Genomic DNA, 114707 nt, shown 5'->3' with positions numbered 1-114707 from the left:
GCCGTCGCCCCGGCCTCGTCGGAACGCCCGGGCGTCGCCCGGCTCAGCTGGACCACGCCCCAGGCGGCCAGTCCCGCACCGGTCAGCGCGAGCAGCACGCCGCCCGCGCCGCCCCGCAGCCGCTCACCGAGCAGGGACAGCCCGATCACCGCGGCGGCCACCGGATTGGCCAGCGTCACCACCGCCAGCGGGGCGCCGAGACCACCCCGGTACGCCGTCTGCGACAGCAGAAGTCCGCCCGCCGCGAAGGCCGCCACCAGCACCGCCACGCCGATCACCTGGGCGCTGAGCAACGAGCCCGAGTGGTCCGTGACGGCGACCGTGACGGTCTGGGTGAGCGCCGAGGCGACCCCGGAGGCGACGCCGGACGCCGTCGCGTGCCGCAGCCCCGGCCGGGTACCGGGCCGGGACAGCACACCGATCAGCGCCGCCGTCGCGCCGGAGACGGCCAGCGCCTCGGGCACGCTCAGCACGTCGTCGGGCGCGGGGCCGGACGCGGTGAGCAGCAGCGCGCCGAGCCCGAGCAGCGTCAGCCCGATGCCCCGCCACTCGACCGCGCTGACCCGCCGGCCCGCCAGCCGCGCCCCCAGGGGCACCGCCGCGACCAGGGTGAGCGCGCCGAGCGGCTGGACCACGGTGAGGGGTCCGTACTTGAGGGCCACGACGTGCAGCAGCGCGGCCGAGGCGTTGAGCGCGACCGACCACCACCAGGCCCCGCGGGCCAGCATCCGCAGCGCGCCCGTGCCGGCGCTGCGGGAGGCCAGCCGTTCCTGGGCGACGGCCGCGGCGGCGTAGGCGCAGGCGGAGACCAGCGACAGCAGGACGGCGATCAGGGCGGCGCTCATCGCCCCGCCCCCACCAGGTCACGCTGCTCCGCCGTCCGGCGCCGGACCTCGGGCCGGCGGTGTGTCACGGTGCACCGCGGCCGGTGCGGCAGGCGGACCACCGCGAGGGCGAGGCCGAGCATGGCCGCCGCCACGATCACGTCGAGCCAGTAGTGGTTCGCGGTGCCCACGATCACCAGCAGCGTGAGCAGCGGATGCAGCAGCCAGAGCCACCGAAGGCGCGACCGCGTCGCGACGATCAGCCCGACCGCCACCATCAGGGCCCAGCCGAAGTGCAGCGAGGGCATCGCCGCGAACTGGTTCGACAACTGATCGGTGCTCGGCGGGCCGTACACCGAGGGGCCGTAGACCCGGGCCGTGTCGATCAGACCGGTGGCGGCCAGCATGCGCGGCGGGGCGAGCGGAAAGAGGAGGTGCACTGCCAGCGCGGCGCCGGTCACCGCGGCCAGCACCCGGCGGGCCCGGACGTAGTGCCCCGGCCGCCGCAGATAGAGCCAGATCAGGAAGGCCGCGGTGGCCGGGAAGTGGACGGTCGCGTAGTAGGTGTTCGCCGCGTGTATCAGGGTGTCGCCGTGCAGGAGCAGGGACTGCACCGTGCCCTCGTCGGGCAGTCGCAGCGTGCGCTCCCAGGCCCACACGTGGTGGGCGTTGCGGAAGGCCTCGGCGGTGTGGCCCGTCGCGAGCTGCCGGCCGAACTTGTACGCGAGGAAGAGCCCTGCCACGAGCAGCAGCTCACGGACGAGCGGTGGGCGTGCGACCGGGCGCGCGGGCTCGTCCGGCCGCGCTTGTGCAGGCTCGCTGCGGGCATTCATCCCCCGGCCCCTTCACTGACGGTGGTGCGTGTGGTTCACAGGTATGTGGCTCACACGTGCGTGGCTCACAGGTACGGGGCGTGTGACGGTTCTCATCGATACGACCCCGTTCCGATACGCCAGTGTACCGATACGCTGGTGTACCGGTACACTGACGTATCGATAGACATACGACACACTGGAGTACGGGCCGCTCGAGAGCCCTACCGCCACCCGGAACCGTGAGGAGCACCGCCGATGACGTCGCAGGCCGCGGACCGACCGGAACCGGCCGGACCCTCGCGCCGCTCCAAGATCACGCCCGAGCGTGAGCAGGAGTTCTTCGACGCCGTGCTCGAACAGATCCGGACCTGCGGCTACGACGCCGTCACCATGGACGGCATCGCCGCCAGCACCCGGTGCAGCAAGTCCACGCTGTACCGGCAGTGGAAGACCAAGCCCCAGTTCGTGGCCGCCGCACTGCGCTCCAACCGCCGGGTGCGCTTCACCGACATCGACACCGGGTCGCTCGCCGAGGACCTGCGCCAGGCGGCGCGGGCCGCGGGCGAGGGGGCGGGCAAGGACACGGGACTGCTCCAGGCGCTCGGCCACGCGGTCATGGAGGACCCGGAACTCAAGGGCGCGCTGCGCGAGGCGCTCGTCGAGCCGGAGATCGCCGCGCTGAGGGACATCCTCGCGCGCGGCGTCGCACGGGGCGAGGTCCCCGCCGGCCACCCGGCGCTGGAGTACGTGCCGGCCCAGCTGTTCGGCATGCTGCGGATGCGGCCCGTCGTCGAGGGCGAGCAGGCCGACGCGGAGTACCTCGTCGGGTTCGTGGAGGCCGTCGTGCTGCCGGCGCTCGGCCTCCCCTGAGACTCAGGTCGCCGTCCATGGGATGACTGGACGGTGGCCTGCCCGCGCCGCACCGTGGGGACGGGGGCGGCGCGCACCCCCGGCCGGGTGGGACGCCTTCTGAGCGGAAGGGCGCCCCACCCGGCCGACTGCTGTCCGGGGCCGGTCAGACGTCCTGACCGCTGCCGCCCCCGCCGCTGGAGTCCACCTCGATGCCCTTGGTGATCTCGTCGATCACCGCCTGCTTCTCCCCGACGTCGACGCCGAAGCGGACGACGGCGATGCGCTCGGGGTCGGCGGGGGAGGGGAAGGCGAGCGACTCGACGTAGCCGTCGGCGCCCTTGCTGGTGACCGCCTTCCAGCGGACCAGGTAGCCCTTCTGCCCGGCGACCGTGACCGCCTTGGACGCCAGCTCCTCGTGCGAGGTGATCGCGCCGTAGGACTCGCCGCCGTAGGACTCCTCGGCGTTGGCCTCGATGTCGGCCTTGGCGACCTCCTCCGCGGTACCGCCCTTGGTGCCCAGCACCACCGCGGGAGCCGAGTAGGCGCCGCCCTTGGTGCAGGTCTTGGAGGTGTCGCCGGGGCACTCGTAGCTGTCGTCCGACGTCACCGTCGCGCCGACCTGCAACTGCTGCCCGGACCAGCCGTCCGGAATGGGCAGGCTGATCCCGCTGACGGGGTCCGTCACCGACCCGCTGCCGATCGTGGGCGGTTCGGACCCGTCCGGGGAGTCGGGCGAGGGCGACTCCCCGCCCTCCCCGCCCTCGCCGCCGCCCGAGTCGCCGAAGGGGTCCTCTCGGCCGCCGGGGCCGCGCCGGTCCTGCTGCGAGGGCCCCGCGCTGTCGCCGCCCGAGCCGCCGTCGGCCAGCACGTACACGCCGACCCCGATGCCCGCCAGCACGGCCACGGCGGCCGCGACGGCTATGCCGGTACGCAGCCGGCGCCGCCGCGCGGACGGCGCCTGCACGGGAAGTCCCGGATAGCCCGGGTGCACGGGGTACGGGCCGGGCGCGGTGTCGTGCGCCGGCGGCTGCGCAGGAGGCGCCCACGCGGCGGCCGGACCCGTGGAACGGACCTGGTCCGTCCACGCCTTGCCGTCCCACCAGCGCTCGGTGGCGGGACCGTCATTCTTCTGTCCGGGGTCCGGGTACCACCCGGGAGGAGTCTCCTGCGTCATGTGCCCACCGTAAGAGGCGTCGGTGAAAGCGGGATGAGAGGCCCGGGTCCGGCATGCCGGGACCGCCCGCCGCCCCGCCGCCGCTCACGACGGGTTGACGGTCGCCGAACGGCGCCTTGGCTGATGACGGGGCCGGCGCGTCGTCCGCGCTTTACCGCATGTCACCCATCACGGCAACTGCTGCCCCGACACCCCGTCACTTGCGCGATCGGGCGGTTAGGCTCAAGGTCTGTACGTCATTCGGGCGACTCGGGGAGGTAGCGGGATGACGGAGGTAGGGCGAACGGCCGCCGCCTCGGCCGCCCTTTGGGAGCGCGACGAGGAAGTCGCCACCATCAAGGGGGCGGTCGACAACCTGTGCGCGGACCGCTCGTCCTCCGGGGCCCTGCTGGAGGCGCGGGGCGAGGCCGGACTGGGCAAGACCGCGCTGCTCGCCGAGACCCGCCGCCTCGCCGAGGCCCGGGGCTGCACCGTCTGGTCCGCGCGCGGCGGCGAGACACTCAGGTCCGTCCCCTTCAACGTCGTACGCCAACTGCTCCAGCCCGCACTCGTGTCCATGCTCCCGGAGGAGGCGCGCGAGTACCTCGGCGACTGGTACGAGATCGCGGGCCCCGCCCTCGGCATAGCGGACCCGGGCGAGCGGCAGGCCGACCCGCAGGGCGTGTGCGACGGCCTGGTCGCCGCCGTACGCCGGCTGGCCCGCCGGGAGTGGCCGCTGGTCCTGCTGATCGACGACGCCCACTGGGCCGACCAGGAGACCCTGCGCTGGCTCGCCGCGCTCGCCGAACGGCTCGACGAGACCTCGGTGCTGATCGTGATCGCCCGCCGCCCCGGTGACGTCAGCGGCGACAGCGCCCGCCACCTGGACGCGGCCTCCGCCGCGGGCCGGCCCCTCGCCCCGCTGAACGCCCTCACCCCCGAAGCGACGGCCGGCCTCACCCGCGCCACGCTGGGCGGCCACGCCGACGCCGCGTTCTGCCGCGAGGTGTGGGCCGTCACCGGCGGCAACCCGTACGAGACCGTCGAACTCCTCGCCAAGGTCCAGGACAGCGAACTGGAACCGGTCGAGTCGCAGGCCGCCGAACTGCGCGACCTGAACCGCTCGGCCCGGGGCGGCGGCCTCGTCGCCCGCCTGGAGCAACTCGGCGTCGACTCCACCCGGTTCGCCTGGGCGGCCGCCATCCTCGGCGGCGGCATCACCGTCGACATGGTGGCCCGGCTCGCCACCCTCGACCGCGGCGACGCCGCCCGCTGCGCCGAGTTGCTGTGCAGCGCCCGCATCCTCTCCGCGCCCGACCCCGCCGCCGGGCAGACCGCCGCGGGCGACCTGGAGTTCGTCCACCCGCTGATCGCCACCGCCGTCTACAACTCCATCCCCGACGCGCTGCGCACGGCGATGCACGGCATAGCGGCCCAGCTGGTCACCGACTCCGGACTCGGCGCCGCGGCCGCCTCCCGCCATCTGCTCCAGGTGTATCCCGACGACGACCAGGAAGTCGTCGAGCAGCTGCGCGAAGCAGCCCGCGAGCACCTCGCCGTCGGCGCCCCCGACGCGGCCCGCCGCTGCCTCGAACGCGCCCTCGAGGAACCGCCGTTGCCCGACACCCACGCGCGGGTGCTCTACGAACTGGGCTGTGCCACGCTCCTCACCGCGCCCGCCACGACCATCGGCCACCTGCGCACCGCCCTCGCCATGCCCGGCCTGGACGGCGAGCAGCGCGTCAACGCCGTCTTCCGGCTCTCCGAGGCCCTGCTCCACAACGACCAGCTGGAGGAGGCCGTCCGCACCGTCCGGGCGGAGGCCGCCCGCAACCCGGACCCGTCCGTGCGGCTTCGGCTGCAGGCCGTCCAGTACATGTGGGAGGGCATCCACCCCGGCGAGACCTCCTCGCCCGGCCGGTCCGAGCGGCTCGCCGAACTCGCCGGCACCTGCACCGGCCGCGACAACGCGGAACGTGCCCTGCTCATCCTGCGCGGCTTCGACGCCATGACGCGGGGCGAGAACGCCGAAGAGGTCGTCGAGCTGTGCGACCGGGCGCTCGTCAACGGCCGCCTCGCCTCCGGGCTCGGCTGGACCGACACCGAGTGGGGCCTCGAACTGCCGATGATGCTGGCCAACTCCTATGCCTACACCGACCGGCTCGACCGCGCCGAGGCACTCTTCACCGAGGCCCTGAGCACCTACGAGACCGCCGGCTGGAGCGGCGGCCACCTCGCCCTCGCGCACGCCTACGTCGGTCTCGGCCACCGCAGGCGGGGCCGGCTGAGGGAGGCCGAGAAGTCCCTGCGCGAATCGCTGCGCATCGCTGAACGGGTCGGCCGCGGCCTGCCGCTGTACTGGTCCGCCACCTGCAACCTGATCGACACGCTGCTCGCCCGCGGCCACGTCGAGGAGGCCAGGTCCGTCGCCGACCGCTACGGCTTCGACCCGCCGTACCCGTCCACGATCGTGCTGCCCGACCCCCGCCCAGTGCGGGCCAGGCTGCTGCTCGCGACCGGCCGCACCAAGGAGTGCGTCAACGAACTGGAGACGGCCGAGAAGGCGGCGGCCGCCCGCGGCAGGCACAATCCGGTGGTGCATCCATGGGCGACCGAGCTGGCGCGGGCCCTTGCCACGGAGGATCCGGGCCGCGCCGCCCGGCTCGTCACCGACGCCCGCCGCCAGGCCGAGCGCTTCGGCACGGACACCGCCATAGGGGAGGCACTGCGGTGCGCCGCCGCGCTGGAGACCGGGCAGCGCGCGGTCCGGCTCGCCGCGCAGGCCGTCGCCTATCTGGAGGCCTCACCCTGCCAGTACGAGCACGCCGCCGCCCGCGTGGAGTACGGCATCGCGGCCCGCTCGGAGGCCGAGCTGAACCGGGGCCTGGCGCTGGCGGACTCGTGCGGTGCGGACGGACTGGTGGCGCGGGCCCGGGAGGCACTGGCCGCGGGACAGGTGGGCTGAGGCCGGCCGAGCTCAGCGGGTGGTGCCGTCCTCCTCGGCGCTGCGGTCCTCCTCGGCCAGCACCCGCTGGGCCGCCGCGAACGCCGAGTTCGCCGCCGGCACCCCGCAGTACACCGCCGTCTGCAGCAGCACCGCGCCGATCTCGTCCGGTGTCAGCCCGTTGCGCCGCGCCGCCCGCACGTGCATGGCCAGCTCCTCGTAGTGGCCGTGCGCGACCAGCGCCGTCAGTGTGATCATGCTGCGTTCGCGGCGCGAGAGGGTCTCGTCCGTCCAGATCTCACCCCAGGCATAGCGCGAGATGAAGTCCTGGAAGCGGGCGGTGAACGGGCTCTGCCGCCCCTGCGCCCGGTCCACGTGGGCGTCCCCGAGCACCTCGCGCCGCACCGCCATGCCCCGCCTCGCACCGCCGTCGAAGTGCGCCCGCAGCGCCGTCAGCACCGCCTCGGGCCGCTCCGCCGGCGCCAGGTGCGAGGCCCCCGGCAGCTCGGTCAGCGTCGCGCCCGGCACCGCGTCGGCGATCTCCCGCAGATGCGCGGGCGGCGTCGCCGGGTCCTGACGGCCCGCGATCAGCAGCGTCGGCGCGGAGATCTCGCCGAGCCGGTCCCGCAGGTCGAACGCGGCCAGCGCGTCACAGCAGGCCGCGTACGCCCCCGGGTCGGCGTCCCGATGGTCCTGGACCAGCCTCGGCACGGTGAACCCCGGCGTGAACCACCGGCCGTCCGCCCCGTCCGCGAGCTTCGCCAGCCCTTCCGCGCGCACCGTCGCCGCCCGCTCCTCCCACGCCTTCGCACCGTTGAAGTGCGCCGACGAACAGAGGACGGCCAGCGACGACACCCGCTCGGGATGGTGCACGGCCAGGTGCAGACCCACCGCGCCGCCCAGCGACACCCCGGCGTAGGCGAACCGTTCCACCCCGAGCGAGTCGGCGAGCGCGAGCACCAGGCCGGCGAGGTCGCCGACGGTGGCGCCCGGCCCGATCAGCTCCGCCGCCGAACCTCCGTGCCCCGGCAGGTCCCAGCGGATCACCCTGTGCCCGATGGACAGCTCGGGCGCCACCTTGTCCCACAGCGCGTACGAGGTGCCCAGCGAGGGCCCGAGCAGCAGCGGGGGAGCGGAGGCGGGGCCTTCGGTCAGGTGGTCGAGCATGGTCAACGTCGCTCCAGAGCGCGGTCGGTCAGGGCTCCGGCGGAGCCGGTGTAACGGGCGGGGTCGGTCAGCGCGTCGAGGTCGGTGCCGGACAACTCCGGTACCTGGGCGAGCAGTTCGCCCAGGGCACGGTCCTCGGCGTACGTCCGCCGGGCGAGTTCGGTCAGCAGCTCCTTGGCGCGGGCCCGCCCGAGCAGCGGTGCCAGTTCGGCGGAGAGCCGCTCGGACACGATCAGTCCGTGCGTGAGGCCGAGGTGCGCGCGCATCGCGTCCGGACGCACTCGCAGTCCCTCGGTCAGTTCGGCGGCGTCACGGGCGGCACCGCCGGCCAGCCGCAGCAGGTCCCGCAGCGGCTCCCACTCGGCGTGCCAGGCCCCGGCCGGCCGCTCGTCCTCCGCCACCAGCGAGCCGTACAGCGTGGCCGCGAGCTGCGGCGCGCGCCGGGCGGCCGACGCGATGAGGGTGGCCCGCACGGGGTTGGCCTTGTGCGGCATCGCCGACGAGCCGCCACCGCTGCCCTCGGCGACCTCGCCGATCTCGGTGCGGGACAGCGTCAGCACGTCCGCGGCGGTCTTCCCGAGCGCCCCGGCCGCGAAGGCGAGGCATCCGGCCAGGTCGGCGACCGGGGTGCGCAGCGTGTGCCAGGGCAGCGCGGGTGCCCGCAGACCGAGTTCACGGGCGTACGCCGCCGGCAGCTCGACGGGGTCGGTCGCGCCGTACGCCCCGAAGGCGGCCAAGGTGCCTGCCGCGCCGCCGAGTTGGGCGGGCAGCGCATCGCGTACGGCGGTGATCCGGTCCCGCGCGTCGAGGACCAGCGTGCGCCAGCCGGCCGCCTTCAGCCCGAAGGTGGTCGGCACGGCGTGCTGGGTGAGCGTCCGGCCCGGCATCGCCGTGTCCCGGTGCTCGGCGGCCAGCCGGGCCAGCGCCCTTTCGGTGCGGGCGAGGTCGGGGAGCAGCAGGTCCAGGGTGCGGGCGGCGACCAGCATCGTCGCCGTGTCCAGGATGTCCTGGCTGGTCGCACCCCGGTGGACGTACGGCCCGTACGCCTCGCCGACCGCCTTCGTCAGGTCGGCCACCAGCGGGATGACCGGGTTCCCGCCACCGCGGGCGCGCTCGGCCAGGGAGCGCACGTCGAAACGGGCCGGGTCGGCCGCCCCGGTCACCGCGGCCGCCGCGTCGGCGGGGGCGAGCCCCAGCCCGGCCTGGGCCCGGGTCAGGGCCGCCTCCGCGTCGAGCAGCGCCCGCAGCCAGGCGCGGTCGTCGGTCGCGTCGGCGGCCGGTGAGCCCGCCCACCCGGGGGCGAGCAGGCCCGTGTCGGCAGCTGATGTCACTGGAACTCCAGGAAGACCGTCTCGCCTTCGCCCTGAAGGCGGATGTCGAAACGGTACGTCCCGGCGCCCTCGTCCGCGGCGATCAGCGTGTCGCGGCGCTCCGCGTCCACCCGGGACAGCAGCGGGTCGGCGGCGAGCACCGCCTCGTCGCCCGGCAGGTAGATCCGGGTGAACAGGTGCACGAGCAGGCCGCGCGCGAACACGCACACGCTGACATGCGGCGCACTGGCCCCGCGGGCCCCGGGTCGCAGCGTCCGCGCGTACCAGTGGCCGTTCGCGTCGGTCTGGATGCGGCCGAAGCCGGTGAACTCCACACCGTTGCGTCCGAGGAAGCCGCCGGACGCCGGGTCGCGCCGCATCGAGCCGTCGGCCGTCGGCAGCTTGCCGTCCGGGTCCGGCCCCCACACTTCCAGGAGCGCGTCCGGCAACGGATTGCCCTCGCCGTCGTACACGTACCCGTGCACGGTGATCGTGTCCGGATGCCCCACGGGCGCGATGTCCTCGCCGCCGCGGAAGGGCAGCGCGTAGCCGTAGAACGGGCCGACCGTGTGCGAAGGCGTGGGCAGCACGGTCTCCGGCCCGCTGGTGTCGATCTTCGTCATGGCGGTCAGCGTCCTTCTTCGATCCAGGTGGCGTTCGGGCCGTCGAGCACGATGTCCCAGTGGTAGCCGAGCGAGAACTCGGGCACGGACAGGCTGTGGTCGTACGTCGCGATCAGCCGCTGCCGAGCGGCGTCGTCCGTCACGGACTGCAGGATCGGGTCGTACGGGAACAGCGGGTCGTTCGGGAAGTACATCTGCGTCACGAGCCGCTGGGTGAACGCCGAGCCGAACACCGAGAAGTGGATGTGGGCCGGGCGCCAGGCGTTGACGTGGTTGCGCCACGGGTACGGGCCCGGCTGGACGGTGGTGAAGCGGTAGAAGCCGTCGTCGTCGGAGAGGGTGCGGCCGACGCCGGTGAAGTTCGGGTCCAGCGGCGCGTCGTGCTGCTCGCGCTGGTGGGCGTAGCGGCCGGCCGAGTTCGCCTGCCAGATCTCGACGAGCTGGCCGCGTACGGGCTTGCCGTTCCGGTCGAGGAGGCGGCCGGAGACGGTGATGCGCTCGCCGACCGGCTCCCCGGTGTGCTGCCGGGTCAGGTCGTTGTCGACGACCGTGATGTCCCGCTCGCCGAAGGCGGGGGAGGACAGCTCCACCAGCTCGGGATCCTTGGTGACGTCGATGGCGACCGGCGGCTGCTTGGGGTGGCGCAGCACCGAGGAGCGGTACGGGGCGTAGTCGCGGCGCGGGTGGTGCTCGACGGGCCCGCCGTCGGCGACCCGCTTCTCGTACGCGGCGTGCTCGGCCGCGATCTCCGCGTCGATGTCGTGCTGAGTGAGAGTCATGGGCAGTCCCGTGGGTGACTAGCGGTCGAGGACCAGGGCGAGGCCCTGGCCGACGCCGATGCAGAGGGTGGCGATGCCGGTGCCGCCGCCCTTGCGGGCGAGCTGGTGGGCGACGGTGCCGGCGAGGCGGGCACCGGAGGCGCCCAGGGGGTGGCCCAGCGCGATGGCTCCGCCCTGGGGGTTGAGGATCGCGGGGTCGAACTCGGGCCACTCGGCGACGCAGCCCAGCACCTGGGCGGCGAACGCCTCGTTGAGTTCGAGGACGTCCAGGTCGGCGAAGGTGCGGCCGGCCTTGGCGAGGGCGCGGTTGACGGCCTCGACCGGCGCGAGGCCGAAGTAGTGCGGGTCGGTCGCGGAGACGCCGGTGGCCGAGATCCGGGCGAGGGGTTCGCGGCCGGTCGCCTTCAGGCCCTCCTCGTCCACGAGCAGGAGGGCCGCGGCGCCGTCGTTGAGCGGCGAGGCGTTGCCCGCGGTGACGGTGCCTCCCCCAGCCTCCGGCCGGGGGGACCCCCATCTCGCTTCGCTCGTCTTACGGAAGGACGGCTTCAGCTTCGCCATCGCCTCCAGGGAGGCCGTCGGGCGTACGCACTCGTCGGCGGCGAAGTCGACCGGGTCCCCCTTGCGCTGCGGCACCGGGACGGGCGCGAGTTCGCCGTCGAACAGGCCGTCGGCCTGGGCGCGGGCGGCCTTGTGGTGGGAGGCGAGGGCGTACTCGTCCTGCCGCTCGCGGCTGATCTTGTGCTTGTCGGCGATGAGTTCGGCCGACTCGCCGAGGGGGATCGTCCACTGCGGGTCCATCCTCGGGTTGACCATGCGCCAGCCCAGGGTGGTCGAGTACAGCTCGGTGTGCCCGGCCGGGAAGGGCCGGTCCGACTTGGGCAGCACGTACGGCGCCCGGGTCATCGACTCCACACCGCCCGCGAGGGCGATCGAGGCGTCGCCGACGGCGATGGCGCGGGCGGCCTGGATCACCGCTTCGAGGCCGGAGGCGCACAGCCTGTTCACCGTCACGCCGGGGACGGTGGTGGGCAGGCCGGCCAGGAGGGCGGCCATGCGGGCGACGTTGCGGTTCTCCTCGCCGGCGCCGTTGGCGTTGCCGAAGTAGACGTCCTCGACCCGGGCCGGATCCAGGCCGGGCGTGCGGGCGAGGAGTTCCCGGATCGCGTGGGCGGCCAGGTCGTCGGGGCGTACGCCCGCCAGGGAGCCGTTGTACTTGCCGAACGGGGTGCGGACCGCGTCGACGACGTAGACGTCCTTCACTTGAGTCCCTCCGCGATGACGAGCTCGGCATCGGTCTTGGCGGTGATCTCGTCGACGCTCACCCCGAGCGCGGCCTCGACCAGGACCAGGCCGTCGTCGGTCACGTCGAGGACGCCGAGGTCGGTGACGACCCGGTCCACGCACGCTTTGCCCGTGAGCGGCAGCGCGCACTCCTGGAGGATCTTGGGTGAGCCGTCCTTGGCGGTGTGGGTCATCACCACGATGACGGTGCGGGCACCGTGCACGAGGTCCATCGCCCCGCCGATCCCGGTGATCATCTTGCCCGGGATGGCCCAGTTGGCCAGGTCGCCGGTGGCGGAGACCTGCATGGCCCCCAGCACGGCGACGTCGATGTGCCCGCCCCGGATCATGCCGAAGGACAGCGCCGAGTCGAAGAAGGAGGCGCCCGGCAGGACCGTCACGGTCTCCTTGCCGGCGTTGATCAGGTCGGGGTCCACCTCGGCCTCGGTCGGATACCGGCCGGTGCCCAGGATCCCGTTCTCGGACTCCAGCGTCACCTCCACGCCCTGCGGGAGGTAGTTCGGGATCAGCGTCGGCAGGCCGATGCCGAGGTTGACGTACTGCCCGTCCCGCAGTTCCCGGGCCGCCCGAGCGGCCATCTGCTCACGTGTCCAGGCCATCAGGAACTCACCGTCCGCCGCTCGATCCTCTTGTCCGCCGCCTGCTCCGCCGTCAGCGCGACGACCCGCTGCACGAAGATCCCCGGCAGGTGCACCGCGTCCGGATCGATCTCGCCGGGCTCGACCAGCTCCTCCACCTCGGCGACGGTCACCTGTCCGGCCATCGCCGCCAGCGGGTTGAAGTTCCGGGACGACTTGGCGAACACCAGGTTTCCGTGCCGGTCGCCCTTGGCCGCCCGGACGAGTGCGAAGTCGGTACGGATGCCGCGCTCCAGCACGTACCGCGCTCCGTCGAACTCGCGGACCTCCTTCGGCGGCGAGGTCAGTGCGACGCCGCCGGAACCGTCGTAACGCCACGGCAGCCCGCCGTCGGCGACCTGTGTGCCCACCCCGGCCGGAGTGTAGAAGGCGGGGATCCCGGCGCCGCCGGCCCGCAGCCGCTCGGCCAGCGTGCCCTGCGGGATCATCTCCACCTCCAGCTCGCCGCCCAGGTACTGCCGGGCGAATTCCTTGTTCGCCCCGATGTAGGACCCGGTCACCCGGGCGATCCGCCCCGCGGCCAGCAGAACCGCCAGCCCGGAGTCCATCGCCCCGCAGTTGTTGGAGACCACCGACAGCTCGCCGGTCCCGCGCTCGTACAGCGCCTGGATCAGCACGTTCGGCACACCGCTCAGCCCGAAACCGCCCACCGCCAGCGATGCGCCGTCCGGCACGTCGGCCACCGCCTCACCGGCCGTGGCCACCACCTTGTCCATCCGAGAAGCCCCATCTCTTCCAGGCGCCCCGGATCGCGGACCGAATCGGCGAATTAGTCAGGGCACTGAGTATTACAGCGAGGTTCGCCACACGCTGCCACCGGACGGCCGGGGCGTCAAGACCTCGCAAAGTGGGAGGTGAATCGCCTGATGTGGCAGCGGACAGTCACCGTCCGCCCGATGTATCGTCAGTGCACCGACGAAAATGACCACAGGAGTGCAGATGGCCGCGGTCGACCTGACCACCCACCCCGGGCACCTGGCCCGGCGGCTGCAGCAGGCGCACTACCTGCTGTGGAACACGATGGTCTCGGAGGAGACCACCTCGCCGCAGTTCGCGGTCCTCAACGCGCTGGTCGCCGAGCCGGGTCTGGACCAGCGCACGGTGGGGGAGCGGGTGGGGCTGGACCGGTCCACCATCGCCGAGGTGATCAGCCGGCTCGGCCGTCGCGGGCTGCTGGACAAGGTCCGCGACCCGCAGGACGGCCGTCGTTTCCTGCTGCGCGCGACCGACGAGGGCCTGCGCGTCCACCGCAAGCTGACCGTGCGTACGGCCCGGATGAACCAGGTCTTCCTCGCCCCGCTCTCCGCCGACGAGCAGGCCGTCTTCTTCGACCTGATCCGCCGGGTCGCGGACGCCGCCGAAGGGCTCCGCAACCCGGCCGAGCCCGCGGCGGCCCCGAGCTGATCAGGGCGCCTTCGTCGGGTCGACGAACACCACCCACACCTGGCCCTCGGCGAAGTTCAGCGCCGTGCCGTCCGCCGTGGTGAACGACGTGCCGTCCGCCGCCGAGCCGCGCTTCCAGGCCGCGTCGTACGAGCGCCCGTCGCGCAGCACCTCCGCCCGCCCCGAGCCCACCGACTCGACGTACGGCGAGTTGCTGCCGCGGAAGTCGCGGAAGTCCGACTGGCGCACGTTCACGTGCTGCACGACGACCGTCGCCGGCGCCAGACGTCCGCCGTCGGCCGTCCGGGCGGGGGTGCCGTCCAGGGAGACCAGCCAGCGGTCACCGCTCTCGGACCAGGTGAAGCCGAACGACGCCGACGGATAGCGCACGGTGCGCGAGGACACCGACCGGCCGCCCTCGGGAGCCTCGCCGTAGTGGAAGCCCGTGGCCAGGGCGTCGGCGCCCGCGGCTTTCGGCAGCAGCCGGCCGGGGCGCACGTAGAGGTTGTGCGGGGCGGGCCGGTCGTCGTCGCGGACATAGGCGTCGGACCCCTCGCCCGGTGGCTCCGCGTGCAGGGGCGCCTTGTCGATGAGCGGCAACAGCTTGCTCTGCGCGCCGGAGAAGGCCAGCGTCGGCCGGTCGAACTGGCGCAGCAGCTCCAGGTCGGACTCACGGGCACTGCGCACCGGACCCACCTTCTCGGGCAACTCGGTCGCGTAGATCGCCATCAGGCGGCTCAGCCCGCCCTCCACCGGTTCCGCGTAGACGACGTCCGCGGCGCCCAGGCCCGTCTGCGGCCGGGCCGCCCGCACGTTGTCGACCTTCACGGCGAGCACCGAGCCGGAGCCGGCCGCACTGTGCGACCGCTCCGGCTGAGGTGCCCGCCGGTCCTCCTTCGCACCGGGTCCCGCGGTGCAGCCCGCGGCCAGCGAGACCGCCACCGCCGCGGTCAGCAGTGCGCCGCCGCGCCGCCTGTGCGTCCCTCGTCGCATTCCGACCACCTGTCCGCCCATCCCGTGTCACTGATTGTGCGCTTCTTGAAGCATTTATTGCCATACCTGATCGAATCTGGTACGGCGCACGGAAAGCGGCCCAGAATCCGCTGTTCGGCCGAAACCGGGCGGCGGTTCGGTGGCGGAAGCCCCGGGTACCCGGCCGCCACGCAAGACCGACGGGCACGGGCGACGGAGGGAGCGCGAGGCGATGAAGGCAGTGACGTGGCAGGGCAAGCGGGACGTGCGGGTGGAGGAGGTGCCCGACCCGAAAATCCAGGAACCGACGGACGCGGTCATCCGTGTCACGTCCTCCGGGCTGTGCGGCTCCGACCTGCACCTGTACGAGGTGCTCACGCCGTTCATGACACCGGGCGACATCCTCGGCCACGAGCCCATGGGCATCGTGGAGGAGGTCGGCTCCGAGGTGACCGGTCTGCGGCCCGGCGACCGGGTCGTGGTGCCGTTCCAGATCGCGTGCGGGCACTGCTTCATGTGCGGCACCGGACTGCCGACCCAGTGCGAGACCACCCAGGTCACCGGCGAGGGCATGGGCGCCCCGCTGTTCGGCTACACCCGCCTGTACGGCGCGGTCCCCGGCGGACAGGCCGAGTACCTGCGCGTGCCGCAGGCCCAGTACGGCCCGATCAAGGTGCCGGAGGGGCCGGCCGACGACCGCTTCGTCTACCTCTCCGACGTCCTGCCCACCGCCTGGCAGGCGGTCACCTACGCCGCCGTCCCCCAGGGCGGCAGCGTCGCCGTGCTCGGCCTCGGCCCGATCGGCGACATGGCCTGCCGGGTCGCCCAGGCCAAGGGCGCCGGACGGGTGTTCGGCGTGGACCTCGTACCGGAGCGGCTGCGACGGGCCCACGAGCGGGGCGTGGAGACGTACGACCTGCGCTCCTTCGACAGCGAGAAGGAACTCGTCGCCGCCATCCAGGACGAGACCGACGGCCGGGGCCCGGACGCCGTGATCGACGCGGTGGGTACCGAGGCACACGGCGGCGCCGCCGCCAAGCTGGTGCAGCAGGCCGCCGCGGTGATGCCCCGGGCCATCGGCGGCAAGCTGGCGGAGCGCTTCAGCGTCGACCGGCTCGCAGCCCTCTACACCGCCATCGACCTGGTGCGGCGCGGCGGCACGATCTCGCTGTCCGGCGTCTACGGCGGCATGGCCGACCCGATGCCGATGCTCACGATGTTCGACAAGCAGATCCAGCTGCGGATGGGGCAGGCGAACGTGCGCCGCTGGAGCGACGAGATCATTCCCTACCTGACGGACGAGGACCCGCTCGGCGTCGACGACTTCGCCACCCACCGGGTGCCGCTGACGGACGCGCCGCACGCGTACGAGATGTTCCAGAAGAAGCAGGAGGGCGCGGTCAAGGTCCTGATGCAGCCGTAAGACCTCGGGGTGCCCTCGGGGCGCCTTCAGGGCCCGCCGAGGATCTCCGCCAGGTCGTAGCGGACCGGCTCCTCCAGCTGGGCGTACGTGCAGCTCTCGGGCGTCCGGTCCGGGCGCCAGCGGCGGAAGCGGGCCGTGTGCCGGAAACGCGCCCCGTTCTCCATGTGGTCGTACGCCACCTCGACGACCCGCTCCGGCCTGAGCGGCACCCAGGACAGGTCCTTCTTGCCCGACCAGCGGCTGGGGGCGCCGGGCAGCCGGGCCGATTCGTGCGCCGACTCCTCGGCCCAGGCGGCCCACGGATGGCCCCGGGCGTCGTCCATGCGCAACGGCTCCAGCTCCTCCACCAGTTCGGCGCGCCGCTTCATGGTGAAGGCCGCGCTCACCCCCACGTGCTGGAGGACGCCCCGGTCGTCGTAGAGGCCGAGGAGCAGCGAGCCGACCACGGGACCGCTCTTGTGGAGGCGGTAGCCGGCGACGACCACGTCCGCCGTGCGCTCGTGCTTGATCTTGTACATGGCCCGCTCGTCCTGGCGGTAGCGCAGGTCGAGCGGCTTGGCGACGACACCGTCCAGTCCCGCCCCCTCGTACTGCTCGAACCACTGCCGGGCCACCTCGATGTCGTCGGTGGCCGGTGCCACGTGCACGGGTGGCGTCACCTCGGACAGCGTCCGGACCAGCAGTGCCCGCCGGTCGACCAGTGGCACGTCGAGCAGGGACTCGTCGTCCAGCGCCAGCAGGTCGAAGGCCACGAGCGAGGCCGGCGTCTTCTCGGCCAGCATCCGCACCCGGGAGTCCGCCGGATGGATCCGCTCGGTGAGCGCGTCGAAGTCGAGGTGCCCCTCCCGTGCGATCACGATCTCCCCGTCCACCACGCAACGCTCGGGCAGCCGTTCCCGCACCGCCTCTACCAGCTCCGGGAAGTACCTGGTCAGCGGCTTGCCGGTACGGCTGCCGAGCTCGACCTCGGCGCCGTCGCGGAACACGATCGACCGGAACCCGTCCCACTTCGCCTCGTAGTGCATGCCCGGCGGGATCTTCGCCACGGACTTGGCGAGCATCGGCTTCACGGGCGGCATCACGGGCAGATCCATGGTCCGACTGTATGAGCGGCCCGGATTCCTCGCCTGTTAAGGTGGACGGGTGATCAGGTTCTACTACTTCTACATCTGATACCGCCCCGGGAGACCGGGCGCCGATGCCGCCGCGTGCAAGCGGCGTGATTCCGGCTGCCCGCTCCGTATCGGCCACCTGTTCACGTCTTCCGATATGGCGGATCACCCATGCACCGGCGTACTTCTGACGCCCCCACCTGTCCCACGACCCCTTCCACCTCCACGTCCGGGCCCGGCTCGGGTTCGTTCCAGGTCGTCCTGGACGACGTCGTCCGCGCCCCCGGAGGCCGGCCGCTGCTGGACGGCGTGCACCAGTCGGTGTCCCTCGGCGAGCGCATCGGCGTCATCGGCGAGAACGGCACCGGCAAGTCGACCCTGCTGCGCCTGCTGGCCGGCCTCGACCGGCCGGACGCGGGCCGGATCCGCGTCCACTGCCCGGGCGGCGCCGGATACCTGCCGCAGACCCCCGACCTCCCCCCGGACGACACCGTCCAGGACGCCGTCGACCACGCCCTCGCCGACCTGCGCGCCCTGGAACGGGAACTGCGCCGGGCCGAGCGGGCGCTGGCGGAGGCCGGCCCCGACGAACTCGACGGGCTGCTCGCCACGTACGGGGAGCTGCTGGATGAGTTCGAAGCCCGGGACGGCTACGCGGCCGACGCCCGGGTCGAAGCGGCCATGCACGGGCTGGGCCTGCAACGCATCGCGCCCGACCGTCGGCTGGGCACCCTGTCGGGCGGTGAGCAGGCCCGCCTGGGCCTGGCCTGCCTGCTGGCGGCCGCACCGCAACTGCTGCTGCTCGACGAGCCGACCAACCACCTCGACGTCCCGGCCGTGGAGTGGCTGGAGGAACATCTGCGCGCCCACCGGGGCAGCGTGCTGGCTGTCTCCCACGACCGTCTCTTCCTGGAACGCGTCGCCACCGCCCTGTGGGAGGTGGACGGCGAGCGCCGCACCGTCCACCGGCACGGCGGCGGCTACGCGGGGTACCTCCGGGCCAAGGCGGGCGCCCGGCGTCGCTGGGAACAGGAGTACGCCGACTGGCAGCGGGAGTTGGCGGAGCAGCGCGCCCTGGCCCGCCGCGCCGCCGACACCATGGCCGCCGGACCCCGGCGCGCGTCCAACGCAGACCGCGACAACCAGCGCCACCAGCGCAGCGTGGAGAAGCAGATCTCCGCGCGCGTCCGGCAGGCGAAGGAGCGGGTACGGCGCCTGGAGGAGAACCCGGTGCCGCGGCCCCCGGAGCCCCTGCGCTTCGGTGCCCGGGTCGCCGGTGGCGAGGCCGGCCACAAGGGGCCGGTCGCCGATCTCCACCGTGTCGTCGTCGGCGACCGGCTCGACCTGCCCGGCTTCACCGTCGAACCCGGCGAGCGCATCCTGATCACCGGGGCGAACGGCGCCGGCAAGAGCACGCTGCTGCGCGTCCTCGCCGGTGATCTGCACCCCGACCGGGGCACGTGCGCGCGGCCGGACCGCATCGGCTGGCTGCCCCAGGAGACCGCGATCACCGACCCGCGGCGGACCCTGCTGGCCGCCTTCGCCGCCGGACGGCCCGGCGTCCCCGAGGACCACCGAGGCGCTCTGCTGGGCTTCGGCCTGTTCCGCCCGTCCGACCTGACGACGGCGGTCGGTGACCTGTCGACCGGGCAACTGCGCCGACTGGCACTGGCCCGTCTGCTGCTCGCTCCGGTGGACCTGCTGCTGCTGGACGAGCCGACGAACCACCTCTCGCCCGCACTCGTGGAGGACTTCGAGGAAGCCCTGCACCACTACCGGGGCGCCCTGGTCATGGTCTCCCACGACCGCATGGTCGCCCGCCGCTTCACCGGCCGACTGGTCCGGATGAGCAACGGGAGCCTGACCGGGTAGGGGCGGCGGCGCGGCACGGCGGCAACAAACCGGCCGAGTGCCGGTGCCGCGCCGGACACGGTGCCGCCCGGGAACGTGGGTTCGACAGCGCGGACCCGGGCGGGCCGTCGCTGATGTGCGAGGTACCCGCGGTGCGCCTACCGTGGCTCGCATGGCGGAAGCGGTGGAACTGGAAGCGGGCGGACGGACCGTGCGGCTGTCCAGCCCGGGCAAGGTCTTCTTCCCGGAGCACGGCTACACCAAGCTCGACGTGGCCCGGTACTACCAGGCGGTCGCCCCCGGCATCCTGCGCGCCCTGCGCGACCGGCCGACCACCCTCCAGCGCTACCCGGACGGCGTCACCGGCGAGTGGTTCTACCAGAAGCGCGCGCCCAAGGGCATGCCCGACTGGATCCCCACCGCCCACATCACCTTCCCCAGCGGACGCAGCGCCGACGAGATGTGCCCCACCGAGGAGGCCGCGGTGCTGTGGGCCGCCCAGTACGGCACCCTCACCTTCCACCCCTGGCCGGTGCGGAGCGACGACGTCGACCACCCCGACGAACTCCGCATCGACCTCGACCCGCAGCCCGGCACCGACTACGACGACGCCGCCCGCGCCGCTCACGAACTGCGTGCGGTACTGGAGGAGTTCGGCGGGCTGACGGGCTGGCCCAAGACCTCCGGTGGACGCGGCATCCACGTCTTCGTGCCGATCGAGCCGCGCTGGACCTTCACCCAGGTGCGGCGCGCCGCCATCGCCGTCGGACGCGAGATGGAACGGCGGATGCCCGAGCAGGTGACCATCAAGTGGTGGAAGGAGGAGCGCGGCGAGCGCATCTTCATCGACTACAACCAGACCGCCCGCGACCGCACCATCGCCTCCGCCTACTCCGTACGCCCCCGCCCGCACGCCCCCGTCTCCGCACCCTTGCGCTGGGACGAGGTGGGCGTCGCGCACCCGCAGGACTTCGACATCACGACCATGCCCGCGCGCTTCGCCGAACTCGGCGACGTGCACGCGGGCATGGACGATCACTCCTACTCCCTCGACGCCCTGCTGGAACTGGCGACGAAGGACGAGCACGACCACGGGCTCGCTGATCTGCCGTACCCGCCCGAGTATCCGAAGATGCCGGGGGAACCCAGCCGGGTACAGCCGAGCCGCGCGAAGAAGCCGCGCCCTCAGGAGAGCTGAGCTACAGCTCCTTGATCCGGACGTCCCGGTACGAGACCACGTCCGTCGTGCCGTGCACCTGGAGTCCGAGGTAGCCGGAGGCGAACCGCCGCCCGTCCGTGCCCGGGTCGTCCGAGCGCGGCGGGGTGAAGTCCTGGCCGCCGATGTTGTCGAACTCGTTGATCAGCACGCCGTTGCGGTAGATGGAGTAGTGCTGGTCGACCACGCGGATCTCGTAGTCGTTCCAGGTGCCCTTCTCCGTCACACCGGCCCCGGCGAGACCCACCCGGTCGAAGCCGTAGATCGACCCCGACTTGTACATGTCGCCGGTCGGACCGTCGAACACCTGCACCTCGTGCCCGTACTTGATGGCGACCCACTCCGGCCGGGACTCCTCCGGGTGGTCGTGGACCTGCGGGAAGCGCACGAAGACGCCGCCGTTGGTGTTGGCGGTGCCCGCGGCGTCGTCACGCCACTGGAGCTTCAGCGAGAAGTCCCCGTACTTGCGCTCGGGGAACCACAGCATGCCCATGCCCGGCGTGCTGGTGCTGGAGGTGATCGAGCCGTCGTCGTTCAGCCCGAACGAACCGCCGCCCACCTGCTCCCACTTCGCGAAGGACTCCTGGGTCCCGTCGAGGATCGCGCGGTAGCCCTCGGTCTGGCCGGGCGTGCCGATCTTCGACTGACGGGCGGCCTTGTTGATCGCCCGGTACTCCCGGCGGTCGACGACGCCCTCGTCCAGGAGCGCGTCCATGACCTCCCGCACGTGCTTCAGGAACAGCTGCTGGGACGTCCACTCCTTCTCGTCCTCGATCATCTCGTTGATCCGGCACCGGTTGTTCGTGACCCGGTTCGGCACACCCGTGTCGACCGTGCCGACGATCACCGTGAGGCGTTCGTCGTACTCGGGGCAGGGCGGCGGCGGCACCTGACCCGACACCACCGTGAAGCTCACGGTCAGCGGCTCGGAGGTGTTGCCCGCCTTGTCACTCGCCCGGTAGGCCACGGTGTGCCGGCCCACACGGTCGACGACCACCGGCTCGGTGTACGCCAGGTACGGCCCGGCGTCGAGCGAGTACTCCACGCCGGCCACGCCGGAGCCGCCCTCGTCGGTGGCGCTGACGGTCACCTTGGCGCTGCCGACGTACGCGCCGTCGGAGTCCTTGGTGCCCTCCACGGTCGCGCCGGTCACCGGCGGGGCGGTGTCCTGCGGGGGAGCGGCGACGACGGTGAAGGCGACGCTCTTCTCCGCCGCGGCGTTGCCCGCCTTGTCGGTGGCGCGGTAGCGCACGGTGTGCTCGCCGACCTCGTGCACCATCACGGGCGCGGTGTACGCCTGCCAGGCGCCGTCACCGACCGCGTACTCGATGGTGTTGACGCCGGAACCGGTGTCGGAGGCGGTGACGGTCACCGTCGCCATGTCGATGTACGCGCCGTCCGGATTCTTCTCACCGCTGACCGTCGCCGAGGTCTCCGGCGCGGTCGTGTCGTCGCTGTCGGGGGCGACCACGGTGAACGTGACGCTCTTCTCGGCGGCGGCGTTGCCCGCCTTGTCGAACGCCCGGTAGCGCACCGTGTGGTCGCCGACCTGGTCGACGACGACCGGTGTGGTGTACGGCTGCCAGGCACCGTCGGCACCGATCGCGTACTCGATCCGGTCGATGCCGGAGCCGCCCTCGTCGGTGGCGCCGAGCGTCACGCTCGCGGAGCCGACGTAGGCGCCGTCCGCGTTCTGCGTGCCGCCGACGTCCGCCGAGGTCGCGGGCGCGGTGGTGTCCTCGCCACCGCCGCCCTCGGTCACCACGAGCACGCCCTTCATCTCCCCGTGGCCGGGGATCGTGCAGTGGTACATGTAGCGGCCGGGGGTGAGGGTGACCTCGGCGGTGTGCTTGCCGCCCTGGTCGTCGCCCGGGTTGGCCAGGATGTTCAGCTGGACGTCCTGGTTGTACTCGGGGTCGCTGGTCATGAACGTCAGCGTGTGCGGCATGCCGGTGGTGTTGCCGGTGGCCTCGCTGTTCTCGAAGACGATCGTGGCCGGACCGGCCACCGCCGTCTCGGGCGCGGACGTGTACTTGGTGATGTCGTTGCCGGCGGTCCAGGTGAGAACCTGGTCGGCGGCGGCCTCAGCCCCGGCCGAAGTCCCCTTGGGCTGCCCGGACGCGGACGTCGCCTGCAGACCGAGCATCATCAGCAGGCCGGCCAACAAGGCGGCCCACATTCTTCGTTGGCGTATCACTCAGACCCCCTCGCCAGCTGTCCGGCGGCCGGCGTCGGCCCACCGCCCTCGTAGGTGACCCGCCACAGGGCCGACTTGGAGTCCGAGGTGAAGAAGCCGCGGCCGTAGTCGAGGACGTACAGCGCGCCGTCCGGGCCGAACTTCCAGCCCATCAGGTTCTTGATGCCGTCGTTGCCGACCGGCACGATCTTCTTCAGCGACTCCGAGTGCACCGGCAGACCGCCGTCGCCCAGCGTCTTCGGGTCCATCAGCACCGCGTTGCGCGGCTGGTCCGAGTCGTAGAAGTCACCGACGAACCACTTGCCGTCCCAGTACGCGGGCCACTTGGTCTCACTGGTGCTGTCGGCGTCGTAGCGGTAGACCGGGCCGTTCATCGCGGCCTGGCCGCCGCCCTTGAGCCAGGGCAGCTTGTAGGTGGCCTCCTCCTGCTTGTACGACGGGATCCCGTTCTCGTCGCGCGGGAAGTCGGGTCCGCCGCCCTGCGGCGAGTACCAGATGTTGTTGCCGGTCACCGGCGGCAGGTTCACCAGGCCGTCGTTGTTCGGCGACTCGTTCTTCGGGGCGTCGCAGTCGTACCAGCCCAGCGGCTTCGACGGGTCCGGCAGGTTCCGGTCCCGGTACGGCTGCTTGTTGCCCATGCAGTACGGCCATCCCCGGTTGCCCGCCTCGGTGATCGCGGCGAACGTGTCGTACTTCGCCGGACCCCACGTCGGCGACGGAGAGCCGGCGTCCGGACCGACCCAGCCCGCGTAGAGCGTGTCGGTCTTCTTGTCGACGGAGATGCGTGCCGGGTTGCGTACACCCATCACGTAGATCTCGCCGCGCGTCTTGCCGCCGCCCTCGGCGGTCTCCTCGCCGGTGAAGAGATTGCCCTCGGGGAGCGTGTACGTCCCGTCCGGCTCCGGGTGGATGCGCAGGATCTTGCCGTTGAGGTTGTTGGTGTTGCCGGCGGTGCGGCGCGCGTCGGCGAAGGACACGCCCTTGAAGTTGGGCTCCGGGTTGTTGCCCGAGTAACCGCCGCTGAATCCACTGGAGTTGTTGTCACCCGTCGCGATGTACAGGTTGCCCTTGGAGTCCCAGGCCATCCCGCCGCCCGCGTGGCAGCAGCTGTGGATCTGCACCGGCCACTTGAGCAGCACCTTCTCGCTGCCCGGGTCCAGCTTGTTGGTCGCCTGGTCGAGCGTGAAGCGGGAGACCCGCCGCTCGGCCATGTGCGTCTCGCGGTTGATCTCGGAGTGCGGCGTGTAGTGCAGGTACACCCAGCCGTTCGCCGCGAAGTCCGGGTCCAGCTCGATGCCGAGCAGACCCTCCTCGACCTTGATCAGCTCGTCGCCGCCGCCCTTGTTGCCGAAGACGGTCAGTTCACCGGCGAGCGTGACCTTGTCGGTCTTCGGGTCCCAGACGTGGATCTCGCCCTTGCCCTTGCCGATGTCCGGGTCGTTCCAGTCGGTGACCACGGGCTGGGAGGAGTCCGCGCCGCCCCGGCCGATGTAGAACACGCGGCCGTCGGGGGCGGTGACCAGGCCGTGCGGCTCGCCGATCTGGTCGTTCTGGCCGGGCTGGTTGGGCTCGGTGAGCCGCTCGGCCTTGTAGTTGCCGTCGATGGTCGCCTTGCAGTCGGCCTGCGCCAGGCGTGTCGTCCACATGAGGGCGCCGCGCAGATGGGCGCGGAAGTCGGTCTCGTCGTACGACGACACCGTGCCGCCCATGCCGGTGTAGAAGGACCGGCCGCCGTCGTAGTCCCGGCACCAGCTGACCGGGTGGTCCCAGCCGTTGGCGCTCGCACCGGGCTGGTACGTCGACTCGCGCACCCGGGCCACGGTGTGCACGTCCCCGGACGGGTTCTCCACCCAGTTCATCCACTGGTCGGGCCGCTTCCACTGCACCGGCAGGTCCTTGGCGGCCGGATGGCGCCGGTCGCCGACCTCGACGGTGGCCCGCTGGACCTTGGTCGGGCTGGAGGCGGCCGGGCGGGCACCGACCAGACCGGTGAACCAGTCCGAGTACGGCTCCGCGCGGGCGGCGTCGTGGATGCCGACGAACCCGCCGCCGGCCTCCATGTACGCCTCCAGACCCGCCTCCTGAGCCGGATCGAGGACGTCACCGCCGCCGGTGAGGAACACGACCGCGTTGAAGCGGCCGAGCCTCTTCTCATTGGTGAACACCGAGGCGTTGTCCGTGGCCTCGACCTGGAAGCGCTCCTTGGCCGGACCGGTCAGCCCGATCCGCTCGATGGCCGCGATCCCGGCGTTCACGACCGGGGACTCGTCCCCGGCCGCGGCGGAACCGTAGAAGATCAGCACACGTACGTTGGCGCCGCCGGGCGGCGACTTGATCGACATCGTTGTCAGGGACGGATCCGGCGCCGGTCGCGCACTGGCGGTGGGGCCCGCCAACAGTCCCGCGGCGACGAACCCGGCGGTCGCGAACGCCGCCCAGCCTCTGCTTCTCGCGCTCAACCCTCTTAAGGGCATGGGCACCTCCTCGGTCACGGCAGCAGCGCCAAGGAAGTTAGACCTCTTTGCATGGTTCGCCAATAGGTATGACCGGGATCCAACGAACTTTGTCCTGAGTGTGGATAAACGCGGCCGCAGCCGGTACCGTCCCACAGGTTCATCACAGCCAATCACGGCTACGTCTCCGCAAATTCCGTATCAGCGTGGGGAGTTCGGCATGGACAGGCGAGGCTTCAACCGACGGGTACTGCTGGGCGGCGCGGCCGTCGCGACATCGTTGTCCATCGCGCCGGAGACCGCGGGCGCGGCCGGCGCGGCAGGTGCGGCCCAGGGTGTCACCGCGAAGACGGCACCGGCCGGGGGCGAGGTGAGACACATCAAGATGTACGCCGAGAAGCTGCCCGACGGTCAGATGGGCTACGGCTTCGAGAAGGGCAAGGCGTCCATCCCCGGCCCGCTGATCGAGCTGAACGAGGGCGACACGCTGCACATCGAGTTCACCAACACGATGGACGTACGGGCCAGTCTGCACGTCCACGGCCTGGACTACGAGATCTCCAGCGACGGCACGGCGATGAACAAGAGCGACGTCGAGCCCGGCGGCACCCGCACCTACACCTGGCGCACCCACAAGCCCGGCCGCCGCGGCGACGGCACCTGGCGGGCGGGCAGTGCGGGCTACTGGCACTACCACGACCACGTCGTCGGCACGGAACACGGCACCGGCGGCATCCGCAAGGGCCTGTACGGGCCGGTGATCGTGCGCCGCAAGGGCGACGTGCTGCCGGACGCCACGCACACGATCGTCTTCAACGACATGCTCATCAACAACCGGAAGCCCCACACCGGGCCGAACTTCGAGGCCACCGTGGGCGACCGCGTCGAGATCGTCATGATCACGCACGGTGAGTACTACCACACCTTCCACATGCACGGTCACCGCTGGGCGGACAACCGCACCGGCATGCTCACCGGGCCCGACGACCCGAGCCAGGTCATCGACAACAAGATCACCGGTCCGGCGGACTCCTTCGGCTTCCAGATCATCGCGGGGGAGGGGGTGGGCGCCGGGGCATGGATGTACCACTGCCATGTGCAGAGCCACTCCGACATGGGGATGGTGGGCCTGTTCCTGGTGAAGAAGGCGGACGGCACGATCCCCGGCTACGACCCGCACGAGCACGCGCACGGGCAGGGGGCCGCGACCGGGGAGGAGGCCGCGACGGGGGAGGAGGCCCCCGCACACCAGCACTGAGGGGACGGCGCCCCCCCCGCAAGCGGATTCAAGGCGCCGAGAGCGCTCTCACCCGCGCTCTCCTGCTCTCTCCTGCCGACGGCCTGCCGCTATCCTGAGCCGCAGTCGCCGAGGAGGAGTGCCCGTGACCGAGACCGCGCCGCGTCCCACGCTGGAGGCCGTGGCCGAGCGCGCCGGGGTCTCGCGGGCCACCGTGTCCCGGGTGGTGAACGGGGCGCACGGGGTGCGGGACGCGCTGGCCGAGCGGGTCCGGCGCGCGGTGGAGGAACTCGGCTACGTGCCCAACCAGGCCGCCCGCAGCCTGGTGACGCGCCGCCACGACGCGGTCGCCGTCGTCGCCGCCGAACCGGAGACCCGGATCTTCGCCGACCCCTACTTCGCCCAGCAACTCCGCGGCATCAGCAAGGAACTGACGGCCCACGACAACCAGCTCGTGCTGCTGCTCACGGAGGGCCGCGAGGACCATGCCCGCGTCGGCCGCTACCTGGCCGGCGGCCACGTCGACGGGGCGCTCGTCTTCTCCCTGCACCTCGACGACCCGCTGCCCGGCCTCGTCCGCAGCGCCGGCGTGCCGACCGTGTTCGGCGGGCGCCCCGGCTGGGACGACGGCCGGGACGACGTGGTCTACGTCGACAGTGACAACCGCGGCGGCGCCCGCGACGCCGTCCGCCACCTGGCGGGGCTCGGGCGCACCCGCATCGCGCACATCACCGGCCCGCTCGACCAGACGTCCGCGGCCGACCGGCTCGCCGGCTTCCGCGACGTCCGGGCCGACGCCGACCCCGGGCTGATCGCGCGCGGGGACTTCACCCCGGGCGGCGGCGAGCGGGCGATGCGTGAACTGCTCGACCGGTGCCCGGACCTGGACGCCGTGTTCGCGGCCAACGACCTCACCGCGGCGGGCGCCCTGCGGGTGCTGCGCGAGCGCGGGCGTCGGGTGCCGGAGGACGTTGCCGTGGTCGGCTTCGACGACATGCTGCCCGTCGCCGAGCAGACCGACCCGCCGCTGACCACGGTCCGCCAGGACATCGAGGAGATGGGCCGGCTGATGGCCCGCCTGCTGCTGCGCGGCCTGGACCGCGGCGTCGCGGCGGGGAACTCCGCGGCGGACGCGGCGACCGAGCCGGACAAGCCGTCCGGCGTCGTCCTGCCGACGACCCTGGTCCACCGCGCGACCACGTGAGACGGAGCGGGGACCACGGCCGGGCGGGGGGCGCCCCGGGCAGGCCTGGCGGCTCCTGACATGGACGCAGGCACTCCGCCTCCGACCACGCCCGTCTGCGCGCCGGGCCCCTCGCGTCGCCCGGCGCGGCAGCGGCCGCCACCACTGCCTGCTCCACCTCGCGGCGTGCCGCCTCGGACGCCGCTCACCTCCGCCGGCCGGACGCCGTCCAAGGCCCGCGACCCGACCCTCCGCGCAGCCCTACCCCTCCCGCGGCATCGGCCTGAGTACCGCGAACCGGGCGCCGTACGGGTCGGCCAGACGGGCGAGGCGTCCGGCGCCCTCGATGTCCGTCGCGGGCATCCGCACCGTGCCGCCGAGCTCCAGGGTCCGGGCGACCGCGGCGTCCGTGTCGTCGACCGCCAGGTACGGCAGCCAGTGGCCGTCCGTCTCCAGAGGGTCGTCGGCGAGCGGAACGACGCCGCCGAACATGCTCTCCTCGCCCTCGCCCGCCGGATTGACGCAGGTGTAGGTGGAGCCGGGGAAGGAGACGGCCGAGGTCTCCAGCCCCAGCACCGCCCGGTAGTACGCGGCGGCGGCCGCGATGTCCGCCGTGTACAGCTCGACCCAGCACAGCGCACCGGTCTCGCCGGCCACGGTCAGGCCGCCCAGCCGCCCCGGCTGCCAGACGCCGAACGGCACCCCGGCCCGGTCGGCGAGGATCGCCATGGTGCCCTGGTCCAGCACGTCCATGGGCCGCATGAGCACACCGCCCCGGGCCTGCTCGGAGGCCTGGGCGGCGGCCTCCGCGTCCGGGGTCTGGAAGTAGACCGTCCAGGACGGCGGGCCCTGCTCCGGCGTCGTCTGCATACCGCCGGCCACGATCCGGCCGTCCAGCTCGAAGAAGCCGTAGCCGCCGGCCTCGGGCCCCGCCGACCGGAAGCGCCAGCCGAAGAGGCCACCGTAGAAGGAGGTGGCGCCGTCGATGTCGGGCGCGCCGACGTCGATCCAGTTCGGAGCGCCGGTGACGAAACGGGTGGTGAGCATCATCGCCCTCCTCGGAAGGGTCCCGTTGCCTGCACTGCCGAGTCTTCCACCCACCACTGACAAGCGCTCCCGCGCGCCGCCGTGCGTCCCCGCACGGAGCGGAGGACCATCGGGTCGGCCACGGGCCCGCCGGCGCGGCGTTGATCCCGCGTTGATCGAACGTTTTTCGCCGTCCGGCACGCTGCTGTCCATGCACACCGAGATGATCACGACGCCCGACCTCGCCTGGCAGGAGGAGGCGTTGTGCGCACAGACCGGGGCGGACTTCTTCTTCCCCGAGCCCGGCAGTTCCGTACGGGACGCCAAGCGGATCTGCGCTTTGTGCCCGATCCGCTCGGCCTGCCTGGAGTACGCGCTGAGCAACGACGAGCGCTTCGGCGTCTGGGGCGGGCTGTCGGAGAAGGAACGGCTGGCACTGCGGCGCACCGCGCACTGATCCCGGCCCCGCGAACAGCCCCGCCCCGCACCGCCACCCGACCGGGCGGCGGCGGACGGGCAGCGGGTCAGCCCGCCGCCCGCGCCGCCATCCGCGCCTTGCGCGCCGCCAGCTTCTCGTCGAACTTGGACGCCTCGGCGTCCAGCCCGCCCATGTACAGCCCCAGCTCCTCCTGGGCCGCCTGACCCTCGGGGCCGAGGCCGTCGATCTCCATGATCTTCAGGAAGCGCAGCACGGGCTGGATCACGTCGTCGTGGTGGATGCGCAGGTTGTAGACCTCGCCGATCGCCATCTGCGCGGCGGCCCGCTCGAAGCCGGGCATGCCGTGACCGGGCATCCGGAAGTTCACGACCACGTCCCGCACCGCCTGCATCGTCAGGTCGGGCGCCAGCTCGAAGGCCGCCTTGAGCAGGTTGCGGTAGAAGACCATGTGCAGGTTCTCGTCGGTCGCGATGCGGGCCAGCATGCGGTCGCAGACCGGGTCGCCGGACTGGTGGCCCGTGTTGCGGTGCGAGATGCGGGTGGCCAGCTCCTGGAAGGCGACGTAGGCCACCGAGTGCAGCATCGAGTGCCGGTTGTCCGACTCGAAGCCCTCGCTCATGTGGGCCATGCGGAACTGCTCCAGCTTGTCCGGGTCGACCGCGCGCGAGGCGAGCAGGTAGTCGCGCATCACGATGCCGTGCCGGCCCTCCTCCGCGGTCCAGCGGTGCACCCAGGTGCCCCAGGCGCCGTCCCGGCCGAAGAGGCTCGCGATCTCGTGGTGGTAGCTGGGGAGGTTGTCCTCCGTCAGGAGGTTCACCACCAGGGCGATCCGGCCGATCTCGGTGACCTTGGACTGGCCCTTCTCCCAGGCCTCGCCGTCCTCGAAGAACCCGGGGAAGTTGCGGCCGTCGCTCCAGGGCACGTACTCGTGCGGCATCCAGTCCTTGGTGACCTTCAGGTGCCGGTTGAGTTCGGTCTCGACCACTTCCTCCAGCGCGTACAGCAGCCGGGCGTCGGTCCATTCGGCGGAACTGCCGAGGTGCGGGGAGACGATCGTCACGGAGAACTCCAGGGGACGTACGACAGAGCGGAAAGCGACCGGCGAGCGGTGCCGGGTAACCTACGGGATCGTAGGCTACGAAACCGTAGGTTACGAGACCGTAGGTTAAACGCACTGTAAAGGCCCCTGATCAGCTGCGGTCCACCGGGGTGGCGAAGGCTCCGAGACCCGCAGGTCCGGAGCCGGACGGGTGACGCTCGCGCCGGCTCAGCCGTACAATTCCCGCAACCGGACCGAGAGGCACGTCACACAGCCCTCGAGTTTCTCGAACTCGCCGATGTCGACGAGCACCGGCTCGTGGCCGAGGTCGGCGAGCAGTTCCGCCGTCTTCGGCGCGCTCGCCGCCATCAGCAGCTTGCCGCCGCCGAGCAGCACCACGTGCGCGCCGGACTCCTCCGGTACCGGAAGGAACCGGGGGAACAGCGACGGCACGTCCGTCATCGGGATGTGCCCGATCACCGTCCCGTCGGGAAGCGCGGTGACCGCCGACTTGAGGTGCAGCACCTTGCTCACGGGTACGGCGACGACCCGGGCGCCCAGCGGCTCGAAGGCGGCCCGGAGCTGCTGGACGCCGGCCGCGTCGGTGCGCCCGCCGCGCCCGACGTAGATCGTGTCGCCGACCTTCAGGACGTCGCCGCCGTCCAGGGTGCCCGGCTCCCATACCCAGTTGACCGAGCAGCCCAGACGGGCCACGGCCTCCTCGACCCCGGCCGTCTCCGCACGCCGCGACTCGGCGCCCGGCCGGGTGATCAGGGCGACGTTGCGGTACATGACGACCGTGTCCTCGACGAAGACGGAGTCGGGGCAGTCGTCGGCCGGGTCCACCTCCAGCGTCTCCCAGCCGTGCGCGCGCAGGGCCTCGGTATACGCGTCCCACTGCTCGACCGCGAGACCGTGGTCGACCTTCTCCCGCTCGACATGGGTCACCAGTCCTTCCGCCAGTCGCGGGCTGGGGCGGCGGACGAGGGCCTTCTTGCTGGGCACGAGGGGTCTCCGTATCGGCGCTGGCGGTCCGGCACCCGTGGCGCGGCGCCGACTCGCCATCATGCAGCGGGGACGCGTGCGGACGGAACCCCTGTCAGCCCCTCGTGGCCCTCCTGAGATGCTCCGCCGTGCTGGAGCCGCGGGCCGTGAGCAGCTCGCGCGGGGTGCCTTCGAAGATCACCCGGCCGCCGTCCCGGCCCCCGTCCGGACCGAGGTCGATCACCCAGTCGGCGTGCGCCACCACGTCCAGGTTGTGCTCGACGACCACGACCGAGTTGCCGGTGCCGACCAGCCGGTCCAGCAGGGCGAGCAGTCCCTCGACGTCCGACATGTGCAGTCCGGTGGTCGGCTCGTCCAGGACGTACACCGCGCCGGTGCGGTGCAGCCGGGTGGCGAGCTTGATGCGCTGCCGCTCGCCGCCGGACAGCGTGGACAGCGGCTGCCCGAGCGTGAGGTAGGTCAGCCCGACGTCGCGCAGGGCGCGCAGCCGCCGCCGTACGCCCGTGTCGGCGAAGAAGTCCAGTGCCTGGTCGGCGGTCATCGCCAGCACGTCGGCGATGGAGCTGCCGTCGACCGTCAGCCGCAGCACCTCGTCGCGGAAGCGCCGGCCGTCGCAGTCGCCGCAGGTCGTCGTCACGGGGTCCATGAACGCGAGGTCGGTGCTGATGATGCCCCGCCCCTCGCAGGTGCCGCACGCTCCCGCCGAGTTGAAGCTGAAGAACCCGGCCTCCGCGCCCGTCTCCCGGGCGAAGATCTTCCGTACCGTGTCCATGATCCCGAGGTACGTCGCCGGGGTCGACCGCGCCGAGACGCCGATCGAGGACTGGTCGACGACCACCGCGTCCGGGTGGGCGGCGATCAGCTCCGCGACCAGCGTGCTCTTGCCCGACCCGGCGACCCCGGTGACCGCGGTCAGCACCCCGGTCGGGAAGGCCACTGTCACGTCCCGCAGGTTGTGGCGGCCGGCGCCCTTCACCCACAGCTCCCCGGTCGCCGTCCGCGGGTCCTCCTTCACCGCCGTACGGCGTCCGAGGAACCGTCCGGTGAGCGTGTCCGCCCCGGCCAGTTCGTCCGGCGTCCCCTCGAACACCACCCGGCCGCCGCCCGCGCCGGCTCCCGGCCCCATGTCGACGACGTGGTCCGCCAGCGCGATGACGTCCGGGTCGTGCTCGACGACCAGCACGGTGTTGCCCTTGTCGCGCAGCCGCAGCAGCAGGTCGCCGAGGCGTCCGACGTCGCGCGGGTGCAGCCCGACGCTGGGCTCGTCGAAGATGTACGTCATCCCGGTCAGGCTGGAGCCGAGGTGCCGCACGGTCTTCAGCCGCTGTCCCTCGCCGCCGGACAGGCTGGAGGTCTCCCGGTCGAGGCTGAGATAGCCGAGGCCGATCGCCTCGACGCGCTCCAGCGCGGTGACCGCGGCACCGGCGATCGGCCGGGCCACCGGGTCGTCGATCCGCCTCAGTACGGCGATCAGGTCGGTGACCTGCATGGCCGAGCAGTCGGCGATGGAGTGCCCGTCGATCCGGGCCGCGAGCGCCGCCGCGTTCAGCCGGGCGCCGCCGCACTCGGGGCAGTCGCCCTCGACCAGGAACCGCCGTACCAGCTCCCGGGTCTTCTCGCTCATCGCCGACAGGTCCCGCTTGAGGTACAGCCGCTCGAAGCGGTCGGCGAGACCCTCGTACTCGGTGGTCCAGGTGCCGCCCGCGCCGCTGACGGTGACCTTGCTGCCGGGCCGCCCGCGCATCAGGAACGCGCGCTCGGCGTCCGTGAAGTCGCCGACCGGCTTGTCCGGGTCCAGCTCGTCCGTGTTGGTGTACGCCTGCCCCTGCCAGGTCCCCGCCGCGAACGGCGGGAAGCGGACCGCCCCGCCGGCCAGCGACCTGGCGGGGTCGAGGATGCGGTCCCAGCCGGGCTGCACCTTGCGGCCCAGGCCGTCGCAGCCGGGGCACATGCCCGACGGGTCGTTGAACGAGTACGCCGTCGCCGCCCCGGCGCTGGGCGTGCCGTGCCGGGAGAACAGCACCCGCAGCACCGAGTGGATGTCGGTCATCGTGCCGACCGTGGACCGCGAGTGGCCGCCGACCGGCCGTTGGTCGACGACGATCGCGGGGGAGAGGTCCTCCAGGGCGTCCGCGTGCGGCCGCTCGTACTTGGGCAGCCGGTTGCGCACGAACCAGGTGAACGTCTCGTTCAGCTGGCGCTGCGACTCGACCGCGATCGTGTCGAACACGACCGACGACTTCCCCGACCCCGAAACGCCGGTGAACACGGTCAGCCGGCCCTTCGGGATGCGGAGCGTGACGTCCTGGAGGTTGTTCTCCCTGGCTCCGTTGATGCTGATGAACTCGCTCATGCCGGGAACGCTAGGCGGGATACCCGACAGCTTCTGGCGTGATTTCCCTCAGTTCTCCCTCCTCCATCAGCAGCCAGCGGGTGATGCCGATCGACTCCAGGAACGGCAGGTCGTGACTGGCCACGACCAGCGCCCCCTCGTACGATTCCAGGGCGCCGGTGAGCTGCCGCACGCTCGCGATGTCCAGGTTGTTCGTCGGCTCGTCCAGCATCAGCAGCTGCGGTGCGGGATCGGCCAGCATCAGCGCGGCCAGCGCCGCCCGGAAGCGTTCGCCGCCGGACAGGGTCGCCGCCTGCTGGTCGGCCCGGGCGCCCCGGAACAGGAAGCGCGCCAGCCGCGCCCGGATCCGGTTGTTGGTGGCGCCCGGCGCGAACCGGGCCACGTTCTCGGCGACGCTCAGCTCGCCGTCGAGGACGTCCAGGCGCTGTGGCAGGAACCGCAGTGGGACGTGCGCCGTCGCCTCGCCCGCCACCGGCTCCAGCTCCCCGGCGATCGTGCGCAGCAGCGTGGTCTTGCCCGCGCCGTTGCGCCCGATCAGCGCGATCCGCTCGGGGCCGTGCAGATCGAAACCGCCCTCCACGCGTGCCCCGTAGGCCAGTTCCAGATCCCGCAGCGTCAGCACCGAGCGCCCCGGCGGTACGGCCGTGTACGGCAGGTCGACGCGGATCTCGTCGTCGTCCCGCACGGCCTCCACCGCGTCGTCGAGCCGCTCCCTGGCCTCGGCGAGCTTCTCCTCGTGCATGATGCGGTGCTTGCCCGCGGACTCCTGCGCCGCGCGCTTGCGAGCCCCCATGACGATCTTCGGCTCACGCTTCTGCTCGTACATCTTCTGGCCGTACCGCTTGCGACGGGCCAGCTTGACCTGGGCGTCGGCCAGTTCGCGCTTCTGCTTGCGCAGATCGGACTCGGCGACGCGCACCATCCGCTCGGCCGCCTCCTGCTCCACGGCCAGGACCTCCTCGTACGCCGAGAAGTTCCCGCCGTACCAGGTGATCTCGCCGGAGCGCAGGTCGGCGATCTGGTCGACGAGGTCCAGCAGCTCGCGGTCGTGGCTGACCACGACCATGACCCCCGGCCAGGAGGTGATGGCCGCGTACAGCCGCCTTCGCGCGTACAGGTCGAGGTTGTTGGTGGGCTCGTCCAGGAGCAGGACGTCGGGCCGGCGCAGCAGCAGCGCGGCCAGCCGCAGCAGCACCGACTCGCCGCCCGAGACCTCGCCGACGGTGCGGTCGAGCCCGACGTGACCGAGGCCGAGTTCGCCGAGCGTGGCGAGGGCGCGCTCCTCGACGTCCCAGTCGTCGCCGACGGTCTCGAAGTGCTCCTCGGCCACGTCACCCGCCTCGATGGCGTGCAGCGCGGCCCGCCGCGCTGCGATGCCGAGCGCCTCGTCGACCCGCAGCGCGGTGTCGAGCGTGACGTTCTGCGGCAGGTAACCGACCTCGCCGGCCACGCGGACCGTGCCGTCGGCCGGGGCGAGCTGCCCGGCGATCAGTTTCAACAGGGTGGACTTGCCCGACCCGTTGACACCGACGAGCCCGGTCCTGCCGGGGCCGAAGGCGGTGTCGAGTCCCTCGAAGACGGGCGTGCCGTCGGGCCAGGCGAACGAGAGGGACGTACAAGTGATGGAAGTAGACATACAGGGTCTCCGCGGTTGCTTGAGGCGGTCAGGGGCAAACGCGTATCGAGACACCGGGAGGCGGCGAGCGCCGTCGGACGAGGGAAGGAGGAGCCCCGGGGAGTGCTCGGGCATGAAAAAGGCCCTGCTCCGCAAAGGGACGGCTCGAACGCCGAGGTCGCACGCGGCGTACACACAAGAATGGTGTGACGCGGTGTCTCAGGACCTCAGACGAGCAACGTCCTTCTCCAATCGGCGGCAACAGAAGCGCTGTACACCGTACGAGAGACCGGCTGGGCTGTCAACGCCTTACCGTGCATCCGGTCCCACGGCCCCAAGGAGGCCCCGTGCCCAACGGCTCGCTCTCACTGCCGGCCCGGCTCTGTCTGCTGGCCTGGGACCCGGCGCGCCCCGGAGTCACCGACACCGCCCGGCACCACCACCTGGTGCGCGCCGGCGCGCTCACCGAACTGGCCCAGCGCGGCCTGCTCGTCGACGACGAGGGCATCGCCACCCCCGTCGACCTGGACTCCCGCACCGGGGACGCCGTCCTCGACGGGCTGCTGGACCTCGTCCGCGAGTCGATGCCGCACCGGTGGCGCACGTGGGTGAGGCTGCACGCGCGGCTCACCTTCGACGCCGTCCGGGAGCAGCTGGTGGCCGAGGGGTACCTGCGCGCCGAGAAGAAGCGCGTCCTCGGCGTGTTCCCGTCCGTGGAGTACGTCCTGGCGCGGAGCGCCGCGGCGCAGGCGCTCCGGGAGGAGACGCGGTACCTCCTGGAGGGTCCGGTGCCGGCCGGGGAGGTCTCCGAGCGGAACGCGGCCATGGCCGCGCTGGCGGCCGCCGCGGAACCGCGCGCCCTCGGGCCGGCCGGGACCGACGCGCGCCGGGAGGGCCGGATCGCGGAGCTGACCGAGCGCGGCGGGGCCGCGGCCCCCGGGCTGCGGAGGATCGTGGGCGAGGTGTGGGGAGCGGTCAGCGCGGAAACGGCGCGGGCCGTGGCGTCGACCGGCGGCTGAGACGGGCCGGCCGGACCCGGCGCACCGTCGGTCGCCGAACCGGCCGCGCACGCCCTGGTCCACCGCGCCGCGCGGGAGCGTCAGGGCGTCGTCAGCAGGTCCCCCGCATCAGCTCCGCCAGGTCGTGGTCCAGGTCGAGCTGGAGATGCTCCAGGCCGACGGGCACCAGCTCGCCGGTGGCCTGAAGGAACCGGCGCAGCTCGCCCGAGCGGATGTGGATCACGGCGGTGCCCTCGGGCGCGTGGAACTCCAGGACGGTCCGGTCGTAGCCGTACGGGCGCACCCGTACGTCGCCGTGACCGTCCGGCTCCCGCATCCCGGTGATGAGCAGCTCGCGGGAGAAGGTCCAGCAGACCTCCACGCCCTCGAGGGTGGCTGGAGCCGGGAAGGTCATCCGGACGGCGAACGGATCGCTGCGGTCGTAATGCAGCGTTGCGGGAATGCTGGGCATACGCGGCGCGGCAGCGACGAGACGCGCCTCGACGGGCTGCTCGATGACGGTGGACAACGCCTTGCTCCCTCGTGACGGCTGGACGGGCTTCCGGTTGGTGCGGGCCGGGCACTGGAAGAGACGACGGAATCAGCCAATCCGTGCACACGATGACCGAGTGACCTCTGTCACCGCGTTCATGCGCGGGAGTGACGCGCCTCTCCTCGCATGCCTCGTAAGGCACTTGTGGCACGCGTGCCCGCACGCGCGCGCCGCACACGGTCCTCTGGACGGCGCCCGGACGGTGGGCTAGGGGGTGTCGTTTGGATCAGGTCGGCTCCAGGCAACGGTGCCTTGTGACTGACCCGAGCGGGGTCTGGTGCGTGCAGCTGCAAGGCGGAGGAGGGCGACAGGGCGGAGCCCTGGCAACCGACGACAACGCCGCAGATGCGCGTGCCAGGGCCCGCGACCCCGGCAAGATCCAAACGACACCCCCTGGCTTCGCCCGCCATGAGGCGCTTGGGGAGCATGCGACGCACGGAACGGTCCGTCCGAACCGGTGGCAGGCGCACGGGACGGGCGGTGATCGCCGGGGCGGTGTGCGCGGCGGCACTGGCCGCGCTGACGGCGGCCGCCCCCGCGCAGGCGCACCAGCGACCGCACTGGGAGACGAAGGAGACCGGGGCGTCCGACGTCCGGTTCCGGGGACTCGCGGCGGTCAGCCGGCACACCGCCTGGGTGGCCGGCACCCGGGGCACCGTCCTGCGCACCACCGACGGCGGCGACACCTGGCGGAACGTCTCGCCGCCGGGCGCCGGCGAGTCGCAGTTCCGGGACATCGAGGCGTTCGACGCCCGCCGGGCCGTGGTCCTGGCCATCGGCGAGGGCGAGGCGTCCAGGGTCTACCGCACCGACGACGGCGGGGCGACCTGGACCGAATCCTTCCGCAACACCGACCCGCGGGCCTTCTACGACTGCCTCACGTTCTTCGACCGCCGCCACGGCCTCGCCATGAGCGACCCGGTGGACGGGAAGTTCCGCATCCTGTCGACCAGCGACGGCGGGCGCTCCTGGAAGGTGCTGCCGAGCAAGGGCATGCCGGCCGCGCAGGAGGGCGAGGCCGGGTTCGCGGCCAGTGGCCAGTGCCTGGTCGCGTCCGGACCGAAGGACGTGTGGCTGGCCACCGGCGGCGCGGCACGCGCGCGCGTGCTGCACTCCGCCGACCGCGGGCTCACCTGGACGGCCTCCGACACCCCGATCCCGGCCGGAGACCCGGCCCGGGGCGTCTTCGCCCTCGCGTTCCGGGACCGCGTCCACGGCCTCGCCGTCGGCGGCGACTTCCGCCCCGACCAGCCCTCCCCGCGGGCGGCGGCGCGGACCACCGACGGCGGCACCACCTGGCGGTCCGCCGACCGGTCGCCCTCCTCCTACCGGTCCGGCGTCGCCTGGCTCCCGTACAGCCGCACCGCCGCCCTCGCGGTCGGCCCCACCGGCACGGACCTCACCACGGACGGCGGCCGCACCTGGCGGACCGTCGACACCGGGTCGTACGACACCGTGGACTGCACGCCGGATCCGGGCTGCTGGGCCGCCGGCGAGCAGGGACGGGTCGCCCGGTTGGAGCGCTGACGGCGCGCGGGGCCGGGTGTTCGTCCGTAACGTGGGTATCCGTTCGCTGAACGTGAGAGGAAGTGAGCGGACATGCCACGCGGTTCGAGCTCCAAACGGGAGCGGCAGTACGAGCACATCAAGGACAGCGCCAAGGACCGTGGCGAGAGCACCGGCCGCGCCAAGGAGATCGCGGCCAGGACGGTGAACAAGGAGCGCGCCCAGTCCGGCGAGTCCAAGACCGCCAGCCGTACGTCCACGCAGGACAAGTCGCCGAGCAAGCGGGGCGGCCAGCGGTCCGGGAACCGGCAGGGCCCCCAGGGACCCACCTACGACCAGCTGTACCAGGAGGCCAAGCGCCGCGACATCAGCGGCCGTTCGAACATGAACAAGGGCGAACTGCAACGCGCGCTGGGCAAGTGAGCCGGACAGGACCTACTCGAGGGTCTCCCGGTACCGCTCCAGCGCCGGCGCCGTCTTCGTGGCGACGAACTCGGTGACGCGGTACGCGCACACGCCGGCCCTGACGAAGGGGTCGCCCGCGGTGATCTCCTCGATCCGCGCACGGTCCCCCGCGACGGCGATGATCACCCCGCCGTCGCGGGGCTCCTTGCGCCCGGACGCCAGGAACACCCCCTGCCGGTACAGCTCGTCCAGCCACGCCACGTGCTCCTCCAGCACCGCGTCGACCGCGTCGAGCGGGGCGGTGTAGGAGAGTTCCAGTACGAACATGATCGTGAGCCTACTCCGGCGCTCCCGTAGGCTTGCCGCCACCATGACGACCGTGACCGTGCAGATTCCCGCCGACTGGCCCGCGACCGAGGAGCGGGCCCGCGCCGTCCAGGACGAACTGCGGGTCCGCGTGGTGCTCGACGAGCCGGGCCCGCCGCCCGGCACGGGCCGGGTGACCGGCGTGGACGTCGCCTACGACGACGAACGGGACGTCGTCGCGGCGGCGGCCGTCGTACTGGACGCAGCGACCCTCGCCGTCGTCGCCGAGGCCACCGCCGTCGGCCGGATCTCCTTCCCCTACGTGCCCGGCCTGCTCGCCTTCCGCGAGATCCCGACCGTCCTCGCCGCCCTGGACGCGCTGCCCCGCCCGCCCGGCCTGGTCGTCTGCGACGGCTACGGCCTGGCCCACCCGCGCCGCTTCGGCCTCGCCAGTCACCTCGGCGTGCTCACCGGACTGCCCACGATCGGCGTGGCCAAGAACCCGTTCACCTTCACGTACGACGACCCGGACGCGCCCCGCGGCAGTACGTCCCCGCTGCTCGCCGGCGCCGAGGAGGTCGGACGTGCCGTCCGTACCCGCGACGGTGTCAAGCCGGTCTTCGTCTCCGTCGGCCATCGTGTGAGCCTCGACAACGCCTGCGCGCACACGCTGGCCCTGGCCCCCGACTACCGTCTGCCGGAGACCACCCGCAGGGCGGACGCGCTGTGCCGCGAGGCCCTGCGGGCGGCCACCACCTACCCGGCCTGACCCTCGACGCTCCAGCGGCCCACCTCCTGGTACGCCGAGTCGTAGACCACCGAACCGTCGCCGGGCCGCAGCGCGTAGTGCTTCAGGTTGCCGCCCCAGTACCGCAGGATCCGCTGCAACTCGCCCGCGGGGTCCTCGGCGAGCGCGCCCTCGTCCATGGTGACTTCGAGAAGGAACTTCATGCCTTCAAGGGTTTCATTCAACTCCTTGTTGGCACTTTGTCGGTCGGGAGTACCGGTGATGGTGGGCCGATAGTGGGCCAGCGATGGGCCGCTGTTGGACGGGCGGCGGGAAAAGTCTCAAATCCGTGTTGAGACCACGTGCTCGTGGCGCGGGCCGGTGCTCAGCGGCCACCTGAGTATCCGTACGGATGTGCCCCGCCGCCGGCCGCGACAGGCTGGGCCGCATGACGACGCACCGCGCACCCAAGCAGTCCGCCCACCACCCCGGCCGGCCCGTCGAGCGGGCAGTGGTCGCGGGACTGGTGCTCGCCGTGGGAGCGGGGCTGGCCTGGATCGGCGGGATGATCTACACGATCGTCGGGTGGTCCGGGTAGGGCCTGTCCGGCGGATGGGTGTGTCGGCCCCCGCGTCAGCGGCATGATCCGCCGGCCTAATCCGCCGGACAGGCCCCGGGACGGGTCGGTCAGCGGGCCGCGGCCACCCGGAAGCGGATGCCCGCCGTCCGCAGCCGCTCGATCAGCGCGTCCCCCATCGCCACGGCCGTCGTGACCTGACCGGCCACCGGCGGCAGGTCGTCGAGGGCGAGGGACAACGCCGCCTCGGCGAACATCTTCGCCGTCTCGTCGTACCCGGGGTCGCCGCCCGAGACCTCGGTGAACACCTTCCGGCCGCCGCCTTCGCCCACGAAGCGGACCGAGAACCAGCTCCTCGCCCGCTTCTCGGGGCTCGGCCCGTCACCCGGCTTGAGCCGGCCGGACAACCAGCGCCGCGCGGGCGGTACCTGAGCCGCCGCCACGAGCGCGCCCACGGCCGCCACCCCGCCCACCGCGACGGGCAGACGCCGCACGGCCGCGTAGTGGCGGTAGCGGAAGTCGGGGCCGTAGCGGTCCAGCGCCTTCGCGGAGCGGCGCACGATCTGCGCGTCGATGGTCGGCAGCGGCAGCGCCCAGGCCCCCACCTCCCCGGCGAACCGCGGCGCGCCCGTCGGCGTCGCCGCCCGGCGGCCCACCAGCCGGGGCTCGTGCCGCCGGCGTTCCCGCGCGGCGGCCTGCAACTGCCTGCCGCGCGCGAACTGGCCCAGCGCGGAGGCGAACGTACCGCCCGAGAAGGTGGCGTCGGCGGTCACGAAGCCGTCCACGGCCAGCGGCACGCCCTCCGGCAGCTGCCGCACGGTGAAGTACACACCGAGATCGTGCGGCACGGAGTCGAAACCACAGGCGTGCACCAGCCGGGCGCCGGTCTCCCGCGCGCGGGCGTCATGACGGACGTACGTCAGGTCCACGAACTCGGGCTCACCGGTGAGGTCGAGATAGTCCGCCCCGGTCTCCGCGCAGGCGGCGACCAGCGCTTCGCCGTACTGGACGTACGGTCCCACCGTCGTGGCCACCACGCGCGCCCGCTCGGCGAGTTCGCGCAGCGAGGCCGGATCGGAGACGTCCGCGCGCAGTACGCCGACGTCCGCCGCGCCCGGCAGCCTCTCCCGCAGCCTTCGCAGCTTCTCCTCGCTGCGGCCGGCGATCGCCCAGCGCAGCCCGTCGGGCGCGTGCGCGGCGAGGTACTCCGCGGTGAGTTCGCCGACGAACCCCGTCGCTCCGAAGAGCACGATGTCGTACGGCCGGTCGGCCGTTTTCAGCCTGGTCATGACATCCCTTCGTCACCCGGCGGCAACCCCTGGGCCCGCAGCACGCGCCGTTGCCGGTGGCCGAGGCTAGCGTGAGGACCGCGGGTCCGGAGGAGAGCCTGCCCCATAATTGGCTAAGCGCTTGCTCGCTCCGGTCTTGTGCCCAGTGGAACACGTTTCTAGCATCACTGGTGTTACATCAGTGGTGTCACAGACCTGGGGGCTCGATGTCGGAGGCGAAGACGGCGAGGCGCACGCCGGGCGAGGGTCCGCTCACGGGTGTGCGCGTGGTCGAGCTGGCCGGTATCGGGCCCGGGCCCTTCGCCGCCATGCTCCTGGCCGACCTGGGCGCCGACGTCGTCCGCGTCGACCGCCCCGGCGGCCCCGGCCTCGCGATCGACCCCGCGCACGACGTCACCAACCGCAACAAGCGCTCGGTGGTCGTCGACCTGAAAGCACCGGACGGCCCGGCCCAGGTCCTCGACCTCGCCGAACGCGCCGACGTGCTGATCGAGGGCTACCGCCCCGGCGTCGCCGAACGGCTCGGCGTCGGCCCCGCAGACTGCCACGCCCGCAACCCGCGCCTCGTCTACGGCCGCATGACCGGCTGGGGCCAGGACGGCCCGCTCGCCCAGCGCGCCGGTCACGACATCGGGTACATCGCGCTCACCGGCACCCTCGGCATGATCGGAGCCCCCGACGAGCCGCCGGCCGTCCCCGCCAACCTCGTCGGCGACTACGCGGGCGGCTCCCTCTACCTGGTCGTCGGCCTCCTCGCCGCCCTGCACCACGCGCGCGCGACCGGTACCGGCCAGGTCGTCGACGCCGCCATCGTCGACGGCGCCGCCCACCTCTCCTCGATGATCCACGGCATGCTCGCCGCCGGCGGCTGGCAGGACCGGCGGGGTGCCAACCTCCTCGACGGCGGCTGCCCGTTCTACGGCACCTACGAGACCGCCGACGGCCGGTACATGGCGGTCGGCGCCCTGGAACAGCGGTTCTACGCCGAGTTCATGGAGCTGCTCGGCATCCCCGAGCAGGCACCGGCCCGCGACGACATGGCCCGCTGGGACGAACTGCGCGCGGCCATCGCCGCCCGCTTCAGGTCCCGTACCCGGGACGAGTGGACGTCCGTCTTCGCGGACTCCGACGCCTGCGTGGCCCCCGTCCTGTCGCTCCGCGAGGCCCCGCATCACCCGCACCTCGCCGCCCGCTCCACCTTCACCGACCACGGCGGCGTCACCCAGCCGGCCCCGGCGCCCCGTTTCTCCGCGACCCCCACCGCCGTGCGCACCGGACCCGCCCGGCCGGGCGCCGACACCGAGGCGGTGGCCCGCGACTGGGACCTGCCGGGGAACCCACGGACGAACAGCTGAACAGCCCCGCGAAAAACCCTCAGTGAAAGGCCTGCCAGTGACCACCGAAGCGTACGTGTACGACGCGATCCGCACCCCGCGCGGACGCGGCAAGGCGAACGGCGCCCTGCACGGTACGAAGCCCGTCGACCTGGTCGTCGGCCTGATCCACGAGATCCGCGCCCGCTTCCCGGACCTCGACCCGGCCGCCGTCGACGACATCGTGCTCGGCGTCGTCGGCCCCGTCGGCGACCAGGGCTCCGACATCGCCCGCATCGCCGCCATCGCGGCCGGACTGCCGGACACCGTGGCCGGCGTCCAGGAGAACCGCTTCTGCGCCTCGGGTCTGGAGGCCGTCAACCTGGCCGCCGCCAAGGTGCGCTCCGGCTGGGAGGACCTGGTCCTCGCCGGCGGTGTCGAGTCGATGTCCCGGGTGCCCATGGCCTCGGACGGCGGCGCCTGGTTCAACGACCCGATGACCAACCTCGCCACCAACTTCGTGCCCCAGGGCATCGGCGCCGACCTGATCGCCACCATCGAGGGCTTCACCCGCCGCGACGTCGACGAGTACGCGGCCCTCTCCCAGGAGCGCGCGGCCAACGCCTGGAAGGAGAACCGCTTCGAGCGGTCCGTCGTGCCGGTCAGGGACCGCGCCGGCCTCACCGTCCTCGACCACGACGAGCACCTGCGCCCGGGCACCACCGCCGACTCCCTCGCGGGTCTCAAGCCGTCCTTCGCCGACATCGGCGAACTCGGCGGTTTCGACGCCGTGGCGCTGCAGAAGTACCACTGGGTCGAGCAGATCGACCACGTCCACCACGCGGGCAACTCCTCCGGCATCGTGGACGGCGCCTCCCTGGTCGCCATCGGCTCCAAGAAGGTGGGCGAGCGCTACGGGCTCACCCCGCGCGCGCGGATCGTCTCCGCCGCCGTCTCAGGTTCCGAGCCCACCATCATGCTCACCGGCCCCGCCCCCGCCACCCGCAAGGCGCTCGCCAAGGCCGGGCTGACCATCGACGACATCGACCTCGTCGAGATCAACGAGGCGTTCGCCGCGGTCGTCCTGCGCTTCGTCAAGGACATGGGCCTGTCCCTGGACAAGGTCAACGTGAACGGCGGCGCCATCGCGCTCGGCCACCCCCTCGGCGCCACCGGCGCGATGATCCTCGGCACGCTCGTCGACGAACTGGAGCGCCAGGACAAGCGCTACGGCCTCGCCACCCTGTGCGTGGGCGGCGGCATGGGCATCGCCACGATCGTCGAGCGCATCTGACCCCCTCCCGACGGATCACGACGGACCACCAGGAGCACACCCTCATGACCACCGAGTCCACCACCATCCGCTGGGAACAGGACGACACCGGCGTCGTCACCCTCGTCCTCGACGACCCCGCCCAGTCCGCGAACACCATGAACCAGGCGTTCCGCGAGTCCCTCGCGGTGATCACCGACCGCTTGGAGGCCGAGAAGGACGACATCCGGGGCGTCATCGTCACCTCCGCCAAGAAGACCTTCTTCGCCGGCGGCGACCTGCGCGACCTGATCCGCGTCACCCCCGAGACCGCCCAGGACCTCTTCGACGGCGGCATGGCCATCAAGCGGAACCTGCGCCGCATCGAGACCCTCGGCAAGCCGGTCGTCGCCGCCATGAACGGCGCGGCCCTCGGCGGCGGCTACGAGATCGCCCTCGCCTGCCACCACCGCGTCGCCCTCGACGCTCCGGGCTCCAAGATCGGCTGCCCCGAGGTCACCCTCGGCCTGCTCCCCGGAGGCGGCGGCGTCGTCCGCACCGTCCGGATGCTCGGCATCACCGACGCGCTGCTGAAGGTGCTCCTCCAGGGCACCCAGTACAACCCGCGCCGCGCCCAGGAGAACGGCCTGGTCGACGAGGTCGCCGAGAGCCGCGAGGACATGCTCGCCAAGGCCCGCGCCTTCATCGACGCCAACCCGGAGTCGGCCCAGCCCTGGGACCGGCCCGGCTACCGCATCCCCGGCGGTACGCCGTCGCACCCGAAGTTCGCGGCCAACCTGCCCGCCTTCCCCGCCAACCTGCGCAAGCAGACGAACGGCGCCCCCTACCCGGCCCCGCGCAACATCATGGCCGCCGCCGTCGAGGGCTCCCAGGTCGACTTCGAGACCGCGCAGGTCATCGAGGCCCGCTACTTCGTCGAGCTGGCCGCCGGGCAGACCTCGAAGAACATGATCCAGGCGTTCTTCTTCGACCTCCAGGCGGTCAACTCCGGCGCCAACCGACCCAAGGGCATCGAGCCGCGCAAGGTGACCAAGGTCGCCGTCCTCGGCGCCGGCATGATGGGCGCCGGCATCGCCTACTCGTGCGCCCGCGCGGGCATCGACGTCGTCCTCAAGGACGTCGCCCTGGAGTCGGCCGTCAAGGGCAAGGCCTACTCCGAGAAGCTGTGCGCCAAGGCCGTCGCCAAGGGCCGTACGACCCAGGAGAAGGCCGACGCGCTGCTGGCCCGCATCACGCCGACCGCCGAGGCGGCCGACCTCGCGGGCTGCGACGCGGTCATCGAGGCCGTCTTCGAGGACACCTCCCTGAAGCACAAGGTGTTCCAGGAGATCCAGGACGTCGTCGCCCCCGACGCGCTGCTCTGCTCCAACACCTCCACCCTGCCCATCACCGCGCTGGCCGAGGGCGTCGAGCGCCAGGCGGACTTCATCGGGCTGCACTTCTTCTCGCCCGTCGACAAGATGCCGCTGGTCGAGATCATCAAGGGCGAGCGGACGGGCGACGAGGCGCTGGCGCGCGCCTTCGACCTGGTCCGGCAGATCAACAAGACGCCGATCGTGGTCAACGACTCGCGCGGCTTCTTCACCTCCCGGGTCATCGGCCACTTCATCAACGAGGGCGTGGCCATGGTCGGCGAGGGCATCGAGCCCGCCTCCGTCGAGCAGGCGGCGGCCCAGGCGGGCTACCCGGCCAAGGTGCTCTCCCTGATGGACGAGCTGACCCTCACGCTGCCCCGGAAGATCCGCAAGGAGACCAGGCGGGCCGTGGAGGAGGCGGGCGGCACCTGGACCGCGCACCCCGCCGAGGCCGTCATCGACCGCATGGTCGACGAGTTCGAACGCCCCGGGCGCAGCGGCGGCGCCGGGTTCTACGAGTACGGGGACGACGGCAGGCGGGCAGGACTCTGGCCGGGCCTGCGGGAGCACTTCACGAAGCCCGGGTACGAGATCCCCTTCGCGGACATGCAGGAGCGCATGCTCTTCTCGGAGGCGCTCGACACGGTCAAGCTCCTGGAGGAGGGCGTGCTGACCTCCGTCGCCGACGCCAACATCGGCTCGATCCTCGGTATCGGCTTCCCCGGCTGGACCGGCGGCGTCCTGCAGTACATCAACGGCTACGAGGGAGGCCTGCCCGGCTTCGTGGCACGCGCGCGGGAGCTCGCCGACCGCTACGGCGAGCGCTTCACGCCGCCCGCGCTGCTGGTGGAGAAGGCGGACCAGGGGGAGGTCTTCACGGACGGCCGCTGAGCAAGCGGCTCAGTCCTCGCCGCCCACGCCGTCCACGCAGTCCCCGCCGAGCCACTCCCGCAGCTCGTCCCGCAGCGACCGCTGGAACGTGGTCAGCAGCGCCTGCACCACGAGCGGGTGCATGTGGGCGGACAGGGACCGCACGTCCCGCGCGTCGCGTTCGGCGACCGCGTCGCGCAGCAGCCGCGACAGGTCGCGCGCGGCGGCGCGGGAGTGCTCGAGCAGGGCCGTACGGGCGGCGAGGACCGTCTCGGGGGAGAAGGGCACGTCGAGCAGTTCGACGCCGAGCCGGAGCAGCCCGGCGTCGACCCGGTAGGCGTCACCGTCCGGGGCCGCGCCGTCCCGCGCGACGATGTCCATCGCGGTGAGCCGGTCCACCTCGTCGTCCGTCAGCGGTCGGCCCGCCCGCCGGCCCAGCTCCGCACGCGTGACGCTCTCCACCGTCTCCGGCGCCCAGGAGGCCACCACCGCGCGGTGCAGCGCGAGGTCGTGCGGGCTCAGGTCCGGCGGCAGCTGCTTCAGATACCGCTCGATCGCGGCCAGCGTCATGCCCTGGTGCTGCAACTCCTCGATCAGCGCCAGCCGGGCCAGGTGCTCGCCGCCGTAGTGCCCCACCCGGCGCGGGCCGATCGCCGGCGGTGGCAGCAGCCCCCTGGTGCCGTAGAAGCGGACCGTGCGGACCGTGACGCCGGCCCGCGCGGCCAGCTCGTCGATCGTGAAAGCCGGCTCCTCGGTGTCGGTCGTCGTCATGTGCAGCAGTATCGCTGTCTCACCAATGCTGTGACACCTCTCCCGCACCATGCGCACCCTGTGGAGACGGCTGACGGATCTTGTGACAAGTCACGCTGTGTGACATGAGACACCGCATGCACACGCAGGGTCGTGGGAAGGTGCTGCCTTGGTCTGTGCCGCGAAGGGTGGTGCGGGCCTTGTCGCTGTACGGACGACCTGGGCGTACCCCGCCCGGGCGCACCAGAGATTGGTACCACCCGTGAGCAAGGACGCCGTCGCCACGGCACAGGCCGCCGCCCACCCCCAGGCGGCCGAACGACCCGCGGACGCGGGTGACGCCGGCTACAGCAAGGACCTCAAGGCCCGCCACGTCAACATGATCGCCATCGGCGGCGCCATCGGCACCGGCCTCTTCCTGGGCGCCGGCGGTCGCCTGCGCGACGCGGGCCCGGCGCTCGCGATCGCCTACCTCGTCGCCGGCGTCTTCGCCTTCTTCGTCGTCAAGGCCCTCGGTGAGCTGGTGCTCTACCGGCCCTCCTCCGGGTCCTTCGTGTCGTACGCGCGTGAGTTCCTCGGCGAGAAGGGCGCCTACGTCGCCGGCTGGATGTACTTCCTGAACTGGTCGACGACCGGCATCGCCGACATCACCGCGATCGCGCTGTACACGCACTACTGGAGCATGTTCACGAGCATCCCCCAATGGGTGCTCGCCCTGATCGCCCTCGCGGTGGTCCTGGCCGTGAACCTGATCTCGGTGAAGATCTTCGGCGAGATGGAGTTCTGGTTCGCGATCGTCAAGGTCGCCACCCTCGTGGCCTTCATGCTGATCGGCATCTTCCTGCTGGCCACCCAGCACGAGGTGGGCGGCCACACCCCGGGCATGAGCATGATCACCGACCACGGCGGCATCCTCCCGCACGGCGCCATGCCCGTCATCCTGGTCATGCAGGGCGTGATCTTCTCCTACGCGGCCCTGGAGCTGGTCGGCGTCGCCGCCGGCGAGACCGCCGAGCCGCACAAGATCGTCCCCCGCGCGGTGAACTCCATCATGTGGCGCGTCGCCCTGTTCTACGTCGGCTCGGTCGTCCTGCTGGCCCTGCTGCTGCCGAGCTCGCTCTACTCGGGCGACGAGAGCCCCTTCGTCACGGTGCTGTCGGGGATCGGCGTCCCGGCCGCCGGTGACGTGATGAACCTCGTCGTCCTCACCGCGGCGATGTCCTCCCTGAACTCCGGCCTGTACTCCACCGGCCGCATCCTGCGCTCGATGGCGATGGCGGGCTCCGCGCCCAAGTTCACCGGCGTGATGAGCCGCAGCCAGGTCCCCTACGGCGGCATCCTGCTGACCTGCGCGGTCTGCGTCCTCGGCGTCGGCCTGAACTTCCTGGTGCCGAACAAGGCCTTCGAGATCGTCCTGAACGTCGCCTCCCTGGGCATCATCAGCACCTGGGTGATCATCATGATCTGCCACCTGGTCTTCGTGCGCCGGGCGCGCGCGGGCCTGGTGGAGCGGCCGCACTTCCGGCTGCCCGGCAGCCCCGTCACGGAGATCGTCACGATTGCCTTCCTGCTGGCCGTGATCGTCCTGATGTGGAACGACGAGGAGGTCGGCCGCAAGACCGTGCTGCTCGTGCCCGTGATCGCGGTGATGCTGGTGGCCGGCTGGTTCGGCGTCCGCCGCCGGGTGGCACAGAACGCCGCCGAGCAGGAGCTTGGCAGCCTCACCAAGTAAGGAGAAGCACCCGGCCACTGTCAGTGGCGGCCTCTACGGTGGCGTCATGTCGGAGATCAGGTATGTCCGGGGTGACGCCACCGTCCCGTCGGTCAAGGGCGTCAAGGTGATCGCCCATGTCTGCAACGACCTCGGCGGCTGGGGCAAGGGCTTCGTCCTGGCCGTCTCGCGCCGCTGGCCGGAGCCGGAGGCTGCCTACCGCGCCTGGCACCGCGACCGCGCGACGAACGACTTCGGACTGGGCGCGGTCCAGTTCGTCCAGGTCGAGCCGTACGTGTGGGTGGCCAACATGATCGGCCAGCGCGGCATGAGGACCGGCAGCAAGGGCGCCCCCGTGCGCTACGAGGCGATCGACACGGCCCTCGGCCGCCTCGCCGGTAAGGCGGCCGAGCTGCAGGCCTCGGTGCACATGCCCCGCATAGGCTGCGGCCTGGCCGGCGGCAAGTGGTCCCGCGTCGAGCCGCTCGTCACCGAGCGGCTCGCGCGGCGAGGCGTCCCCGTGACCGTCTACGACCACGGGGACGCCGCCTGACCCCTGCCTGTCAGTGCCCGTGCTCGTGCACGTCGTTCGTCGCGGCGATCTTCTGCCAGGACCGCGGCCGCGCGGGCACGTCCGACGTCTGCGCGAGGGACGCCGCGCGCGCCGCCGGCGCGTCCGGCTTCGACGGCTGGAACAGCCAGGTGTCGAACAGCGCGGCCAGCGGCTTGCCGGAGACCTCCTCGGCGTACCGCTGGAAGTCGGCGACGGACGCGTTGCCGTGGGCGTACCGAGCGGGCCACCCCTTGAGGATGGCGAAGAAGTCCTCGTCCCCGACCTCGTCGCGCAGCGCGTGGACGGCCAGTGCGCCCCGGTCGTAGACCGCGATGTCGAACTGGTTCTCCGGCCCCGGATCACCGGGCTTCACCGTCCAGAACGGATCGTCGGCCGGGTGCGAGGCGTACGTGTAGTCGGCCAGCTCCCGCGCCGTGCCCTCGCCCTCGTGCTCGGACCACAGCCACTGGGCGTACCGCGCGAAGCCCTCGTTGACCCAGATGTCCTTCCAGCCGCGCACCGAGACCAGGTCGCCGTACCACTGGTGGGCCAGCTCATGGACGACGACGGACACGTTCGACCCGTTCGCGAACTGCCGGGGGCTGTAGAACGGCCTGGTCTGTGTCTCCAGCGCGTACCCGGTGTCCGTGTTCGGCACGTACCCGCCGAGCGCGTTGAACGGATAGGGCCCGAAGTACCCGGCCAGCCAGTCGGCGATCTCCCCGGTCCGCTCCACGCTCGCTCGGGCCGCTCCGTCGTGGGCGCCCAGGTCCTTGCTGTAGGCGTTGACGACCGGAATGCCGCCCTCGGTCGTGCCGGTGGTGAGGTCGAACCTCCCGACCGCGAGTGTGGCCAGATACGTGGCCTGCGGCTTGTCGGACCGCCAGTTCCAGCGGGTCCAGCCGAGCCGTGAGCGCGTCGACTGCAGCGTGCCGTTCGAGATGGCCTGGGTGCCGTCCGGCACCTGCACCGACACGTCGTAGGTGGCCTTGTCGAGCGGGTGGTCGTTGCTGGGGAACCACCACCAGGCCGCCTCGGGCTCGTTGGCGGCGACACCGCCGTCCGGGGTGCGGTGCCAGCTCGTGAAGCCGTACGCCTGCTCCGACGACGGCACGCCGCTGTAGCGGACGACGACGGTGACGGGGGCGCCCTTGCGCAGCGGGCTCTTCGGGGTGATCTCCAGCTCGTGCTCGCCCGAGGTCGTGAACGACGCCTTCGCGCCGTTCACCCGCACCTCGCCGACGTCCAGCAGGAAGTCCAGGTTGAACCGTGACAGGTCCTCGGTGGTGCGGGCCAGGATCGTCGCCGTTCCCTCCAGCCGGTCCGTGTCCGGCCGGTACTTGAGGCGCAGGTCGTAGTGGGAGACGTCGTATCCGCCGTTGCCGTAGGCCGGGTAGTAGGGGTCGCCGATGCCCGGAGCGCCGGGGGAGTGGGCCGCCGCCGACGCCGGGATCGCCAGCATGAGGGAGGCGGCGCCGAGTGCGCCCGGCACGATGATTCTGCGGTGCACGAAAGCTCCAAGTCGTAGGGGCACGAAGTCTGTTCGGAGCCTATTCAGCCGCTGTGCGCACGGTCATGTCCACGGTCGCCCCTGTCACACGATCGCCATTCGGCCGTCATGAGACACACGTTGCCCTCTTCTGCGCGGGAGTTGACCGATGTACCGTCCGCGCATGCCGATACGCATGCGCTTCACGATCTGGAGACCGCTCGCGACGGCGGCCACGGCCGCTCTCATGGCAACCCTTCTCACGCCCGCCGCGACAGCCCACCCCGCGACCCCGCGACAGAGCGAACCTGTTCACTCCTACGACGACGCCATCCGCGAGGCCGTCTGGGTGGACACCGGGTACGACGGGGACGGCGACGGCGAGGACGACCGCGTCGCCGTCGACATCGTCCGCCCCCGGGAACCCGCCCAACAGGGCCGGAAGATCCCCGTCATCATGGACGCCAGCCCGTACTACTCGTGCTGCGGGCGCGGCAACGAGAGCCAGAAGAAGACGTACGACGCCGACGGCGACGTCGACGGGATGCCGCTGTACTACGACAACTACTTCGTGCCGCGCGGTTACGCCTTCGTCGGCGTCGACCTGGCCGGCACCAACCGCTCCGACGGCTGCGTCGACGTCGGCGGACGCTCCGACGTCCAGTCCGCGAAGGCCGTCGTCGACTGGCTGAACGGCCGCGCGAAGGCGTACACCAGCCGCACCGGCGGCGAGCGCGCCAAGGCGACCTGGACCAACGGCAGGACCGGCATGATCGGCAAGAGCTGGGACGGCACCATAGCCAACGGCGTCGCCGCCACCGGCGTCGAGGGCCTGGAGACCATCGTCCCGATCGCCGCCATCTCCTCCTGGTACGACTACTACTTCAGCCAGGGCGCCCCGCTCTACGGCTCCGGCCCCGACTGGCTGTCCGACTACGTCAACAGCCCCGACGCCCGCGACCGGTGCGACGCCGTCCAGCAGAAGCTCGTCGACGGCGCCCCGCGCACCGGCGACTGGACGCGGCTGTGGACCGAGCGCGACTACGTCAAGGCCGCGAGCCAGGTGAAGGCGAGCGTCTTCCTGATCCACGGCATGCAGGACCTCAACGTCCGCATGCAGCACGTCGGCCCGTGGTGGAACGCCCTCGCCAAGAACGGCGTCGACCGCAAGATCTGGCTCTCCCAGACCGGCCACGTCGACCCCTTCGACTTCCGCCGCGCCGAGTGGGTCGACACCCTGCACCGCTGGTTCGACCACGAACTCCTCGGCTACGACAACGGCATCGACCGCGAGCCCATGGCCGACATCGAACGCCGGCCCGAGCAGTGGGAGACGTCGAAGACCTGGCCGCCGCGTTCCACCGCCACCACGACGCTGCGCCCCGCCGACGGCGCGCGACCGGGCGTCGGCACCCTCGGCCTGCGCCGGGACCGCGGCACCGAGACGTTCACCGACGACCCCGCGCTGAACGAGACGGACTGGGCCGCGCACATCGACGAGCCGACCCCGGGCAAGGCCGGGTTCGTCACCGGCCCGCTCACCCGCGACCTGCGCCTGTCCGGCGCCTCCGAGGTCACCGTCACCGCGCGGTCCAGCACCCCGACGGCCCACCTCTCCGCCGTACTCGTCGACCTCGGCCCCGACACCATCCGCGACTACGCCGACCGCGGCGAGGGCATCACCACCCGCACCGACCGCACCTGTTGGGGCCCGAGCACCCCGGGCGACAGCTCCTGCTACCTGGAGACGGCGGCCAAGACCACCGACGTGGACTACACGGTCGTCAGCCGAGGCTGGGCCGACCTCGGCAACCACGCGTCCAAGTGGCGGGGACGCCCGCTCACTCCGGGCAAGGCCTACACCATCACCCTCGACCTGGCGGCCACCGACCACGTCGTCCCGGCCGGCCACCGCCTCGCGCTGATCGTCGCGGGCACCGACAAGGACCTCATCGACCCGCCCGCCGACACGCCGACCCTCACCGTGGACCTCTCGCGCACATCGGCACGCGTACCGTTCGTCGGCGGCACCGCCGCGTTCGCCGAGGCCACCGCCGGTACGGCGACCGCCGCCCCCGCGCCCCTCGACGGCGTGACCGCGCCGCACACGACCCACCGCGTTCCGAAGGGAGCCCGATGAACCGCCTGCGCGCCCTCACCGTGACCACCGCGGCCCTCGCCGCGTCCCTCCTCACCGCGCCGGCCCACGCCGCCGGCACCGCACACGACCCGCCCCGCACCGGCTTCGAGAAGACGCACGGCGCCCGCTGGACCAGCCAGCCCGAGGAGCAGGCGCTGCTGGCCGCCGCCGACCGGGCGAGCGGCCGGGTCACCGTCGACCGCATCGGCACCACGAAACAGGACCGCCCCCTCCAGCTCGTGACGATCGGCAGGCACTCCGCCCCGAACAAGGTGCTCCTCGTGTGCAGCCAGCACGGCGACGAGCCCTCCGGCCGCGAGGCCTGCCTGTCCACCGTCCGGGACCTGGCCTACGCGACGGACCGGCGGACCAGGCGGTTCCTGGACCGCACCACCGTGCTGGTCGTGCCCACCGCCAACCCCGACGGCCGGGCCGCCGACACCCGCGGCAACAGCGACGGCGTCGACATCAACCGCGACCACCTCGCCCTGAAGACGGCCGAGGCCCGCGCCCTGGCCGCCGTCGTCCGCGACCGGCGCCCCGACGTCCTCTACGACCTGCACGAGTACGGCGCCACACCCCCGTACTACGACAAGGACCTCTTCGACCTCTGGCCCCGCAACCTCAACACCCACACCCGGGTCCACGACGAGGCCCGCACCCTGTCCGGGGCGTACGTCCGCCCCGCCGCCGAGCGGGCCGGCCACTCGACCGGTACGTACGGCATCTGGACCGACCCGGTCACCGGCGACCCGATCAAGCAGACCGCCGGCGACGGCCAGGAACGCATCCTGCGGAACATGTCCGGCGTGAAACACTCGGTCGGCCTCCTCATCGAGAGCCGCGTCGACGCGCTCACCGACGCCGAGCGCGAGGACGAGGCCCTGAACAACCGGCGCCGGGTGAACTCGCAGCTCGCGGCCCTGGACGGCATGTTCCGCTACGCGGACCAGCGGCGCGGACGCGTCGAGACGGCCACCGCGGTCGCCCGGTGGTCCGGCCTGGCCGACACCGGACCCGTCTACCTCGGCGGCGCGGACAACGACCCGGCCGAGCCCACCGAGGTGATCGAGGACCCGCCCTGCGGCTACCGGCTCACTTCCGACCAGTACACGGACCTGAAGGACGAACTCGCACTGCACGGTGTACAAACGCGTCCGACCGGGGAGAAGGGCGCCTACGTACCGCTGCGCCAGCCGCTGCGCGCCCTCGTGCCGCTGCTCCTGGACGAGCGTGCGACGTACCACTTGACGGCAGGTGAACCCGACACCCGCTGCTGAAGAGGTGAGTTCTGCGTCGCACGTGGTAAGGGCGTAGCAGAGGATTGTTTTCAGCCTCACCGACTTGAAAGGTGCCGCCTGTGACGCAGGACCGACCGAGCGACAAGGAACATCACGAAAGAGGCACACTGCCGGGTTCGGAAGCGGGCCTGCCGGGGCAGGAGCACAAGCCCCGGACCGACCGCGTCGTCTTCGGCGTCACCGCGGCCCTGACCCTCGCGTTCGTCGTCTGGGGCGCGGCCGGCACGGACTCGCTGGAGGACGCCTCCGGCAGCATGCTCAGTGGCCTGATGCACAACGGCGGCTGGGCGTTCGTGCTGGCCGCCTCCGGGTTCGTCGTCTTCGCCCTCTGGCTCGCGGCCAGCCGCTACGGCCGCATCCACCTCGGCGCCGAGGGCGAGAAGCCCGAGTTCCGCACGGTGTCGTGGGTCGCCATGATGTTCAGCGCGGGCATGGGCATCGGTCTGATGTTCTGGGGCGTGAGCGAGCCGCTGGCGCACTTCGACACCGCCCCGCCCGGCAGCAGCCCCGCCGACACCGGCGACCGCATGGCGACGGCCATGGCCACGACCTTGTTCCACTGGACGCTCCACCCCTGGGCGATCTACGCGGTGGTCGGCCTCGGCATCGCCTACAGCACCTTCCGCAGGCGCCGCCGGCAGACCATCAGCGCCGTGTTCACCCCGCTCATCGGTGAGAAGCACGCCAACGGCGTGAGCGGCCGGGTCATCGACATCCTCGCCATCATCGCGACGGTCTTCGGTTCCGCGGCCTCGCTCGGCCTCGGTGCCCTGCAGATCGGCTCCGGCGTCGAGAAGCTCGACTGGATGGACAAGGTCAGCACCGGGCTGCTGGTCGGCATCATCGCGGTGCTGACCGTGGCGTTCGTGGCCTCCGCGATCTCCGGCGTCGAGAAGGGCATCCAGTGGCTGTCCAACACCAACATGGTGCTGGCCCTGCTCCTGGTCGTGTTCGTGTTCGTCGCGGGTCCGACCATCCTCATCCTCGACCTGCTGCCGACCTCGATCTTCACCTATCTCGGCGACCTGCCCGAGATGGCTGGCCGCACCGAGATCAGCGGTGGCGAGGGGGTCGCCGACTGGCTGGGCAGCTGGACCGTCTTCTACTGGGCGTGGTGGATCTCCTGGACGCCCTTCGTCGGCATGTTCATCGCCCGCATCAGCCGGGGCCGGACCATCCGCCAGTTCATCGGCGGCGTCATCCTCGTCCCCAGCACCGTCAGCCTGATCTGGTTCGCGATCTTCGGCGGTTCGGCGATGAGGCTCCAGGAGCAGAACCGGCTCGGCGACGAGACGACCCCCGAAGGCCGGCTCTTCGCGGTGCTGCAGGAGTACCCGATCGCCACCGTCACCAGCCTGCTGGTGATGGTCCTCGTCGGCATCTTCTTCGTCTCGGGCGCCGACGCGGCCTCCATCGTGATGGGCACCCTCTCGCAGAAGGGCGCGCTCGAACCCAGCCGCTGGGTGGTCGTGTTCTGGGGCGTGGTGACCGGCGCGGTCGCCGCCATCATGCTCCTGGTGGGCAGCGGCGAGGGAGACGCGCTCACCGGTCTGCAGAACCTGACGATCCTCGCGGCGGCGCCCTTCGTCATCGTGATGATCTTCATGTGTATCGCCCTGATGCGCGACTTGCGCCGTGACCCCTTGATGGTGCGCGGCGAGATGGCCTCCGAAGCCGTCGAGCTGGCCGTCATCGAGGGCCACAAGAAGTACGAGGGCGACTTCGAGATCCGCATCGGCCCGGGCCCCGGCACGGACGTGGAGGGCGACCCGATCGGCAAGCACCACTGACCGGCACGGAGTCGCTCGGTGGGGAAACGGAAAGGGGCCGGCACGCACCCGCGTGCCGGCCCCTTCCCCGTCTGAACGCGCGCCGCCCGGACCGCGGCACGGTCAGCGGGAGGCCAGCTCGGCCGCCTCCCGCGCGCAGCCCCAGGCCACGGTGACGCCCGCGCCGCCGTGGCCGTAGTTGTGCACCAGCGGCCGCCCGTCCGGCAGCCGCTCACGCTCCAGCCGCACCGCGTCCCGGGCCGGCCGCAGCCCCACCAGGTGCCCGAGCACCCGCGCCCCGGCGATCTCGGGCCGCAGCGCCGCGCACCGCCGTACGATCGCCTCCGCGACCGCCGGGTCCGGCTCGGCCGACCAGGCGTCCTCCTCGGCCGTGCCGCCCAGGACCAGCCGGCCGGGCTGCGGGAAGAAGTACGCCATCTCCCCGGAGACGGGATCGGTGGAGACCATCCAGACCCGGATGCCGGGGTTCTCCACGACGACCAGCTGCCCGCGCACCGGACGCACGGACGCGTCCGGCACCAGCTCCCGGGCGCCCAGCCCCGTGCAGTTGACCACCACCGGCGCCTCGGCCTCCGCCAGATCGGCCACCGCGCGCGTCTCCACGACACCGCCCGCCGACACCAGCCGCTTCCGCAGCCACGACAGGTGAGTCGACATGTCGATGAGCGGCAGCCGCGCCCACAGCCCCGACCCGCCGTACTCCTCCGCGGTCGCCGCCCGCAGTCCCGGCAGCCGTGCGGCCGCCCAGGTGTCCACCTCGTCCAGGCCGGCCTCGCCCAGCACCCCTTCGACCATGCGTACGCCGCTCTCCCCGGGCCGCGCCGCCAGCTCCTCGTAGACGTCCAGGGAGCGCAGCGCCCACGACCGTGCCAGCGCGACCGGCTCGATGCGGTACGGCCACCACAGCGCCCCCGCGACCGCCGAGGTGGTCCGCTCGACGGGCTCCCGCGTCCACAGCCGCACCCGCCTGCCGCGCTCGGCGAGAACGACGGCCGTCGTCAGCCCGACCACCCCGCCGCCGACCACGACGACTTCGTCATCCAGTTCGGTCTCCACACCGGGACGTTAGCGGAATGCCCCATGCCGTGCGCAGAGCGGTCGCACCCCGGGAATACTCACCGCATGGCTGCCGAGTACGCGACCTTCGCTCTGGCCCCGGCGATGCGCGCCGGCGGCGTCCGGGCCGACGGTGACTACCAGGTCCACCGCGACTTCATGGACTTCGTCGTCGACGGACGTCCCCTGCTGTTCCGCCTCTCCGACCTGGACGCCGTCTCCCCGCTCGCCTCCGACGTGCCTCCCGCGATCCTCACCGCACAGGTCCGCAGCCTGCTCCTGGAGACCGACGCGCCCCTGCCCGGCGGCCGCTACGTCGTCTACGCCTGCCCCGAGTGCGAGGACCTCGCCTGCGGTGCGGTGACCGCCGTGATCCGGCGGGACGGCGACGACTTCGTCTGGCGGGACTTCGCCTGGCAGACCGGCGAACAGGCCGACCTGGAGTTCAACGGCTACCACGGCATCGGCCCGTACCGCTTCCCCGGCGCCGAGTACCGCGCCGCCCTCGCCGCCCTGCTCGACGGCGGCTCCGCGCACACCCGACGCAGGGTCCTGCTGATCGGCGACCGCGTCGCCCTGCTCGCCAGGCTCGTCGCCGCGCTGCGCACCATCGGCATCGGCGCCGACATCACCCACGACGCCGGTGACGTGACGGCCGACGAACTGCGTGCCTACGGCGCCGTCGCCTTCGGCCGCGCGGTCGCCGAGGAGGAGCGGACGGCCGTACGCCGTGCCTTCGCGAACGCCGGGGTGGACGTGTCCTGCGTCGACGGCCTCGCCCCGATCGTCCCGCTGCTCGTCGCCCAGATCGAGAACGCCCTGGACCGCGGCCCGGCCGAGCGGCGCAGGCTGACCCGCCTGACGGCGACCGGCACCGCGGCCGACGTCGAGGTCACCTCGACCTGCCGGGTACGGCTCACCGCGTACCGACTGGACCGCCTGCACCGCGTCCACACCCACGAGGTCTTCGACGGCGTACTCGAACCGGGCGGCCACCGCGTCGACCTGGACGCGAGGACGGTGAAGGGGGAGTCGTTCGTGGTGGCGCGGGCGCCGGGAAGCGTGCTGGTGGCCGCGGTGACGCACGGGAAACCCGGCTGAGCGGGCACTGGACCACCGCTAAAATCGGCGGTCTGATGACTGCCACCCTCGTCGCCAAGAACCTCGCCGCCGGCCACGGCGACCGCTCCCTGTTCACCGGGCTCGACCTCGTCGTCGCGCCCGGCGACGTGATCGGACTCGTCGGAGCCAACGGCGCGGGCAAGTCCACCCTCCTGCGGATGCTCGCCGGACTGACCGCCCCGGAACAGGGCGAGCTGCGCCTGTCCCCGCCGACCGCCACCGTCGGCCACCTTCCGCAGGAGCCCGAGCGCCGCCCCGGCGAGACGATCCGGGCGTTCCTGGCCCGCCGCACCGGCGTCACCGAGGCGCAGCGCACCATGGACGAGGCCACCCAGGCACTGGTCGACGGCGCTCCCGGCGCCGACGACGCCTACGCGACCAGCCTGGAGCGCTGGCTGGCCCTCGGCGGCGCCGACCTCGACGACCGTGCGGCGGAGACCGCCGACGCACTGGGCCTGACGGTCGACCTGGACCAGCCGATGACGTCCCTGTCGGGCGGCCAGGCGGCGCGCGCCGGACTCGCCTCCCTCGTCCTCTCCCGCTACGACGTCTTCCTGCTCGACGAGCCGACCAACGACCTCGACCTGGACGGCCTGGAGCGCCTCGAACGCTTCGTGACCGGCCTGCGCGCCGGCACCGTCGTCGTCAGCCACGACCGCGAGTTCCTCACCCGCACCGTCACCAAGGTCCTCGAACTCGACCTCGCCCAGCGGCAGATCAACCTCTACGGCGGCGGCTACGAGGCCTACCTGGAGGAACGCGAGGTGGCCCGCCGGCACGCCCGCGACGAGTACGAGGAGTACGCCGACAAGCGGGCCTCCCTCCAGGACCGGGCCCAGACGCAGCGCTCCTGGATGGACAAGGGCGTCAAGAACGCCCGGCGCAAGGCGGGCAACGACAACGACAAGATCGGCCGCAAGTTCCGCAGCGAGGCCAGCGAGAAGCAGGCCGCCAAGGCCCGCCAGACCCAGCGCATGATCGAACGCCTGGACGTCGTCGAGGAACCCCGCAAGGAGTGGGACCTGCGCATGGAGATCGCCTCGGCGCCACGCTCGGGCGCGGTGGTCGCCACCCTGCGCGACGCCGAGGTCCGGCGCGGCGACTTCGTCCTCGGCCCGGTCTCCCTCCAGATCGACTGGGCGGACCGGGTGGCGGTGACGGGAGCGAACGGCGCGGGCAAGTCCACGCTGCTCGCCGCCCTCCTGGGCCGTGTCCCGCTGGACGCCGGACACGCGGCGCTCGGCTCCGGCGTCCTGCTCGGCGAGGTCGACCAGGCCCGCAAGCTGTTCTACGGCCCCGAGGCCCTGCTCGACGCCTTCCGCTCGGCCACGCCGGACACGGAACCGGCCGAGATCCGCACCCTCCTGGCCAAGTTCGCCCTCAAGGCGGACCACGTCATGCGCCCGGCGTCGACCCTCTCACCGGGCGAACGCACGAGGGCGGCCCTGGCCCTCCTCCAGGGCAGAGGCGTCAACCTCCTGATCCTGGACGAGCCGACCAACCACCTCGACCTGCCGGCCATCGAACAACTGGAATCGGCCCTGGACGCCTACGAGGGCACGCTCCTCCTGATCACCCACGACCGCCGCATGCTGGACGCGGTCAGGGTGACGAGACGCCTGGAGGTCACGGACGGCAAGGTAGTGGAGCGTACGTAGCTGCCCCCCTCCGCAGCTGCGGGCAGTCGTGCCGCTGGGGCGGCACGGGTGGGCGCAGCGGCACCGGCAAGCGCCGGCCCGCGCACCCACCCCCCAGCTACAACACCGCGCGCCTACGCCAACCCGGCCCGCCGCAACGCGTCAGCCATCGCGTCGTTGGACGGAGCAGGCGCCGACGACCGCCCCTTGCCGCCACCACCACCGCCGGAGGCCTGCCGCTGCTGCCGCTGCCTCGGCGGCTTCCCCCCACGCTCCCGCTTCTGCTCCCCGGGCGAACCCTGCCCACCCTGCGGAGCAGCCTCGTCGTCCAGCCGCAACGTCAACGAGATCCGCTTCCGCGGAATGTCGACGTCCATCACCTTCACCTTCACGATGTCCCCGGGCTTCACCACATCCCGCGGATCCTTCACGAACGTCTTGGACATGGCCGACACATGCACCAGCCCGTCCTGGTGCACACCGACGTCCACGAACGCACCGAAGGCCGCGACATTCGTCACGACACCCTCCAGGACCATCCCGGCGGACAGGTCGGAGATCTTCTCCACGCCCTCCTTGAAGGTGGCCGTCTTGAAGGCGGGCCGCGGGTCGCGCCCCGGCTTCTCCAGCTCCCTCAGAATGTCCGTGACCGTCGGCAGACCGAACGTCTCGTTCACGAACTCCGCCGGCTCGAGCGACCGCAGCACGGACGTGTTGCCGATCAGGCCGGCCACCTCCTGCCCGGCGGTCTTCACCATCCGGCGCACCACCGGGTACGCCTCGGGGTGCACGCTGGACGCGTCCAGCGGGTCGCTGCCGCCCCGGATCCGCAGGAAGCCCGCGCACTGCTCGTACGCCTTGGGGCCGAGGCGCGAGACCTTCTTCAGCTCGGTCCGCGACGTGAACGGCCCGTTCGCGTCCCGGTGCGCCACGATGTTCTCGGCGAGACCGGAGGTGACGCCGGACACGCGGGCGAGCAGCGGCGCGGACGCCGTGTTGACGTCCACGCCCACGCCGTTCACACAGTCCTCGACCACCGCGTCCAGCGAGCGCGACAGCTTCACCTCGGACAGGTCGTGCTGGTACTGGCCGACGCCGATCGACTTCGGGTCGATCTTCACCAGCTCGGCCAGCGGGTCCTGGAGCCGCCGGGCGATCGACACCGCGCCGCGCAGCGAGACGTCCATGTCCGGCAGCTCCTGGGAGGCGAAGGCGGAGGCCGAGTACACGGAGGCACCGGCCTCGGACACCATCACCTTGGTCAGCTTCAACTCCGGGTGCTTGGTGATCAGTTCACCGGCGAGCTTGTCGGTCTCGCGGGACGCCGTGCCGTTGCCGATGGCGACCAGTTCGACCGCGTGCTCCTTGGCGAGCCGCGCCAGCTTGGCGATCGCCTCGTCCCACCGGTTGGCGGGGACGTGCGGATGGATCACGTCCGTGGCCACGACCTTGCCGGTCGCGTCGACCACGGCGACCTTCACGCCCGTACGGAAGCCCGGGTCCAGGCCGAGCGTCGCGCGCGTGCCCGCCGGGGCGGCCAGCAGCAGATCGCGGAGGTTCGCGGCGAAGACGTTCACCGCCTCGTCCTCGGCGGCCGTGCGCAGCCGCAGCCGCAGGTCGATGCCGAGGTGCACCAGGATGCGGGTGCGCCAGGCCCAGCGGACCGTGTCCGTGAGCCACTTGTCGCCGGCCCGGCCGCGGTCGGCGATCCCGAAGCGGCTCGCGACGATCCCCTCGTACGACGACGGTCCGTCGGTGGCCTCCTCGGGCTCCAGGACGAGGTCGAGCACGTCCTCCTTCTCGCCGCGCAGCATCGCGAGGATCCGGTGCGAGGGCAGGTCTGTGAACGGCTCGGCGAAGTCGAAGTAGTCGGCGAACTTGGCGCCGGCCTCCTCCTTGCCCTCCTTCACCTTGGCGGCGAGCCGCCCGCGCACCCACATCCGCTCCCGCAGCTCGCCGATCAGGTCGGCGTCCTCCGAGAACTTCTCCGTGAGGATCGACCGCGCTCCGTCCAGGGCGGCCTGGGGGTCCGCCACGCCCTTGTCGGCGTCGACGAACGCGGAGGCCGCGGCGACCGGGTCCACGGACGGGTCGCCGAGCAGGCCCTCGGCCAGCGGCTCCAGACCCGCCTCACGCGCGATCTGCGCCTTGGTACGCCGCTTGGGCTTGTACGGCAGGTAGATGTCCTCCAGGCGGGCCTTGGTCTCCGCCCCGCGGATGCGCGCCTCGAGCTCCTCGGTGAGCTTGCCCTGCTCGCGTACCGAGTCGAGGATCGCCGTACGCCGCTCCTCCAGCTCCCGCAGATAACGCAGCCGCTCCTCGAGCGTGCGCAGCTGCGCGTCGTCGAGCATCTCGGTCGCTTCCTTGCGGTAGCGGGCGATGAAGGGCACCGTGGAGCCGCCGTCGAGCAGCTCCACCGCGGCCTTCACCTGCCGCTCCCGTACGCCGAGTTCCTCGGCGATCCTGCTCTCGATGGACCTCACGTCGATGGACGCGCTGGACCCGGGTGTCGTCACGATCCCGTACCGCCTTCTCACAGAGGTTGCGCGGCAATTGTGGCAGGTGGTGCCGACAATCGGGGATCAGGGCACCACCCGGCCCGGTCGGGAACGGGTCGCGCCGGACGCGGTGTCAGACCCGACGGCCGCGGGTCGAGGACGAGGCCCCGCCGAAAAGCCGGGCCAGGGCCCGGAAGGGAAGCGTCACGACGGTGGCGATGGCCCCACCGATCTGGCGCAGCACGTCTGCGATGGCACGGAACACGAAAAGCCCCTTTCCTCTCCCGGCCGCTGCGGCCGGAAGTCCTACGGGTACCTCCGGATCGGCCGGACATGCCCGTCGGCGGGGCCGGACCTGGTCAGCGCTTGCCGAGCAGATCCGCCGGGAAGGCGCCGGCGCCCAGCGCCGTACGGGCGAAGGACGTTCCGAGCTCCGTCAGACGGGCCACGCCCTCGGCTCCGAGGTGCGCGTAGGGGGCCGCGTCCAGCCGGTCCGTCTCCCGTTCGATCTCGTCGCGCAGTGCCACACCCCGCTCGCTCAGCTCGCCGGCGTCGTCGATCAGGCCGCGGTCGCGCAGCCGGTCCGTCGCCGCCTCCCACTCCTCCTGGGTCCAGCCACGGGTGGTGAAGATCCACTTCGGCGCCATGCCCTTGCCGGTCGCGGTGTGCGTCACCAGCGCCTCCAGGCCGTCGAGCCCCGCGGCCAGCAGCGCGGCGAGGTGGCCGTCGCCCCGGTGCTCGCGCAGCAGGGTCGCCGCGTGCCAGAACGCCAGGTGCGGCGCGTCGGGCACGGGCAGGTCCGCGTGGGCGGAGTACAGCGGACGGGCACTGCGGGAGCAGCCCTCGGCGGCGCGCAGCGCCAGACCGGCGGCCTCCGACATCTCCGCGGACGCCAGGGTCTCGTCGCCGAGCAGGCGGCGCAGGGTCGCGTCGACGGCACGCGCGCGTGCCGCCAGGACCTGTGCCGGGGTGGCGGTCTCCCACACCGCGGGCACATGCCGGGCGACGAGGTCGTGCTTGTAGTTGTAGAACGTCGCCGTCACGGCGCCGGCGCCGACCGGCCCCAGCGCGGCGGCGCGCACCGCGAAGTTGACGGCCCGGGGATCGGTGACCCCGAGGTCGCCCAGTTCCCGCCCCAGGTCGGGCGAGAAGTAGTGCGTCGAGTGCAGCGAGTTGAGCGCGTTGTGGCAGCGGCGGCCGGCGCGTGCGTCGATGGCGGCAGTGGTCATGCCACGCACGTTACCAACCGCTCAGTACGTCCTCCAGGTGTCTGCCGCGGGGCCCGCTCCGAGCGCGGGACGCATGGCAGGAAAGGTGGGGTACTCGTCATTGCGGCCATCGCCGGTCGGGCGAAGAATCGACGGCATGGCGCAGCGAACCGTCCGTACCGTACTGGTCCTCCTGTTCGACGACGTCCAGAGCCTCGATGTCACCGGCCCCGCGGAGGTCTTCGCGGGCGCCGAGCAGCACACGCCGGGGACGTACCGCATCCGTACGGCCTCGCTGGACGGCGCGCCCGTGCGCACCTCCAGCGGCCTGACCGTCGTACCGGACCTGGCCCTCGCCAAGGCGCCCGTCCCGGACACCCTGATCGTTCCCGGCGGCCTGGGCTCCCGGGACCCCGGCCCGCGCCTGGTCGAGTGGCTGCGCGGCCACGGGACGCGCGCCCGGCGCCTGGTCTCCGTCTGCACCGGGGCGATCCTGCTCGCCAGGGCGGGGCTGCTGGACGGCCGCCGCGCCACCACCCACTGGGCCTACTCCGACCGGCTCGCCCGCGACCACCCGGCCGTGGACGTCGACCCCGACCCGATCTTCATCCGCGACGGCCACGTCGCCACCTCCGCCGGCGTCACCTCCGGTATCGATCTCGCCCTCGCCCTGGTCGAGGAGGACCTGGACCGGGACGCCGCCCTGACCATCGCCCGGCACCTGGTGGTGTTCCTGCGCCGACCCGGGAACCAGGCACAGTTCAGCGCCCAGCTCGCCGCCCAGACCGCCCGGCGTGAACCCCTGCGCGAGCTCCAGCGGTGGGTCGCCGAGCACCCCGGGGCCGATCTGAGCGTCGAGGCCCTCGCCGACCGGGCCGGCCTCTCGCCCCGCCACTTCGCCCGCGCCTTCCGCGCGGAGACCGGCACGACACCCGGCCGGTACGTCGACCGGGTCCGCGTCGAACACGCCCGCCGGCTGCTGGAGGACACCGGTGACGGCGTCGAGGAGATCTCCCGTTCCAGCGGCTACGGCACGCCGGAGGCCATGCGCCGCGCCTTCGTCAAGGCCCTGGGCACCTCACCGGCCGAGTACCGCCGCCGCTTCCGTCCCGCGCCCGTCCACTGAGGACGCGACCCCGCTCGCCGAGCGAGCCCGAAAGGAAACACGTGCAGATCGCCATCGTGCTCTTCGACCGTTTCACCGCCCTCGACGCTGTGGGTCCGTACGAGATGCTGAGTCGCATACCGGACGCGGAGACCGTCTTCGTCGCCGAGCGGACCGGCCCGGTCCGCAACGATTCGGGGAGTCTGGCGCTGACCGCCGACCGGACCCTGGCGGACGTGCCGAACCCGGATGTCGTCGTCGTGCCGGGCGGCCCCGGCCAGGACACGCAGATGGACAACGAGACCCTGCTGGACTGGCTGCGCACCGTCGACACCACCAGCACCTGGACCACCTCGGTCTGCTCCGGCTCCCTGCTGCTCGCCGCCGCGGGACTGCTCACCGGCCGCCGTGCCACCTCGCACTGGCTGGCACTGAGCCTCCTCGAACAGTACGGCGTCGAGCCGACCGGGGAACGGGTGGTCACCGACGGCAAGTACGTCACCGCGGCCGGTGTCTCCTCCGGCATCGACATGGGCCTCGCGCTGGTCGGCCGCATCGCCGGCGACGAGCACGCCCAGGCGGTCCAGCTGCTGACGGAGTACGACCCGCGGCCGCCCTACGACGCGGGGTCCCCCGAGAAGGCACCCGCGCATCTCGTCGAGGAGTTCCGCGTGAAGAACCGGTTCATCCTGACGTAGACCCGCTCGGCGGCATGCTCCAGCCGAAACGCGGCTGCCTGCGCTCCAGGAAGGCGGCGACCCCCTCCGCGGTGTCGCCGCTGCCGCGCGCCTGGGCGGCCCAGTACGCGTCCCGGTCGGTGCGCCCGTTCGCGAACTCCTTCGCCGCGGCCTGCGTCAGCTGCGAGCGCGACGCCAGGACCCGGGTGAACTCCGCGACCCGCTTGCCGAGTTCGCCCTCCGGCAGCACCTCGTCGACCAGGCCGGTGCGCAACGCCCGCCCGGCGTCGATCAACTCCCCCGAGAAGAGGAGGTACTTCGCGGTGGCCGGGCCCGTCAGCGCCACCAGCCGCCGGGTGGAGGACGCGGAATACACGACCCCCAGCTTGGCCGGGGTCACCCCGAACAGCGCCGACTCCTCGGCGAACCGCAGGTCGCAGGCGGCCGCCAACTGAGCCCCGCCGCCCACGCAGTGACCGCGGATCGCCGCCAGCGTCGGCTTGGGGAAGGCCGCGAGGGCCTCCTCGGCCCGAACGGCGAGCCCCTGCGCGTCCTCCGCCGGCTCCCGCAGGGTGGTGATGTCGGCCCCGGCGCAGAACGTGGCTCCCTCACCGGTGAGCACCAGCGCCCGCACCGCCGGGTCTCCCGCCAGGGCGTCGAGCAGTTCGGGCAGCGCCCGCCACATCGCGGCCGTCATGGCGTTGCGCTTGGCCGGATGGTGGACGACGACGGTGGCGACCGAGTCGGCGACCCGGTGCAGCAGCTGGGGCTCCATGCGCCGGATGTTATCCGCCGACCCGTTGGGTTCACGCGGCCGGTGCGAGCGGGACAGGAACGGTCCCACAACTGACCGTGTCATACGCCAACGATCAGAAGTGCTCGATACCAGCTGACTTGTGTTCAGTCATCCGGAGCGGAGCGACGCGTTACCAACACTCAGGGTGTGGTGACAATCGAGCCCAGGGGTGGCGACCGGACGATGGACGAGACCGGGCCCGCCGGGCCGCTGCCGTACGAAGGCGTCTGGCGGTTCACCGCCCCCGCCGTGGACGCGTCGGTCCCGCAGGCGCGGCACGCCGTGCGGGACCTGCTGGTGCGCCAGGGCGTGCCGGTCTCCGACGACGTGACCGAGGGCCTGCTCCTGATCGTCTCGGAGCTGGTCACGAACGCCGTCCGGCACGCGGCGGTGCTGTCGCCGGTGCTCGCCGTGGAGATCGCCGTCGGGCCCGAGTGGGTGCGGGTGTCCGTGGAGGACAGCCACCCCTACCGCCCGACCGCCCTGGAGGCCGATCACGGTCAGACGGGCGGGCGCGGGCTGCTCCTGGTCCGGGAGATCACCCGGGAGGCGGGCGGGGCGTGCGACGTGGCCCACACGGCGAGCGGCGGCAAGGTGATCTGGGCCGCCCTGCCGCTCAAGCACGCCCTGCGGTAGGCGGGCTCACCAGCCGGCGGAGGGGCCCGTCAGCTCGCGGACCGCGGGCCGGGCCGCGTCCAGCACCGTCATGAACCACGCCGAGAAGGTGTCCTTGCCGTGCCGTTCGGCCAGCTCGGCGGGCGACACGAAGGCCGTCTCCGCGACTTCCTCCGCGTCGGGCCGCGGCGCTGCCTGCACCAGGCCGACGAAGAGGTGGTTGTACTCCTGCTCGACCAGCCCGGAGGCCGGGTCCGGGTGGTTGTAGCGCACGGTGCCCGCCTCGGCGAGCAGCGAAGGGGAGACGCCCAGCTCCTCGTACGTCCGCCGGGCCGCCGCCGCGAAGGGCGCCTCGCCGGGGTAGGGGTGACCGCAGCAGGTGTTGGACCACACGCCGGGGGAGTGGTACTTGCCCAGCGCCCGCTGCTGGAGCAGCAGCCGGCCCCGCTCGTCGAAGAGGAACACGGAGAAGGCGCGGTGCAGCCGCCCCGGCGGCTGGTGCGCGGAGAGCTTCTCCGCGGTGCCGATCGTCACGCCGTTCTCGTCGACCAGTTCCAGCAAAATCGCGTCTGCGGTGCCGTTCGACGAACTGTGCGTCGCGGTGGCAGGAGTGATCGGCATACCCATCCTTCACATCGGTCCTCGCGCCCCAAGTGTGCCGTACGAATCCGGCACTCTCGGCACTTCCCGGCACTCCCGCATGTCCCGCGCGGCGGCGCGGGCGGCGGTCGCCACCGGTCGGACGCCGAGGAAGGGCCCGGTTGATCATCGTGCCCGGCGTCGCGGACCGGGAACCGTCCACGGCGTGACCGGAAGGAGTGCCGCGGGGGACGGGACCGGGGCAGGACGTGAACGAACGGCGGACGGCCGCACTCCGCAGCGCGTTCCGGCGCGCGCACGCCCCCACCGCGGTTCACCGGTGCCACCGAGGCCTCAGTGGCACAACCTCGCCTCGTGCTCCGCGTGGCCGCTGGGCTCCAGCTGGAAGGTGCAGTGCTCCACGTCGAAGTGGTCGCCGAGGCAGCCCTGCAACTCGTGCAGCATCTTCTCGTGGCCGATCGCGCTCAGCGCCTCGCCGCTCACCACCACGTGCGCCGACAGCACCGGCATGCCCGAGGTGATGGTCCAGGCGTGCAGGTCGTGGACGTCCTCGACCCCGTCCAGCGCCAGTATGTGGGCGCGCACCTCGGCGATGTCCACGCCCTTGGGCGCGGCCTCCAGCAGCACGTCCAGGGTCTCGCGCAGCAGCCGCCAGGTGCGCGGCACGATCATCAGGCCGATGACCAGCGACGCGATCGGGTCGGCCGGCTGCCAGCCGGTGGCCAGGATCACCAGCGCCGAGATGATCACCGCAAGGGAGCCCAGCGCGTCCGCCGCCACCTCCAGGAAGGCGCCCCGCACGTTCAGGCTCTCCTTCTGGCCGCGCATCAGCAGGGTCAGCGACACCATGTTCGCCACCAGGCCGATCGCGCCGAAGACGACGGTGAGCCCGCCCGCGGTGCCGGCCGGTGTGATGAACCGCTCGATCGCCTCGTACAGGACGTAGCCGCCGACCCCGAGCAGCAGCAGACAGTTGGCCAGGGCGGCGAGGATCTCGGCGCGCGCGAAGCCGAAGGTGCGCCGGTCGCTCGGCGGCCGGTTCGCGAAGTGAATGGCCAGCAGCGCCATGCCGAGACCCAGGGCGTCCGTCGCCATGTGCGCGGCGTCGGCGATCAGCGCGAGCGAGTCGGCGAGCACGCCGCCGACGATCTCGACGACCATGACGAAGAGCGTGATCGCCAGCGCCACCCGCAGTCTGCCGCGGTACGCGGCCGTCGCCGTCCCGCCGGCCTGCGCCCCGTGCGCGTGCCCGTGATCATGCCCAGCCCCCATGAGAAGCAGCCTCCTGTATGTCCGGCATCCGGCGTCCAGAGCACAGTGAACTACGGGTAGGGGGTATCCGGCAACGCGGCACTGAACACCGTTGTCATCTGCCCTGACCTGCGGAAACGATACGCAGGTCAGAGCGTCACGACGTCCTGGACGGGCCGTCCGGGTGAGGTGGGCGGACGGCCGGGCAAAGGCGGCCCTGACCCTGAGCGAACGCCCGTCGACACTGTGCGATGTCCGCGATGCCCGGTCTGGGAGCGCGGTTTGTGGGGCGGGCCCCGGATCCACGATGATGATCGCGGCAAAGGCTGGTGCAAGTGGCGTCGACCGACCGTGAAACGGGCGGTGAACACGGCGTTCCAGCCATCCGATAGCCTCTGCCGACATGCCGCCCGGGTGCCGCAGGCACGGGCGTCCCACTATGCACAGGCCCGGCGCCCAGGCGTCGGCACCCAGGGAGTGAGTTCGGTTGTCGACCGCCATCCTCACCGGTCAGCCGGTCCCCGGTTCGTCGATCGAGAGCGAGCTGCGGTCCCTGGGCTTCGACGTGCGTCCCGCCGCCGACGCCGCCGACGCCGAGACGCTGCTGGCCCGGGTGCCGGCCGGTGAGCGGGTCGCCGTGGTCGACGCCCGCTTCGTCGGCCACCCGCACGCCCTGCGCCTCGGCCTCACCGACCCCCGCTTCCCGCTCGCCGCGATCCCCGGCGCCGTCACCGCCCAGCCGGACGCCCGCCAGACCCTGACCCGCGCGATGGCCCGCGAGAACTCCGGCCACGGCGGCACCGCCCGTGGGGGTGCCCCCGCGCGAGCGAAGCCGAGCGTGGGGGATGTCGACAGCCTCGCCGACCGGATCACCGCCGCCCTCGACGCCGACGGCGCGGGCGTCCACCGGCCCGAGCTCGGCAGCCTGGTCGCCGCCGTCCCCGCCGACCCCCAGGCCCGCAACGAGGCCCGGCAGGCCGTCGCCGGCGTCGACGATGAGGCCGTACGCCTGAAGTCGGCGGTCAAGGCCCGCGACGGTTTCGTCACCACCTTCCTCATCAGCCCCTACTCCCGCTACATCGCCCGCTGGTGCGCTCGACGCGGGCTGACCCCCAACCAGGTCACCACCGCCTCGCTCATCACCGCGCTCATAGCGGCGGGCTGCGCGGCCACCGGCACCCGCGGCGGTTTCGTCGCCGCCGGCGTCCTGCTCATCGCCTCCTTCGTCCTCGACTGCACCGACGGACAGCTCGCCCGCTACTCCCTGCAGTACTCCACGCTCGGCGCCTGGCTGGACGCCACCTTCGACCGCGCCAAGGAGTACGCCTACTACGCGGGCCTCGCCCTCGGAGCCGCCCGCGGCGGCGACGACGTATGGACCCTCGCCCTCGGCGCGATGGTCCTCCAGACCTGCCGGCACGTCGTCGACTTCTCCTTCAACGAGGCCAACGTCGACAGCACGGCCGCCGCCGCCAACACCAGCCCCACCGCCGCCCTCTCCGACAGGCTCGACAGCGTCGGCTGGACGGTCTGGGTGCGGCGCATGATCGTCCTGCCCATCGGCGAACGCTGGGCCATGATCGCCGTCCTGACCGCGCTCACCACGCCCCGGATCACCTTCTACGCGCTGCTGATCGGCTGCGCCTTCGCCGCGACGTACACCACCGCCGGCCGCCTCCTGCGCTCGCTGACCCGCAAGGCGACGCGCACCGACCGGGCCGCCAAGGCACTGGCCGACCTCGCCGACTCGGGACCGCTCGCCGAGGCCGCCGCCAAGGGCCTCGCGCGGACCGCCCGCCGGCTGCCCGGCTTCACCGCCCCCGCCGTCGCACTCCTCGGCGGCGCCGCCGTCGTCGCGACGACCGCGCTCACCGACTTCGGCGGCCCCTGGCCGGCCGTCGCCGCCCTCGCCTACGTCCTGACGTCCGCCCTCGCCGTCGCCCGCCCCCTCAAGGGCGCCCTCGACTGGCTGGTCCCGCCGTTCTTCCGTGCGGTCGAGTACCTCACCGTCCTGGTACTGGCGGCGAAAGCCGACGTGAACGGTGCGCTTCCAGCGGCTTTCGGGCTGGTTGCCGCGGTCGCCTACCATCACTACGACACGGTCTACCGCATCCGCGGCGACGCGGGAGCGCCGCCGCAGTGGCTGGTGCGGACGGTCGGGGGGCACGAGGGCCGCACGCTGGTGATCACCGTGCTGGCCGTGCTGCTCACCGCCTCACAGTTCAAGGTCGCGCTCACGGTCCTCGCCGTGGCCGTGGCTCTCGTGGTGCTCGTGGAGAGCATCCGCTTCTGGGTCGCCGCCCACAAGGTCGGCGCACCCGCCGTACACGACGAAGGAGAACCCGCATGATCGGCCTCGTGCTGGCGGCCGGCGCCGGACGCCGTCTGCGCCCCTACACCGACACCCTGCCCAAGGCACTGGTCCCGGTCGGCCCGGAGGGGGCGGAGGACAGCATCACCGTGCTGGACCTGACGCTGGCCAACTTCGCCGAGGTCGGCCTGACCGAGGTCGGGATCATCGTCGGCTACCGCAAGGAAGCCGTGTACGACCGCAAGGAGGCGCTGGAGCAGAAGTACGGCGTCAAGCTCACCCTCATCGACAACGACAAGGCCGAGGAGTGGAACAACGCCTACTCCCTGTGGTGCGGCCGTGACGCCCTCAAGGACGGCGTGATCCTCGCCAACGGCGACACCGTGCACCCGGTCTCCGTCGAGAAGACCCTGCTCGCCGCCCGCGGCGACGGCAAGAAGATCATCCTCGCCCTCGACACGGTGAAGAACCTCGCCGAGGAGGAGATGAAGGTCGTCGTCGACCCCGACAAGGGCGTCCAGCGCATCACCAAGCTGATGGACCCGGCCGACGCGACCGGTGAGTACATCGGCGTCACCCTCATCGAGGGCGAGGCCGCCGTCGAGCTGGCCGACGCCCTGAAGACCACCTTCGAGCGCGACCCGCAGCTGTACTACGAGGACGGCTACCAGGAGCTGGTCAACCGCGGCTTCAAGGTCGACGTGGCGCCGATCGGCGACGTCAAGTGGGTCGAGATCGACAACCACGACGACCTCGCCAAGGGCAGGGAGATCGCGTGCCTGTACTGACGAGGCTCATCCCGTCGCCGGTCGTCGTGGACATCCGCGCGGGCGCCCTCGACGACCTGGGATGTGTGCTCGCCGACGAGCGCATCTCCCACTCGGGCAAGCTCGCGGTCGCCGTCAGCGGCGGCTCGGGTGCCCGGCTGCGCGAACGTGTCGCCCCGTCGCTGCCCGGCGCCGACTGGTTCGAGGTCGGCGGCGGCACCCTGGACGACGCGATCAAGCTGGCCGGCGCCATGAAGGGCGGCCACTACGACGCGGTCGTCGGCCTCGGCGGCGGCAAGATCATCGACTGCGCGAAGTTCGCCGCGGCCCGCATCGGCCTCCCGCTGGTCGCCGTGCCCACGAACCTCGCGCACGACGGACTCTGCTCGCCGGTCGCCACCCTCGACAACGACGCGGGCCGCGGCTCCTACGGTGTCCCGAACCCCATCGCCGTCGTCATCGACCTGGACGTCATCCGCGACGCCCCGGTGCGGTTCGTGCGCGCCGGCATCGGCGACGCCGTCTCCAACATCTCCGCGATCGCGGACTGGGAGCTGGCCAACCGGGTCAAGGGCGAGCGGATCGACGGCCTGGCCGCCGCGATGGCCCGCCAGGCGGGCGAGGCCGTGCTCCGGCACCCGGGCGGCGTCGGTGACAACGACTTCCTCCAGGTGCTCGCCGAGGGCCTGGTCCTGACCGGCATCGCCATGTCGGTCTCCGGTGACTCGCGGCCCGCCTCCGGCGCCTGCCACGAGATCAACCACGCCTTCGACCTGCTCTTCCCCACCCGCGCGGCCTCCCACGGCGAGCAGTGCGGTCTGGGCGCGGCCTTCGCGATGTATCTGCGCGGTGCCCACGAGGAGTCCGCCCAGATGGCCGAGGTACTGCGCCGGCACGGGCTGCCGGTGCTGCCGGAGGAGATCGGGTTCACCCCGGAGGAGTTCTTCCAGGCGGTGGAGTACGCCCCCCAGACGCGGCCCGGCCGCTACACGATCCTCGAGCACCTCGACCTCAAAACCGACCAGATCAAGGACCTGTACGCCGACTATGTCAAGGCCATCGGTAGCTGAACTACGTCCGGTCGTCCACCCCGCGGGGGTGAAGGACCGGCGCAGCGGTGAGCACTGGGCGGGACGCCTCTACATGCGTGAGGTCTCGCTGCGGATCGACCGCTACCTGGTGAACACCAGGATCACGCCCAACCAGCTCACGTACCTGATGACCGTCTGCGGCGTGCTCGCGGCCCCGGCCCTGCTGGTGCCGGGGATCACGGGCGCCGTGCTCGGCGTCGTGGCGGTCCAGCTGTACCTGCTGCTGGACTGCGTCGACGGCGAGGTCGCGCGCTGGAAGAAGCAGTACTCGCTCGGCGGCGTCTACCTGGACCGGGTCGGCGCCTACCTGACCGACGCCGCGGTCCTGGTCGGGCTCGGCCTGCGCGCCGCCGACATCTGGGGCACCGGACGGATCGACTGGCTGTGGGCCTTCCTCGGCACCCTGGCCGCGCTCGGCGCCATCCTGATCAAGGCCGAGACCGACCTCGTCGGCGTCGCCCGGCACCAGACCGGCAAGGAGCCGGTCCAGGAGTCCGCGTCCGAGCCGCGCTCCTCCGGCATGGCGCTGGCCCGCCGGGCCGCCGGAGCGCTCAAGTTCCACCGGCTGATCCTCGGCATCGAGGCGTCCCTGCTGATCCTCGTCCTCGCGATCGTCGACGCGAGCCGCGGCGACCTGTTCTTCACCCGCCTCGGCACCGCCGTACTCGCGGGCATCGCGCTGCTGCAGACCCTGCTGCACCTGGTGTCCATCCTCGCCTCCAGCAGGCTCAAGTGAACGGGGCCATGAAGGTCGGCGCCGTCGTCATCACGATGGGCAACCGTCCCGAGGAGCTGCGCGCCCTGCTCGACTCGGTCGCCAAGCAGGACGGCGACCCGGTCGAGGTGGTCGTGGTCGGCAACGGCTCGCCCGTCCCGGAGGTGCCGGACGGCGTGCGCACCGTCGAGCTGCCCGAGAACCTGGGCATCCCCGGCGGCCGCAACGTCGGCATCGAGGCCTTCGGCCCGGGCGGCAGCGACGTCGACATCCTGCTCTTCCTCGACGACGACGGCCTGCTCGCCCGCACCGACACCGCCGAGCTGTGCCGCGAGGCGTTCGCGGCCGACGACGAGCTGGGCATCATCAGCTTCCGCATCGCCGACCCGGAGACCGGCGAGACCCAGCGCCGGCACGTCCCGCGGCTGCGCGCCTCCGACCCGATGCGCTCCTCCCGGGTCACCACCTTCCTCGGCGGCGCCAACGCCGTCCGCACCCGCGTCCTCACTCAGGTCGGCGGCCTGCCGGACGCGTTCTTCTACGCCCACGAGGAGACCGACCTGGCCTGGCGGGCGCTGGACGCGGGCTGGATGATCGACTACCGCTCCGACATGGTGCTGAACCACCCCACGACCGCGCCCTCGCGGCACGCGGTCTACCACCGCATGGTCGCCCGCAACCGCGTCTGGCTCGCCCGCCGCAACCTCCCCGCGCTCCTCGTCCCGGTCTACCTCGGGGTGTGGATGCTGCTCACACTGCTGCGCCGCCCCTCGCGACCTGCCCTGAAGGCCTGGTTCGGCGGCTTCCGCGAGGGCTGGGCCACCCCCTGCGGTCCGCGCCGGCCCATGAGGTGGCGTACGGTGTGGCGGCTGACCCGGCTGGGCCGGCCTCCCGTGATCTGACAAGCTCGTATCCGAGAGCGTCCCGGCCCGCCCGGGGCCAACAGGTCCATGCCAGGCCCGCGCGGCCGAGCATTCCGAAGACGAAAGTTTCCACCAGTGAGTGAGACAACGCACGACGGCACGGTCGCCATGACCAAGCCCGTGTCGCCCGACGAGGGCCTCACACCGGCCCGGCTCGCCGCCAAGTACGGGCTGTCCGTGAGCGGTGCCCGGCCGTCCCTCGCGGAGTACGTCCGTCAGCTCTGGAGCCGGCGCCACTTCATCCTCGCCTTCTCCCAGGCGAAGCTGACCGCCCAGTACAGCCAGGCCAAGCTCGGCCAGCTCTGGCAGGTGGCCACGCCGCTGCTGAACGCGCTCGTCTACTTCCTGATCTTCGGCCTGATCCTCAACGCGGGCCGCGGCATGGACAAGGACGTGTACATCCCGTTCCTGGTGACGGGTGTGTTCGTCTTCACCTTCACCCAGTCCTCGGCGATGGCCGGCGTACGCGCGATCTCCGGCAACCTCGGTCTGGTGCGGGCGCTGCACTTCCCGCGCGCCTCGCTCCCGATCTCGTTCGCGCTGCAACAGCTCCAGCAGCTGCTGGCCTCGATGGTCGTGATGTTCGCGGTGGTGATCGGCTTCGGCAGCTACCCCTCGCTGTCCTGGCTGCTGGTCGTCCCGGCGCTCGTCCTGCAGTTCCTCTTCAACATGGGGCTGGCGCTGATCGTGGCCCGGATGGGCGCCAAGACGCCGGACCTGGCCCAGCTGATGCCGTTCATCATGCGGACCTGGATGTACGCGTCGGGCGTCATGTTCTCCATCCCGATCATGCTGGAGGACCAGCCGGCCTGGCTGGCCGACGTACTCCAGTGGAACCCGGCCGCCGTCTACATGGACCTGATCCGCTTCGCGCTGATCGACGGCTACGGCTCCGAGCACCTGCCACCGCACGTGTGGGCGGTCGCGCTCGGCTGGGCCGTGGTCCTCGCCGTGGGCGGATTCGTGTACTTCTGGAAGGCGGAGGAGAGGTACGGCCGTGGCTGAGCAGCAGCAGGGCGAGCGGGTGCCGACGGTCATCGCGGACGAACTGCACATCGTCTACCGCGTCAACGGCGCCAAGACCGGCAAGGGCAGCGCGACCGCCGCCCTGAGCCGCATGATCAGGCGAGGCTCCGACGACGCGGCGCGGGGCGTGCGCAAGGTGCACGCCGTGCGCGGCGTCTCCTTCACCGCCTACCGGGGCGAGGCCATCGGCCTGATCGGTTCCAACGGTTCCGGCAAGTCGACCCTGCTGCGGGCCATCGCCGGCCTGCTGCCCGCCGAGCGGGGCAAGGTCTACACCGACGGCCAGCCCTCCCTGCTCGGGGTGAACGCGGCTCTGATGAACGACCTGACCGGCGAGCGGAACGTCATCCTCGGCGGACTGGCCATGGGCATGTCCCGCGAGCAGATCAGGGAGCGCTACCAGGACATCGTCGACTTCTCCGGCATCAACGAGAAGGGCGACTTCATCACCCTGCCGATGCGCACCTACTCCTCCGGCATGGCCGCCCGCCTGCGGTTCTCCATCGCCGCCGCCAAGGACCACGACGTCCTGATGATCGACGAGGCCCTGGCCACCGGCGACCGCAAGTTCCAGACGCGCTCCGAGGAGCGCATCCGGGAGCTGAAGAAGGAGGCCGGCACCGTCTTCCTGGTCAGCCACAACAACAAGTCCATCCGCGACACCTGCAACCGCGTGCTGTGGCTGGAACGCGGCGAGCTGCGCATGGACGGCCCGACCGAAGAGGTGCTCAAGGAGTACGAGAAGTTCACGGGCAAGTAGCCCGACACGCCGGGGTCGCGCAGGAACTGTCCCGCGTGGCCCCGCGTCGGCAAAGGAAACGTCAACTCCTGGCGTTCTCAGGAATCTTGAACCCGATCGGTGTGTTCTTGTGATGCGCGGAGGGCCCCGGCGAACCTCCGCGAGTTGTACAACGTAAGCTGTACCGGTCCCGAAACGCGGCACATGGGGCGATAATGCCCGACACCCTCGAGCGGGTCTGCCGCACGGGCGGTCGGGCGGCGTGTCCGAAATAGTGTGCGTTGGGTCGGCAGTGTAGAACGGGAGATGTGACGGCAATGGCTACGGAAACTCCCCACCTCCGCGAAGCGTGCGCCGTCGCCGCCCAGGGCAGTCCGCGATGACGGTGAGCGAAACGGCGCACGCCGTCGACCCGGAGCGCGGCACCCTCGCCAAGGCCGCGGACGAGAACTTCCCCGTGGCCCCCTTCTTCCTGCCGCGCGACTGGCGCACCGACCTCATGGCCGTGTACGGCTTCGCCCGCCTCGTCGACGACATCGGTGACGGCGACCTGGCCCCCGGCGGCGCCGACGCCCGCCTCCTCGGCGTCCCCGCCGACCGCGCCGAGGACCGGCTGCTGATGCTGGACGCCTTCGAGGACGACCTGCGCAGGGTCTTCGACGGCACCCCCCGCCACCCCTTGCTGCGCCGCCTCCAGCCGACCGTGCGCCGTCGCTCGCTGACCCCCGGTCCCTTCCTCGGCCTGATCGCCGCCAACCGCCAGGACCAGCTGGTCGGGCGGTACGAGACCTACGACGACCTCCTCGCCTACTGCGAGCTGTCCGCCAACCCGGTCGGCCGGCTCGTCCTCGCCGTCACCGGCACCTCGACGCCCGACCGGATCCGCCGCTCCGACGCGATCTGCACCGCCCTGCAGATCGTCGAGCACCTCCAGGACGTCGCCGAGGACCTGGGCCGCGACCGCGTCTACCTCCCCGCCGAGGACATGAAGCGCTTCCACGTCCAGGAGACGGACCTCGCCGCACCCACCGCCGGCGCGTCGGTACGCGCCCTGGTCGCGTACGAGGCCGGGCGCGCCCGCGATCTGCTGCATGAGGGCGCCCCTCTGGTGGGTAGCGTCCACGGCAGGCTGCGCCTGCTGCTCGCGGGGTTCGTGGCGGGAGGAAGGGCGGCCCTCCGGGCGATCGCCGCCGCCGATCACGACGTACTTCCCGGCCCGCCCAAGCCCGGCAAGGTCCAGTTGCTGCGCGAGGTGGGCGTGACCCTGCGAGGAGAGGGGTGATCGGGACCGTGGAGTCGTCAGTGCACGCGTCGGCACCGGTGCTCGCCGCTTACAGCTACTGCGAGGCCGTCACCGGACAGCAGGCCCGCAACTTCGCCTACGGCATCCGGCTGCTGCCGACGCCCAAGCGCCGGGCGATGTCGGCGCTGTACGCGTTCTCGCGCCGCGTCGACGACATCGGCGACGGGGTGCTGGCGGACGACGTCAAGGTCGCCAGGCTCGAGGAGACCCGGGCCGTGCTCGCCCGCATCCACGAGGGCGCCGTCGACGAGGACGACACCGACCCGGTCGCCGTCGCCCTCGCCCACGCCGCGCGTGCCTTCCCGATCCCGCTCGGCGGCCTCGACGAGCTGATCGACGGCGTCCAGATGGACCTGCGGGGCGAGACCTACGAGACCTGGGACGACCTGAAGGTCTACTGCCGCTGCGTGGCGGGCGCCATCGGACGCCTCTCACTCGGCGTGTTCGGTACCGAACCGGGGGCGCGCGGCGCCGAGCGCGCGCCCGAGTACGCCGACACGCTCGGGCTCGCGCTTCAGCTCACCAACATCCTGCGGGACGTCCGTGAGGACGCCGAGGGCGGGCGGACCTACCTGCCCGCCGACGACCTGGCCAAGTTCGGCTGTTCGGCCGGATTCAGCGGACCGACGCCACCCGAGGGCTCGGACTTCGCGGGCCTCGTGCACTTCGAAGTGCGTCGGGCCCGTGCCCTCTTCGCCGAGGGCTACCGGCTGCTGCCCATGCTCGACCGGCGCAGCGGCGCCTGCGTGGCCGCCATGGCCGGCATCTACCGCCGCCTCCTGGACCGCATCGAGCGCGATCCGGAGGCCGTGCTGCGCGGCCGGGTTTCGCTCCCCGGACGCGAGAAGGCGTACGTCGCCGTGCGCGGCCTGTCCGGTCTCGACGCCCGGCACGTCACCCGGCGGGCCGTCAGGAGGCGCGCCTGATGGACACATCCGGCACACTCGACACGCCGGGCCCGGGCGATGCCTCCGGCGAGGAACGGCGGGCAACCCTCCGGTGGCGGTCGGCGTCCCTGACTGAGACGGTCTGCCGTACGCCGTTCAAGCACCGCGGCGACCGGACAGGGAAGGGCGCACCATGACGCACGGCAACGGCACGCGTGACGGCGGGCAGCTCGCGGACGTCTCAGCCCTCCGCCCCGGCGGACACGCCGTCGTGGTCGGTGGCGGGCTCGCCGGAGTCACCGCCGCGCTCGCGCTCGCCGACGCCGGAGTGCGCGTCACCCTGCTCGAAGGGCGGCCGCGGCTGGGCGGGCTCGCCTTCTCCTTCCAGCGCGGCGACCTCACCGTCGACAACGGCCAGCACGTGTACCTGCGCTGCTGCACCGCCTACCGCTGGTTCCTCGACCGTGTCGGGGGGACGGCGCTCGCTCCCGTGCAGGACCGTCTCGACGTGCCCGTCCTCGACCTGGCCAGGCCGGAGGGACGGCGGCTCGGCAGACTGCGGCGCGACGCGCTGCCCGTACCCCTGCACCTGGGGCGGAGCCTCGCCACCTATCCGCATCTCTCGCTCGCCGAGCGCGCGAGTGTCGGGCGTGCCGCGCTCGCGCTCAAAGGGCTCGACCTTGCCGACCCGGCCCTGGACACCGAGGACTTCGGCGCCTGGCTGACCAGGCACGGTCAGTCGGCGCGTGCCGTCGAGGCCCTGTGGGACCTGGTCGGCGTCGCCACCCTCAACGCGGTCGCGGGCGACGCCTCCCTGGGGCTCGCCGCGATGGTGTTCAAGACCGGTCTGCTGTCCGACCCGGGCGCGGCCGACATCGGCTGGGCCCGCGTCCCGCTGGGCGAACTGCACGACCGGCTGGCCCGCAAGGCGCTCGACTCCGCGGGCGTCCGTACCGAGGTCCGTACACGCGTCACCTCCGTCTGTATGAACGAGAACGGCGGCTGGAGCGTTCAGGTTCCCGACGAGACGCTCGAGGCGGACGCGGTCGTCCTCGCCGTGCCGCAGCGCGAGGCGCACGACCTGCTGCCCGCCGGTGCCCTCGACGTCCCCGGCAATCTTCTGGAGATCGGCACCGCGCCGATCCTCAACATCCACGTGATCTACGACCGCAAGGTGCTCGCCACGCCGTTCCTCACGGCTCTCGGCACCCCGGTCCAGTGGGTGTTCGACCGTACCCAGGCCTCCGGGCTGAAGGAGGGTCAGTACCTGGCGCTGTCGCAGTCGACCGCGCAGAACGAGATCGACGAGCCCGTGGCCGCGTTGCGCGAGCGGTACCTGCCCGAGCTGGAGCGGCTGCTGCCGCGCACCCGGGGTGCCGAGGTCAAGGACTTCTTCGTGACCAGGGAGCGCACCGCGACCTTCGCTCCCGCCCCCGGCGTCGGACGGCTCCGGCCCGGCGCCCGTACCAAGGCACCCGGCCTCTACCTGGCCGGAGCGTGGACCGCCACAGGGTGGCCCGCGACCATGGAGAGTGCGGTTCGCAGTGGTGTCGGGGCGGCGGGCGCCGCGCTCGGCGCCCTGGGCCGGTCCCGCGGCCTCCTTCCCGATTTCTTCGAGGAGGCGGCGTGAAAGCCGATCCGCGTGGGACCGACTCCCGCACTCCCGGTACCGCAACTGGAGGAAAGACTGTGCCCACTGTGCCCCCGGCCCCGAAAGCCGCTCCGAGGACCACGGTGGACGTGACCGCGCTCCTGGAGCGCGGCCGGACCCTGTCCACGCCGGTCCTGCGGGCGGCCGTAGACCGTCTGGCACCGCCCATGGACACCGTCGCCGCCTACCACTTCGGCTGGATCGACGCCCAGGGCAACCCCGCGGACGGCGACGGCGGCAAGGCCGTCCGCCCCGCGCTCGCGGTGCTCTCCGCCGAGGTCACCGGTGCCGCGCCCGAGGTCGGCGTGCCCGGAGCGGTGGCCGTGGAGCTGGTGCACAACTTCTCCCTCCTGCACGACGACCTGATGGACGGCGACGAGCAGCGCCGCCACCGCGACACGGTCTGGAAGGTGCACGGCCCCGCCCAGGCCATCCTCGTCGGCGACGCGCTGTTCGCGCTGGCCAACGAGGTGCTCCTGGAACTGGGCACCGTCGAGGCCGGCCGCGCCACCCGCCGCCTCACCAGCGCCACCCGCGCCCTGATCGACGGTCAGGCCCAGGACATCTCCTACGAGCACCGCGACCGCGTCAGCGTCGAGGAGTGCCTGGAGATGGAGGGCAACAAGACCGGCGCCCTGCTCGCCTCCGCCAGCTCCATCGGAGCGGTGCTCGGCGGTGCCGACGAGCACACCGCCGACACGCTGGAGAAGTACGGCTACCACCTGGGCCTCGCCTTCCAGGCCGTCGACGACCTCCTCGGCATCTGGGGCGACCCGGACGCCACCGGCAAGCAGACCTGGAGCGACCTGCGCCAGCGCAAGAAGTCCCTCCCCGTCGTGGCCGCTCTCGCGGCGGGCGGCCCCGCCTCCGAGCGGCTCGGCGAGATCCTCGCCGCCGACGCCAAGACCAGCGACTTCGCGAACTTCTCCGAGGAGGAGTTCGCGGCCCGCGCCGCCCTCATCGAGGAGGCGGGCGGCCGGGAATGGACCGCCGACGAGGCACGCCGTCAGCACACCATCGCCATCGAAGCCCTCGACGCCGTCGACATGCCCGACCGGGTGCGGGACCGGTTCACGGCGCTCGCGGACTTCGTCGTCGTACGAAAGAGATGATCACTATCGGTCGAATAGCCCTCGCGTAGTCGCCGGCCGGTGTCGCGGGTAGACGAGCACCGGCCGACGGCGGACCCACAGCAGAAGCACCACTTGTTACTGCACGAAGGGGAAGCCATGACAGCGACGACCGACGGAAGCACCGGGGCCACCCTGAAGCCCCTCGCAGCCGCGGCCAGCGAAACCGACATCACGATCCCCGCGACGGCGGCCGGGGTACCAGAAGCCGCCGCACGCGCCACCCGGCGCGCCACGGACTTCCTGCTCTCCCGGCAGGACGCCCAGGGCTGGTGGAAGGGCGACCTCGAGACGAACGTCACGATGGACGCCGAGGACCTGCTCCTTCGCCAGTTCCTGGGCATCCTGGACGACGGGACCGCACACGCCGCCGCCCTCTTCATCCGCGGCGAGCAGCGCGAGGACGGCACCTGGGCCACCTTCTACGGCGGCCCCGGCGACCTGTCCGCCACCATCGAGGCCTACGTCGCCCTCCGCCTGGCCGGCGACTCGCCCGACGCGCCGCACATGGCCAGGGCGTCGGAGTGGATCCGCTCTCGCGGCGGCATCGCCTCCGCCCGCGTCTTCACCCGGATCTGGCTCGCCCTGTTCGGCTGGTGGAAATGGGACGACCTGCCCGAACTCCCGCCGGAACTCATCTACTTCCCCACCTGGGTGCCGCTCAACATCTACGACTTCGGCTGCTGGGCCCGGCAGACCATCGTGCCCCTCACCATCGTCTCCGCGAAGCGGCCGGTACGTCCCGCGCCCTTCCCGCTCGACGAGCTGCACACCGACCCGGCCCTCCCCAACCCTCCACGGCCCCCCGCACCGGCGGCGAGCTGGGACGGCCTCTTCCAACGCCTCGACAAGGCACTGCACGCCTACCGCAAGGTCGCCCCGCGCCGGCTGCGCCGGGCCGCGATGAACACCGCCGCCCGCTGGATCATCGAGCGTCAGGAGAACGACGGCTGCTGGGGCGGCATCCAGCCACCGGCCGTCTACTCGGTCATCGCGCTCTACCTCCTCGGCTACGACCTCGAACACCCCGTGATGCGCGCGGGCCTGGAGTCGCTGGACCGCTTCGCCGTGTGGCGCGAGGACGGCGCCCGGATGATCGAGGCCTGCCAGTCCCCGGTGTGGGACACCTGCCTGGCCACCATCGCGCTGGCCGACGCGGGCGTGCCCGCCGACCACCCGCAGCTGGTGAAGGCCGCGGACTGGATGCTCGGCGAGCAGATCGTGCGCCCCGGCGACTGGTCGGTGAAGCGGCCCGGACTCCCGCCCGGCGGCTGGGCGTTCGAGTTCCACAACGACAACTACCCCGACATCGACGACACCGCCGAGGTGGTCCTCGCCCTGCGCCGGGTCAGCCACCACGACCCGGAGCGGGTGGAGAAGGCGATCGGCCGCGGCGTGCGCTGGAACCTCGGCATGCAGTCGAAGAACGGCGCCTGGGGCGCGTTCGACGTCGACAACACCAGCTCCTTCCCCAACCGGCTGCCCTTCTGCGACTTCGGCGAGGTCATCGACCCCCCGTCCGCCGACGTCACCGCGCACGTCGTCGAGATGCTCGCCGTCGAGGGCCTCGCCCACGACCCGCGCACCCGGCGCGGCATCCAGTGGCTACTGGACGAACAGGAGGCGGACGGCTCGTGGTTCGGCCGCTGGGGCGTCAACTACGTCTACGGCACCGGCTCCGTCGTTCCCGCCCTGACCGCCGCCGGACTCCCCGCCTCGCACCCGGCCGTCCGCCGCGCGGTGACCTGGCTGGAGTCCGTCCAGAACGACGACGGCGGCTGGGGCGAGGACCTCCGCTCCTACCGGTACGTCAGGGAGTGGAGCGGCCGGGGCGCCTCGACCGCCTCGCAGACGGCCTGGGCACTGATGGCCCTGCTGGCGGCGGGGGAGCGGGAGTCCAAGGCCGTCGAACGCGGTATCGAGTGGCTGGCCGCCACCCAGCGGGAGGACGGTTCCTGGGACGAGCCCTACTTCACCGGGACCGGCTTCCCCTGGGACTTCTCCATCAACTACCACCTCTACCGGCAGGTCTTCCCGCTCACCGCGCTGGGCAGGTACGTGCACGGCGAACCCTTCTCGAAGAAGCCGCGCGCGGCGGCGGTCACCGCCCCCGCCGAGCAGCCCTCGACCGAGACGTCCGCGGCCGAGGTGAAGGGCAGCTGATGAACCGACAGTCCGGCCCGTCCCCGCTGCTGATCGCCTGCGCGCTCGGCATCGAGCACCTCGCCCTGCGCACCGGCGACCGCGGCGGCGCCGGCGGGCCGGTCACCGTCCTGCGTACGGGCATGGGCCCGAAGGCGGCCGAGCGCTCGGTCGCCCGGGTCCTGGCCGACCCGGCGCTCGACGGCGCCGCCGTGCTGGCCACCGGCTTCTGCGCGGGCCTCGCCCCCGGCATGCACCCCGGCGACCTGGTCGTCGCCGAGGAGACCCGGGACCCGCGCGGCACCGTCGCCGGCGTCGGGACGGACCGGCTGGTCAAGGAACTGGCGCGTGCCGTGCCCGGACGCACCGTCCACACCGGGCCGCTGACCGGCTCGGACCACGTCGTCCGGGGTCCCGAACGCGCCGACCTGCTCGCGACCGGCGCGATCGCCGTCGACATGGAGTCCGCGGCCACGCTCCTGAGCGCCGTCCGGGCGGGCGCGCGCCCGGTTGCGGCCGTCCGAGTGGTCGTGGACGCTCCAGAACACGAACTCGTCCGGATCGGCACGGTGCGCGGTGGAATATCGGCTTTCCGCGTCCTTCGATCCGTTCTTCCCGCATTCTTCGAATGGCACCGTTCGTTGCTGCTCCCCCGGAGGTGAGCCCAGATGGCCATGCCGCTGCGCCAGTCCATCAAGGTCGCTACATACCTGGCCGAACAGAAGATCCGCCGACGGGACAAGTTCCCGCTCATCGTGGAGTTGGAGCCGCTCTTCGCCTGCAACCTCAAGTGCGAGGGATGCGGAAAGATCCAGCACCCGGCCGGAGTGCTGAAGCAGCGCATGCCGGTCGCGCAGGCCGTGGGGGCGGTGCTCGAATCGGGAGCGCCGATGGTCTCCATCGCCGGCGGCGAGCCCCTGATGCACCCTCAGATCGACGAGATCGTCCGTCAGTTGGTGGCCAAGCGGAAGTACGTCTTCCTGTGCACCAACGCGCTGCTCATGCGCAAGAAGATGGACAAGTTCAAGCCCTCGCCGTACTTCGCCTTCGCGGTGCACATCGACGGGCTGCGGGAGCGGCACGACGAGTCCGTGGCGAAGGAGGGAGTGTTCGACGAGGCCGTGGAGGCCATCAAGGAGGCCAAGCGACGCGGCTTCCGGGTGACCACCAACTCGACCTTCTTCAACACCGACACCCCGCAGACCATCGTCGAGGTCCTCAACTTCCTCAACGACGACCTCAAGGTCGACGAGATGATGATCTCGCCCGCCTACGCCTACGAGAAGGCGCCCGACCAGGAGCACTTCCTGGGCGTGGAGCAGACCCGCGAGCTGTTCAAGAAGGCCTTCTCGGGCGGCAACCGGGCCCGCTGGCGGCTCAACCACTCCCCGCTGTTCCTCGACTTCCTGGAGGGCAAGGTCGACTTCCCGTGCACCGCGTGGGCGATCCCGAACTACTCCCTCTTCGGCTGGCAGCGCCCCTGCTACCTGATGAGCGACGGGTACGTCCCGACGTACCGGGAGCTGATCGAGGACACCGACTGGGACAAGTACGGCCGCGGCAAGGACCCGCGCTGCGCCAACTGCATGGCGCACTGCGGCTACGAGCCCACCGCCGTCCTGGCCACCATGGGCTCCCTCAAGGAGTCCCTGCGTGCCATGCGCGAGACCGTCTCCTCGAACCGGGACTGACGTCGTGAACGCCATCCCCCTGGGCGTCCCCGAGGTACCGGTCCGGCCGATCGCCGAGCGACGCGTGTCGCGACGGATCCAGGTCGGGCCGGTCCCGGTGGGGGGCGGGGCCCCGGTGTCGGTGCAGTCCATGACCACCACCCGGACGTCGGACATCGGCGCGACGCTCCAGCAGATCGCCGAGCTGACGGCGTCCGGCTGCCAGATCGTGCGGGTGGCCTGCCCCACGCAGGACGACGCCGACGCCCTTGCCGTGATCGCGAAGAAGTCGCAGATCCCGGTGATCGCCGACATCCACTTCCAGCCCAAGTACGTCTTCGCCGCGATCGAGGCGGGCTGCGCGGCGGTCCGTGTGAATCCCGGCAACATCAAGCAGTTCGACGACAAGGTCAAGGAGATCGCCAAGGCGGCCCGTGATCACGGCACGCCGATCCGCATCGGCGTCAACGCCGGCTCGCTGGACCGGCGCCTGCTTCAGAAGTACGGCAAGGCGACCCCGGAGGCGCTCGCGGAGTCCGCCCTGTGGGAGGCGTCGCTCTTCGAGGAGCACGACTTCCGGGACATCAAGATCTCCGTCAAGCACAACGACCCGGTCGTGATGGTCGAGGCGTACCGGCAGCTCGCCGCCCAGTGCGACTACCCGCTGCACCTCGGTGTCACGGAGGCCGGTCCCGCCTTCCAGGGCACCATCAAGTCGGCCGTCGCCTTCGGCGCCCTGCTTTCCCAGGGCATCGGCGACACCATCCGTGTCTCCCTGTCGGCCCCGCCGGTCGAGGAGATCAAGGTCGGCATCCAGATCCTGGAGTCCCTGGGGCTCAGGCAGCGCCGGCTGGAGATCGTGTCGTGCCCGTCCTGCGGGCGTGCCCAGGTGGACGTCTACAAGCTGGCCGAGGAGGTCACGGCCGGTCTGGAGGGCATGGAGGTGCCGTTGCGCGTCGCCGTCATGGGCTGCGTCGTCAACGGCCCCGGCGAGGCCCGGGAGGCCGACCTCGGTGTCGCCTCCGGCAACGGCAAGGGGCAGATCTTCGTCAAGGGCGAGGTCGTCAGGACCGTTCCCGAGTCCAAGATCGTGGAGACGCTGATCGACGAGGCGACGCGGATCGCCGAGCAGATGGAGAAGGACGGCGCGTCGGGGGAGCCGGCCGTCACCGTGAGCTGAACAGCACGGACCGAAGGGGGCCCGAGCGTGACGATTCTGGAGAGCATCCGGGGACCACGCGACCTGAAGGCGCTGTCCGAGGCGGAACTCGGCGAACTGTCCGACGAGATACGGGACTTCCTGGTGCACGCGGTCGCCCGCACCGGCGGACACCTCGGACCCAACCTGGGCGTGGTGGAACTCACCGTCGCCCTGCACCGGGTCTTCGAGTCACCGGCCGACCGCATCCTGTGGGACACCGGCCACCAGAGTTACGTACACAAGCTCCTGACCGGGCGTCAGGACTTCTCCAAGCTGCGCGGCAAGGGCGGACTGTCCGGCTACCCCTCGCGCGAGGAGTCCGAGCACGACGTCATCGAGAACAGCCACGCCTCCACCGTCCTCGGCTGGGCCGACGGCCTCGCCAAGGCCCGCCAGGTGCAGGGGGAGCGCGGACACGTCGTCGCCGTCATCGGCGACGGCGCGCTCACCGGAGGCATGGCCTGGGAGGCCCTGAACAACATCGCGGCGGCCAGGGACCGGCCGCTGATCATCGTCGTCAACGACAACGAACGCTCGTACGCCCCGACCATCGGCGGCCTCGCCAACCACCTCGCGACGCTCCGGACGACCGACGGCTACGAGCGGGTGCTGGCCTGGGGCAAGGACGTCCTCCAGCGCACCCCCGTGGTCGGCAACACCGTCTACGAGGCCCTGCACGGCGCCAAGAAGGGCTTCAAGGACGCCTTCGCCCCGCAGGGGCTCTTCGAGGACCTGGGGCTGAAGTACGTCGGCCCGATCGACGGGCACGACATCGGGGCCGTCGAGTCGGCGCTGCGGCGCGCGAAACGCTTCCACGGGCCGGTGCTGGTGCACTGCCTCACGGAGAAGGGCCGTGGCTACGAACCCGCCCTGCGCGACGAGGAGGACCACTTCCACACCGTCGGTGTGATGGACCCGCTCACCTGCGCGCCGCTCAGCCCCTCGAACGGGCCGTCCTGGACCTCCGTGTTCGGCGAGGAGATCGTCCGGATCGGCGAGGAACGCGACGACGTCGTGGCGATCACCGCGGCCATGCTGCACCCGGTCGGCCTCGCCGCCTTCGCCGAACGCTTCCCCGACCGGGTCTGGGACGTCGGCATCGCCGAGCAGCACGCCGCCGTGTCCGCGGCCGGGCTCGCCACCGGCGGCCTCCATCCGGTCGTCGCCGTCTACGCCACCTTCCTCAACCGCGCCTTCGACCAACTGCTCATGGACGTGGCCCTGCACCGCTGCGGGGTCACCTTCGTCCTCGACCGGGCCGGCGTCACCGGTGCCGACGGGCCCTCGCACAACGGCATGTGGGACATGTCCGTCCTCCAGGTCGTCCCGGGCCTGCGCATCGCCGCCCCGCGCGACGCCGACCAGCTGCGTGCCCAGCTGCGCGAGGCGGTCGCCGTCGACGACGCGCCGACGCTGGTGCGCTTCCCCAAGGAGTCCGTCGGACCGGCCGTACCCGCCGTCGACCGGGTCGGCGACATGGACGTCCTGCACGCGGCCGACCGGCCCGAGGTGCTGCTCGTGGCCGTCGGCGTGATGGCGCCCGTCTGCCTCCGCGCCGCCGAGCTGCTCGAAGCCCGCGGCGTCCGGTGCACCGTCGTCGACCCGCGCTGGGTCAAACCCGTCGACCCGGCGCTCGCGCCCCTGGCCGCCCGGCACCGTCTGGTGGCCGTCGTGGAGGACAACAGCCGTGCCGCCGGGGTCGGTTCGGCGGTGGCGCTGGCGCTGGGCGACGCCGACGTCGACGTACCCGTGCGCCGGTTCGGCATCCCCGAGCAGTTCCTCGCGCACGCCAAGCGCGCCGAGGTGCTCGCCGACATCGGTCTCACGCCGGTCGAGATCGCCGGGCGGATCAGCGCGAGCCTGGCCGTAGGCGCACCGGCCGTCGGTGCACAGGCCGTCGGTGCAGAGGCCGTCGATGCACAGGCCGGGGAAGAGGCCGGAGATCAGGCCGGGGACGTACGGACCGTCACGCCAGTCCAAGGAGAGAACTGAATGACCAAGGAGTTCGATCTCGCCGCGCTCTTGGCCGAGCGCGGAGCCGAGCGGTACGAGCTGCACGCCAAGCACCTCAACCACCAGCTGCCGCGCATGCTGCACACCATCGGCTTCGACAAGGTCTACGAGCGGGCCGAGGGCGCGCACTTCTGGGACGCGGACGGCAACGACTACCTGGACATGCTCGCCGGGTTCGCGGTGATGGGCCTGGGGCGCCACCACCCTGTCGTACGCAAGGCGCTGCACGACGTCCTCGACGCCTCGCTGGCCGACCTCACCCGCTTCGACTGCCCGCCGCTGCCCGGACTGCTGGCCGAGAAGCTGCTCTCCTACAGCCCGCACCTGGACCGGGTCTTCTTCGGCAACAGCGGCACGGAGGCGGTCGAGACCGCGCTGAAGTTCGCCCGGTACGCGACCGGCAGGCCGAGGGTCCTGTACTGCTCGCACGCCTTCCACGGGCTGACCACCGGCTCGCTGTCCGTCAACGGCGAGGACGGCTTCCGCGACGGCTTCGCCCCGCTGCTCCCCGACACCGCCGTCCCGCTCGGCGACCTGGACGCCCTGGCGCGGGAGCTCAAGCACGGCGACGTGGCCGCGCTGATCGTGGAGCCGGTCCAGGGCAAGGGCGTGCACGAGGCCCCGCCCGGCTATCTGCGCGCCGCGCAGGAGCTGCTGCACCGGCACAAGGCGCTGCTGATCGCCGACGAGGTGCAGACGGGCCTCGGCCGGACGGGCAGGTTCTACGCCTTCCAGCACGAGGACGGCGTCGAGCCCGACCTGGTGTGCGTGGCCAAGGCGCTGTCCGGCGGATACGTGCCGGTGGGGGCCACGCTGGGCAAGGACTGGATCTTCCAGAAGGTGTTCTCCTCGATGGACCGGGTGCAGGTCCACTCGGCGAGCTTCGGGTCCAACGCGCAGGCCATGGCGGCCGGGCTCGCGGTGCTGTCGGTGATGGAGGACGAGGAGATCGTGGCGAACGCGGCCGCGGTGGGGGAGCGGCTGAAGTCCCGGCTGACGGAACTGGTGGACCGCTACGAGCTGCTCGCCGACGTCCGGGGGCGGGGGCTGATGATCGGCATCGAGTTCGGCCGGCCCAGGTCCCTGAAGCTGCGCAGTCGCTGGACGATGCTGCAGGCCGCGCGCAAGGGTCTGTTCGCGCAGATGGTCGTGGTGCCGCTGCTGCAACGGCACCGGATCCTGACGCAGGTGTCCGGCGACCACCTGGAGGTGATCAAGTTGATCCCGCCACTGATCATCGACGCGGCGGACGCCGACCGGTTCGTCGATGCGTTCACCGAGGTGATGGACGACGCCCACAACGGCGGCGGCCTCATGTGGGACTTCGGAAAGACCCTGGTCAGGCAGGCGGTGGGCAATCGTTAGCGCGTCCACCCGCGACCGTCTTCGCCTCTGAGGACTGCCTCTCGCCGGCTCGTTCGCCTCTTTTGCCTCTGAGGCAAGGAAATTGCCTGCCGGGCAAGTTTCGGGCTGAATGGAGGCATGACCTCCCATGAGACCGGTCCGCCGTCGCCGGACGCGCCGGCGGACGCGGTGTCCGTCGTGGCACCGCAGCTGCGCGCCCTGCGGCGCAGGGCCGCCCTCACCCTGGAGGCGGCGGCCCGGGCCGCCGGGCTGTCGCCCGCCCACCTCTCCCGCCTGGAGACCGGGCAACGCCAGCCCTCGCTGCCGATGCTGCTCTCCCTCGCCCGTGTCTACGGTACGACCGTCTCGGAGCTGCTCGGCGAGACGGCCGCGGACCGGGACGCCGTCGTGCGTGCCGACGCCATGGAGCCGACGTTCGCGGGCGGCTGGACGTACTGGCAGGCCGGCGGGGCCGGGCGCGGGATGCAGGCCCTGCGGGTCCATGTGCCGCACGGCTCACAGGGTGACATCGTGCGGGTGCACCCCGGGGAGGAGTGGCTGCACGTCCTGCGCGGCCGGCTGCGTCTGCGCCTCGGGGACACCGTGCACCGGCTCGGTCCGGGTGACAGCGCGCACTTCGACTCGCTGACCCCGCACCGGATCGCCGCTCAGGACGCCGACGGGGTCGACCTCCTCTTCGTCCACACCCTGCTGCAGAGCCCGGCGACGGCGCTGTGCCTGGGACCGGCCACCACGTCGGCCCACCCCACCCTCGGAGAGACGCCATGAACCTGCAGGAGAAGTTCCCGCGCGCCCTGTGGGTGCGGCTCTTCATCTACCTCGTCGTGGGCCACGTCTTCGCGGCCTTCATCTACCTGCTCTTCGAGGTGGGCGCCAACAGCCGGTGAGCGGGTGGCTCAGTCCAGCATCCGCTCGCGCAGCCGCTCCCGGGTCTCCGGCGTGATCCGCAGGCCCTTCTCCAGGTAGGCGTCGACCCCGCCCCAGGTCTCCTCGACCGTCTCGAAGGCCGCCGCCAGATACTCGGCGCGCGCGTCGAAGAGGGGGCTGAGCAGCTCCATGACCTCGGGGGAGTAGGCGGAGGCGGCGGAGCTGCTGCGGCGCACCTTGTAGCGGCGGTGCGTGGCGTTCGACTTCAGGTAGTCGTCGACGATGGCGTCGCTCTCGACGCCCAGGGCGAGCAGGGTGATCGCGATCGACAGGCCCGCGCGGTCCTTGCCGGCCGCGCAGTGCATCAGGGCGGGGACGCTGTCCTCGGCGAGCGCGTGCAGCACCCGGGAGTGCTCCGCCGTGCGCTCCTTGATGATCATGCGGTAGGACTCGATCATCCGGTTGGCGGCCTTGTCGTCCGCCAGGATCTCGTGCAGCTGGTCGAGGTCGCCGTCGCGGACCATCTTCCAGAACTCGGCACCATCGGCCGGATCGCTCAGCGGCAGGTTCACATTGCGTACGCCGGGCAGCTCGACGTCCGGGCCCTCGAGCTTCTGGTCGGCCGCGTTGCGGAAGTCGAAGATGGTGTGCAGGCCCAGCGAGGCCAGGAACGCGGCGTCCTCCCCGGTGGCGTGCGCCAGGTGGCCGCTGCGGAACAGCACGCCGTGTCGCACCCGCCGCCCGTCCACGGTCGGCAGCCCGCCCACGTCACGGAAGTTACGCACACCGGCCAGCTCGGGTTCGGTCGACGGGACCTGCTGCGTCACGGGGGCTCCTCCCACTCCGCCCCGCCGGCGCTGCTCGCCGACGGGCACCACTCGAAGATACGGCACGGTCCGGTGGCCTCGGCGGCACGGCCGCCCGACTGCGCCGCATCTAAACCTTCTGTCCGAATTAGCACCTTCATTCCAACTGGCCCTGGAATGAAAGGGGCTGGAGAGGCGGCGCGTGAGCAGCGTCATATCCGTGACCGTGCGTTGCTCGTCATGTTCACGTAATTCGGCCGGTTTTCAAGGCTGTTTACGCGAAAGGGCACTGCGCGAATCGACGGAGGGTGACCGGTAATTCCCGTAAAGGATCAATCGGAACACCTGTCAATGGAACCCCTCGCTTGTCCCCGCGCGTCTTGGTCCCTTACGTTCACCACCGATCCGGACGGACGCCTAATCCTGCCGCCGACCGGAGCCCGCACTCATCCACCACCCGTACACGGCAGGAGCGGGGGACCCACAGGTACAACTGCCTGTTCCGGTTCCCGGAACGGCTTGGGGTTAAGCCGCGTCTCGACGCGGCCGGGCATCTCCAGCTCGCACCCGACAGCTCACCTCGTAGGCGCCGGAGAGGAAATCGCCATGCCCGCGAAGGGTAAGCACCGCCGTACCAGGGCCATGCGCCTGACCCGCACCATCGCCGTCGCCGGAACCGGTGGCGCCGCGCTCGCGCTGCCGCTGCTGGGTGCCGCCGGCGCCCACGCCGCTCCCGCGCAGTCCGTCTCCGAACAGGCCGTGCAGTCCATACCGACGACCGCGAAGAAGGCCGCCGGCAGCAGCGCCGAGAAGAACTCGGACTCGCGGACGTACACCGTGAAGAGCGGTGACTACCTCTCGAAGATCGCCGACGAGCAGGACGTCGACGGCGGCTGGAAGAAGCTGTACGCGGACAACCGTGACGTCGTCGGCTCGGACCCGTCGCTGATCCACCCCGGCCTGAAGCTCTCGGTCGGCGAGCAGGCCGCCAAGTCCTCGGCCCCCTCCTCCGCCGAGTCGGAGAAGCCGGCCGAGAAGCCCGCCGCGCCGAAGAAGTCGTCCTCCGAGAAGTCCGAGTCGGCCGAGAAGTCGTCGGACGCCGCGAAGACCTCGTCCTCGGACTCGTCCGACACGAGCGCCCAGTCCGCCGGCACCACCAGCGGCTTCACCTCCCCCGTGCCCGGCGGCAGCGTCGGCACCCCGTACCACCAGACCGGCAGCATGTGGTCCAGCGGTTACCACACCGGCACGGACTTCGTCGTCCCGACCGGCACCTCGCTCAAGGCCGTCGGCGCGGGCACCGTCGTCTCCGCCGGCTGGGGCGGCGCGTACGGCAACCAGGTCGTCATCCAGCTCGCCGACGGCCACTACGCCCAGTACGCCCACCTGTCCTCGCTCTCCGTCTCCGCCGGTCAGTCCGTGACGGCGGGTCAGCAGGTCGGTCTCTCGGGTGCCACCGGCAACGTGACCGGTCCGCACCTGCACTTCGAGATCCGCACCACGCCGGACTACGGCTCGGACGTGGACCCGATCGCCTACCTGCGCTCGCACGGCGTCTCTCTCTGACGACCGCTTGGGCGCGGCCTCCGCGCCGCTGAAGGCCGGACCCCGATCCCCGGGTCCGGCCTTCGGTGTATTCCGGAATTGACGAACACTTTAGGCGTGGTTTTTCTCACCGCCCGTCAACCCTTTCCTACGGTCGCGTAGGTCACATTCCAAGGTGAATCATGGGCCGACGTGGCAGACGATTCGAAGAGTGACAGCAGAGAAGTGATCGGGTCGTACGTGGCGGTGGGGGACAGCTTCACCGAGGGCGTCGGCGACCCGGGCCCCGACGGGTCGTTCGTCGGCTGGGCGGACCGGTTGGCCGTACTGCTCGCGGACCGGCGCCCCGAGGGCGACTTCAGGTACACGAACCTCGCCGTGCGCGGCAGGCTGCTCGACCAGATCGTGGCGGAGCAGGTCCCGAGGGTCGCCGAACTCGCGCCGGACCTGGTCTCGTTCGCGGCGGGCGGCAACGACATCATCCGGCCCGGCACCGATCCGGACGAGGTGGCCGAGCGGTTCGAACGCGCGGTGGCCGCGCTGGCCGCGGCGGCCGGCACCGTCCTGGTGACGACCGGCTTCGACACCCGTGGGGTGCCCGTCCTCAAGCATCTGCGCGGCAAGATCGCGACCTACAACGGGCACGTCCGTGCCGTCGCCGACCGCTACGGCTGCCCCGTGCTCGACCTGTGGTCGCTCCGGAGCGTCCAGGACCGCAGGGCGTGGGACGCCGACCGGCTGCACCTGTCGCCGGAGGGCCACACCCGCGTGGCGCTGCGCGCGGGCCAGGCCCTCGGCCTGCGCGTCCCCGCCGACCCGGACCAGCCCTGGCCGCCGCTGCCGCCCCGCGGCACCCTGCACGTCAGGCGCGACGACGTGCACTGGGCACGCGAGTACCTGGTGCCGTGGATCGGACGCCGGCTGCGAGGCGAGTCGTCGGGCGACCACGTGACCGCGAAGGGGGCGCTGTCGCCGGACGACATCAAGGTGCGGATCGCGGCGGTGGCCTGACGGCGGTGCGGGGTGCGGGGCGCGCGGCGGACGGCCGCGGGGTCGCTTTGCCGGTTTGCGCGGGTGGGGTGGCCGTGGGCCGGGTGGGCGGACGCCGGCGGGTGGGTGGCCGGAGTGCGGGCGGTCGGCCGGAGTCCGGCTCGCCGCCGGGTGGCGAGGAGTGGGGGGGCGGACCCGGCCGCCGGTGGAACGGTGGCCGAGGGGCCGGTCGGTCGTGCTGCGAATGTGGGGGCGGATCTGGCCACCGGTGGGATGGTCATCGAGGGACCGGTCGGTCGTGCCGCGGATGCGGGGGGCGGGCCCGGCCGCCGGTGGAACGGTGTGGCCGGGTGGCCGGTCCGTCGTGCCTCGGATGTGGGGGGCGGGTCCGGCCACTGGCGGGACGGTGGTCGAGGGGTCGGTTCGTCGCGCCCCGGACGCCGGGGCGGGGGTGTCCGTCCGCGGTGAGGTGCCGCCGGTCCCCGCTCGCGGCCGTGGCTAGCGGCGTGGTGTCGTCAAGGCCTCGCGCTTCAGGCCGAGTTCGCGGGCCAGCGCCTCGTCCGTCCACTCCTGGGCCTTGGCCCGGGACACCGCACCCGGGTAGGACGTCAGCTGGACGGCGAGCCCGTCGAGCAGAGCGGTCAGACGCAGGGCCGCGCCGTCGGGCTCCGGGCACGTGAACTCCCCGGCGGCCACGCCCTCGGCGATGACCTCGGCGATCGCCGCCTTCCACTGACGGTCCAGTTCCCGCGTGACCTCCCGCAGCGCGGGCTCGCGCAACGCCACCGCCCAGCCCTCGATCCACAGCCGCCACCCCTTGGCCTGCCCGGTCGGGGCGTACCAGCGCACGGCGGCCCGCAGCCGGCGCAGGGCCGACGTACGGCGGCCGAGCAGCTTGCGCAGACGGGAGAGATCATCCTCGGCGGCGTACGTGAACGCGGCGGCGACGAGCTTCTCCTTGGTGGAGAAGTGGTAGAGCACCAGCGCGTTGCTGACACCGAGCGCGGCGGCCACGTCGGCGATCCGCAACGCCGCCACACCCCGCGCCGATATCTGCTCGATCGCCGCGCGCAGCAACTCCTCGCGCCGCTCCGCGACACCCAACCGGACTCTCACCACGCCCGTCACCCTATACACGCGCCCGGACATGCGGCGACGGCCGCTTCAGGCCCGGTCACTCAGTCCGTCGTCGCGGTGGCCGGACCGGTGCGCCCAGTGCCGGGCAGATCGCAGGAGTCCCTGAAACCCTGGCTGGTGAGGTCGAGCGCCGCGTTGATGCGGGAGCGCAGGTTCTCGACGGCGACCATGGCCGTCAGCTCCACGAACGCCGGCTCGCCCAGCCGGGCCCGCAACCGCTCGGCGAGGTCGTCGCCGACGGTGGGCGGCGTCGCCGTCACCGCCTCGGCGTACTCCATGACGTCCCGCTCCAGCGGCGTGTACGCGTCGCTCTCCCGCCACACCGGAACGTCGTGGAGCTTGCGCCGGTCCATGCCGCGCTCGGCGTTCTCCCAGTACCCGAAGTCCATGCACCAGGAGCAGCCGATCGAGGCCGCCGAGGCCATCACCGCGAGCGCCTTCAGGTCGGAGTCCAGCCTGTTCCACTTGGCCACGGACTGCTCGAAACGCAGGTCGCCCCAGAGCACGCGCGGGTTGTGGGCGAGCGCCTTGCCGGGGTCGAGGACCTTGCCGTAGGTGCGCCGGGAGTACCACTCCATGACGCGGAGGAGGAGCGTCCGGGGCGGGGTGAGGGATACGCGGGCCATGAGGGCCACCTTCCTGTCCGTGAGTCGTGCCGTTGGTTCCCGGGCGCTCCGGCGGGGGCGCCCTCACCGGTACGACGGGTGAAGGGAACTCGGATGTGACATCGGGCGTTCGAGTGACGTCGGACGAGACGACAATGAGATCCTGACCTACTCCACCTGGAGGCACCGTGGCCGGTTTCCGTTCCCCGAACTCGGGGTTCCGCGTGCCGCGGCCCGCGGCCTTCGGTGCGGACCCCAGCGGTGAGCGCATGGCGCGCATCCGCAGATCGCCGCACTTCCGTGACGGCGTCTTCCAGAACCCCGGAGGCGGCGCCCGGACCCGGCCCTCCGGGTCGGCCGCGGAATTCGCCAAGATCTACTTCGACCGGCAGGCCCGGCTCCGTCGCGCGCCCCTGGGCACCGTGCCCGTGCACGCCACCACGCTCGCCGACCTCGCCCGGCCGCCCGCCACCGGACTGCGGCTGACCTGGATGGGGCACTCCAGCGTGCTCGCCGAGATCGACGGGCAGCGCGTGCTCTTCGACCCGGTCTGGGGCGAGCGCTGCTCCCCGTTCCCCTTCGCCGGCCCGAAGCGGCTGCACCCGGTCCCGGTGCCCTTGGCGGCCCTCGGCCCGGTCGACGTCGTCGTCATCTCCCACGACCACTACGACCACCTGGACATGCCCACGATCAAGGCGCTGGCCGGCACGGACACCCTGTTCGCGGTGCCGCTCGGCGTCGGCGCCCACCTCGAACACTGGGGCGTCTCCGCCGGCCGGCTGCGCGAGCTGGACTGGCACGAGTCGACGCGCGTCGGCGGCCTCACCCTGACCGCCACTCCGGCCCGGCACTTCTGCGGACGGGGCCTGCGCAACACCCAGCACACTCTCTGGGCGTCCTGGGTCGTCGCCGGGGAGGAGCACCGCGTCTACCACAGCGGCGACACCGGCTACTTCGACGGCTTCCGGGACATCGGCGCCGCACACGGCCCGTTCGACGCCACGATGATCCAGCTCGGGGCGTACGCCGAGTTCTGGCCGGACATCCACATGACCCCCGAGGAGGGCGTACGCGCCCACCTCGACCTCCAGGGAGGCCGGCCGCACGGCGCCCTGCTGCCGATCCACTGGGGCACCTTCAACCTCGCACCGCACGCGTGGGCGGAGCCGGGGGAGTGGACGAGGGATGCCGCTGGCGAGGCAGGGCAGGCGGTGGCTTTCCCCCGCCCCGGCGAGCCGTTCGAGCCGACGGGGCAGTTGCCCGGGGAACCGTGGTGGCGGGCGGTGTCCGGTCCGATCGCGCACCCGTGGCACCATCCCCGAATCGCTGAGGGCGGGGCCGAGACGGACAAGGGCGATCTCCACCTCGCGGGTGAGCGGTGACGTCGGTCGGCGAGGAGCTGGGGAAGATGGTCCGGATGCTGGAGCATCTTCCAACTGAGGAGCTGGATTGCTGCGACACGCTCGACTAGGAGGAGGCTTACTCCTCCCTCGTGTCCCTGCCCGGCCACAAGAAGCTGGGGATGGGAAGGCACTGGCACTTCATCAGTGTCATCGGCTGGGTCCTGACCGGTGCCGTCTCCTACGTGCTGCTGTTCGCGACCGGTCAGTGGCGCCGCTACATCCCCCAGGACTGGTCCCTGTTTCCCACTGCCTGGAACGACCTGCTGACCTACCTCAGCTTCAACCTGCCGCCCCTGCTGCCGGGCCAGCCCTTGGACGCCCTGCAGAAAGTCGCTTACGCGGCCGTGATCTTCCTGCTCGCCCCCTTCCAGATCCTCACCGGCGCAGCCCAGTCCCCGGCGATCGAAGCCCGCTTCCCTTGGTACGTACGGCTGTTCGGCGGTCGGCAGGCGGCCCGCAGCCTGCACGCCCTGGGACTGTTGGCCTTCCTCGTGTTCATCGCCGTACACCTGACGATGATCGGAGTGTGGGGATGGCCGGACAGCCACTTGCGGGGTCGAGTCCGGCACCGCGTCGGCCGCGGCGCAGCCCGCGGCAAGCACAGCTACCGCCGCGCACAGGGCCACCGTCCGACGAGACTTCAACGACCTCTCCGTTCGTATCGTCCCGGTGTCGCCTCCTGGGTGCCAGGGGGCGCGCCCTCTCATGCGACCGGGCACCGCCGCACTGCGCCAGCCGGTCGTATCCATCCCGGTCAGTGTTCAGTCTGCGGCCTAGTCGTCGCGCTCCTGTTCGTCTCTGTTGATCTCCTCTCTCGTGACGTCGTCCTCTGCCTCACGGACCCGTTGGGCAACGGCGAGCTCCATCCCAGCACCGATGGGGTACAGCACGGAGACCAGGAAACCGGTCAGGGGCCAGGCCCCCACGCCCCCGACGAAGCGGGCTGTGACCCAGGCGAGGCCAACCACCGTGGCTACGGAGACGATGCTGAATGAGACTCCGAGCGCGGTGACGCTGCTGGGTTCCCGTTCCAGCGGCTTGCGGAAACCTCCCGTCGCGACGGCTTCGAGCAGGCTGAAAGCGGCCGCGGCTCCCATGGCGAAGAGCAGCAGGTGAACGGAGCCAGACTGACTGGCCTCCGCATTCAGCACCGCTGCGGCCGCGGTAATGGATACGGAGAATCCGTACGCCTGCCCGTTGTTGCGCAAGGACGAGCGCAGTCCATGCCCCATTTGCCGGTACATTTCATGCCTGCTCTCGACGGCTCGATGACCCGGGGCCGAGTCACTCACTCAAGTCATTGCCGCCCCGGTACACGTCTGGCGTCTCCTGCTGCGGAAAGCCATCCGGAAGCGTGACGGCCTTGGCCTTGGGCGGGTACATGTCTTGGTCCGCGGCTCGCTTGTCCACGGGGAGCGCGGAACCGCGAGTTGGGAAATGCGCCCGTCCGCCCAGCGTCGTTGCGGACGGATGCCAGCCGCCGGGCGAGGCGAGCCGGAGCCATCTCGGACCGGGACGATGTCCCTGGCGGTTCGTCCGATGTACTGCTCGGCGCGATCACCTCGTAGTGGTGGAGGTCGAAGGCGAGGGATACGGAGCGGATTCTCTGCAGCTTTACGAAGTTGTGGCGGGCGGTGTGCGGGCGGCGAGGCCACCGTATGCGGCACACGGGCGAAAGCAGGTGGACTCGGCCCTGTTTCGGACCGCGATCCTCGCCGCGGGTGCTGATCCTCACGACCTACGACCTGGACGAATGCGTCTTCGGCGCACTACGGGCGGGTGGGTCGGGATTTCTGCTCAAGGATGCCTCCCGCGACCGCCTGCTGGAGGCGATCCGCATCCTGCACGCCGGTGAGGCCCTGTTGTCGCCGTCGGTCACCCGAAGGCTGATCGAGGACTACGCCACCCGCACCGAACCGCTCCGGCCCACCACCAAGCTGCTGGCCGATCTCACTCCCCGGGAACGGGCAGACCCTCCTCCTGGTGGCCAGGGGCCTGTCGAACCCGGAGATCGCCGCGCACTTGGTCGTCACCGAGGCGACGGTGAAAAGCCACATCGGCAGCATGTTCGCCAAGCTCCATCTGCGTGACCGTGCCCAAGCTGTGGTATTCGCCTACGAAAACGGCTTCGTCCTTCCAGGTAGCTCAGGCTGAGCCCGCAACTGCTCCGCAGACGCCTGAGCGTCCGATGCTGTGGACGTCCGTGGTCGGGATGCGGTTACGGATCTCCAGGCCGGTTTCGCCGTCGACAAGTTGAAGGGCGACTTCGGCGCGCGCGGCGAGGTCGAGCGGGTCGAGCCCTTCGGTGCAGGAGCTCTTTTGCGAGCTGCTCGGGCGCGAGACAGAGAAAACGAGCGCCGCCCTCACGCACCTCTTCCCAATGGAAGACCGCGGACTTGCCGGAGCCGGTCGGCATCAGATGCAGGCGCAGATCCATGGCGGTGAGGCACCGCCGAGCGAGCGGGTCATGGCCGAGCACGGCGCGATGTTCGGCCGTGAGTACCGCGTCCAGTCCGAGGGCGAGTACCCCGATCCCGCGCAGCGCGAGAAGTAGGGGAGGGCTGACATCGCCGGCTCATGCCAGCGCGTTCACCGCTGCCGCAAAGAGGCGGGGCAGGCGAGCGGCCGTGGGCATGATGACCGGCGCGAGCGCGGGCTGCTGACGGGCTCGCACCAGAAGTTCGGTCAGGAGTCGGTGGCGGCGGGTCACGCGTCTCCAGTCGGTTTCGTAGCGGCTGGGTGTGCCGCGGCGCACGTTGGTGACCAGGGCTTCGGCGCCGGTGAAGGCGAGGGAGAGGCCCTCACCGGTCAGCGCGTCGGTGTATCCGGCGGCGTCGCCGACGAGCAGTACTCGTCCGTGCGTGCGGGTGCGTGCCCGCTGGCGCAGCGGCCCCGCGCCGCGTACCGCGGTGACGGCCGCTTCCTGGGGGAGGCGGGCCGCCAGTTCGGGGAAGCTCTCCAGCTGGATGCTGAAGGGCGCTCGCCGGGCGGTCAGCAGGGCGACGCCGACGAGTGCGGGGCCGAGCGGAGTTACGTACGCCTCCCCGTCCGGTCCCCAATGCACCTCCACGTAGGACGACCAGGGAGGTACCGCGTAGTGGCGGCGCAGGCCGTATCTGGGTGCCGCACTGGTTTTCACCTCCAAGCCCAGCGAACGGCGCAACGGTGAATGCAGTCCGTCTGCGGCGACCAGCCACCGTGCGCGCAGGCTCGTACCGGGCACGCTCACGCCCGTGGTGTCCTGTTGTACTGCTCCTACTCGCAGGGGCAGAACGGGTACGCCCGCGTCCACGACGGTCTGGTGCAGGGCGCTGTGCAGGTCGGTGCGGCGCACGCCCAGGCCGGGGCCGTGCCGGAACTCGGCCTGTACCTGGCGGGGGCCCTGGATGTAGCGGATGCCGGTGACCGGATGGCCGGGAACTTCCAGGCCGAAGGCGCTGAGGGCTCGGACGGCACTGGGCATGAGGCCCTCACCGCACGCCTTGTCGACCGGTGCCCGACGTGGCTCCGCCACGACGACGTCAAGTCCCGCACGCACGGCGTGCAGGGCGGTCGCGAGACCGGCGGGGCCCCCTCCGGCGATCAGCAGATCGTGGCCGCCGCTCACGCGGGCGCCGCCGAGGTCAGCGCTGTGTTCTCACACCGGATACGGACAGCGAGCAGCACCGCGTTGGCCGCGGTGAAAACCGTGGCGGTCAGCCACGCGGAGTGCACCAGTGGCAGGGCGGCGATCTCCACCACGACGGCGATGTAGTTGGGGTGGCGCAGGAACCGGTAGGGCCCGGTGCCGACCAGGTGCGCTCCGGGGACGACGATGACCCGTGTGTTCCAGTAAGGGCCCAGTGTGGTGATGCACCACCAGCGCAGTGCCTGCGCCAGGACGACAAGCACCAGCATGGGCCACCCGAGAGCGGGCAGGAACGGCCGGTGGGCGAGCACGGGTTCGGCAAGGCAGCAGGCGAGCAGACCCGTGTGCAACACCACCATGACCGGGTAATGGCCGCGGCCGTGCTCCACACCGGCGCGAGAGAGGGTCCAGGCGGCGTTGCGTCGGGCGACGACGAGTTCGGCGACGCGTTCGGCCCCGACGGCGAAGACGAGAAGCGTGTACCAGGTCATGAGGGTCACTCACCAACGCAGCAGGACGAGTTCGGAACAGAATCCCGGGCCCATCGCCATCAGCAGTCCCCACGTGCCGGGCTCTGGCCGATGGGAATTCCAGGTGCTCTGCAGGATGTGAAGCACGGAGGCGGAGGACATGTTGCCCACCGTCGCGAGGGAGCGCCAGGCGGTGTCCAGGGCGTCGCCGGGCAGGCCGAGGGTATCGGTGACGGCGGAGAGCACCTTCGGCCCGCCCGGATGGCACACCCAGATGCCGATGTCCTCGGTGCTCAGGCCGTGGTCGGCCAGGAAGGCGCACAGCTGCCGGCCGAAGTGCTTCCGTACGATGTCGGGGACACCGGCGTCGATCACCACGCGGAAACCGCTCGCGCCGATGTCCCACCCCAGGAGCTGTTCGGTGTCCGGATACAAGTGGCTGCGCGTGGCGACCACCGACGGCCCGGCCGCTTCCGATCCGGCGCTGCCGCTGGCGCCGCCACGCGCTACGAGCGCTGCCGCGCCGTCACCGAACAAGGCGCCGGCGACGAGGTTGGCGCGGGAGTCGTCGCGCTGCTGGAGTGTCAGTGAGCACAGCTCGACGGCGAGCAGCACGGCGGTGTCGTCGGGGTGCCCTCGTAGGTAGTCGTGCAGCCGGGCCAGGCCGGCCGCACCCGCCACGCATCCCAGGCCGAAAACCGGAACTCTCTTCACGTCGGGCCGCAGTCCGACGCGTCCGGCCAGCCGGGCGTCGAGCGACGGGGCTGCGATGCCGGTGATGGAGGTGCACACCAGCAGGTCGACATCGGCCGGACGCAGCCCCGCGTCATGCAGCGCGCCGGTGAGGGCTTCCTCGCCCAGTTCGAGTCCGGCGGCCATCCACGCATCGTTGCTCTGCCCGAAGTCACCCAGGTCGGCGTACCGCTCGATCGGCAGGGCGAGATGGCGTGTGCGTACACCGGCTGATGCGTGCAGGCGACGCAGCAGGGCGCGATTGGCCCCGGGGGCCAGGCAGAGGTCGCCGATCGGCTCAGTGAGGTCGTCCTGGGCGTAGCGGTGCGGTGGCAGGGCAGTGCGGACGGCGGCGATCGTGCTTGTCGTGGCGGACAGGGACGTCCAGTGTGGTGAGGTGGGCGGGGAAGGATCACCATCGGCGATCACCGGGGCGCGCATGTTGGTCATGTCTTCCTCTCACCGGAGGTTCCCGTAACGTGCATGCGTGTTCCTCTACCCGTCTGATGGCCTGTCACGTCCGACACGCCGTGTCCTGGCGCTGTTGCGCTCCTGCCATCTCGAGCCGGCCGTCGCGGTGACGGTGTTCGCGACGGCTTTAGCCGTGGCGGCGGGCCGTGGGGCGGCGGGTTCGGTAGCGGTGGGAGCGGCCGTGCTGGCCGGCCAGCTCTCAGTGGGCTGGTGCAACGACGCGGTCGACGCCCGGCGCGACAAGGCTTGCGGGCGCCTCGACAAGCCGGTGGCCACCGGTGAACTCCCGTACCGGACGGTGGCTGTCGCGGCCGGGACGGCTCTGGGATTGTGCATACCGCTGTCGCTGCTCAGCGGCGCCGCCGCGGGAGCAGCGCATCTGGGTATGGTGGCCGTGGGCTGGTCCTACAACTTGGTGCTCAAGCACACGGTGTTCTCCCCGTTGCCCTACGTCGTGGCTTTCGGATCGTTGCCGGCCTTCGTCACTCTCGGGCTGCCATCGCCGTCGTGGCCGGCCTGGTGGGCGGTGGCGGCAGGGGCCCTGCTGGGAATGGGGGCACACCTGGTCAACGTGCTTCCGGACATCGAGGACGATCTCGCGACCGGTGTGCGCGGGCTGCCACAGCGGCTGGGCCGCGGAACCTGCCGGTGGCTTGCACCGTTCGCGATGCTGGCAGCCATGGTTGTGCTGGTCTCGGGACCGCCGGGAGCGGTGGGGGACGCGGGCTGGGTACTGGTGGTGGTGGCCGGAGCCGTCGCGGTCGGGGGCACTGCCATGCCGTCGGATGTCCGGAGCCGGTGGCCGTTCCGAGCGGCGATCATCGTGGCGGGCATGGCTGTGGCGCAGCTCCTGCTGAGAGGTTCGGAGATGTTCTGACCTTCCGGGCCCGTCCGCGTGTGGTACTGAGGCCGCTGGCCACCGAGGAGACGAGGGCGGAGCTCATCCTGGATTTTGGCCCGGATCGGCTGGTCGATCGTTGGTACGGGTCTGACTCCGGCCGCGCACACCCCATGGCCCGGCGGCATGGCCAGTCAACGCCCGGATGTGGGAGCCGTCGACCGCAGCACGGGAGAAATCCAGGGCGTTCGCGCCGCGGAGCTTGGCAGGTCATGCCCGACCCGAGGCCGAGCTCCTGCGGCAGGTGTTCCCGGGCGATCCCGGTGTGCGGGGCGAACAGGATGCCCTGGAACACCAGCCGGTCCGGATGCCGCTTGCGTCCCGGATGACGGGCCCGGCCGAGCCGCCCCACACCCCCGGATCATCAGTCCCGAGTGATCCAATCACCTCGAAGGTCGTTTCGTTGGGAGTTCTCGGAGCGGGCCCTGCGTTCCGGCCGCCCGCAGGCGCCCCGGCCGGTGATTGCCCGGGAGGGAGCGATCCCGACTGCTACCGCCCCTTCCGTGATCGCAGCGGTTTTGACCGGGCTAGATGTGGGTCACGTCTGCGCCGACCTCCTCGACGTCTCCACGTCTGTGGCCGCCGGCTTTTGCGGCCGGTTCCTGTACCCGAGTCAGAGGGCGGCGCCGAACGGCAGGCCGCGATGCAGAGCTGGGTAACAGACGCCGGCGACGAGCCCGAAGAGCAGATGTCCGCCGCAGAAGGTCAATACGTCGCGGCTGCCGTAGTGCCGGTAGAACACACCCGGCGCCGCAAGACGCCCGAGAATCCGCGGACACAGGTCCGGCCAGGCACCCACCGCTACCCCGCCGAGCGTGCCGTGCACCGCCCCGGCGAGCAGTCCCCACCACACCAGGTGGTTGCTGCCGACCGCGGCGAAGAACATGGCGTACGTGAACGTGATGGCTACGGCCAGGACCGCATGGCCCGCCCAGCCGGCCAGGCGACGATACGGCGGCGGTACCCTCAGAATGGCCCCTGCCTCGGCGAAGATGTCCTGGTGCACCGCCGCGCCGGCCGCCCGTTGGATGTAGGCGGGCACCTCCATTATTTGAGCGGCCAGCACGCCGGTGACCGCTGCCGCGAGCGGGTCGATTCCCATGTGCGCGGCCGTTTCTAGGAGGCCGGGACCGGGTCGAGGCAGTCCCTGTTGGAGTCCGCCTGGACAAACGTGTGGAAGACGCTTGCCGCGGCATCCTTGCCGGGCCGAATGGGTGGTTTGTGCAGCCTCAGAGCGGTGGCGAGGGCGTGGTCAAGGGTGTGGACGGTGGTGAACACCGCGGCACCCCGCATGGTTCCAGCTGCGACGTGGGGACGTGCCATTGTCTGTTCGGGACTCGGACGAAGAGTCTTGGCCCGCACGGCGGAGTTCGCCGGGGCGCATTCGGCCACGGCTGTGAGGAAGTCTCGGCCGACGCTCTCAAACATACCCGGCACCCTTCGCGATTCGACTATCTGTTTGCCGCATTACCTTTCCTCCGTACCGCGCGGGTGTGAGTCGCAACGGAGGCGGCGCTGGACGTCGCGCTCTGTCCCCGCCGTCGGTTGACAGCTCTGGTCGCAGTGGTGAGGGCCGCCGCGCCTACGGCCAGCGTCAGTGCTTTGGCGACGAGGCGGTGATCGTGCCGACGCCATCCGTCGTCGACGGTGTGGGTCGGGGAGGCGGGGTCGAATACGGTGCCGTCGTGCGGCGGGGCGGGGACGCTCCGCAGGGCGCAGACGTCCACCACAGGCCCGATGAGACGGTCGTAGAGTGCGGGGATGAACCGGTGCACCCAGGCACCGATGCGGTGCGTCTGCCCGACGACGATCTGGCGCTGGGGATGGTCGGCCGCGCGGAGCACCGCGGCGACGACCCGCTCGGGAGACGTCACAGGCGGCAGGGGGCGGATCTGGCGGCCGGTGTAGTTCGCGGCATGACGGTAGATCGGTGTGTCGACCGCGCCGGGCAGGATGGTGCACACCGCGATTCCTGGTGTGTCGCGCAGTTCCTGGCGCAGCACCTCGGAGAAGCCGAGCAGGCCCCATTTCGCCGTGACGTACGGCGCGACATACGGGGAGGAGAGGCGCCCGTACAGCGAGGAGATGTTGATCAGCACCCCGTGGCCCTCGGCCCTGAAGTGCGGCAGCACCGCGCGGGCTGCGTACACCTGGCCAAGCAGCGTGGTCTCCACGATCTGCCGGAACACCGGGCCGGGAGTGTCCTCGAATCGTCCGTAACTCCACACGGCCGCGGCGTTCACCCAGATGTCGATGCGTCCTGACCAATCGGCAGCACGCTGGGCCAGTGCCTGGACGGCTGCCTCGTCGCTGACGTCGGTCGGCACCGCCAGCGCCCGCCCTCCCCGTTCCTCGCACTCGCGCGCGACCTCGGCGAGGGCCTGCTCGCTGCGTGCCGCCAGTACGACACTGACCCCGCGGGCGGCGAAGGCCAGTGCCGCCCCACGGCCGATGCCGCTGGAGGCGCCAGTGACGACCACCACCTGCCGAGCCGGCCCGCTCATGGCGTCTTCGGGACCCGCTGTGCCGAAATGGCTCGGCCGGGGATCGTCGACCATAGGGTCATGACCGCCTGGCAGGACCGAAGAAGTGGTCGAAGGCAGCGCCGGTTGCCTGGGCCTGCACGTATTTGCCGAGGAGATCGACGATCCAGTCCTTCTTCGACCACTGCGTCGGCTGGTAGAGCCCGAGAGCGACATTGAGGAGCACATCGCCGGTGTAGACGGTGGCGAACACCGTGTTGACCGCCTTCTGCCCGCGCAGTCCAGTGGTGGCGGCGATTCCGTAGGCGGTGCCCCACATACCGCCGAGAGAGAAGTGGGTGGCGTAGTTCAGCCGCTTGCGGGCCTCTGGACCGGCGGGGTGGACGGGAAGGATCCGCTCGGCGAACGTCGCGGGGAAGTAGCTGTCCTCCCGGTTGCTGACCGGCATTTCGACAAGCTTTTGGAAGGCGGTCATCACCGCGGTCCCGGCGACGCCGGCGAACACACCGCTTCCGATGTTCGCTGCCAGACTCGCTCGCTTGAGCTGCATGCCATCCTCCTTTGGCAAGGCCGGCGCGCAAAGGCTCAGGGCGACGCACCGACGCGGGGTCGCGCCGCTACTACGGCGTCTTACCGGCGCCGAACACGTCCTTGGCGTCCTCGGCCGAGTTGACCGGCGGTCCGGTTGAGCAGCACGCTTCCGTCGAACGCCACCGAATTCGAGGCCCGCTCCGCGGGAACCGCATAGTCGACGTACGGGGTCAGAAAGTCGGTGTGTGCTGTGGGGAAGTTCCGCACGGCTTGGTTGGCCGTCAATGCCGTCCGGCTCCGCGGTCCCGTCCAATACCACCGCCGCACACTGGTCTGGCGGGTCTCAAGCGGCCTCTGCCGCTCGTGCGTGGGCATCTTCAGGTGGTCGTCCACGGATCCCAATGTCGCCTCCTGATCGGTCAGACTCTCCAGCGAACAGCGGGTCGTACACTTCGGTAACCACCGTGTCAGCTCCCTGACGTGATTACCGCAGTACCCACTATCGGCAGTGCGACCCCTTGCGGCGTGCTCGGCGCCGCTGCGGCGGGGTGATCAGCAACTTCTCCCGGTAAGGGGCGGTCCTGCGTGGGGGTTGCTACGAGCTCACGGTGCCGGTCTCGCTCGGGCTCGGCTTCCAACTGGTCCCCGATCACCAGACGTGTTCATCGCTGGTTGCGAGCACCTGCGTGTTGAGCGTGACCGCGCCCGCGGATCATCCCCGAGTATGAGGGCGGGTCGGCCGAAGACCCCGGCTTCCTCCTGCAACGCCGGGTGATCGAAAATCCCAGCATTCCTGCACGACCCGGATCCGACCCATGCCAACCTGCGCTCGAAGTGCCCCGTGCAGCAGGTGCCGATCGGCGCGAGTGGGCACGGCAGCTACCTGGTCACCGGGTATGCCGAAGCCCGGCATGCCCTCGCCGACCCACGGCTCTCGAAGGACACGGCCGCCTTTTTCGCCGACAAGAAGTCACGGCGCCGCCTGCACCCCGCAGTCGCGCACAACATGCTCTCCAGCGACCCTCCTCAACACACCCGCCTTCGCAAACTGGACACCGCGTCGCACGCCATCGCCGAGTACATGACCGGTCTCATCACCGAGAAGCGCCTGCATTCGGGTGACTCACTCCTCGACCGCCTGATCTCGGCGCGCGACGGCAGCGACCATCTCAGCGAGGAGGAACTGGTGTCCCTGGCGGTGCTGCTGCTCGTCGCTGGACACGAGACCACCACCAACTTCCTCGGCAACGCAGTCCTGGCGCTGCTCCAGCATCCAGCCGAGCTGGAACAGCCTCCGGGAAGACCCGGAGGCCGTGTCGGCCTCGCTCGACGAGCTTCTCCGCTTCGATGGTTTCGCCCTTCTCGGTGTTGCCGCCGAGCAGCGCCCAGTGCCCGGGGCGCCGGATCGGTTTGATCGCCGCTCGACGTGCGCGACCACCTCACCGTTCAGCGGCACGACGATCTGCCAGGGGACTTCGGGGCGGGCACCAGGCGAAGGTTGATGCGGGCCCGGTGCCGGTCCTGACGATCCGCTCCGTCCCCTTCGGCCCTGCCCAGCTGGAGAGGGTTCTCTCGGCGGACACTGCCTTACTGATCGCCAGAGAACTGGCGAGGTGCTGCCCGTCCAACGAGGCGCCCGTTCTAGTGACGCTTAACCCGTCAGGGGGATCCATGCAGCCTGTGCGCGTGAGCGGTGGCTCAAAAGCGTCCATAGGTAAAAGACTGGCGAGCATATCCGTGCTCGTCGTCTGAATCGGGGTACTCCCGGCGGCGCGCGGATTCCCCACGTCCTTCAGGAGGCACCCTCATGACGTTCAATCCGCTGGAGCAGCGGGGTATCCCGCTGGACCGTCAGCTGCGTAGCTGGCGTGAGCTGAACGTGGATCCGATCGACCCGGACCACTGTGACCCGTACACCCGGTGCCGGATCATCACGATGAACGGGATCGAGGTGGAGGCGATCATGTTCAGCCACCAGCTCGCCCGGCACACCGTGGACCCGGAGATCAAGCGGCAGCTGGCGCGCGTGCGCTACATCGAGGCGCAGCAGCAGAAGGTGGTGAACTGGCTGCTGCCGGGTGTCTCCTCGGTGCTGGAGACGACGATCGCGTACGAGCAGGTGGCGGTGGACCTGACGGCGTGGGTGGCGCGGATGGAGCCGGACCCGTACCTGAAGCAGGCGTACCAGTTCGGTGTGCTGGAGGACTTCGACCACCTGTACCGGTACGCGAACCTGTACGAGATGATCGAGCACCGCAAGGCGGAGTCGATCGTCGACGGCCTGACCGAGGTCATGCCCGGCCGGCCCACCAGGCTCCACCACCGTAATCCGGTCGACAACGTCCGCGACCCGTACGCCAAGGACCAGACCGACCCGCTGTCGAAGCTGCACGCGCTGACGGTCATGTCGGCGGAGCAGCAGACCATGAACTTCTACATGAACACCGGTCCCACCTACATGGAGCCGATCGCCCGTCAGCTCTACCAGGAGATCGGGCTGATCGAGGAGGAGCACGTCACCCACTACGAGTCCCTGGTGGACCCGGGTGAGACGTGGTGGGAGCAGCTGGTCAACCACGAGTACAACGAGTGCTACCTCTACCACTCCTTCATGGAGCAGGAGAGCGATCCCAAGGTCAAGGCGATCTGGGAACTGCACCTGAACATGGAGCTGGAGCACCTGCACGCCGCCTGCGACCTCATGCGCCGCCACGACGGTCGCGACCCCGCCTCGGTGCTCGCCCCCGAGCTGCCCAACGTGCTCACGTTCGAGCCGAACAAGGGCTACCTGCGGGAACTGCTCGACACCCAGATGGACCTCACGACGCTCGGGGCGGGTTACGTCCGCGAGGCGCACGAGCGGTTCGAACAGATGCAGGAGCAGATCCACGGCGGCGAGGCACCCCCGAGCGACCGGGTGATGACCGAGCACGACGAGATGTTCGGCCGCGAGTACCGCGTCCAGACCGAGGGCGAGCACCCCGATCCCTCCCAGCGCGAGAAGTAAGGAGGCCGGGATGTCCGAGCTGAAGACCCCGCACGCCGGGGACGACCAGGCCAAGGACGACGACGTCGTCGCCCTGCTGATGCGCCAGCACGGTGACATCCGCAATCTCTTCGACGAGGTCGAGGCGGCCGAGGGCGAGGAGCGCCGCGATGCCTTCCGCCGGCTGGTGCGCCTGCTGGCCGTGCACGAGACGGCCGAGGAAGAGGTCGTCCACCCCTTCGCCCGGAAGGGATTCCCCGGCGGCGAGCAGGTCGTGAAGGACCGTCTCGCCGAGGAGAAGGCGGCCAAGGAAACACTGGCCGCCCTCGACGAACTGGACACCGACGACCCGAAGTTCATGCCCCAGCTGCTCAAGCTCCGCAAAGACGTCCAGGAGCACGCGCGGGCCGAGGAACGCTACGAGTTCAGCCACATCCGCCGCAGCACCGACGCCGTCAACCTGGCCGCGATGGCCAAGGCCATCAAGGCCGCCGAGGCCATGGCACCCACCCGGCCCCACCCGGGCGTCGAATCCGGGGCCAAGAACATGGCCCTCGGGCCGGTCGCCGCCCTCATGGACCGCACCAAGGACGCCGTCCGCAAAGCCATGGGCAAGTAGGTCCGCAACGGCCGCGCCCCGCGCCGGGTTGGATGGCCGGCCCGGGGCGCGCGGTCCGCGGACGGCACCGTCAAGGGGAAACCGTATGAAGATCGACGAGTCACTGGTAAGGAAGCTCCTGGACGCTCCGTCGGACGACACCGTCCTGGTGCTCCTGAAGGGCCGTGCTCAGGTGGTCGAGCAGGCTGCCCTCAACAGTGAGCGGTACCACGGGGCAGCCGTGCTGATTTCGCGCGCTGAGCTTGTGGAGCGGCTTGGCACTCCTTCGCCCGGCGAGGAGGAGATCACGCGCCTGTCGGCCTCCTTGCAGGACGCCGTTGACAAACTCGGTGCCTGACACCACCCCGCACCGGCGTGCCAGGCGGCCACCAAGCCTCAGCGAGCGCCTGGCGGAGCGCTTCACGGCAGTCGATAGCGGCTTCGACACCGACGAGGCTCAGCGCCGGCCTCACCGACCGCACTGAGACTCTGACGTTGGTGTGCTGGGAGATTTCCCATAGCACCGTGAACCCCTCGCCGGGGCCGATCTGGCTCAGGACGGTCCGATGACGACGGTGTGGACATCATGACGGGCGGGGCCGAGTGTGTCGGTGCTCTGCCCATTTGTGGCACGGACAACAAGTCCGAGGGGGTACTGACCGACCGGGATGTCACGACCTGGTCCAGGCCCGTCCACCGACTGAGCCGAACGCCGGCCCCGGACCTCAAGCCACCGGTGCGGAGCACCGGATTGGCGGCCCGAGCCCGGGGCACCCGGGTCGGTGTATGACCCATGTGAGCGACGGTGACGAGGGAGGCTCCCGATGCTCTTGGCACACCCCGCCGTGCTGAAGAACCTCATCGAACAGTACGAGACGCTGCGCGCCCTGCACGCCGAAAACGGCACCCAGGAAGCGCGTCGGCGTATGGAAGACGTCGCTTGCATGCTGCGCGTGTCGACCGGCACCCGCCAGATCGACGCCGCCCGCCACCGGCTGCCCGGAGCGCGTACCGAAGACGACTCCCTCCTGACCACCTGACCGGCATCGGTCTACCCGCACCATGACCATGACCGGCGATCTGCCGACGTTCAGCAGCCTCGACGAGCTCACCCGGCTCATCACTCGCCGCCGCGGCCTCTACGTGCGCTGGTCCCGCGGGCCGGAGAGCGACCTGCCGACGGCGAGCAGTACGGACGATCTGACCGGGATCAGGCTGCCGGGCCTGTCGGCCAGCCCGCTGGACGTCGAAGACTGGTGGGACGGGCGGTCCGTGCGAGTCTGGGTCGCCCGCCGACTGTACGACTACTGCCACCTGCCACACGTCAAGGACGCCCGCACTCGCCCCTGGATCCTGCACGGCTCCGAGACGGCCCGCGGACCGGACAACGAGCCCTTGGTGACGGAGATCGAACCCCTCGGCTGGATCGCCGACCAGGCGATCAGGGAAGCCTCCCGCGTCATCACCGAACAGCCGGGACGCTGGGGCCCACTCGACCGAGAGGAATCGTCCGAGAAACCGCCCGCATCCCTGGGGCCGTCACCGAGGCGGCACGACCGCCAGTAGCTTCGGGCGGCGCTACCGTCCCCACGCCTGGTCGCGAGGCACTGGGGCCACGTCCGCCTGCCGGCCGGTGCGAACCGTCGCATGGCGCTGCCCCGGACCGGGGCCCGAGCGACCTGCCAGGACATCAGCGACGATACCCGTCGCGAAGGCGTACACCGTCTTGTGCAGCAGGTCGACGACGAGTTCGCCGCGCGGCCAGGTCTGCGGCGGGGCACCAACGCCGGTGGCGTTCTCCAGGATCTGGTCGCTGGTGACCCGGACGACGGCGAACTTCCCCGACGACCACGGCCCGCGCAGCCCGGCGTGCGACATGACCGACCGCAGCACGCCGAGGAGGGCGCCCTGCCCCACGTGCATGGCCAGGTTCACTGGCACAGGCTGCCGGCCGGGATGCTCTCGCATGCCGGTCAGGCGTTCCAGGGTGCGGGCGGGGACGTGGGAGCCGGGCCGGCCGGTCAGCCGTTGCTCCGCCTTCTCGCTCAAGGTCATCACCAGCACCCCGGCCGTGCCGGCCACCAGTCCCTGCCACAGCGCACGTTTCATCATGCTGCGGCGAGTACCCACGGCTCCGCGGTCCACCTGCTCCGTTGCGCCTCGCAACCGTCGCCGTTTCGTTCGGGGGAGGGCGGAAACCCGGCGTCGGACGGTGGCCGCCGGACACCGGAGCGGAGGGCGTTCGATGAAGAAGCTGTGGTGGGCGGTTCCGGTCGCGGTCGTCGGGGCGGCGGCCGTGCGGCGGTCCCGGCCGGTGCACCGGGCCGGCGAGCGGACGGGTGACGGCTGGCTCACCGTGACGGTCAACCGTCCACCCACGGACGTGGGGTCGGAAGGGAAGCCGCCACCGCCCCTGAACGGGCTGGCGGAACGGATCGACGTACAGATCCGCCCGGCACCGGGCGACCGCGGCACAGAACTGGCCGCACGGTTCAGGGAGCCCGTGCCCGACGCGTCCACCTCCGCGCCCGCGCGTCTGGCCGGGCAGGACCCGCGCCAGGAACTGCGGCGCGCCCTGCGCGACGCCAAGGCCCTGCTGGAGGCGGGCGAGGTGCTGCGGCCCGACGCGCCGCCCACGACCCGCCCCACGATGGGCGGCAAGCTGGTCGAGGTGTTCACCCGCCGCTCTGGCGGGGAGGGAGTGCTGTGAAGGCGCTGTGTTGGGAAGGCGTAAACAAACTGTCCGTCGAGCAGGTCCCGGACCCGGAGCTGCGCAACGACCAGGACGTCATCGTGCGTCTGATCGCGGGTACCACCTGCGGCTCCGACCTGCACCTCATAGGCGGCTACATCCCCGCCATGCGCGCCGGTGACATCATCGGACACGAATTCGTCGGCGAGGTCGTGGAGACCGGGTCCGCCGTGCGCAAACACAAGGTCGGCGACCGGGTCGTCGTCTGTTCCTTCGTCGGCTGCGGGCGCTGCTGGTACTGCGCCAACGACCTGTGGTCCCTGTGCGACAACACCAACACCAACCCTGGCATCGGCCAGGCCCTCTTCGGCTACGAGACCGCCGGCATCTTCGGCTACTCGCACGCCATGGGCGGACTGCGCGGCAGCCATGCCGAATACGTCCGTGTCCCCTTCGCCGACTACGGCGCCTTCAAGGTCCCCGAGGGCATCGACGACATCAGCGCCCTGTTCGTCTCCGACTCCGTGCCCACCGGATGGATGGGCGCCGACCTGGCCGGGGTGAAGCCCGGTGACGTGGTCGCCGTCTGGGGCTGCGGCGCGGTGGGACAGATGGCCGCCCGGGCGGCCATCCTGAAGGGCGCCGAACGGGTCATCTCCATCGACCGCATCCCCGAGCGGCTGGCCATGACCGAACGGTACGTCGGCGCGGAGACCATCGACTACACCACCGCCGACGTCGCCGCGGAACTGCGCGAGCGTACCGGCGGCCGTGGCCCCGACGTGTGCATCGAGGCCGTCGGCATGGAAGCCCACAGCGACGGCCCGATGCACCTGTACGACCAGGCCAAGCAGCAGCTCCGCCTCCAGACCGACCGCCCCACCGCCGTACGCCAGGCCATCCACGCCTGTCGCAAGGCCGGCACGGTCTTCATCCTGGGCGTCTTCGCGGGCGCCGTCGACAAGTTCCCGCTCGGCGCCGTGATCAACAAGGGGCTCACCGTGCGCGGCGCCCAGATGCACGGGCAGCGGTACATCCCCATGCTCCTGGAGCGGATGACCGCGGGTGAGATCGAGACGGCCCACCTGGCCACCCACACCCTCACGCTCGACCAGGCGCCCACGGCGTACGACATGTTCAAGCACAAGACCGACGGGTGCGTCCGCGCAGTCATCCGCCCCGAGTCCCGAGGGGCCGCGTGATCGTCGGCCGCGCGGCTCACCGTGTGGCCGGCCGAGTGGCCCGGTGGCGTTCGGCACCGGCCCTGCACCCGCACGGGGTGCTGTGCACGGGAACGCTGACCGTGACCGGCCGGGCGGACGGCGACTGGAGTGCGCCCTGGCTGGACCGGCCGGGCACCTACCGGGTGACGGTGCGCTGGTCCCGTGCGCTCGGCCTGCCCCGGCGGCTGCCGGACGGACTGGGTCTGGCCGTGCGGGTCGAGGACACCGACGGCCTCGGCAACGCGCTCGACCTGCTGTTCACGTCCAGCCGCTCCGGCCGTCTCGGCCGCCACCTGCCCCTGCTGCGGTCCGACGCCCTGACCGGGCCGTACTCCACCCTGCTGTCCTACCGGGTGGGTGAGCGCGAACGGGTCCTGGCGGCCTTCCCGGTCCTCGGCCCGACCGGCGCCACGGAGGACACCATGCCGACGCTGTGGCAGGAGCTCGCTCGCCGGCCCGTCCACTTCGACCTGTGCGCCGCCGCACCCGACGAACCCTGGCGCACCTTCGCCGCACTGTCCCTGGAAGCCGTGCACCCCGCTCGGGCGACCAGCACCGTGTCCTACGACCCCTACGCCCACAGTCTGCCAGGGCTGCGTCCCACCGCACGGCTGCGCCGACTCCGCGACTGCGCGTACGCCGGCTCCCGCCACGGACGAACCGGTGACGAGCGCGATGAGTGACCGGTGGTCCGCCGCCGGGGAATGCCGGCTGTCGGGAAGGTGACGGGAGCCCCGGTTACCGAACGCGGCGCCCGGTCCGCAGCCCAGGCACGACGGGCTCGGGACGCCGCCTTCGACGTCCGCCGGCGCACGTCAGTCCCGTCCTGAACGAGGCCGAGGACAGCAGCGAGGGGTATTCACGGGGCCCACATGGTCACCGCGCCAGCGGGACGCCGGCCGCCCGAGGGCACGGCCGCCAGGCCGGCGCCGACGGCGGCGTCGACTTTCGTGGACGACTCCGGTGAGACCGTCGCGACGATGCCGGCCCCCACGATGTGGGACAGCCAGGTCGATCCGCGCTCCGGGGGAGCACGCCAACCGTGAGCGGGTCGCCATGGACGTCACCCGGTCCGGCACCACCATGCGGCTCACCCTGCACCCTGGCGCCGACTGGCTCGCCGCCCCCAGCACTCAGTACCCCGTGACGATCGACCCGGCGACGGACGATCTTCCGCCGTCACTCACGGTGACCGCTTTTGATCGAGTCGGACCGGTTGCCAGTGCTTCGGGAGCGGAAGCTTCACCGGCTTATCGGGCTGTCGTACGAAGCCTCATACCAGAGCGGGACGTTGTCCGAGGGACTTTGGCAACTGCCCACCGCACA

At 71.6% G+C, this 114707-nt stretch carries 103 protein-coding genes, 2 pseudogenes and 1 riboswitch (1 of these 106 cut by a window edge); of the genes and pseudogenes, 63 read left to right on the top strand and 42 right to left on the bottom strand.

What is annotated here, in order from left to right; genetic code table 11:
* Together RI578_RS05455 and RI578_RS05450 are read right to left on the bottom strand one after the other, a co-directional pair.
* Positions 1-845: the 5' portion of a hypothetical protein gene (locus RI578_RS05455; protein ID WP_310869997.1), read on the bottom strand. 253 nt of this gene lie to the left of the window's left edge; only the first 845 of its 1098 coding nucleotides appear in the window; the start codon lies at positions 843-845; its stop codon lies off the left edge, out of view.
* Positions 842-1657: a phosphatase PAP2 family protein gene (locus tag RI578_RS05450; protein ID WP_310869996.1), complete on the bottom strand. Its 816-nt coding sequence runs from the start codon at positions 1655-1657 to the stop codon at positions 842-844. Before RI578_RS05450 ends, RI578_RS05455 begins: the two co-directional genes overlap by 4 nt.
* Before the next feature lie 237 nt (positions 1658-1894).
* Here RI578_RS05450 and RI578_RS05445 point away from each other — a divergent pair, with 237 nt between their 5' ends.
* A complete protein-coding gene (locus tag RI578_RS05445) occupies positions 1895-2509 on the top strand; it encodes a TetR/AcrR family transcriptional regulator (RefSeq protein WP_310869995.1) in 615 nt (204 codons plus the stop codon).
* 145 nt (positions 2510-2654) lie between these two features.
* Here RI578_RS05445 and RI578_RS05440 read toward each other — a convergent pair whose 3' ends face one another.
* Positions 2655-3665 (bottom strand): DUF2510 domain-containing protein, encoded by a 1011-nt coding sequence (locus tag RI578_RS05440; protein ID WP_310869994.1) that lies wholly within the window; start codon positions 3663-3665, stop codon positions 2655-2657.
* Between the two features lie 265 nt (positions 3666-3930).
* Here RI578_RS05440 and RI578_RS05435 point away from each other — a divergent pair, with 265 nt between their 5' ends.
* A complete protein-coding gene (locus RI578_RS05435) occupies positions 3931-6609 on the top strand; it encodes an AAA family ATPase (protein ID WP_310869993.1) in 2679 nt (892 codons plus the stop codon).
* Between the two features lie 12 nt (positions 6610-6621).
* Here RI578_RS05435 and pcaD read toward each other — a convergent pair whose 3' ends face one another.
* The 7 genes from pcaD to RI578_RS05400 are packed head-to-tail and all read right to left on the bottom strand — an operon-like array spanning position 6622 to position 13123.
* The gene (gene pcaD / locus RI578_RS05430) at positions 6622-7755 is read right to left on the bottom strand and encodes a 3-oxoadipate enol-lactonase (RefSeq protein WP_310869992.1); all 1134 of its coding nucleotides are present in this window, start codon (positions 7753-7755) and stop codon (positions 6622-6624) included.
* A gap of 2 nt (positions 7756-7757) precedes the next feature.
* On the bottom strand, positions 7758-9086 hold the full coding sequence (pcaB, locus tag RI578_RS05425) for a 3-carboxy-cis,cis-muconate cycloisomerase (RefSeq protein ID WP_310869991.1): 1329 nt from the start codon (positions 9084-9086) through the stop codon (positions 7758-7760).
* A complete protein-coding gene (pcaG, locus tag RI578_RS05420) occupies positions 9083-9688 on the bottom strand; it encodes a protocatechuate 3,4-dioxygenase subunit alpha (RefSeq protein WP_310869990.1) in 606 nt (201 codons plus the stop codon). Before pcaG ends, pcaB begins: the two co-directional genes overlap by 4 nt.
* A gap of 5 nt (positions 9689-9693) precedes the next feature.
* The gene (pcaH, locus tag RI578_RS05415) at positions 9694-10467 is read right to left on the bottom strand and encodes a protocatechuate 3,4-dioxygenase subunit beta (protein ID WP_210961058.1); all 774 of its coding nucleotides are present in this window, start codon (positions 10465-10467) and stop codon (positions 9694-9696) included.
* Positions 10468-10485: 18 nt separating this feature from the next.
* A complete protein-coding gene (locus RI578_RS05410) occupies positions 10486-11727 on the bottom strand; it encodes a thiolase family protein (protein ID WP_310869989.1) in 1242 nt (413 codons plus the stop codon).
* Positions 11724-12368 (bottom strand): CoA transferase subunit B, encoded by a 645-nt coding sequence (locus RI578_RS05405; RefSeq protein WP_310869988.1) that lies wholly within the window; start codon positions 12366-12368, stop codon positions 11724-11726. Before RI578_RS05405 ends, RI578_RS05410 begins: the two co-directional genes overlap by 4 nt.
* The gene (locus RI578_RS05400; RefSeq protein ID WP_310869987.1) at positions 12368-13123 is read right to left on the bottom strand and encodes a CoA transferase subunit A; all 756 of its coding nucleotides are present in this window, start codon (positions 13121-13123) and stop codon (positions 12368-12370) included. Before RI578_RS05400 ends, RI578_RS05405 begins: the two co-directional genes overlap by 1 nt.
* A 223-nt stretch (positions 13124-13346) precedes the next feature.
* Here RI578_RS05400 and RI578_RS05395 point away from each other — a divergent pair, with 223 nt between their 5' ends.
* Entirely contained in the window at positions 13347-13811 is a 465-nt protein-coding gene (locus RI578_RS05395) for a MarR family transcriptional regulator (RefSeq protein ID WP_310869986.1), read from the top strand.
* On the opposite strand, the gene RI578_RS05390 is transcribed toward RI578_RS05395, so the two are convergent.
* Entirely contained in the window at positions 13812-14783 is a 972-nt protein-coding gene (locus RI578_RS05390; RefSeq protein ID WP_310869985.1) for a DUF3048 domain-containing protein, read from the bottom strand. It lies immediately after the preceding gene.
* A gap of 211 nt (positions 14784-14994) precedes the next feature.
* On the opposite strand from RI578_RS05390, the gene RI578_RS05385 reads away from it, so the two are divergent.
* Entirely contained in the window at positions 14995-16185 is a 1191-nt protein-coding gene (locus RI578_RS05385) for a zinc-dependent alcohol dehydrogenase (protein WP_310869984.1), read from the top strand.
* A 26-nt stretch (positions 16186-16211) separates the two neighbouring features.
* Here RI578_RS05385 and RI578_RS05380 read toward each other — a convergent pair whose 3' ends face one another.
* The gene (locus RI578_RS05380; RefSeq protein ID WP_310869983.1) at positions 16212-17279 is read right to left on the bottom strand and encodes an ATP-dependent DNA ligase; all 1068 of its coding nucleotides are present in this window, start codon (positions 17277-17279) and stop codon (positions 16212-16214) included.
* A 189-nt stretch (positions 17280-17468) separates the two neighbouring features.
* Between RI578_RS05380 and RI578_RS05375 the strand changes: the two genes are divergently transcribed.
* Both RI578_RS05375 and ligD read left to right on the top strand, forming a co-directional pair.
* The gene (locus RI578_RS05375; protein ID WP_310869982.1) at positions 17469-19169 is read left to right on the top strand and encodes a TlrC/CarA/OleB/SrmB family ABC-F type ribosomal protection protein; all 1701 of its coding nucleotides are present in this window, start codon (positions 17469-17471) and stop codon (positions 19167-19169) included.
* 151 nt (positions 19170-19320) lie between these two features.
* Positions 19321-20346, top strand: a complete 1026-nt coding sequence (ligD, locus tag RI578_RS05370) for a non-homologous end-joining DNA ligase (RefSeq protein ID WP_310869981.1) — start codon at positions 19321-19323, stop codon at positions 20344-20346.
* Between the two features lies 1 nt (position 20347).
* On the opposite strand, the gene RI578_RS05365 is transcribed toward ligD, so the two are convergent.
* Both RI578_RS05365 and RI578_RS05360 read right to left on the bottom strand, forming a co-directional pair.
* Positions 20348-22543, bottom strand: a complete 2196-nt coding sequence (locus RI578_RS05365; RefSeq protein ID WP_310875673.1) for an OmpL47-type beta-barrel domain-containing protein — start codon at positions 22541-22543, stop codon at positions 20348-20350.
* Positions 22544-22557: 14 nt separating this feature from the next.
* The gene (locus RI578_RS05360) at positions 22558-25035 is read right to left on the bottom strand and encodes a ThuA domain-containing protein (protein ID WP_310869980.1); all 2478 of its coding nucleotides are present in this window, start codon (positions 25033-25035) and stop codon (positions 22558-22560) included.
* Between the two features lie 199 nt (positions 25036-25234).
* Between RI578_RS05360 and RI578_RS05355 the strand changes: the two genes are divergently transcribed.
* Complete coding sequence (locus RI578_RS05355) at positions 25235-26272, top strand: multicopper oxidase domain-containing protein (RefSeq protein ID WP_310869979.1); 1038 nt, start codon at positions 25235-25237, stop codon at positions 26270-26272.
* 124 nt (positions 26273-26396) lie between these two features.
* Entirely contained in the window at positions 26397-27455 is a 1059-nt protein-coding gene (locus RI578_RS05350) for a LacI family DNA-binding transcriptional regulator (protein ID WP_310869978.1), read from the top strand.
* 240 nt (positions 27456-27695) lie between these two features.
* Here the strand turns inward: RI578_RS05350 and RI578_RS05345 are convergent, their stop codons facing one another.
* Positions 27696-28481: a VOC family protein gene (locus tag RI578_RS05345; RefSeq protein ID WP_310875672.1), complete on the bottom strand. Its 786-nt coding sequence runs from the start codon at positions 28479-28481 to the stop codon at positions 27696-27698.
* A 190-nt stretch (positions 28482-28671) separates the two neighbouring features.
* Between RI578_RS05345 and RI578_RS05340 the strand changes: the two genes are divergently transcribed.
* The gene (locus tag RI578_RS05340; protein ID WP_121751090.1) at positions 28672-28917 is read left to right on the top strand and encodes a WhiB family transcriptional regulator; all 246 of its coding nucleotides are present in this window, start codon (positions 28672-28674) and stop codon (positions 28915-28917) included.
* Between the two features lie 67 nt (positions 28918-28984).
* Here the strand turns inward: RI578_RS05340 and RI578_RS05335 are convergent, their stop codons facing one another.
* From RI578_RS05335 to RI578_RS05320, 4 genes are all read right to left on the bottom strand, one after another.
* A complete protein-coding gene (locus RI578_RS05335; RefSeq protein WP_310869977.1) occupies positions 28985-29959 on the bottom strand; it encodes an acyl-ACP desaturase in 975 nt (324 codons plus the stop codon).
* Between the two features lie 207 nt (positions 29960-30166).
* Positions 30167-30943, bottom strand: a complete 777-nt coding sequence (gene ddaH / locus RI578_RS05330) for a dimethylargininase (protein WP_310869976.1) — start codon at positions 30941-30943, stop codon at positions 30167-30169.
* 94 nt (positions 30944-31037) lie between these two features.
* Positions 31038-33296, bottom strand: a complete 2259-nt coding sequence (locus RI578_RS05325; RefSeq protein WP_310869975.1) for an excinuclease ABC subunit UvrA — start codon at positions 33294-33296, stop codon at positions 31038-31040.
* A 10-nt stretch (positions 33297-33306) separates the two neighbouring features.
* On the bottom strand, positions 33307-34932 hold the full coding sequence (locus RI578_RS05320) for an ABC-F family ATP-binding cassette domain-containing protein (protein ID WP_310869974.1): 1626 nt from the start codon (positions 34930-34932) through the stop codon (positions 33307-33309).
* A gap of 326 nt (positions 34933-35258) precedes the next feature.
* On the opposite strand from RI578_RS05320, the gene RI578_RS05315 reads away from it, so the two are divergent.
* Complete coding sequence (locus RI578_RS05315) at positions 35259-35930, top strand: GPP34 family phosphoprotein (RefSeq protein ID WP_310869973.1); 672 nt, start codon at positions 35259-35261, stop codon at positions 35928-35930.
* A 91-nt stretch (positions 35931-36021) separates the two neighbouring features.
* Here the strand turns inward: RI578_RS05315 and RI578_RS05310 are convergent, their stop codons facing one another.
* On the bottom strand, positions 36022-36438 hold the full coding sequence (locus tag RI578_RS05310; RefSeq protein WP_121750192.1) for an SsgA family sporulation/cell division regulator: 417 nt from the start codon (positions 36436-36438) through the stop codon (positions 36022-36024).
* A 450-nt stretch (positions 36439-36888) separates the two neighbouring features.
* Here RI578_RS05310 and RI578_RS05305 point away from each other — a divergent pair, with 450 nt between their 5' ends.
* Together RI578_RS05305 and RI578_RS05300 are read left to right on the top strand one after the other, a co-directional pair.
* Positions 36889-37989 (top strand): oxidoreductase, encoded by a 1101-nt coding sequence (locus RI578_RS05305; RefSeq protein ID WP_310869972.1) that lies wholly within the window; start codon positions 36889-36891, stop codon positions 37987-37989.
* Positions 37990-38061: 72 nt separating this feature from the next.
* On the top strand, positions 38062-38391 hold the full coding sequence (locus RI578_RS05300; protein ID WP_310869971.1) for a plasmid stabilization protein: 330 nt from the start codon (positions 38062-38064) through the stop codon (positions 38389-38391).
* Between the two features lie 12 nt (positions 38392-38403).
* Here the strand turns inward: RI578_RS05300 and RI578_RS05295 are convergent, their stop codons facing one another.
* Complete coding sequence (locus RI578_RS05295) at positions 38404-38700, bottom strand: YciI family protein (protein WP_310869970.1); 297 nt, start codon at positions 38698-38700, stop codon at positions 38404-38406.
* A 43-nt stretch (positions 38701-38743) separates the two neighbouring features.
* Here RI578_RS05295 and RI578_RS05290 point away from each other — a divergent pair, with 43 nt between their 5' ends.
* Positions 38744-39448 carry an endonuclease V gene (locus RI578_RS05290; protein ID WP_310869969.1) on the top strand — a complete coding sequence of 235 codons (705 nt, stop codon included), beginning with the start codon at positions 38744-38746 and terminating at the stop codon, positions 39446-39448.
* Here RI578_RS05290 and RI578_RS05285 read toward each other — a convergent pair.
* A complete protein-coding gene (locus tag RI578_RS05285; RefSeq protein ID WP_121750196.1) occupies positions 39436-39630 on the bottom strand; it encodes a hypothetical protein in 195 nt (64 codons plus the stop codon). The two genes, RI578_RS05290 and RI578_RS05285, sit on opposite strands and share 13 nt — an antisense overlap.
* 224 nt (positions 39631-39854) lie before the next feature.
* On the opposite strand from RI578_RS05285, the gene mmpA reads away from it, so the two are divergent.
* Complete coding sequence (gene mmpA, locus RI578_RS05280; RefSeq protein ID WP_310869968.1) at positions 39855-40004, top strand: morphogenic membrane protein MmpA; 150 nt, start codon at positions 39855-39857, stop codon at positions 40002-40004.
* Between the two features lie 89 nt (positions 40005-40093).
* On the opposite strand, the gene RI578_RS05275 is transcribed toward mmpA, so the two are convergent.
* On the bottom strand, positions 40094-41272 hold the full coding sequence (locus RI578_RS05275; RefSeq protein WP_310869967.1) for a saccharopine dehydrogenase NADP-binding domain-containing protein: 1179 nt from the start codon (positions 41270-41272) through the stop codon (positions 40094-40096).
* A 206-nt stretch (positions 41273-41478) separates the two neighbouring features.
* On the opposite strand from RI578_RS05275, the gene RI578_RS05270 reads away from it, so the two are divergent.
* The 3 genes from RI578_RS05270 to RI578_RS05260 are packed head-to-tail and all read left to right on the top strand — an operon-like array spanning position 41479 to position 46104.
* Positions 41479-42627 carry a CaiB/BaiF CoA-transferase family protein gene (locus RI578_RS05270; RefSeq protein ID WP_310869966.1) on the top strand — a complete coding sequence of 383 codons (1149 nt, stop codon included), beginning with the start codon at positions 41479-41481 and terminating at the stop codon, positions 42625-42627.
* A gap of 37 nt (positions 42628-42664) precedes the next feature.
* Entirely contained in the window at positions 42665-43879 is a 1215-nt protein-coding gene (locus tag RI578_RS05265; protein WP_310869965.1) for an acetyl-CoA C-acetyltransferase, read from the top strand.
* A gap of 44 nt (positions 43880-43923) precedes the next feature.
* Positions 43924-46104, top strand: coding sequence for a 3-hydroxyacyl-CoA dehydrogenase NAD-binding domain-containing protein (locus RI578_RS05260; protein ID WP_310869964.1), 2181 nt, complete (start codon positions 43924-43926; stop codon positions 46102-46104).
* A gap of 9 nt (positions 46105-46113) precedes the next feature.
* Here the strand turns inward: RI578_RS05260 and RI578_RS05255 are convergent, their stop codons facing one another.
* The gene (locus tag RI578_RS05255; protein ID WP_310869963.1) at positions 46114-46854 is read right to left on the bottom strand and encodes a MerR family transcriptional regulator; all 741 of its coding nucleotides are present in this window, start codon (positions 46852-46854) and stop codon (positions 46114-46116) included.
* 241 nt (positions 46855-47095) lie between these two features.
* On the opposite strand from RI578_RS05255, the gene RI578_RS05250 reads away from it, so the two are divergent.
* Both RI578_RS05250 and RI578_RS05245 read left to right on the top strand, forming a co-directional pair.
* Positions 47096-48565: an amino acid permease gene (locus tag RI578_RS05250; RefSeq protein ID WP_310869962.1), complete on the top strand. Its 1470-nt coding sequence runs from the start codon at positions 47096-47098 to the stop codon at positions 48563-48565.
* A gap of 46 nt (positions 48566-48611) precedes the next feature.
* Complete coding sequence (locus RI578_RS05245; RefSeq protein WP_310869961.1) at positions 48612-49097, top strand: macro domain-containing protein; 486 nt, start codon at positions 48612-48614, stop codon at positions 49095-49097.
* Between the two features lie 10 nt (positions 49098-49107).
* On the opposite strand, the gene RI578_RS05240 is transcribed toward RI578_RS05245, so the two are convergent.
* A complete protein-coding gene (locus tag RI578_RS05240; protein ID WP_310869960.1) occupies positions 49108-50607 on the bottom strand; it encodes a M1 family metallopeptidase in 1500 nt (499 codons plus the stop codon).
* 163 nt (positions 50608-50770) lie between these two features.
* Here RI578_RS05240 and RI578_RS05235 point away from each other — a divergent pair, with 163 nt between their 5' ends.
* From RI578_RS05235 to RI578_RS05225, 3 genes are all read left to right on the top strand, one after another.
* Positions 50771-52726 (top strand): Xaa-Pro dipeptidyl-peptidase, encoded by a 1956-nt coding sequence (locus RI578_RS05235; RefSeq protein ID WP_310869959.1) that lies wholly within the window; start codon positions 50771-50773, stop codon positions 52724-52726.
* A complete protein-coding gene (locus tag RI578_RS05230) occupies positions 52723-54006 on the top strand; it encodes a M14 family metallocarboxypeptidase (protein ID WP_310869958.1) in 1284 nt (427 codons plus the stop codon). Before RI578_RS05235 ends, RI578_RS05230 begins: the two co-directional genes overlap by 4 nt.
* Before the next feature lie 80 nt (positions 54007-54086).
* Positions 54087-55817 (top strand): BCCT family transporter, encoded by a 1731-nt coding sequence (locus tag RI578_RS05225; protein WP_310869957.1) that lies wholly within the window; start codon positions 54087-54089, stop codon positions 55815-55817.
* 102 nt (positions 55818-55919) lie between these two features.
* Here RI578_RS05225 and RI578_RS05220 read toward each other — a convergent pair whose 3' ends face one another.
* Positions 55920-56873 carry an FAD-dependent oxidoreductase gene (locus RI578_RS05220; RefSeq protein ID WP_310869956.1) on the bottom strand — a complete coding sequence of 318 codons (954 nt, stop codon included), beginning with the start codon at positions 56871-56873 and terminating at the stop codon, positions 55920-55922.
* Positions 56874-56939: 66 nt separating this feature from the next.
* Here RI578_RS05220 and RI578_RS05215 point away from each other — a divergent pair, with 66 nt between their 5' ends.
* A complete protein-coding gene (locus tag RI578_RS05215) occupies positions 56940-57974 on the top strand; it encodes an oxidoreductase (RefSeq protein WP_310869955.1) in 1035 nt (344 codons plus the stop codon).
* A gap of 35 nt (positions 57975-58009) precedes the next feature.
* The gene (locus RI578_RS05210) at positions 58010-59653 is read left to right on the top strand and encodes an ABC-F family ATP-binding cassette domain-containing protein (RefSeq protein WP_310869954.1); all 1644 of its coding nucleotides are present in this window, start codon (positions 58010-58012) and stop codon (positions 59651-59653) included.
* Between the two features lie 113 nt (positions 59654-59766).
* Here the strand turns inward: RI578_RS05210 and RI578_RS05205 are convergent, their stop codons facing one another.
* The 3 genes from RI578_RS05205 to RI578_RS05195 form a co-directional block, all read right to left on the bottom strand.
* Entirely contained in the window at positions 59767-62148 is a 2382-nt protein-coding gene (locus RI578_RS05205; RefSeq protein WP_310869953.1) for a Tex family protein, read from the bottom strand.
* A 115-nt stretch (positions 62149-62263) separates the two neighbouring features.
* Positions 62264-62395 (bottom strand): LPFR motif small protein, encoded by a 132-nt coding sequence (locus RI578_RS05200; RefSeq protein ID WP_274595154.1) that lies wholly within the window; start codon positions 62393-62395, stop codon positions 62264-62266.
* Between the two features lie 94 nt (positions 62396-62489).
* Complete coding sequence (locus RI578_RS05195; RefSeq protein WP_310869952.1) at positions 62490-63359, bottom strand: SCO6745 family protein; 870 nt, start codon at positions 63357-63359, stop codon at positions 62490-62492.
* A gap of 136 nt (positions 63360-63495) precedes the next feature.
* On the opposite strand from RI578_RS05195, the gene RI578_RS05190 reads away from it, so the two are divergent.
* Together RI578_RS05190 and RI578_RS05185 are read left to right on the top strand one after the other, a co-directional pair.
* Positions 63496-64464 carry a GlxA family transcriptional regulator gene (locus tag RI578_RS05190; protein ID WP_310869951.1) on the top strand — a complete coding sequence of 323 codons (969 nt, stop codon included), beginning with the start codon at positions 63496-63498 and terminating at the stop codon, positions 64462-64464.
* 41 nt (positions 64465-64505) lie between these two features.
* Positions 64506-65141: a DJ-1/PfpI family protein gene (locus RI578_RS05185; protein ID WP_310869950.1), complete on the top strand. Its 636-nt coding sequence runs from the start codon at positions 64506-64508 to the stop codon at positions 65139-65141.
* On the opposite strand, the gene RI578_RS05180 is transcribed toward RI578_RS05185, so the two are convergent.
* On the bottom strand, positions 65128-65895 hold the full coding sequence (locus RI578_RS05180; protein WP_310869949.1) for an enoyl-CoA hydratase/isomerase family protein: 768 nt from the start codon (positions 65893-65895) through the stop codon (positions 65128-65130). The genes RI578_RS05185 and RI578_RS05180 overlap by 14 nt on opposite strands.
* A 204-nt stretch (positions 65896-66099) precedes the next feature.
* Here RI578_RS05180 and RI578_RS05175 point away from each other — a divergent pair, with 204 nt between their 5' ends.
* Positions 66100-66552: an ATP-binding protein gene (locus RI578_RS05175; RefSeq protein WP_310875671.1), complete on the top strand. Its 453-nt coding sequence runs from the start codon at positions 66100-66102 to the stop codon at positions 66550-66552.
* A 6-nt stretch (positions 66553-66558) separates the two neighbouring features.
* Here RI578_RS05175 and idi read toward each other — a convergent pair whose 3' ends face one another.
* Positions 66559-67152 (bottom strand): isopentenyl-diphosphate Delta-isomerase, encoded by a 594-nt coding sequence (gene idi / locus RI578_RS05170; protein WP_121750211.1) that lies wholly within the window; start codon positions 67150-67152, stop codon positions 66559-66561.
* Positions 67153-67464: 312 nt separating this feature from the next.
* Positions 67465-68403, bottom strand: coding sequence for a cation diffusion facilitator family transporter (locus RI578_RS05165; RefSeq protein ID WP_310869948.1), 939 nt, complete (start codon positions 68401-68403; stop codon positions 67465-67467).
* A gap of 466 nt (positions 68404-68869) precedes the next feature.
* Between RI578_RS05165 and RI578_RS05160 the strand changes: the two genes are divergently transcribed.
* The 20 genes from RI578_RS05160 to RI578_RS05065 all read left to right on the top strand — a co-directional run bounded on the left by RI578_RS05160 (position 68870) and on the right by RI578_RS05065 (position 90203).
* A complete protein-coding gene (locus RI578_RS05160; RefSeq protein ID WP_310869947.1) occupies positions 68870-70732 on the top strand; it encodes a DUF5941 domain-containing protein in 1863 nt (620 codons plus the stop codon).
* Positions 70729-71481 carry a sugar phosphate nucleotidyltransferase gene (locus RI578_RS05155; RefSeq protein WP_210961008.1) on the top strand — a complete coding sequence of 251 codons (753 nt, stop codon included), beginning with the start codon at positions 70729-70731 and terminating at the stop codon, positions 71479-71481. Before RI578_RS05160 ends, RI578_RS05155 begins: the two co-directional genes overlap by 4 nt.
* Positions 71469-72530 carry an iron-containing alcohol dehydrogenase family protein gene (locus RI578_RS05150; protein ID WP_310869946.1) on the top strand — a complete coding sequence of 354 codons (1062 nt, stop codon included), beginning with the start codon at positions 71469-71471 and terminating at the stop codon, positions 72528-72530. The genes RI578_RS05155 and RI578_RS05150 overlap by 13 nt, the downstream gene beginning before the upstream one ends.
* Complete coding sequence (locus tag RI578_RS05145; protein ID WP_310869945.1) at positions 72508-73287, top strand: CDP-alcohol phosphatidyltransferase family protein; 780 nt, start codon at positions 72508-72510, stop codon at positions 73285-73287. The genes RI578_RS05150 and RI578_RS05145 overlap by 23 nt, the downstream gene beginning before the upstream one ends.
* Positions 73288-73295: 8 nt before the next feature.
* Positions 73296-74168, top strand: a complete 873-nt coding sequence (locus tag RI578_RS05140; RefSeq protein ID WP_121750216.1) for a glycosyltransferase family 2 protein — start codon at positions 73296-73298, stop codon at positions 74166-74168.
* Positions 74169-74264: 96 nt separating this feature from the next.
* Positions 74265-75194 (top strand): ABC transporter permease, encoded by a 930-nt coding sequence (locus RI578_RS05135; protein ID WP_310869944.1) that lies wholly within the window; start codon positions 74265-74267, stop codon positions 75192-75194.
* A complete protein-coding gene (locus RI578_RS05130) occupies positions 75187-75975 on the top strand; it encodes an ABC transporter ATP-binding protein (RefSeq protein WP_310869943.1) in 789 nt (262 codons plus the stop codon). The genes RI578_RS05135 and RI578_RS05130 overlap by 8 nt, the downstream gene beginning before the upstream one ends.
* 358 nt (positions 75976-76333) lie before the next feature.
* Positions 76334-77236 carry a squalene synthase HpnC gene (hpnC, locus tag RI578_RS05125; RefSeq protein ID WP_310869942.1) on the top strand — a complete coding sequence of 301 codons (903 nt, stop codon included), beginning with the start codon at positions 76334-76336 and terminating at the stop codon, positions 77234-77236.
* The gene (gene hpnD / locus RI578_RS05120; protein WP_310869941.1) at positions 77233-78183 is read left to right on the top strand and encodes a presqualene diphosphate synthase HpnD; all 951 of its coding nucleotides are present in this window, start codon (positions 77233-77235) and stop codon (positions 78181-78183) included. Before hpnC ends, hpnD begins: the two co-directional genes overlap by 4 nt.
* Positions 78183-78341, top strand: a complete 159-nt coding sequence (locus tag RI578_RS05115; protein WP_310869940.1) for a DUF6380 family protein — start codon at positions 78183-78185, stop codon at positions 78339-78341. The genes hpnD and RI578_RS05115 overlap by 1 nt, the downstream gene beginning before the upstream one ends.
* Positions 78338-79774 (top strand): hydroxysqualene dehydroxylase HpnE, encoded by a 1437-nt coding sequence (gene hpnE, locus RI578_RS05110; RefSeq protein WP_310869939.1) that lies wholly within the window; start codon positions 78338-78340, stop codon positions 79772-79774. The genes RI578_RS05115 and hpnE overlap by 4 nt, the downstream gene beginning before the upstream one ends.
* A gap of 68 nt (positions 79775-79842) precedes the next feature.
* On the top strand, positions 79843-80907 hold the full coding sequence (locus tag RI578_RS05105; protein ID WP_310875670.1) for a polyprenyl synthetase family protein: 1065 nt from the start codon (positions 79843-79845) through the stop codon (positions 80905-80907).
* 117 nt (positions 80908-81024) lie between these two features.
* A complete protein-coding gene (gene shc / locus RI578_RS05100; RefSeq protein WP_310869938.1) occupies positions 81025-83088 on the top strand; it encodes a squalene--hopene cyclase in 2064 nt (687 codons plus the stop codon).
* On the top strand, positions 83088-83729 hold the full coding sequence (locus RI578_RS05095; RefSeq protein WP_310869937.1) for a 1-hydroxy-2-methyl-2-butenyl 4-diphosphate reductase: 642 nt from the start codon (positions 83088-83090) through the stop codon (positions 83727-83729). Before shc ends, RI578_RS05095 begins: the two co-directional genes overlap by 1 nt.
* 6 nt (positions 83730-83735) lie before the next feature.
* Positions 83736-84758 (top strand): adenosyl-hopene transferase HpnH, encoded by a 1023-nt coding sequence (hpnH, locus tag RI578_RS05090; RefSeq protein ID WP_310869936.1) that lies wholly within the window; start codon positions 83736-83738, stop codon positions 84756-84758.
* Positions 84759-84762: 4 nt separating this feature from the next.
* A complete protein-coding gene (gene ispG / locus RI578_RS05085; protein WP_310869935.1) occupies positions 84763-85917 on the top strand; it encodes a flavodoxin-dependent (E)-4-hydroxy-3-methylbut-2-enyl-diphosphate synthase in 1155 nt (384 codons plus the stop codon).
* A 27-nt stretch (positions 85918-85944) separates the two neighbouring features.
* Positions 85945-87930, top strand: coding sequence for a 1-deoxy-D-xylulose-5-phosphate synthase (dxs, locus tag RI578_RS05080; RefSeq protein WP_310869934.1), 1986 nt, complete (start codon positions 85945-85947; stop codon positions 87928-87930).
* A complete protein-coding gene (locus RI578_RS05075) occupies positions 87931-89316 on the top strand; it encodes an aspartate aminotransferase family protein (RefSeq protein ID WP_310869933.1) in 1386 nt (461 codons plus the stop codon). It begins immediately after the preceding gene.
* 117 nt (positions 89317-89433) lie between these two features.
* Entirely contained in the window at positions 89434-90084 is a 651-nt protein-coding gene (locus tag RI578_RS05070) for an XRE family transcriptional regulator (protein WP_310869932.1), read from the top strand.
* A complete protein-coding gene (locus RI578_RS05065; RefSeq protein WP_121750227.1) occupies positions 90081-90203 on the top strand; it encodes a DUF6126 family protein in 123 nt (40 codons plus the stop codon). Before RI578_RS05070 ends, RI578_RS05065 begins: the two co-directional genes overlap by 4 nt.
* A gap of 9 nt (positions 90204-90212) precedes the next feature.
* Here the strand turns inward: RI578_RS05065 and RI578_RS05060 are convergent, their stop codons facing one another.
* Positions 90213-91010: a tyrosine-protein phosphatase gene (locus RI578_RS05060; protein ID WP_310869931.1), complete on the bottom strand. Its 798-nt coding sequence runs from the start codon at positions 91008-91010 to the stop codon at positions 90213-90215.
* A 423-nt stretch (positions 91011-91433) separates the two neighbouring features.
* A riboswitch (cyclic di-AMP (ydaO/yuaA leader) is annotated at positions 91434-91593 on the top strand.
* 2 nt (positions 91594-91595) lie between these two features.
* Between RI578_RS05060 and RI578_RS05055 the strand changes: the two genes are divergently transcribed.
* Entirely contained in the window at positions 91596-92555 is a 960-nt protein-coding gene (locus RI578_RS05055) for a LysM peptidoglycan-binding domain-containing M23 family metallopeptidase (RefSeq protein ID WP_310869930.1), read from the top strand.
* 204 nt (positions 92556-92759) lie between these two features.
* Positions 92760-93545 carry an SGNH/GDSL hydrolase family protein gene (locus RI578_RS05050; protein WP_310875669.1) on the top strand — a complete coding sequence of 262 codons (786 nt, stop codon included), beginning with the start codon at positions 92760-92762 and terminating at the stop codon, positions 93543-93545.
* Positions 93546-94022: 477 nt separating this feature from the next.
* Here RI578_RS05050 and RI578_RS05045 read toward each other — a convergent pair whose 3' ends face one another.
* Positions 94023-94643 (bottom strand): TetR/AcrR family transcriptional regulator, encoded by a 621-nt coding sequence (locus RI578_RS05045; RefSeq protein ID WP_310869929.1) that lies wholly within the window; start codon positions 94641-94643, stop codon positions 94023-94025.
* Between the two features lie 59 nt (positions 94644-94702).
* The gene (locus RI578_RS05040) at positions 94703-95287 is read right to left on the bottom strand and encodes a carboxymuconolactone decarboxylase family protein (protein WP_310869928.1); all 585 of its coding nucleotides are present in this window, start codon (positions 95285-95287) and stop codon (positions 94703-94705) included.
* 167 nt (positions 95288-95454) lie between these two features.
* Here RI578_RS05040 and RI578_RS05035 point away from each other — a divergent pair, with 167 nt between their 5' ends.
* From RI578_RS05035 to RI578_RS05020, 4 genes and pseudogenes are all read left to right on the top strand, one after another.
* Positions 95455-96648 carry an MBL fold metallo-hydrolase gene (locus RI578_RS05035; protein ID WP_310869927.1) on the top strand — a complete coding sequence of 398 codons (1194 nt, stop codon included), beginning with the start codon at positions 95455-95457 and terminating at the stop codon, positions 96646-96648.
* Positions 96649-96758: 110 nt separating this feature from the next.
* Entirely contained in the window at positions 96759-97664 is a 906-nt protein-coding gene (locus RI578_RS05030; protein ID WP_310869926.1) for a cytochrome b/b6 domain-containing protein, read from the top strand.
* Positions 97665-98378: 714 nt separating this feature from the next.
* A pseudogene (locus tag RI578_RS05025) lies at positions 98379-98823 on the top strand (LuxR C-terminal-related transcriptional regulator); the annotation flags it as partial.
* 265 nt (positions 98824-99088) lie between these two features.
* Positions 99089-99223 (top strand): hypothetical protein, encoded by a 135-nt coding sequence (locus RI578_RS05020; RefSeq protein WP_310869925.1) that lies wholly within the window; start codon positions 99089-99091, stop codon positions 99221-99223.
* A 21-nt stretch (positions 99224-99244) separates the two neighbouring features.
* Here the strand turns inward: RI578_RS05020 and RI578_RS05015 are convergent, their stop codons facing one another.
* From RI578_RS05015 to RI578_RS05005, 3 genes are read right to left on the bottom strand one after another with little or no spacing between them, the layout of a single operon-like run.
* Entirely contained in the window at positions 99245-100276 is a 1032-nt protein-coding gene (locus tag RI578_RS05015) for an NAD(P)/FAD-dependent oxidoreductase (protein ID WP_310869924.1), read from the bottom strand.
* Entirely contained in the window at positions 100273-100788 is a 516-nt protein-coding gene (locus tag RI578_RS05010; RefSeq protein ID WP_310869923.1) for an isoprenylcysteine carboxyl methyltransferase family protein, read from the bottom strand. Before RI578_RS05010 ends, RI578_RS05015 begins: the two co-directional genes overlap by 4 nt.
* 9 nt (positions 100789-100797) lie before the next feature.
* The gene (locus RI578_RS05005) at positions 100798-101940 is read right to left on the bottom strand and encodes a type III polyketide synthase (protein WP_383557952.1); all 1143 of its coding nucleotides are present in this window, start codon (positions 101938-101940) and stop codon (positions 100798-100800) included.
* A gap of 46 nt (positions 101941-101986) precedes the next feature.
* Between RI578_RS05005 and RI578_RS05000 the strand changes: the two genes are divergently transcribed.
* Positions 101987-102847: a UbiA family prenyltransferase gene (locus RI578_RS05000; protein ID WP_310869921.1), complete on the top strand. Its 861-nt coding sequence runs from the start codon at positions 101987-101989 to the stop codon at positions 102845-102847.
* 634 nt (positions 102848-103481) lie between these two features.
* Here RI578_RS05000 and RI578_RS04990 read toward each other — a convergent pair.
* The 3 genes from RI578_RS04990 to RI578_RS04980 all read right to left on the bottom strand — a co-directional run bounded on the left by RI578_RS04990 (position 103482) and on the right by RI578_RS04980 (position 105901).
* On the bottom strand, positions 103482-103970 hold the full coding sequence (locus tag RI578_RS04990; RefSeq protein ID WP_310869920.1) for a hypothetical protein: 489 nt from the start codon (positions 103968-103970) through the stop codon (positions 103482-103484).
* Positions 103971-104319: 349 nt separating this feature from the next.
* Positions 104320-105372, bottom strand: a complete 1053-nt coding sequence (locus tag RI578_RS04985) for an SDR family oxidoreductase (RefSeq protein WP_310869919.1) — start codon at positions 105370-105372, stop codon at positions 104320-104322.
* Between the two features lie 58 nt (positions 105373-105430).
* Positions 105431-105901 (bottom strand): hypothetical protein, encoded by a 471-nt coding sequence (locus RI578_RS04980; protein WP_310869918.1) that lies wholly within the window; start codon positions 105899-105901, stop codon positions 105431-105433.
* A 762-nt stretch (positions 105902-106663) separates the two neighbouring features.
* Here RI578_RS04980 and RI578_RS04975 point away from each other — a divergent pair.
* From RI578_RS04975 to RI578_RS04950, 6 genes and pseudogenes are all read left to right on the top strand, one after another.
* Positions 106664-107231 (top strand): annotated as a pseudogene (locus RI578_RS04975) (cytochrome P450); the annotation flags it as partial.
* Positions 107232-107689: 458 nt separating this feature from the next.
* Positions 107690-108889, top strand: coding sequence for a hypothetical protein (locus tag RI578_RS04970; RefSeq protein ID WP_310869917.1), 1200 nt, complete (start codon positions 107690-107692; stop codon positions 108887-108889).
* Between the two features lie 10 nt (positions 108890-108899).
* Positions 108900-109487, top strand: a complete 588-nt coding sequence (locus tag RI578_RS04965; RefSeq protein ID WP_310869916.1) for a hemerythrin domain-containing protein — start codon at positions 108900-108902, stop codon at positions 109485-109487.
* An 85-nt stretch (positions 109488-109572) separates the two neighbouring features.
* A complete protein-coding gene (locus tag RI578_RS04960; RefSeq protein ID WP_310869915.1) occupies positions 109573-109824 on the top strand; it encodes a hypothetical protein in 252 nt (83 codons plus the stop codon).
* Between the two features lie 466 nt (positions 109825-110290).
* Positions 110291-110506, top strand: a complete 216-nt coding sequence (locus RI578_RS04955; RefSeq protein WP_310869914.1) for a DUF5133 domain-containing protein — start codon at positions 110291-110293, stop codon at positions 110504-110506.
* Between the two features lie 22 nt (positions 110507-110528).
* The gene (locus RI578_RS04950; protein ID WP_310869913.1) at positions 110529-111032 is read left to right on the top strand and encodes a DUF6098 family protein; all 504 of its coding nucleotides are present in this window, start codon (positions 110529-110531) and stop codon (positions 111030-111032) included.
* Between the two features lie 12 nt (positions 111033-111044).
* Here RI578_RS04950 and RI578_RS04945 read toward each other — a convergent pair whose 3' ends face one another.
* The gene (locus RI578_RS04945; RefSeq protein ID WP_310869912.1) at positions 111045-111578 is read right to left on the bottom strand and encodes a hypothetical protein; all 534 of its coding nucleotides are present in this window, start codon (positions 111576-111578) and stop codon (positions 111045-111047) included.
* A gap of 133 nt (positions 111579-111711) precedes the next feature.
* On the opposite strand from RI578_RS04945, the gene RI578_RS04940 reads away from it, so the two are divergent.
* The 3 genes from RI578_RS04940 to RI578_RS04930 are packed head-to-tail and all read left to right on the top strand — an operon-like array spanning position 111712 to position 114064.
* On the top strand, positions 111712-112176 hold the full coding sequence (locus RI578_RS04940) for a hypothetical protein (RefSeq protein ID WP_310869911.1): 465 nt from the start codon (positions 111712-111714) through the stop codon (positions 112174-112176).
* The gene (locus tag RI578_RS04935; RefSeq protein ID WP_310869910.1) at positions 112173-113360 is read left to right on the top strand and encodes a zinc-dependent alcohol dehydrogenase; all 1188 of its coding nucleotides are present in this window, start codon (positions 112173-112175) and stop codon (positions 113358-113360) included. The genes RI578_RS04940 and RI578_RS04935 overlap by 4 nt, the downstream gene beginning before the upstream one ends.
* Before the next feature lie 23 nt (positions 113361-113383).
* Positions 113384-114064: a phosphodiesterase gene (locus RI578_RS04930; protein ID WP_310869909.1), complete on the top strand. Its 681-nt coding sequence runs from the start codon at positions 113384-113386 to the stop codon at positions 114062-114064.
* The last annotated feature ends 643 nt before the right edge of the window (positions 114065-114707 follow it).

This window comes from Streptomyces sp. BB1-1-1, assembly GCF_031597775.1.
Taxonomy (GTDB): Bacteria; Actinomycetota; Actinomycetes; order Streptomycetales; family Streptomycetaceae; genus Streptomyces; species Streptomyces thinghirensis.
This window is presented reverse-complemented; position numbering and strand designations above follow the sequence as displayed.

Bases quoted from the DNA above. Each gene is read 5' to 3' on its own strand.
- RI578_RS05260 (WP_310869964.1), top strand. From the start codon at position 43,924: ATGACCACCGAGTCCACCACCATCCGCTGGGAACAGGACGACACCGGC.
- RI578_RS05375 (WP_310869982.1), top strand. From the start codon at position 17,469: ATGCACCGGCGTACTTCTGACGCCCCCACCTGTCCCACGACCCCTTCC.
- RI578_RS05210 (WP_310869954.1), top strand. From the start codon at position 58,010: ATGACTGCCACCCTCGTCGCCAAGAACCTCGCCGCCGGCCACGGCGAC.
- RI578_RS05155 (WP_210961008.1), top strand. From the start codon at position 70,729: ATGATCGGCCTCGTGCTGGCGGCCGGCGCCGGACGCCGTCTGCGCCCC.
- RI578_RS04950 (WP_310869913.1), top strand. From the start codon at position 110,529: ATGACCATGACCGGCGATCTGCCGACGTTCAGCAGCCTCGACGAGCTC.
- RI578_RS05355 (WP_310869979.1), top strand. From the start codon at position 25,235: ATGGACAGGCGAGGCTTCAACCGACGGGTACTGCTGGGCGGCGCGGCC.
- idi (WP_121750211.1), bottom strand. From the start codon at position 67,152: ATGCCGATCACTCCTGCCACCGCGACGCACAGTTCGTCGAACGGCACC.
- RI578_RS05195 (WP_310869952.1), bottom strand. From the start codon at position 63,359: ATGACCACTGCCGCCATCGACGCACGCGCCGGCCGCCGCTGCCACAAC.
- RI578_RS05190 (WP_310869951.1), top strand. From the start codon at position 63,496: ATGGCGCAGCGAACCGTCCGTACCGTACTGGTCCTCCTGTTCGACGAC.
- RI578_RS05325 (WP_310869975.1), bottom strand. From the start codon at position 33,296: ATGAGCGAGTTCATCAGCATCAACGGAGCCAGGGAGAACAACCTCCAG.
- RI578_RS05275 (WP_310869967.1), bottom strand. From the start codon at position 41,272: ATGACCAGGCTGAAAACGGCCGACCGGCCGTACGACATCGTGCTCTTC.
- RI578_RS05305 (WP_310869972.1), top strand. From the start codon at position 36,889: ATGCGACGCACGGAACGGTCCGTCCGAACCGGTGGCAGGCGCACGGGA.
- RI578_RS05040 (WP_310869928.1), bottom strand. From the start codon at position 95,287: ATGGCCCGCGTATCCCTCACCCCGCCCCGGACGCTCCTCCTCCGCGTC.
- RI578_RS05165 (WP_310869948.1), bottom strand. From the start codon at position 68,403: ATGGGGGCTGGGCATGATCACGGGCACGCGCACGGGGCGCAGGCCGGC.
- RI578_RS05365 (WP_310875673.1), bottom strand. From the start codon at position 22,543: ATGTGGGCCGCCTTGTTGGCCGGCCTGCTGATGATGCTCGGTCTGCAG.
- RI578_RS05440 (WP_310869994.1), bottom strand. From the start codon at position 3,665: ATGACGCAGGAGACTCCTCCCGGGTGGTACCCGGACCCCGGACAGAAG.
- RI578_RS04960 (WP_310869915.1), top strand. From the start codon at position 109,573: ATGAAGATCGACGAGTCACTGGTAAGGAAGCTCCTGGACGCTCCGTCG.
- RI578_RS05285 (WP_121750196.1), bottom strand. From the start codon at position 39,630: ATGAAGTTCCTTCTCGAAGTCACCATGGACGAGGGCGCGCTCGCCGAG.
- RI578_RS05215 (WP_310869955.1), top strand. From the start codon at position 56,940: ATGGCTGCCGAGTACGCGACCTTCGCTCTGGCCCCGGCGATGCGCGCC.
- RI578_RS05360 (WP_310869980.1), bottom strand. From the start codon at position 25,035: ATGCCCTTAAGAGGGTTGAGCGCGAGAAGCAGAGGCTGGGCGGCGTTC.
- RI578_RS05380 (WP_310869983.1), bottom strand. From the start codon at position 17,279: ATGGATCTGCCCGTGATGCCGCCCGTGAAGCCGATGCTCGCCAAGTCC.
- RI578_RS05235 (WP_310869959.1), top strand. From the start codon at position 50,771: ATGCCGATACGCATGCGCTTCACGATCTGGAGACCGCTCGCGACGGCG.
- RI578_RS05435 (WP_310869993.1), top strand. From the start codon at position 3,931: ATGACGGAGGTAGGGCGAACGGCCGCCGCCTCGGCCGCCCTTTGGGAG.
- RI578_RS04945 (WP_310869912.1), bottom strand. From the start codon at position 111,578: ATGATGAAACGTGCGCTGTGGCAGGGACTGGTGGCCGGCACGGCCGGG.
- RI578_RS05175 (WP_310875671.1), top strand. From the start codon at position 66,100: ATGGACGAGACCGGGCCCGCCGGGCCGCTGCCGTACGAAGGCGTCTGG.
- RI578_RS04940 (WP_310869911.1), top strand. From the start codon at position 111,712: ATGAAGAAGCTGTGGTGGGCGGTTCCGGTCGCGGTCGTCGGGGCGGCG.
- RI578_RS05095 (WP_310869937.1), top strand. From the start codon at position 83,088: ATGAACCGACAGTCCGGCCCGTCCCCGCTGCTGATCGCCTGCGCGCTC.
- mmpA (WP_310869968.1), top strand. From the start codon at position 39,855: ATGACGACGCACCGCGCACCCAAGCAGTCCGCCCACCACCCCGGCCGG.
- RI578_RS05145 (WP_310869945.1), top strand. From the start codon at position 72,508: ATGTCAAGGCCATCGGTAGCTGAACTACGTCCGGTCGTCCACCCCGCG.
- RI578_RS05340 (WP_121751090.1), top strand. From the start codon at position 28,672: ATGCACACCGAGATGATCACGACGCCCGACCTCGCCTGGCAGGAGGAG.
- shc (WP_310869938.1), top strand. From the start codon at position 81,025: ATGACAGCGACGACCGACGGAAGCACCGGGGCCACCCTGAAGCCCCTC.
- RI578_RS05295 (WP_310869970.1), bottom strand. From the start codon at position 38,700: ATGTTCGTACTGGAACTCTCCTACACCGCCCCGCTCGACGCGGTCGAC.
- ligD (WP_310869981.1), top strand. From the start codon at position 19,321: ATGGCGGAAGCGGTGGAACTGGAAGCGGGCGGACGGACCGTGCGGCTG.
- RI578_RS05230 (WP_310869958.1), top strand. From the start codon at position 52,723: ATGAACCGCCTGCGCGCCCTCACCGTGACCACCGCGGCCCTCGCCGCG.
- RI578_RS05055 (WP_310869930.1), top strand. From the start codon at position 91,596: ATGCCCGCGAAGGGTAAGCACCGCCGTACCAGGGCCATGCGCCTGACC.
- RI578_RS05445 (WP_310869995.1), top strand. From the start codon at position 1,895: ATGACGTCGCAGGCCGCGGACCGACCGGAACCGGCCGGACCCTCGCGC.
- RI578_RS05390 (WP_310869985.1), bottom strand. From the start codon at position 14,783: ATGCGACGAGGGACGCACAGGCGGCGCGGCGGCGCACTGCTGACCGCG.
- RI578_RS05005 (WP_383557952.1), bottom strand. From the start codon at position 101,940: ATGCGCGCCCCGGTGATCGCCGATGGTGATCCTTCCCCGCCCACCTCA.
- RI578_RS05065 (WP_121750227.1), top strand. From the start codon at position 90,081: ATGAACCTGCAGGAGAAGTTCCCGCGCGCCCTGTGGGTGCGGCTCTTC.
- pcaD (WP_310869992.1), bottom strand. From the start codon at position 7,755: ATGCTCGACCACCTGACCGAAGGCCCCGCCTCCGCTCCCCCGCTGCTG.
- RI578_RS05270 (WP_310869966.1), top strand. From the start codon at position 41,479: ATGTCGGAGGCGAAGACGGCGAGGCGCACGCCGGGCGAGGGTCCGCTC.
- RI578_RS05395 (WP_310869986.1), top strand. From the start codon at position 13,347: ATGGCCGCGGTCGACCTGACCACCCACCCCGGGCACCTGGCCCGGCGG.
- RI578_RS05345 (WP_310875672.1), bottom strand. From the start codon at position 28,481: ATGCTCACCACCCGTTTCGTCACCGGCGCTCCGAACTGGATCGACGTC.
- RI578_RS05450 (WP_310869996.1), bottom strand. From the start codon at position 1,657: ATGAATGCCCGCAGCGAGCCTGCACAAGCGCGGCCGGACGAGCCCGCG.
- hpnE (WP_310869939.1), top strand. From the start codon at position 78,338: ATGACGCACGGCAACGGCACGCGTGACGGCGGGCAGCTCGCGGACGTC.
- RI578_RS05070 (WP_310869932.1), top strand. From the start codon at position 89,434: ATGACCTCCCATGAGACCGGTCCGCCGTCGCCGGACGCGCCGGCGGAC.
- RI578_RS05400 (WP_310869987.1), bottom strand. From the start codon at position 13,123: ATGGACAAGGTGGTGGCCACGGCCGGTGAGGCGGTGGCCGACGTGCCG.
- hpnH (WP_310869936.1), top strand. From the start codon at position 83,736: ATGGCCATGCCGCTGCGCCAGTCCATCAAGGTCGCTACATACCTGGCC.
- RI578_RS05020 (WP_310869925.1), top strand. From the start codon at position 99,089: ATGCAGGCGCAGATCCATGGCGGTGAGGCACCGCCGAGCGAGCGGGTC.
- RI578_RS05245 (WP_310869961.1), top strand. From the start codon at position 48,612: ATGTCGGAGATCAGGTATGTCCGGGGTGACGCCACCGTCCCGTCGGTC.
- RI578_RS04990 (WP_310869920.1), bottom strand. From the start codon at position 103,970: ATGGGAATCGACCCGCTCGCGGCAGCGGTCACCGGCGTGCTGGCCGCT.
- RI578_RS05385 (WP_310869984.1), top strand. From the start codon at position 14,995: ATGAAGGCAGTGACGTGGCAGGGCAAGCGGGACGTGCGGGTGGAGGAG.
- RI578_RS05140 (WP_121750216.1), top strand. From the start codon at position 73,296: ATGAAGGTCGGCGCCGTCGTCATCACGATGGGCAACCGTCCCGAGGAG.
- pcaG (WP_310869990.1), bottom strand. From the start codon at position 9,688: ATGACGAAGATCGACACCAGCGGGCCGGAGACCGTGCTGCCCACGCCT.
- pcaH (WP_210961058.1), bottom strand. From the start codon at position 10,467: ATGACTCTCACTCAGCACGACATCGACGCGGAGATCGCGGCCGAGCAC.
- RI578_RS04970 (WP_310869917.1), top strand. From the start codon at position 107,690: ATGACGTTCAATCCGCTGGAGCAGCGGGGTATCCCGCTGGACCGTCAG.
- RI578_RS05075 (WP_310869933.1), top strand. From the start codon at position 87,931: ATGACCAAGGAGTTCGATCTCGCCGCGCTCTTGGCCGAGCGCGGAGCC.
- RI578_RS04980 (WP_310869918.1), bottom strand. From the start codon at position 105,901: ATGCAGCTCAAGCGAGCGAGTCTGGCAGCGAACATCGGAAGCGGTGTG.
- RI578_RS04955 (WP_310869914.1), top strand. From the start codon at position 110,291: ATGCTCTTGGCACACCCCGCCGTGCTGAAGAACCTCATCGAACAGTAC.
- RI578_RS04965 (WP_310869916.1), top strand. From the start codon at position 108,900: ATGTCCGAGCTGAAGACCCCGCACGCCGGGGACGACCAGGCCAAGGAC.
- RI578_RS05320 (WP_310869974.1), bottom strand. From the start codon at position 34,932: ATGTCTACTTCCATCACTTGTACGTCCCTCTCGTTCGCCTGGCCCGAC.
- RI578_RS05290 (WP_310869969.1), top strand. From the start codon at position 38,744: ATGACGACCGTGACCGTGCAGATTCCCGCCGACTGGCCCGCGACCGAG.
- RI578_RS05115 (WP_310869940.1), top strand. From the start codon at position 78,183: ATGGACACATCCGGCACACTCGACACGCCGGGCCCGGGCGATGCCTCC.
- RI578_RS05405 (WP_310869988.1), bottom strand. From the start codon at position 12,368: ATGGCCTGGACACGTGAGCAGATGGCCGCTCGGGCGGCCCGGGAACTG.
- RI578_RS04985 (WP_310869919.1), bottom strand. From the start codon at position 105,372: ATGAGCGGGCCGGCTCGGCAGGTGGTGGTCGTCACTGGCGCCTCCAGC.
- RI578_RS05255 (WP_310869963.1), bottom strand. From the start codon at position 46,854: ATGACGACGACCGACACCGAGGAGCCGGCTTTCACGATCGACGAGCTG.
- hpnC (WP_310869942.1), top strand. From the start codon at position 76,334: ATGACGGTGAGCGAAACGGCGCACGCCGTCGACCCGGAGCGCGGCACC.
- RI578_RS05180 (WP_310869949.1), bottom strand. From the start codon at position 65,895: ATGGAGCCCCAGCTGCTGCACCGGGTCGCCGACTCGGTCGCCACCGTC.
- RI578_RS05300 (WP_310869971.1), top strand. From the start codon at position 38,062: ATGCCACGCGGTTCGAGCTCCAAACGGGAGCGGCAGTACGAGCACATC.
- RI578_RS05010 (WP_310869923.1), bottom strand. From the start codon at position 100,788: ATGACCTGGTACACGCTTCTCGTCTTCGCCGTCGGGGCCGAACGCGTC.